Below are 94,972 nucleotides of genomic sequence, written 5' to 3'. Positions count from 1 at the left end.
GGTCAGCCAATAAAGGTCGCTCATGTCACCGCTCCGTTTTTCAAAACGTGAATCACGTGGCACAACGAAAATCAATGCATCCTGACCCTAAGACGAAGCTTGCTGGGAAGATTTCCAATTTTGTCGTTTAAACCTCAGCGGCTTCGGGAAACAGGTTCCGATAAAAGTCTTGGAACGCTATGATCGGATGCTCGGACATGGATGAACAGCCATCATCCACCAGAACCGGTCCGCTCTGAAAACCGCCGACCTCCAACCCGCGTTGTACCGCATCAACAATAGGCCCATCCTCCGCAAAGGTGGTTGTGCGATGCTGTACGATAATCTCTTGCTCAACCTCATTTGGTGCCTTCTGCGGCAACCACCAATCTACTTCGATTTTAGTTTCATTTACCGACAAAGGCCGCCAACGGTATGTGTTCACGATCCCGCCCGGATAGACCTGAAGCGCAAAGAGTGGCCAGAACCACCACGTCAGAAACTTGTCTGTTCGTGCTTTAGGATCCGCAACGTAGGAGTAGCTTTTCTGACTATCTGGCCGGGCCGGGCTTTCGTGGCGAATACCATAGGGTCGACGGCGCGTGCGATAGGCGTCAGGATCGACAACACCTGTGGTCAGCGTCTTGTGCACGACGGCACAATGGTAGCATTCGTTGAAGTTTTCAGCGACCACTTTCCAGTTGGCCTTGGCAAGCCGTTCCGTTCTAGCGGCATGTACATAGTTTGGAAGACTGGGCGCAAAATCGTTGATTTCCTGATGCGGAAGATCAGCCCATTCCGCAAAAGGCCTGGCGTTCGGATCCAGGTTCACAAGTATCAACCCATGAAACACTTCCAGCTGCGTTTCACGCAATTTGTAGTCCCTTACATCAAAGCCAGGAAATGCTCGTGCGTTGGGCGCGGCCCGCAGACGTCCCGTCGTGTCATAAGTCCAGGCATGATATGGACAGGTCAATTTCTTTACGCATCCCGAACCGGATGTCAGTTCATGGCCACGATGAATACAGGAGTTAAAAAAGCCACGTACAATGTCATCCTGACCGCGCATGACAAAAACGGATACACCTGAAACATCTGTAGTAAAGAACTCTCCTGCTTCGGGTATGTCGCTGACATGACCAACAAGCTGCCAACTGGACCGGAAGATGCTGTATACTTCCTTCGAATAGACGTCAGGGTTCGTGTAGAGATATGTGGGCAAGGTTTGGTATGTTCCGGCTGGGATACAATCCTGTGTAACGGTGTAGCTCATGTGGACCTCGCTAGAAGAATTCCTTTCATCTAGTGAGCCAATCAAAAAATGAGCGCGCATTTTCGCGACATTCGAATGACGGATTCATGCCGGGTGTTGGTCCTGGCGTTTCGCGAGCCTACGAACATCTCCTGATCGAAAAGATTAATAAGTTGTTTTTGTTATATATTAAGGGCCGCTTGAGAAATTGAGGGTGATTTCACCAAAGGCAGACCGAACAATCGCTCACGCAACATTGAAGCCCAGAGCCATCAATCTTGCATTGCGAGGCACTGTTGTGCTGGAACAAAAAGAAACGCGCACAAGCCTGATCAAAAAACCGAAATCGTGAGTGTCGGATGACCAGCGGGAATGCACCATCTCGTTACAAGCAAATAGCTCGAAACCCGAAAGATCTCATCCGATGTAGAAAAATCGCCGATTCCGGTACTGACGATCTGGCATCTGTGCCTTCCGCCAAATTAATCTAGGCTGGTGGCTTCAAGCCTAGCCCGTTCAGTACCGAGCCAGTTGCCTGTGTCCAGCGTTCCTGTAACGCATTATTGCCATTATGGCGCAAACCCAGAGACTGCAAAAACTCGAACCGCTTCGGGTCATCTCTCCCGAAAGACACTGCTACGCGAGGCCACCAGTAATCGACCGCGCGTTGCATGTTTTCAGCCTCTCCGTTTTCAGACAGCTTTACAGCGCCTTCCAAAGCCAGTTCGCCATGATGCGCTTCTGTGGGAGCGATCTGCCGGAACGCTTCGGCAAGCGGTTGGTATGAAACCGTCGAAAACTCGGCCAGCTGTTCGGCTACTGCGCGGCTCATCAACAGATTCATGATCACGGCGTCGGTCCAACCCGAGATCGGATAGTTGAACACCGCAAGACGCATGTCATGTTCACTGCGGGTCGCACCGATATCCGCATCACGATCCAACCGGGCAGTCCACGGGTGGTGCGTAGCATAGCGATCCGTGTCAGCGCCGAACTCGCCCATGATTTTTAGAACCCGGTCGGCATGGTCGGTCTTTTCCAGCACGATTTTGGCGGCTGCAATGCGTTCCTTTATGCCGGGGCCCTGGTTGATGATGTCGGCAAACCCGGCGGCGCCAGCCAGTTCGCTGTCCACAAACGTGGCCATCAGTTTCATCAGCTCGGCGCGATAGCGCGGCGGTACATTGGTCGGATTTGTCAGCACACCGCCTGCGGCCAGGTAGCTGTCGAGTGTCATGGCGTCGGTCATTGATCCTCTCCCTTTACTGGTCGTAGTCCACGACCACCCGGTCAGTCACCGGATAAGCCTGACAGCTCAGTACATAGCCTTTTTCGACCTCGTAATCCTCGAGCGCGTGATTGGCGAGCATCTCAACCTCGCCTTCCAGAACTCGGCAGCGGCAGGTTGAACAAACGCCAGCCTTGCAGGCGTAAGGCGCGTCCATTGCATTCTCCAATGCGGCATCCAGAAGGGACTGATCTTTTGGCAAAGTCACAGTCTGGGTGGATCCGTCCAGTGTGATCGAGGCACTGGTCTGGTTCGCCTGCGTACCCGCCTCTGCCGTGTTCGTCTTGCGCTTGGCCCGGCCTGGCTGGGCGCTGGCAAAGAGTTCAAACTTGATCTGGCTGTCCTCAAGCCCATGTTCACGCAACGCTGCGGCAATCCCCAGCATCATCGGTTCCGGTCCGCAGATAAAAGCCGTGTCAGCATTCTTGATATCGATCCAGTGCTTGAACAGATCGCCGCATTTTTCCTGCGTCACCAGACCTGTGAACAGGTCAATCTCCTGCGCGTCGGCCTCAAGTATGTGGATCACGTTCAGGCGGCCCATATAGAGGTTTTTCAGGTCCTCCAATTCTTCGCGGAACATGATCGTGTTGATGCCCTTGTTGGCATAGATCAACGTAAAGCGGGACTTGGGTTCGCGGGCCAGCGTTGTTTTCAGGATCGACAGGACAGGTGTGATCCCCGATCCGCCAGCGAAACCGAGGTATTGTTTTGCCGCATCCGCTTCGATTGGCGCGTGAAAGCTGCCCATCGGCGGCATTGCTTGCACGACGTCACCTACGTTGAGTTCCGCATTTGCCCAGCTTGAAAAAGCTCCGCCCTCGACACGTTTGATGCCAACCTGAAGAACACCGTCATCCTTTCCAGCGCAGATGGAGTAGGAACGGCGTAGTTCTTCGCCGTCAAAATCGCGCCGGAACGTAAGATATTGACCAGCGGTAAAATCGAACTGTTCCGCTGCGCCATTTATGGGCTCAAGCGTAACAACAACCGCATCGCGGATGGTTTTGTGGATGTCGGTGACTTTCAGGTCGTGAAAACGTGCCATCCGGTGCTCCTCCTCAGATGCACTTGAAATAGTCAAAGGGTTCCAGACAGTCCGTGCAGCGCCAATGCGCCTTGCACGGGGTCGAGCCGAACTGGCTGACCTTTTCGACTGCATTACTGCCGCAATTCGGGCAACGGTCTGGGCCACCTGCTGGCTGCGGCGGCGCAATTCCATAGTCTTCCAGCTTGGCGCGGCCTTTTTCGCTGAGCCAATCGGTAGTCCAGGCGGGTGAAATGCTGGTTTCTATGCGCAGATCCCCGATACCGTGATCGCGCAGGGCGGTTTCGATATCCATACTGATGACGGACGTCGCTGGACAGCCCGAGTACGTTGGCGTGACCGTAACGATCAGCGTTTCAGCGTCCCAACGCACATCGCGCACGATCCCTAGATCGACGACCGAGATCACCGGGATCTCGGGATCGGGCACGGCATCCAGCCAACTCCAGATGTGGTCAGTCGAGGCCTGCATCCGCTTTTACCACTTTGCTCCTGGATAAGCGCGTTGTAGCCATTGCATCTGCGTCAACAGGTGGCCCAGATGCTCGGTGTGCATACGCCCATCGCGACCGCCTTTATGGGCAAAGCGGCTTTCTAGAATAGTCAGCGTTGCCTGGGTCAGGATCCGCTCAACCAGAGCATCATATTCCTCTCGCAAGTCGGCTGGATTCGGCGTGATTCCTGCGGCGACCATTTGGGCGTCAGCCTCGTCACTGGTGAACATCTCGCCCACATAAGGCCACAGATAATCCAGAGCTTCCTGCATCCGGGCATGGCTTTCTTCGGTTCCGTCACCAAGTCCCACAATCGTATCGCCAGAGCGTTCGAGGTGATAGGTGACTTCCTTGCTGGCCTTGGCGGCGATTGCTGCAACCCGCTCGTCCGAGGATGTCATAAGGTGTCCCAGCATGATCGAATGCCAGGCATCGAACAGGAACTGGCGCATCAGCGTACGGCCGAAATCGCCGTTTGGTACCTCGACCAGCAACACGTTGCGGAAATCCCATGCGTCGCGCAGGAAAGCCAGATCGTCGGCGCTTTTGCCACCATCAACCTCGCCCGCAAGGCCCAGCCACATCTGGGTCTGACCAATCAGGTCCAACGCGGTGTTGGCCAGTGCGATGTCCTCTTCCAGCACCGGTGCATGTCCGCACCACTCGCTGACTCGATGGCCGAGGATCAGGGTGTTGTCCCCCATCCGCAGCAGGAATTGCAGGAATGCCTCATCCCGGGTCATCACATTGCCCCCACTTCATCGGGAATGTCGAAGAAGGTCGGATGACGGTACACTTTGCTTTCGCTGGGTTCATACAGCGGACCCTTGTCGCTGGGCGACGAGGCCGAGATATTGTTGGCTTCAACCACCCAGATCGAGACGCCTTCGTTGCGACGTGTGTAAACGTCACGTGCGTTCTTGATTGCCATTTCCGCGTCCGGGGCGTGCAGCGAGCCGACATGTCGGTGGCTCATCCCATGTTGGCCACGGATGAAGATTTCCCACAGGGGCCATTCGGTATTCATCGGGTATCCTCCTCAGGGTAAGCTTATTCAGCAGCCAGATTGCTGGCCTGTTTCTTGCGAGCGTGGGCCAACAGCCCGTCGCGGACCCATTTGCCGTCGTCCCACGCCTTGTTGCGCGCGGCCAGACGATCGACATTGCATGGGCCGTTGCCCTTGATCACGTCAAAGAATTCGGACCAATCGGGCTCCGAGAAATCGTAATGCCCACGCTCTTCGTTCCATTTCAGGTCCGGGTCAGGGATTGTCAGCCCCAGATATTCCGCCTGTGGCACGGTTTGATCGACGAATTTCTGGCGCAGCTCGTCATTAGTGTTGATCTTGATCTTCCACGCCATCGACTGCGCGGAGTGCACCGAGTCTTTATCGGACGGGCCAAACATCATCAGCGAAGGATACCAAAAGCGGTTCATTGCATCTTGCGCCATCTTGCGCTGCTCAGGCGTGCCTTCGGCCAACTTGCGGATCGCATCATAGCCTTGACGCTGGTGAAAGCTCTCTTCCTTACAGATGCGGATCATGGCACGGGAATACGGCCCGTAGGACGTTCTTTGCAGCGGCACCTGGTTCATGATCGCCGCCCCGTCGACCAACCACCCGACCGCGCCGATATCGGCCCAGTTCAAGGTCGGGTAATTGAAGATCGACGAGTATTTCATGCGGCCATCCAGCAGCATCTCGGTAATCTCGTCACGGCTGACCCCCAGTGTTTCAGCTGCACAGTACAGGTAGAGCCCATGCCCGGCCTCATCCTGCACCTTGGCCAAAAGGATCGCTTTTCGCTCCAGTGTGGGTGCACGGGTTATCCAATTGCCTTCAGGCAATTGCCCTACAATCTCAGAATGTGCATGTTGGCCGATCTGCCGGATCAGAGTCTTGCGATAACCCTGAGGCATCCAGTCCTTTGGCTCAACCTTAATATCGGCGTCGATCCGTGCCTGGAATTCTGCCAGCTTTTCCGGATCGTCGTTTGACGCCTCAGATTTTACCATTTGAGCATACATGTCCCGTCTCCTCCGTTACACGCGTTCAAGAATAAGAGCCGCGCCCTGCCCGACACCAACGCACATCGTGCAGAGCGCATAGCGCCCTTCGGTACGTTTCAATTGATAGGCTGCGGTCAGCACCAGACGTGCGCCGCTCATGCCCAATGGATGACCCAAAGCAATCGCGCCGCCATTGGGGTTCACGTGGGGCGCGTCGTCGGGAAGGCCAAGCTCGCGCAAGGTGGCAAGGCCCTGAGACGCAAACGCCTCGTTCAGTTCAATCACGTCCATTTGATCGAGGCTCAACCCCGTCCGGGCCAAAACCTTACGGCTGGCTGGCACCGGGCCGATGCCCATAACACGCGGCGCAACCCCTGCAACCGACATACCCACCACACGTGCCATCGGGGTCAGGCTGTTCTTGGCAATAGCAGCTTCACTCGCCATCAGGATCGCTGCTGCGCCATCATTCACACCCGACGCATTCCCTGCCGTCACGGTTTTTTCGGCGCCGTTCACACCTTTTAGGCCCGAGAGCTTTTCTGCCGTTGTTCCCGGACGCGGGTGTTCATCCGTATCAACGACAATCGGGGCGCCTTTTCGCTGCGGAACCGAAACCGGGGTGATTTCGTCCTTGAACACTCCTGCCGCGTGCGCGGTGGCCCAGCGGGCCTGACTGCGCGCGGCAAAGGCATCCTGATCTTCCCTGCTGACCCCATAGTCTTCGGCGACATTATCAGCGGTTTGCGGCATGGAATCCACGCCGTAATCCTGCTTCATCTTCGGGTTCACAAAACGCCAACCGATCGTGGTGTCGTACACCGCATTGCTGCGAGTAAACGCTGAAGTTGCTTTGGGCATCACGAACGGCGCGCGGGACATGCTCTCTACGCCGCCCGCGATGGCCAGATCATAATCGCCCGCCTTGATGCCGCGCGCCGCCATTCCGACCGCGTCCATGCCACTGGCGCACAAGCGATTTACTGTTGTTCCCGGCACTTCAATCGGCAAACCGGCCAGCAGTGCTGCCATGCGCGCAACGTTCCGGTTGCTCTCGCCCGCCTGATTGGCATCGCCATAGATCACATCGTCAACACTGGCCCAGTCGACCTGTGGGTTACGCGCCTTCAAGGCCGCCAGCGGAAGAGCAGCCAGATCATCTGTGCGGATCGAAGACAGCGCACCGCCATACCGTCCAATCGGAGTGCGCGTCGCGTCACAAATGAAAGCGTCCATCTTTGAGTTCTCCTGTTCCGTCGGAACAATATCAACCGTCTGGTCGGTTAATAAATCCTCACCTGATTCGATGCAAGACTTATGTTACTCAATTTTCGAATCTTACACCCCATCTGTAACATTAAAAGTAACACGTGATCCGAGAGGATTTCGCCCCGGTAAAAACATTACGGCTTGCTCTGAAATCAAAAAAGAAATTCACGATACTCACCCTAGCAATGCTTGGATGAGGACTAGTCAATCAGCTCGGCTTCCAAACTTGAAAGAGAGGGGCGCGGCAATCTTTCCAACAATTGCGAGACAGCTTCCCTGCACTCGACACCTTTCCAATCATCAGGCAGGAAAACTGGCGGCAGGTTTGGATGGCGTAGAACGATACGTCGCCACGCATGCACGACCAGAACGCGCAAAACCGCAGATCGCATCGGATCACCCGCCCCTTCGGAAGGCAAGGTTCGCCCCACAACCTGAATTGCGCCCCAGAATTGATCATAGGCAATCTTCAGCGGTTCCGGCCCGCACAGGTCCCGAAGCCAGTTCGGAACGGAAATCGTGTTGCTCTCAACACCTAAAAGATCTTCAAGATCCCCTGGCATAAGCCCGGGCGCCATTGCAGTAGACGAGTTCAGCGAGATGTAGTCCCCCGTCAGCATCAAATCTGACAGTTCCTTTCGGGAACTTTCCGTGTTGCTGGCGATAAGTACATGCCAGATATCCGGCATGTTCGTGTCGCGGGAATAGATGCGCGGCGCGGCGGCCGCGCTTTGGCCACGGCCAAAATCGGTCAGCCGATGCACACTGTTTCGCCCAATCCGCGTACTTTCAATCCAGCCTTCTTTGCGCAACCGATGCAGCGCAACGCGCGTGGCCTCTGCCCTGATCCCCGCCAGACTTGTAAGCGCAGTGATCAGTGATCCGCTGATCTGATCCGATCCGTCCTGCGCCAGATCGCCGAAAATCGTGACCAGTACAGACCACACCCGCTGTGTGCCCGTTGTGGTCAGTTGGCTGACACAGGTTTCAAACCAATCTGGAGCCGTATCTTTCATAAGCCAAATATAATCAGGCCGGAGGGAATTGCCATCCGGCCCCGCGCACGCACCTGTGTCTAGTAAGCGACCATCGTCAACAGCTCATATTCCGCAACCATTTCTTCATCCTGCTGGGTCAGGGTGACATGCCAGCGGACTTCGCCATACTCATCGTTCCGCTTGGTTTTGTTCTTGACTGTCAATCGCACCTTGATGCTATCGCCCGCCTCGACAGGCTTCATAAAACGCAATCCATCAAGGCCGGTATTGGCCAAGACCGGCCCCTCGTTCGGTTCTACAAACAAACCGGCTGCGAAGGATAGCAGCAGATAACCATGTGCCACGCGGCCTGGGAAGAACGGATTACGTTCCGCCGCCGCCTGATCCATATGCGCATAGAACGTATCACCGGTGAAGTTGGCGAAGTGTTCGATGTCTTCCATCGTGATAGTGCGAGGAGCAGTGTGAATGGTCTCGCCAATCGCAAGGTCATGAAACCGGCGCGTGAATGGATGGGCTGGCCCTTTGACCTCGGTCGAGCCGGGAACCCACTTGTTCCCAATAGCGGTCAGCAGATCAGGTGATCCCTGAATAGCAGTCCGCTGCATATAGTGTTTCACACCGCGCACGCCGCCCATCTCTTCGCCGCCCCCGGCGCGGCCGGGGCCGCCATGAACCATATGCGGCAAAGGCGAGCCATGTCCGGTGGATTCTTTCATCGAGTCGCGGTTGTTGAAATACAAACGCCCATGATAGGCCCCCGCCTCCATAGCGACCTGCCGCGCCACGTCTGGGTCATGGGTGATGACCGACGCAACCAGCGACCCCTGCCCCCGGTTTGCCAATTCGATGGCATGGTCGAGATCGCGATATCCCATCACAGTGCTGACCGGGCCAAAAGCTTCGGTGTCGTGCACTCGCTGAGCCGCATCCGGGTCAGCGCAGTGGTAGAGCATGGGCGGCAGGAACGCGCCTTTCTCGGCGTCCGCACCATCGACGGCAAAATCGTCCGGGTCGCCAAAGACACGCTCGGCCTCTTGCCCGATGATTGCAGCCTTTTCCAGAACATCGCGTTTCTGACCGTTCGAGACCAGCGCGCCCATGCGTGTGGTTTCCAGCCGTGGGTCGCCGATGACTGTTTTGGCCAGCCGCGCGGACAGGGCCTCGATCACCGCTTGAACCTGAGGTTCGGGGGCGATGATCCGGCGGATTGCAGTACATTTTTGCCCAGCCTTCGTGGTCATCTCCCGCTGAACTTCCTTGACGAAAAGGTCAAATTCGGGCGTGCCCGGCTCCGCATCGGGACCCAGGATGGAGCAGTTCAGACTGTCCTGTTCAGCCACGAACCGCACCGAGTTTTCAAGGATCACAGGATTAGAGCGCAGTTTCAGCGCCGTGTCTGCAGAACCTGTAAAGCTGACCACGTCCTGCATGGTCAGACGATCCAGCATATCGCCCAAACCGCCCGACACCAGCTGCAGCGCGCCCGCAGGTAAAATACCGGACTCAAGCATCAGTCTGACGCACAGTTCAGTTACGTAGCACGAGTTTGTTGCCGGCTTCACAATAGCCGGAACGCCTGCCAAGAGTGTCGGAGCCAGCTTTTCCAACATCCCCCAAACCGGAAAGTTGAACGCGTTGATATGAACCGCCACACCTTGCAACGGGGTGCAGATGTGTTGCCCCAAGAAGGTGCCATTACGGGACAGCTGCTCAACCTCACCATCCAGATAGACATGCCCGTCCGGCATCTCGCGCCGACCTTTCGAGGCAAAGACGAACATTGTGCCGACGCCACCGTCGATGTCGATCATGTGGTCTGACTGTGTTGCACCTGTGCTGAAAGACAGGTCATACAGTGCCTGCTTATGCTGACCCAAATGAATGGACAACGCTTTGAGCATCTTAGCCCGCTCATGAAACGTCATTTTACGCAGCGCCGGCCCGCCGACGTTGCGCGCATGGTCCAACATCCCCTGCACATCCAACGCGCTGTTGCCTGCCGCGGCGATCACTTCGCCTGTGACAGCGCTTGTAATGTTGCGGGCACCCTCGCCGGGCGCAACCCACTCACCGGCCACAAAGCTGGAAATCTGCTGGATTGTCATGAGCGTCTCCTCATCTGTCTTGTGATCTTCGCGCAGCCCTGTATCGGTCTGGCCGAAGTTTATTTTAAACCGTACGGTCGGTCAATCTTTAACCAAGACCAAATCACTAACCGTACATCTCAAACCTGCGCAGGAAGCCGCGCAAAACCCCTAAATCGGATTCGCCCACCGCGTTCGGCACCTTCCGAGATGCGATAGTCAGGAAAACGGGCCAAGAACCGCCCAACAGCCACTCGCCCCTCCATTCGCGCCAAGGTCAACCCAACGCAGGTGTGAGGCCCTCCGGCGAACGCATGGTGCTTGTTGGGGCGACGATCTAATGCGACATCATCGGGTCGCTCAAATTGCCGCGGATCGCGATTGGCCGCGCCGATACACAAGTGAATGTCTGTACCTGCCGGAATGGTCTGACCGTGGAACGTCACGTCTTCGGCAGTAAGACGATTGCCAAACTGATTTGGGCTTTCCAGCCGCAGAAACTCGTCCACTGCCGTGTTGATCAGATCCGGATTGGCCAGCACCTCCACCCTTTTGTCGCGATGCCTCTCCAAGAGCTCCAATGCGTTGCTGATCAGATTGGTGGTGGTCTCGTGCCCTGCATTCAGGATGAAGATGCAGTTCTGGTAGAGCTCGACCTCAGTCAGGCCACCATCGGTGTCATCCTGCATCAACCGTGTCAGGACATCCGTCGCTGGGTCACCGGGGCTGGCCCGGCGATCTTCAATGATGTGCCGAAGAAAGCCCTTGAAATCAGATACCGAGCGGTTGCCCCACTCTTCCTGCTCAGGCGTCAACTGAGGCTCCAAAGCGCCCAGAATAGCCAAAGACCAATCTCGCAAAGGTCCACGTTCTGACCGGGGAATGCCAAGCAGATTGCCGATGATCTCGATCGGGATTGCCCCGGCAAAATCCTCGATCAATTCTACGGAGCCTTTGGCCTGCATCTCATCCAGCAACCCGTCTACTAGCTGAATCAGGCCCGGTTCCATCTGCGCCAACGCCCGCGGGTTCATCGCCCCGACCATCACCTTGCGAACACGGGTGTGCAGGGGCGGGTCATTGAACACAAGGCTGGTGGTGTGGTGTTCAAACAAGGGGCTGCCGACCCCGTATTTGGGGCCGAAGACTGCCTTTTTGTCCGATATGAACCGTTCGGTATCCCGGTAAACCAGATCCAGATCATCATACCGCGACAGAACCACAGATCCGTCAGGCTGCCAGCACACTGGCGTGTTTTCGCGTAACGCGGCGTAGATTGGATAGGGATTTGCGTGAAATCCGTCCGGAAGCGCTGTCAGAGAGAACATCAGTGACCCATCGCTCCCATTTGTTCGGGAAGAACCAGAACCAGCCACGGCACCAGAACGATCAGGGCCAGACGGAATATGTCAGCCACCCAGAAAGGTGTAACACCCTTGAAGATTGTTCCGGTCGAAACATCCCCAACCACGCCTTTCAGAATGAACACGTTCAGACCCACGGGCGGCGTGATCAAACTGATCTCGGTCACGACGACGACCACAATGCCGAACCAGATCGGATCATATCCCAGTGACGTGACCAACGGGAAAAAGATCGGGACTGTCAGCAAAAGCATTGACAGCGATTCAAAGACGCATCCCAGAATGATGTAGATCCCGAGGATCATCAGGATCACAACAAATGGTTCCACCTCATATGCAGTGACCAGAGCGATCAGCGCTTCGGGCAGACCCGCAAGGTTGATGAAGTTCGAAAAGATTTGCGCCCCGATCAGAACCGAGAACAGCGCCGCGGCTGTGAAACTGGTTTCTTTCAGCACCTCAAATGTTGAATTCAACGTGAGGCCACCGCGCGACAACGCAATCAAAAAAGCACCCATTGCGCCCATGCCAGCGGCCTCAGTCGGGCTGAAAGTCAGGTTCAGAGGGTAAAAATCGAACACGCCGTACAAGCCACCGATCACCAGGAAGAACAGCAGCAAAACAGCCCAGACCGAGCGCAGCGCCGACAAACGCTCACCCCAGCCGTGGCGTTCACCTGCTGGGCCGGATTCAGGTCTGCGCCAGACCGTCCAGCGCACGGCAAAAAGATAAAACAAGATGCCAAGCACGCCGGGGATGATGCCCGCGACGAAAAGTTTGCCAATCGAGGTTTCGGTCAGCAGCCCGTAGATTACCAAAATGACCGACGGCGGGATCAGGATTCCCAGCGTGCCACCGGCGGCAATCGATGCCGTTGACAGCTCATCCGCGTACCCATAGCGGCGCATTTCCGGCATCGCGACTTTGGACATGGTCGCAGCCGTAGCCAGAGAGGAACCACAAATGGCAGAAAACCCACCACACGCAGCAACCGTCGCCATTGCGATACCACCTCGGAAATGACCCAGAAAAGCGTTTGAAACCGCGTATAGCTCGCGCGCAAGCCCACCTTTGTTCACAAACAGGCCCATGAGGATGAACAGTGGCACGACCGACAAGCCGTAATCCTGTGCCGTGTCGGTGATCTGACGTCCCACCATCGACATCGCGGCTTTCAGCCCGCGCTCGGACAGGATGCTGCCGCCACGTTCATATGCAAACCCAAGCGTTCCCACGAGGCCCATCGCAAACACGATGGGCAAGCGCACCAACACAAGAACAAGGACTAGGGCAAAACCGATCAGTGCGGCAGTCATTAGGCGTGCTCCGACAAGGCTTGGGGGGCAAAGATGTACAAAAGGCCGGTGATGATCATCGAAATAGCCGTGATTGCGGTGAAGGCAGCGATGAACCAGCCAACGTAGAAGACAGGGATCGAGAGGTATTCTGTGACGTCCCCGTAATCCCGCGCACGTTCAGCCAAAACCCAAACGCGCTGAATTGGCCAGATGAGCATGATGCCGGACACCAGATAAACAATCGCATCGCGCGCTCTGCTCAGCCGCAAGCGCGAAAAAAAACCGTCCGTCAGGTCTACTGCGATCTGCCCCTTCCCTGCCGAGATCATCGGCAGGACCGAGAACACAAGGATCGCCATCAGAATCCGCGTCAACTCGGTTGCGGCCTCAATCGGAGCATTGAAGACAGAGCGCAGGATGACGTCGAAAAATGTCATCACCATCAGGATGAACAGCGCCACACAGGCCAGCACCGTCGGAATGATACTGACGCGACGCGCGAAGGTCACGAGAGATTGCATGATTAGTCCCCAGCGGGTGAAGATGGCTGGCGGTGCAATCCCGCCAGCCAGGCTGCGTTACTGAGCAGCCATTTCATTTACGATCATGTCATAAGCGGCCTGGGCATCGACGCCAGTACCGTTGACTTCGTCGATGACCTTGGCGCGCACATCAACAGCAATCGCATTGAACTTTTCCAGATCTTCAGCGGATGCTGCATTGATCGCGTTGCCGTCGGTACCTTCGGTCGCTTCACGACCGATCGCGTCGATCTCATCCCAGATTTTACCGATTTCACGGCTCAGCGGCTCGCCAAAGACATTCTCTTCCAACGCAGCCTGCAGATCGGCGGGCAGATCGGCAAAAGTGTCTTCGTTCATGATGAACGCAAACGACCCACGATACAGGCCACCCGGAACTTCATACACGTTCTGCGCCACTTCGGTCAGCTTGAAGCCTTTGCGGGATTCGAATGGCATGACCACACCATCAGCAGCTTTCGAGGCGAGAGTCTCATATACTTTCGGTGCAGGAACCTGGATGCCGGTTGCGCCCAACGCCGTGCCGACATCACCGCCAACACCACCTGGGATACGAACTTTAAGGCCTGACACCTCATCGAGCGTGGTCACTGGGCTGCTGGAATGAAGCTGTGCCGGACCATGCGTGTGCAGGGCAATAACTTTGACGCCGCGATGTTCGTCTGCCGCCTTGAGATGCTGGTCATAAGTACGCCAATACGCGACAGAAGCGTCTTCAGCCGAGCCTTCATATCCGGGCAGCTCAATCATCTTAGTCGTGACAAACCGACCCGGTTGATAGCCGTGGAAGATGATCGAGGCATCTGCTGCACCATCCATGATCAGGTCCATCTGCGCCGGTGGCGGGGCGATTCCCAGCTTCAATTCAGCAGTAACCTTACCATCGGTGGCCTCTTCGACCATTTCCACGAATTTCGGCCACATCTTGGCATTGATGCCGTGGGTCGGGGGCGCCCAGCTGGAAATGGTCAGCGTGTAATCCGCGGCCAATGCCACTGTGCCCGAAACGGCCAGCGCCGCTGAGGCCAGTAGAGTACTCAACTTTGTAAATTTCATGGTTCTGTCTCCTCCCTGTGAAACATGACTCGAGAATGCGTTAATGGTCACTTTTGTAACTATCAACATGTTAATTGTTTTCCAACCGGTCCGCGACGCGCCACGAGCCGGGGTTTTCTTCTGCTACGGTTACCATAATCGCGTTGGACCGGCTGGCTCCGGATTCCTTGCTGTAGTTCATCGGCCCTCCTCGCCAGCGCGGGAATCCGTATCCATGGATTTGAACCATATCGACAGCTTCGGCGTTTTCGGCGATCCCCTCTTCGATGATCAATGCCCCCTCGTTGGCCAATACTGCCAGAACCCGAGAAGATATTTCCTCTTCAGAATATGCCCGGCGCTTAATACCTTGCGTGGCAGAATAGGCTTCGATCAACGCCTCGACTTCGAAATCACGGATCGGTTTGCGATTTCCTTCTTCGTAACGATACCAACCTTTGCCAGTACGCTGACCGAAACGCCCCATCTCACATAACTGGTCAGCTATGGTAACATATCGTTCGTTCAGGTCGCGTGTCGCGGCATTACGTTTGCGGTTAGCCCAAGCAATTTGAAGACCGGTCAGATCTTGTAGTTCATACGGACCCATGGGCATTCCGAACGCCCGCATTGCCTGATCTACCTGATAAGGCAGCGCCCCGTCCGCCAATAGATAATCGGCCTCACGCCGGTAGGCTGCCAACATTCGGTTGCCAATGAAACCATCGCAAATACCCGACAGAACCGAGACTTTGCGGAGCTTTTTGCCAAGTGCGAACCCTGTCGCGACAACTTCGGGAGAAGTGTGCGGAGTACGCACGATTTCCAGCAATTTCATGACATGGGCCGGGCTGAAGAAATGCAAGCCTACGCACCGGGACTGGTTTTCTATGCCATCGAATATCTCAAGTGGGTCCAGGTAAGACGTATTCGTGGCCAAAATCGCATCGCCGTCCATATACTTGGCAAGCTCCGCGAAAACCTGCTGCTTGACGGACAAGTCTTCGAACACCGCTTCGATCGCCAGTTCCGCATCCGCCGCTTCTTCATAACTGTTCACCGCACGAAACGCGGCAAGGCGATCCCGAAGCTGCGCCTCGGACATCTTGCCCCTCTTGACTGCACCTTGCAGCAGCCCCTCAACCCGGTTGTGCGCTGCCGCCGCTGCGTCTGCGTCTCGCTCGATCAGCGTTACGGATAGCCCGCCATTCAGGGCCGCAGTTGCAATCCCTGCGCCCATCAACCCACCGCCGACGACGGAAACTCGGCTGACATCGCGAGCGGCCGCGCCTTTGATCAACGATGGCTTGGACACATTGCGTTCGGCAAAAAAAGCGTAGCGCAGCGCGCGGCTTTCCGGGCTTTGGCGCAATTCCAGATGGCGCGCACGCTCTTTCGGTTGTGCGGTTGCAAACGACTCAACTGACCAACTAAGCGCCGTCAGAATTTCCACCGGCGATTTCTGACCCTTTGCGCGCTTCTCCAAAGCCTGACGGCTTGCTTCCAACAGGTCGGGTGCGAACTCCGCTACGGAACGCTGACTGACTGGTTCCGGACGTTCGGGCAGGTCGGCAACAAACTCCAGAACAGCCGCCTTGGGGTCTTCGGCAACAAGGTCAACGCCGCCGAGCTCGGTCAGAGCCTCTGCTTTCAGAATTTTACCTGAACAAGCCATGTCAATTGCCGCCCGCATCCCCACAAGGCGCGGCAAACGTTGTGTCCCCCCTGCCCCGGGGATTAAGCCCACATTGACTTCTGGCAAGCCAAAGCCTGTACCCGGCGCAGCGATCCGCCAGGCACAGGCCATGGCAATCTCAAACCCGCCACCCAGCACGTTACCATGCATACAGGCGATAAAAGGCACCTCGCTGTTTTCGATTTTCTGCACGACATCAGGCAAATGCGGTTCAACCGGCACCGCATCAAACTCAGACATATCGCCGCCTGCGATGAAGGTTTTGCCAGCGCAACTCAGAACGGCCGCACGCGCACCTTTGACAGCATCTACTGCGTCAGACAGCCCTTGCCGAACCCCTGTCGAGGTCGCGTTTACCGGCGGGTTGTCCACTGTGACCCACGCCACGTCGCCTTTGAATTCAACGCTTACCAGCGGCGACTGCGACATTTGCCATCCCTTTGATCGGTTCAGATTCGGTACGGGTTTATATATTGACCAACCGTTCGGTTAATGCAATGATTAAGTTGAAACGAGAACAGATGAGACAGTCATGAGCGATACGATTCTTGTACAAGACAACGGGAACTGGGTCGAAATTACCCTAAACCGCCCAGACAAGCTGAACTCGTTCAATGAAGAAATGCATCTGGCGCTGCAGGACGCGCTGAAAACCGCGCACGACAATGGGGCCCGCGCAGTTTTGCTAACCGGTGCCGGGCGAGGCTTTTGTGCTGGTCAAGACCTCGGTGATCGCGATCCGTCGAAAATGGACAGCCCGCCAGACCTGGGCAAGACGGTACGCACGTTCTATGCGCCTCTTGTCCGATTGATCCGGTCCATGAATTTCCCGGTGGTCTGCGCCGTGAACGGGGTGGCAGCCGGGGCTGGTGCTAATCTTGCGCTGGCCTGCGACATGGTTCTGGCCGGAGAAAGTGCTAAATTCATTCAGAGCTTTTCCAAGGTTGGCCTGATTCCGGACACTGGCGGCAGCTGGCACTTGCCACGCCTGTTGGGTGAGGCACGCGCCAAGGGGCTGGCCCTGACAGCCCAACCCCTTCCTGCCAAACAAGCCGAAGATTGGGGGCTGATCTGGAAGGCACTGCCAGACGATCAATTGATGTCAGAGGCGCGTGTTCTTGCGGAGCAAATGGCGAACGGGCCTACTCTCGGGCTGGGGCTGACAAAGCAGTGCATTCAATCCGCAGCCACCACGTCACTGAGTGACCAGCTTGAGATGGAAGCGGACGCAATGAAAACCTGCGGCGAAAGCGCTGATTATGCCGAGGGCGTATCCAGTTTTCTGCAAAAACGCGCACCGAACTTTCAGGGACACTGACGATGACACCGAAAGAACGCGCCGAAAAATCCGCCGCTGCAATGTGGGCAAATGACGAAGCCAGCAAGTGGTTCGGGATGGAACTGGTTGATGTCGACGAAGGCAATGCCGTTCTGACCCTGACCATCGAAAGTTATCACTGCAATGGGCACGGGATATGCCACGGAGGCGTCACCCATGCCCTGGCCGATAGCGCTTTTGCCTTTGCCTGCAACAGCCGAAACAAGGCAACCGTCGCTCAGCACAACATGATAAGTTATCTCGCCCCCGGGAGAAACGGGGACCGTCTGACCGCCACCGCGACCGAAGTCACTGTGACCGGGCGCAGCGGAATCTACGACGTCCATGTCACCAATCAGGATAACACTTTGATCGCTGAGTTTCGCGGCATCTCACGCGCGGTCGGTGGGCAGAATTTCGAAGAATAGCTTCGCGACTGGAGGAGTTACACGATGGAAGACCTTTCCCCAAACAAAGCGGACCTGGATCCGATCGAGATCGCCTCGATCGACGAAATTCGCGCCACGCAGTTAGAGCGCCTGAAGTGGTCCGTACGCCACGCATATGACAACGTTCCGATGTACAAGCAGCGGTTTGACGAGGCCGGCGTGCATCCTGATGATCTTGAGCAGCTGTCCGATCTGGCGAAGTTTCCGTTCACATACAAAAACGATCTGCGCGACAACTATCCCTTCGGTCTGTTCGCAGTGCCGCGCAGCGAGATTATTCGCCTGCATGCGTCCTCCGGCACGACAGGTAAGCCGACGGTGGTGGGCTACACAAAAAACGACATCGACAACTGGGCGGACTTGGGCGCGCGTTCCCTGCGTGCGTCGGGGTTGCGCAAGGGTGACATGGTGCACAACGCCTATGGTTATGGCTTGTTCACCGGTGGTCTGGGCGCCCATTACGGTATTGAACGCCTTGGCGCGACCGTCGTCCCCATGTCCGGCGGGCAAACCGAAAAGCAGGTTAACCTGATCAACGACTTCCGTCCCGATGGGATCATGGTTACTCCGTCCTATATGCTTAATATCCTTGAACAGTTCCACAAAGCTGGCCTCGACCCGCGTGAAAGCTCTCTGAAAGTTGGTGTGTTCGGCGCAGAACCCTGGACAGACGCCATGCGCGCCGAAGTCGAGGCTGCGTTTGATATGCATGCAGTCGACATCTATGGCCTGTCCGAAATCATGGGTCCTGGGGTAGCCAATGAGTGCGTTGAAACCAAGGACGGCCCGGTGATTTGGGAAGATCACTTCCTGCCTGAAATCATTGACCCCATAACTGGTGAGGTCTTGCCTGATGGTGAAACCGGCGAGTTGGTGTTCACGACCCTGACCAAGGAAGGGCTCCCGATGATCCGCTATCGCACGCGCGATCTGACATGCCTGCTGCCCGGAACAGCGCGTTCCATGCGCCGGATGGCCAAGATCACTGGCCGAAGTGACGACATGATGATCCTGCGCGGCGTCAACGTCTTCCCCAGCCAGATCGAGGAACAGGTCATGGCGACGGGTGGCCTTGCCCCATATTATCAGATCGAACTGTACAAATCCGGCCGCATGGACGCCATGCGAGTCTTTGTTGAGTCTGCACCGGATTCCACCGATGAACTGTCCAAAACAGCCGCGGCACGGATGCTTACAAAGCGGATCAAGGACGTCGTTGGCGTTTCAACGGAAATTGTTGTAGGTGACCCCGGCGACGTCGAACGCTCTCAGGGTAAGGCGAAGCGCGTCGTCGACAATCGCGATAAGGAATAAGCCGTGGCCCGTACAATCGCCAAAGACCACGACCAAAAGCGGGAACAAATCCTGAAAACGGCAGCCAAAGTGTTCGCCGATCAAGGATTTGATCGCGCCTCGATGACATTGTTGGCAAAAGAGTGCGGGATTTCGAAGGCAAACATTTACCACTACTATGACAGCAAGGATGCCATCCTGTATGACATCCTCGAAACCTACCTGCGCGAGCTACGTGACCGAATTTGCAATGTGGACCTGAGTGGTCTCACGCCGGAGCAGAAGTTGCGCAAGGCGGTGCGCGAAATCCTGTTTGCCTACCAGGGGGCAGATGATGAGCACCGGGTGCAGATCAGTGGTATGAGCGCATTGACTGAAGAACAGCAGAAACTTCTGCGCGGCTATCAGCTTGAATTGGTGAAATTTGTTCGCGATATCCTAAAGGAACTGTCTCCGGAAGCCTTCAATGATGACAAGGACAAGCTTCGAGGCGCCACAATGTCAGTCTTTGGGATGCTGAACTGGTACTACATGTGGAACACCGGTGCAGGTTCTAAAGCCCGTGAAGATTATGCTGATCTGGTCAGCACTCTGACCGTGTATGGTGTTCAGGAGCTTTAGGTGTGGCCCTCGGGCGCAGCGGGTGCTTTACAAGCTTCACACGTTAAAACCGCACTGAGCTTTATTGGGTTGGTCCTGACCTCGCACTTAATCTACGCAGCGTCCTCAGCATCTTAAACACCGGTCGCTTGTCCGAATGAAAGCTGATCAAACAGGCGGCGCTCCATTCTCAGAGAGAATGATTGATGCGGTTGCCTGAAACAGTTGAAGGTCGGCACTCTACTGGTCCGACATCCTCAAGCTGTCCAAATGAGCCCGTTTTGCCACCGAAACTTCTTCATCGGTCCTGTTCGAACGGTTTAACTCAAGAAAATATTCCCACGCTCCAGCTGGCTGAACATTCAGGTTGGCAACGGATGTCAAATCGTCGGACCTTACGTTCAACATCGAGAGCGCTTTTGTTGTGGGGAACAGGCGATCACTAAGCCCGGAAACGTTGAGGGAAACAACATCTGCACGCGCAGACACAGCCTCCTGCACACGGCTTACCACACCATCAAGATCTGCACCCTGCTGCAGAAGATTAGCGTACTCTGAAAGGTCTTCCCGAATTCTGTTCGAGCGGATGTTTTGCCAATAAACGCTCCTGATCCAATCAGAGGCGTTTCTGGTCGTGTAAAAGAATGTGGTTCGCGCAGTGCCATCCGAAAATCTGTCGATTTCATCCAATATTACGTCAGCCAAAACATGCGTCTGAGTATAGGACCACACATTCTTGCGCCCGGGGATCAGGCCGGCAAACTCCTCGCTGCTGATAAAAAGCGGCTTATCGATCTGCCCTTCCAAAGGTACCAAAGCTGTTCGAAATCTCTCGCGGAACTTCCGAAGGGCTTTCTCATCTTGCGAAACAGAATAACGTCGCGCAGAAAAGCCCGCTTCCTTCAAATCACGCGGTATCAGAATATTCGCACGACTCTTAAGGCGGGCACGGTTCCTGAACAACATCGTTTGCAGGGTTCGGGTCCCGGTCTTGTGAAAACCCTGATGTACTACAACCTTCAGCATTAAACCCTTTCTCACCCGTCAATTGGGCAGAGGTTTTCGGTGCAATCGCTTCGCTCAAAAACACCTATCGTCCTGCTGGTCCAAATTAAACAGTCGTGTCAGCCTTTTATCCAGTTGCCGAAGCACCGGAATCAAAGCCAGTCCAAGTTAATCGCAACCTGCCCAATCAATGCTGAACTCTTCACGAAAGGCAAAACGCACCAGATGAGCCTCAATCACCTGTTGCCATCGGACCAGATCGCCTCGCGGACCCGTGCTGGCAGTGATGGTCAGACTGGTGTCACTCGCCGTCAGGGTCACATGTTTCCCATCCGGGAAGCACACGCTGCCTTGCGTTTCATCAAAAGCTACCTGGGCCTTGTGCGACCAGTGTTTGCAGAGTTGTTGCAGGTATTTTGACGCCGCACCCGTCCGCGCGGTTCCTAAAACTGTCTGATTGGGCAGCAGCTTAAGCCCTGCTGCGGCAGCAGCGCGGATTGCCTTTGCAAACAAAGTCACATCAATGTCGGTGGCCACAAATGTTGCCCCTAGATCCAGGCACTTTCGCTGCATAGCCGGGTCCAGCGTCAGGATCCCCGCAGCCTTGCCTGCCGCCACGATGCGCTGGATCGCATCAAGCACGGCCTCAACCACTTCGGGGTGCCCTGCATCACCGATATGGCCCATGTCCGCGGCCAAATCCGACGGCCCCACGAACACCCCATCGACCTCGGTCGCCAGAATATCGTCCAGCGCCTCTAACCCCAGCCTGTTTTCTACCTGCACCAGCAAACAAATCTGTTCATCTGCTGTTTTCAGATAATCCGGGATAGCCGCAAATTGCGAGGCTCGCGCCAAAGCGGAACCAACGCCGCGAACGCCATGCGGCGGATACTTAACAGCCCGCACCAAATCGCGCGCCTGATCGGCGCTTTCGACCATCGGCACCAGAATATTCTGCACACCGGCATCGAGATATTGCTTGATCATCCAGGTCTCACCAATAGGCAGACGTGCGACAGGGGCACTGCCAGACCCTTCAATCACCCTCACTTGCTCAAGGATCGATCGCAGATCGTTTGGCGCATGCTCTCCATCAACCAGCAGCCAGTCAAACTGCGCGGTCGCGGCGATCTCAGCCGCATAAGCATTGGCCAAGCCAATCCAGCATCCAATCTGAGGGGCTCCCGCCTTCAGCGCGGCCTTGAACGTATTGGTTGGCGCGGGCATTGGCGTTCCTCTCAAGCAAAATTGACATCGACCGAGCCAAATGGACCGAAATCCGCGTGGATTTCTGTTCCCGAGGGGCATTCGACCGGGCGGATGAAACTGCCAGATAATATGATTTGTCCGGGTTCGATGCGCTGACCGTATTGCGCCATGCGACGCGCCAACCAGATCACACTTTCAACCGGATCGTTGAGCACACCCCCGCCCAAACCGGTTTCTTCGATCTCGCCATTGCGGAACGTCAAAGCGCCAACCCAACGTAGATCAAAAGCGTCCACCCCGTGGCGTTCGTTACCCAGCACGATGCCCGCATTGGCAGCATTGTCGCTGATCGTGTCAAAAACCGTGCGGGCCTTGCCAGACTCTGGATCCATCCGTTGAATCCGGGTGTCCAGAATTTCAATCGAAGGCGCGACGTAATCCGTAGCAGCGATGATATCCTCGCGGGACACGTCTTCCCCTCCAACGGCAGATTTCATGACAAACGCAATCTCAGCTTCGATCCGGGGCTGAATGAATCGCCCGGCTGGAACAGTTGCCCCATTTTCAAACGCCATATCGTCAAACAGAATTCCGCTATCGGGAATATCGATGTTCAACGCATATTGCATCGCTTTCGATGTCAGGCCGATCTTCCACCCAATGACTTTGCGCCCTTCGGTCAGTTTCTGTCGGTAGATGGCGTTCTGGACCTCATAGGCATCGTCCATCCCCATCTCAGGGTGGCGCAGACTGAGCAGGCCGATCTGTTCGCGCGTAGTTTCAGCTTGCAGCAGGTCGGCTGCTGCGCGCATGTGGTCTTCAGGCGTCATACCTGTTCGTCCTCAATAGTATTGCGCAGGGTACCGATGCCTTCGACAGAGATCTCGACCACGTCCCCGGGCACAAGATATTTCGGCGGGTCGAACCGCGCGCCTGCCCCGGTCGGCGTACCTGTAACGATGACGTCGCCCGGCTGCAGCGTCATGAAGGTCGAGATATACTCAATCTCACGCCGGATCGGGAACATCATGCGGTTCAACGTGTCGTCCTGTCGAAGCTCACCATTCACGCGAGTTTGAATGCGAGCGTTGTCTAGCTGGGCCGCATTCGTGAACGGTATCAACCACGGGCCGATTGCGCCCGAGTTATCCCAGTTCTTGCCTTGCGTGACGTTGAATTTCGCGTGCCTTACCCAGTCACGAATGGTGCCTTCGTTGCACAGGGTCAACGCAGCGATATGATCATACGCGTCCTTTTGCGAAATACGACGGCCAGCTTTGCCGATCACGATGGCCACCTCGCCTTCGTAGTCCAGCGTGTGGTTCTCCGGCGGGCGGATCAGAGGCCGGTTATGACCCGTAAAGCCGCTTGCAAAGCGTGGAAACAGCGACATGTATTTTGGCTGCGCGCTGCCATCATTGTACTCCGCGTTCCGGTCGGGAAAGTTCACCCCGACGCAAAGGATACGACGGGCGTCCGGCATCACCATGTCATAGATGAACTCGGTATGGGTGACGGGTTTGCCCTCAGCAGCTTTCACCAGTTGATCGAACGCACCGGCGGCGATCACCTCATAGAGGCTGGAGTGCTCCGGGAAATCCTGGTTCAAAGCAATTGCACCGCCGTCGGTGATTGCCCCGAAAAAACGATCTTCGCCCGCAAGGAACGTTGCAAACTTCATTCCATGGTCTCCCACACTTCCCGGATCACATCGGCTGCCATCATCACGTCATCCCGGGTGGTATCGAACTGCCCGACCTGAAAGCGGATGATCTTGCGGCCATCAAACATGCCTTGGGTCAGGTAAATCCGCCCGTCATCGTTCAACGCGTCCACCAGCCGCTGCTGCTGTGCATCGTCCCCGGGACAGCGGAAGGAAAACAGGCTGAGGATCGGGCCGGTGGTGATCTCGAAACCCGCGATGGCATCAATCTTTTCAGCCAGTTCACAGGCCCATGTCACATGATTGCGGATGCGCGCGCGCAACCCCTCCAATCCATATGAGCGCAGCAGGAACCAAATCTTCAACGCCCGGAACCTGCGCCCCAGAGGGATGGTCCACTCCGAATAATTCGTCACCTCTGCTCCGGTAGTCTTGAGGTATTCCGGTTCGATTTTCAGCGTATTGAGCTGTGGCGCGGCATCCCTCAGGAACTGTATTGCGCAATCGAACTGCGCGCCCATCCATTTATGCGGGTTGAAGACGATGCTGTCATAGCGATCAGCCCCCTTCCACAAAGCCTCGCGAAACTCGGGGCAGATCATGGCCGATCCAGCCCAAGCCGCGTCGAGATGGGTGTAGAGGTCAAATTTTTGCGCGATGTCTGCCACGACCATCAGGTCATCGCAGGCACCGACGCCCGTTCCGCCAGTGATGGCAATGATACCGGCGGGAACATGTCCAGCGGCGATGTCATTCTGAATGGCACCCTCAAGCGCAGAGGCATCAATGGCAAAACTAGCCCCCCGCGTGGGCAGCTTGACCAGATTGTCCTGACCAATACTGGCAACCCAGCAAGCCCGGTCGATTGACGAATGCACCTGATCCGAACAGTAGATCCGCAGTGCGCCCTTGGTGTTCAGACCCTCGCGGTTGCCGGTAAAGCCGGTGGCGCGTTCCCGCATGGTCAGCACGGCAGACAAAGTAGCCGAAGACGCGCTGTCCTGAATGACCCCTGTCATACCTTCGGGCAATCCAAGGGCCTGCCGCAACCAGTCGACCATGACGCCCTCAACCTCTGTCGCGGCAGGCGAGGTCTGCCACAACATGCATTGGGCTGCGATTGTCGTCACCAACATCTCAGCCAACATCGACGGGGGTGCTGCATTGGCCGGGAAGTAAGCAAAGAAGCGTGGATGTTGCCAATGGGTGATGCCCGGCATCACGATACGTTCGAAATCGGCCATGATGGCTTCCATCGGCTCGCCACTATCTGGGGGCGATATCGCAAGTTGGGCCGCTATTTCCCCAGGTGCGGTCTGTGCGCGTACAGGGCGTTCAGCAAGTGTCTTGTGGTAATCGGCCGCCCATTTTGAGATATGCTGACCCCAATGCGAAAACGCGTCCCAATTCATCTTCTAACTTCCTTTGTGACGGGATCGCCGCCAAATCCACGTGTTCAGCTACCCGGTTCAAACCGAAAAGCTAACGTTTGCCTGACCAGTGCCAGAACTGCCAAAATAAGGGGTGTAGATGTCTATATTACCCTTGTAGCTTCCCCAACCCAGCGCACCGAACAGCAATGCAGTGTCATTCATGGCGCATTCGCCCGTACATTTTTTTGCATAGTCCGGAAGCATTTCAAGAAATTCTTCAAACCTTCGCTGTTCCCAAAGCTCCAGAACGCGCATGTCCATCTGGCGGTTGAACTCGCCATTCACCGCATTCAGGCCGTCGACCGAGCGTTCATTCGGTGTGAAATCATGGCTCAGCGAGCCGGATGCCAGAATGGAAACGTTGCGGCTTGAGCGCCGGATACCTTCGGCGATTGCTTCTCCCCAGGCCCGGTTTTCCGCAATCGACGAGAATTGGTTCACCGCTACGGGCAATACCCGCGCATTCACTCCGTCGTTGATGAAATGCATCGGCAGCAGAGTACCGTATTCCATACCCATATCGGGGTGAGCATGGCCCAAGGCCCGCTCGCCGCGCTCGCGCAGGACGTCGAGGATGGTCTCGCCCAGTTCATGATCGCCGCGATAATTGAATTCCATATCCGCCAGCATATGCGGCAGTTCGTGGCTGATGAAACGACCCTTGTGGTGCTCTTTCGTGTTCAGGTGAAAGCCCTGATTGGTGATCCAATGGGTATCAAACACAACGAACGTATCCACATTGCGGTCTATCGCGTCCTGACGCAGCCGCGCATACCCGTCAATGGCGGATTGCCGGATGCCTTTGTATTTTGGCATCGTGTGGGACATCCAGATGCTGGGCACATGCGTGATCTTTGCGGCCTGTACAATCTTTCCCATGACAGTTCCTCCTGATGAATACTGGCAGCCCCGGCTCGGGGTCGCAGGTGGGGCTCATTTACCCAATTGCATGATCTTGTGCTGCCCGGTGGCAAAGCCGATGTGTTTTTGTTCCATATAGAACTCAAAGCTCCAATCGCCGCCATCCCGTCCGATTCCAGATGCCTTGACCCCACCAAACGGTGTCGGCAAGTGTCGGACGTTCTCGGAATTCACCCAGATCATCCCAGCCTCCAGCTTGTCTGTAAACCGAAGGGCGCGGGTCAGGTCACTGGTCCAGACATAGCCGGTCAGGCCATAAGGCGTATCATTGGCGATCTGCAGCGCCTCGTCCTCGGTCGAAAACGGGATGGAGGTCAGAACAGGACCAAAAATCTCTTCACGCGCGATGCGCATCTGGTTGTTGGCATTGGTGAACAGGGTCGGGCGAACGAAATAACCTTCATCGCCGACTTTGACCCCACCGGCAGCGATGGTCGCGCCATCCTCTTTGGCGATGTCGAAGTAACTGGTGACTTTGTTGTAGTGCTCCTCGGTCACCAGTGGCCCAATCTCGGTCACCGGGTCGAGCGGATGGCCAACCTTGATGTTGTTGACGCGCTCAACCAGCTTCGCCTCGAAATCTTCCTTGATCGTGTTCTGTACCAAAAGCCGCGAAGACGAGGTGCAGCGCTCGCCATTGATCGAATAGATCATGAAGATCACCGCATCCAAGGCGCGATCCAGATCTGCGTCTTCGAACACGATAACCGGGTTCTTTCCACCCAACTCCAGGTGGTTGCGTTTATGTGTATCCGCGCCCTGTTTGACGATCAGGCTGCCAGTGCGGCTTTCGCCCACGAATGCAATGGCTTTGATCATCTCATGCTCGCACAAAGCCTTGCCAGCGTCGGGGCCGAATCCGTTGACCGTGTTCAGCACGCCTTTGGGCAACCCGGCCTCTTCGGCAATCTCCACCAACAGGCGCGCAGTCAAAGGAGAGTCTTCTGCGGGTTTATGAACCACAGTGCAGCCCGCTGCCAGCGCAGGTGCGATCTTCCATGTCGACAACATGAAAGGTGTATTCCACGGGGTGATCACGCCAACCGGGCCGATTGGCACGCGGGTCGTCACATTCATCAAGGTCGGAGACTTTAGATGTTGACCATCCCGAGCCTGTATCACCTGATCCGCGAAGTACCGGAAGTTCTCAGCCCCCCGAAGGGCTGCTTTGGACATGAATCGCAGGGTCTGACCGGTATCCCAGCATTCGCAAAGTGCAATTTCCTCAGCACGGGCTTCTATGGCATCGGCGACCCGCAACAAGATACGGCGGCGTTCGGAGGCAGGCATGTCACGCCATTCGGCAAAGGCAGCATGAGCGGCCCTGGCCGCCGCGTCGATGTCATCTGCCGTGCCGTGTGCGACATCACAAATCACAGATTTATCGACCGGCGAAGTGGATTGAAACACGCCGGCTGAGCCGTCCCGGTCTTCACCAGCAATGCGGTTCCGGATGCCTGTTTCTTTGAACCGGGCCAAAAAGCCCGTCAGTTTTTCGATATTCGTATCCAGCGCACTCATGTTTCAGGTCTCCTGCGTGGTCGCGGTCAGGTGGTCCCGGATCGTGCCGGTCTTGGGTGAAAGTTCGGGGTCGATGTCGCGCATCTCGAGCGAAAGCGCGATGGAATGTTGGGCAAAGGCGGGTGCCAGAAAAGTTCTGACCGCCTCAAAAATACGCTGCGCGGCATCCTGTTTGACCTCTTGGGGACGACCTGCCCGCAGGCGGATCGAGATATCAACAAAACCATGCGCCGGGTTGCCGTCAGCTATGGCGTAATGGTCAACACGCATTGCACGGACACGAATGCCCGGCATCGGAAAGGTCTCAATTCCGGCCGCTGTTGCCCGAATGCACTCGCACATGCCTCCCATGTCGATCGTGTCTTCCAGATTGCCGGAATATTCGACGTGGAAATGTGGCATGGTCTCTCCTTTTATTAGTTAACATGTTTAGTTTTTAATACACCGGCTGTCAAGAGATTGCTTTGTTAATCTTTGCAATTTCCGAAACAGCATTCTAGAAGGCCGCATGACCACTCAAAGCCATTCCAAAAGCACCGCCCGGTCTCTTCCGATCGCGCTGCTACGTGCCCGCGAAACCGTCATGGCCCCGATCCGGGACATGCTGCAAGGAATCCAACTGACCGAGCAGAAATGGCGCATCCTGCGCGTTCTGGATGAGCTGGGCGAAGTAGAACAAAGCACCATTGCGCACGAGGCTTGCCTGCTGCTGCCCAGCGTGACCCGCATTTTGCGCACAATGGAGGCCGATGGCCAGATCACCCGTCGTCAGGATAGCGACGACAAGCGCCGTACCATGGTGACGATCACTGAAGCGGGTCGCTCCATTCTCAAGGAAAACCTGGCCACATCACTTGCGATCTCCAGCAATATCCAAGAGCAAATGGGTCCGGAGAAACTGGATCAACTGCTGGACCTGCTGGAGGAATTGCAGGCCATCAAAGTCTGACCCCGCCTATGTGTAAGACGGGGCCGGTTGAACGCTTAAAGGGTCGCCAAACCAGTATCCAAAGCTGATAGAATTTTGGCCACATCCTCCGAAGTGATGATCAGCGGCGGCGACAGAATGATATTGTTACCGGATACGCGGACCATCACGCCGTCTTCATAGGCAGCTTTCTGAACCTGCAGCGGCAGGTGCTTAGCGATGGGGGCCTTGGTCGCCCGATCCGAGACCAGTTCCAGCGCGCACATCAGGCCCTCTCCGCCCCGCACATCCCCGATTGCGTCATACTTTTCTGCCAGTTTCTGCAACCCGGCAAACAACTCATCCCCACGCGCGGCCGCATTTTCCCAGACCCGCAGCCTGTTGATCTCGGACAGGGCGGCCAACGCAGCCGCCGCGCCAACCGGATGACCGGAATACGTGTACCCCTGATCAACGGACGCCAGGCCCGTGGTGTCCCTTTCAAACACCTCGGCCACCGGACCCGAGATCATGGCCGCACCAAAAGGGAAATACCCGTTGGTAATCGCTTTGGCCGTCGTCATAATGTCGGGCTGCACGCCCCAATGCCGCGCTCCGTTTTCGCTGCCGGTGCGACCAAACGCGGTGATAATCTCGTCCGAAATCAGCAGAATGCCGTGTTTCGAACAAACCTCACGCACCATAGGCATGAAACTCTTGTGAGGCGGGATCACACCCCCCGCGCCCAACACCGGCTCCATGATGAAGGCAGCAACGGTGTTCGCACCCTGAAACGCAATCTCGGCCTCAAGCGCTTTGACGCAGAGCTGCGCCAGAAGCTCGGGATCGGTTTCATCAAACGGATTGCGATAAGTCCAGGGGGCGGGCACATGAAAACACCCGGGCATCATAGGTTCATAAGCCGCGCGGAATTTCTGATTTCCATTGACCGAAGCAGCAGCGAAATGGGTACCGTGATAGCCCTGCTTGAGGCTGATGAATTTGGTGCGCCCCGCTTCACCTCGGACTTTGTGATACTGGCGCGCTAGTTTGAGCGCGATTTCGACAGAATCCGACCCGCCCGACGTAAAAAAAGCACGGGTCAGCCCGTCAGGCTCAAAGAACTGCGCCAACTCATAAGACAGTTCAATCGCCTTGTCGTTGCTGGTGCCGCGAAACGTGGAGTAATATGGCAGCGCGTTCAACTGATCCGCTATGGCTTTCTTCACCGGCTCACAGGAATAACCCAGATTGACATTCCACAACCCCCCCACGGCATCCAGCGCCCTGTAACCATCGACATCAATGATGCTGACCCCTTCACCGCCGTTTAGAATGGTAGGCGGGTTCTTCTGACTGTCGGCAGGGTGCGCCATTGGGTGCCAGAAGTAACGGGCGTTGTTTTCCTTCAGAAAGTTGGAGTCTTTCATGTCACGGGTCTCCGGGTTCTAAATCCGCCCTCGGTCACGGGTGGAATTCGGTTGGGAAAGTATCGGGCAACTGACCGCCAAAACCTGCAGTCAGATTGGTCGAAAGTGCGTGTAGTGCAGACAGAATTGCAGGGAGGCGGTCGCTGGTGGCTCGGGCTTCAGGAACTGCAATCGCGATGGTTCCCAGTGCAATCTGATCGATGCCAAATATCGGCGCGGCATACCCAAAGACCCCCTCCTCGTAACTACCACTGCTGTTGGCCCAGCCGGATATGCCAATCTGTGCGACCCGCTCTTTGATCAGCTTTGGATCAGTAAGTGTGGAATCTGTGAACTGCACCTGAACGTCCTGATCCAACTGGTCCATGAGGTGAGCTGGCCCAAAGCTGAGCATACAAAGACCTGAGGCTGTCGCATTGAGCGGGAGCATCTCGCTGGGATCCAGGCTGACGCGTACACTGTGCCGCGTTGTTTCAACCACGAGCGATGTCTGCAGCCCGTTCTTTTCCAGCAACGAAAGATGCAGGCTTTCACCGACGATCTGCATTGCGGCCTGCATTTTCTGGCGTGCGCTTTCAATCCCGGGTCTCGCGATCTCGCGCAGCGCGGCCAAACGCAATGCTGCCGGTCCGATGGCATAGGACTTTGTCATCGGATTCTGTTCGATCAACCCAAATTCCTCAAGCGCACGCAGGTGGCGCAATGCGGTTGCCTTGTTCAGCCCCGACAGCCTCGCGAGATGACTCAGCCCAATCTCCGGGCGGGTATTGGAAAAGTAATCCAGCATTTTTAGGGCATTAAGGGCAGTACCCATGTGCTTCTCGTCCTCTTGTTCAGGTTATACTTGACAGAACTAACTTAACAAAGCAACATTATTATTGTTAACGCGGTTCATTTATTGAACCACTAACGGGAGGTGTCAATGAAGAAATTTCTAACAGCCGCCGCTTTTGCAGCATCGGCAACTGCCGCACTGGCTGAGTACCCTGAGAAGCCAGTTAGCTTTGTCGTTCCATGGCCTCCGGGTGATCTGGAAGACGTGCTCACTCGGATGGTCGCCGACGAATTTCAGGCCATGTACGGTGTGCCAGCCGCCGTCGTGAACAAACCCGGAGGTGGCGGTGGCCCATTCCCCGGTGCCGTCGAGGTCGCAGCGGCTCCGGCTGATGGCTATACCATCGGTTCTTTCGTCATCGGCGTGCCTGTCATTGGACCAGAGATCGGAATTCCCGAACTCAACCCAAACCCGTTCGATCCAATCGGCATCTTTCTGACATACCCCTTCGTCATCGCTGCCAGCAAGGATGCGCCGTTTTCGAACTGGGAAGAACTGGTTGAACATAGCAAGGAAAACGATGTGGCGCTTGGCCATTTCGGATCGGTTCTGCCGCCCACACAAGTCACCTTTGCAGCAGCTGTCAGCAGCGGATTCGACTTCGCCAGCGAAGCCGCCTTTGACGCACTGGACTGCAACACGCTGGCGTCGGGCGACGTAGATGTGATCAACACGACACTGCAGCTTATTCTTCCCTGCCTTGATCAGGTGAACGTTCTGGCCAGCATCGGCGGCGAGCGGATCTCACTGGTTCCGGACACGCCAACCGTCGTAGAGCTTAATCCTGACCTGCCTTTGGCTCTGTGGAACGGATTGTTTGTCCACAAAGACACTCCGGCTGATGCACGTGAGAAGATTACAGCCGCTGCTCAGAAAGCGTTGTCCTCTGACAAAGCCAAAAAGCTGGCCGACGAAACAGGTGCGCTGATCTACTGGCAGGATCCGGACGCTTCTAACGCTCAAATCGAGCAGGACAAAGCCTCATTCGCCAAAATTGAAGAGATCCTGGGTGAATAACCCGAAACAGGCCCGGCAAGATCAAACATTGCCGGGTCTTTTTCATTCAATCAGGAGGCCCCAATGATTGCAAAGACGCTGCAAGACATGTTCCGACGTTATCGACGTCCAGGCGATATTGTCTTTGCTTTCTTTTTCTTTGGTTTCTCCCTGTTCCTTCTCAGTCAGATCGGCACAGAGACTCAGGCCGTCAAACGAACCAAGTGGTTTGCACAACCCGCCCTGTGGCCCAAAATTGCGATCTGGGGCATGGTTCTGTTCAGTGGCCTCCACTTGCTGAGTTCTTTCCTGTCCCCGCGCATTCCCGGGCGTTTGAGAGAGATGACGTTTTGGTTGATGTCCCTCGAATTCGTTGCCTACTTCCTGATCTACGTCGTCGCGGTTCCGTGGCTTGGGTATCTTCCCTCGACCATGCTTTTTGCAGCCCTGCTGACGATACGATTAGGGTTTCGGCTGCCAGGAGCCTTTTGCGTTGCCCTTGTATTCGGCGCGGCCGTGGCGGTGGTCTTTCGTGCGTTGCTGCAGGTGAACATCCCGGCCGGTCGGATATACGAATACCTGCCCGACGGGCTGCGCGCCTTTGCGCTGACCTATCTGTGAGGCCAAGATGGACAATCTGATTTCAGGCTTTGCAATTCTGGCCCAATGGCAAGTCGTCGTTGCACTGGTCATCGGATCGGTAGGCGGTGTCATCATCGGCGCGCTGCCCGGGGTCGGTGCTGCAGTCGCCATTGCCATCCTGCTGCCCGCCACCTTTGCGTTTGAACCGATCGTCGGCCTTACCCTACTGCTGGGTATTTATGGATCGTCCATGTATGGCGGTGCGATCCCCGCCATTCTGATCAACACGCCCGGCACGGCGGTTAATGCTCTGACCACCTATGACGGCTACCCCATGACCAAACGGGGCGAGGGTCATCGGGCTTTGTCACTGGCCTATTCAGCCTCGTTCTTTGGTGGAATTTTTTCGATCCTTTGCCTGATCGTCCTGTCGCCCGTTCTGGCCTGGGTTGCCCCGCATTTCGGCAGCCGCGAGATATTTCTGGCCGCCCTCATGGGTATCCTGCTGGTGATCCTCGCTCATCGCGGTCAGACTTTCTCGGCTGCGATGTTGGCTTTTTTTGGCATCTTCCTCAGCACCGTCGGATTGGAGCCCGTCAAATACACCAAGCGCTTTACCTTTGACCAAACCTGGCTGTCGTCGGGCGTCGATCTGATCGTGGTCGTGCTGGGGCTGTTCGCAATCAGCCAGGCGCTGCTGCTGCTGGTCGACAAAGAGCACGCGCCGGGCGAGGCACATGTGCGCGGCAGTATTTTTGCGGGCCTCAAAGAGCTGCTGGGCCTGAAACGCATCGCAACAGTGTCGTCATCGCTAGGTGTGCTCATGGGCATGGTTCCAGGCACAGGCGAATTCACATCGCAATTCCTGTCATACACGTACGCACAGAAAACCTCCAAGGACCCTGACAAATTTGGCGACGGCTCACCCGAAGGCCTGGTGGCCTCGGAGGCCGCCAACAATGCCGTTCCCGGGGCTGCGATGATTCCACTGCTGGCGTTGGGTATTCCGGGCGAGGCGCTGACCGCGATGATGCTGTCGGTCTTCTATGTTCACAACGTGATACCCGGTCCGCAGCTTTTTGCGGATCAGATGGATTTTGTCATGGCACTTTACATGTCGCTGATCCTGCTCAATGTGATCGTTCTGATCTTCTTGTTGTTCTCGACCAATCTGCTGCTGAAGATCATTCAGATCCCTACGCGCTTTCTGGGCATCATGATCCTGACACTTTCCTTTGTCGGCGTGTTCAGCCTGCGAAACTCCGTCACCGACTGCGCCGTTGCTGCAGGATTCGGCGTGTTCGGTCTGATCCTGAAACGCCTGAACCTGCCCATAGTTCCGATCATTCTGGGCATGGTTCTGGGCGGGATCATGGAGGTCAAACTGCGCAGCGCCATGGCGCGGGTAAAAACCCCGCTTGATTTTATCGACCGGCCGATTGCCGCGATCCTGTTCATCATGATCCTTGGAATCATTCTGTTGCACGTCCGCTCACTGGTTCAGGAACACAAGGAACGTATCAGACCTCAACCGGTCCTCGACGAAGATTCAACTCAGCAAGGATAACCCCCATGGACCAATCCTCGATTGATGCGCTGCGTGCGCAAGACATTTCTCCGCGCGGGCATTTCATCAACGGACGCTTTCAGGACAGCAAATCTGGTTCCCAGCATCAGGTTCTTTCTCCGATCAACGGTCAGCCTCTGGCGCTGGTCGCTGAAGGCACGCCGGACGATGTCGAGGCCGCCGTGCGTGCAGCCCGCACAGCGTTCGGAGACGGACGATGGTCGCGTATGGCCCCCGCTGGTCGGAAGAAAGTGCTGCTGAAATTGGCCGACCTGATCGAAGCACGCGCGCTTGAGATTACCGTTTTGGGCGTGCGCGACAACGGGACCGAAATCAACATGGCCTTTAAAGCCGAGGCGCTCTCGGCTGCTGCAACTTTCCGGTATTATGCTGAAGCGGTCGACAAGATCTACGGTCAGATCGCCCCGACAAGCGATGACGTTCTTGGCTTGGTCCATCACGCACCAGTGGGGGTTGTTGGCGCGATCGTGCCTTGGAATTTTCCCTTGATGATCGGCAGCTGGAAGATTGCCCCGGCACTGGCGGCAGGCAATTCCGTCGTGCTGAAACCGGCCGAAAGCGCCTCACTCAGCCTGCTCAAGATTGCCGAGCTGGCCGCCGAAGCCGGGGTGCCCGAAGGGGTGTTCAACGTTGTGACCGGGCGGGGTTCCGTCGTTGGCGAAGCGCTGGCCTTGTCAATGGATGTCGACATCATGGTGTTTACCGGATCAGGCGCAACCGGGCGGCGGCTGCTGGAGTATTCCGCCCGGTCGAACCTGAAACGCTGTTATCTGGAACTGGGCGGCAAGTCCCCGAATATCGTCTTTGCCGACGCCCCCGATCTGGCCGAAGCGGCCGAGGTCTCAGCCGCTGGTATCTTCCGCAACTCGGGTCAGGTCTGTGTCGCCGGATCACGCCTGCTGGTCCAGCAGGAGATTTATGAAGACTTCGTTTCCGAGATCAGCCGCCATGCCGAAGCCTTCCGCGTCGGCGACCCACTGGACCTGAACACCCACATCGGAGCAGTTCACAGCCTTCCCGAGTTAGAGGCCAATCTGGATTTCGTGACAAAAGCCGAAGCAGAAGGCGCCGAGCGCCGCACCGGTGGCACCCGTATTCTGACAGAGACCGGCGGCTATTACATGGCACCCACCGTCATGGCCGGAGTGAAGGAAACCGACAACCTGTTCCAGAACGAAGTCTTCGGCCCAGTTCTGGCCGTTACGCCCTTTAGAGACGAGGAAGAAGCAATCCGTCTTGCCAATGCTACAGTCTATGGGCTGGCGGGCGGTGTCTGGACGTCGAACCTAAGCCGCGCACACCGCATGGTGGCTGGCGTTCGGGCTGGTGTGGTGCATGTCAACACATATGGTGGCGCCGACCTGACCGTTCCGCTGGGCGGTGTTCGCCAATCCGGCAACGGGCACGACAAATCTCTGCACGCGATCGAAAAATACTTCGACCTGAAAACTGCCTGGATAAAACTCTGAGAGAAGGCCACCCTCATGACTCTTCCAGCGAAATCTGTCGAACTCATTGAACGCAGGGCCAGACTGTTGGGCCCCAACACTTCGACGTTCTATGATGAGCCGGTTCATTTTGTGAAAGGTGAAGGCGTCTGGCTTTGGGATGCGGACGGACGTAAGTATCTGGACTGTTACAACAACGTCCCGCATGTCGGACATTGCAACCCGCGTGTGGTCGAAGCGATCTGCCATCAGGCAAGCACACTCAACACCCACACCCGGTACCTGCATGACGGTATTCTGGACTACGTGGAGAAACTGACCGGGACGATGGATGCAACGCTGGATACAGCCATCCTGACCTGCACCGGTTCCGAGGCAAACGACATCGCCCTGCGCATGGCAGAGGCCGTGACCGGCAAACGTGGTATCGTTGCCACCGACGCCACGTATCACGGAAACACGGCGCTGATCAGCCAGCTAAGCAGGTCAAATGTCCCGACGATTGGCTTCGGTCTGGACCAGTACTTCCGCTTTGTCCGTGCGCCTGACAATTACCGCAATCCCGATCCGGACGGGGCGAAATTTGCTGAAGCGGTAGCGGAACAAATTTCCGAGCACGAAAGGGCCGGAACCGGCTTTGCCGCATTGATCCTTTGCCCCTACTTTCTGAACGAAGGTTTCCCCGACCATCCCGACGGTTGGCTGAAAACCGTAGCCGAGGTCGTACGCAAGGCCGGAGGCCTGTTGATCTGCGACGAGGTGCAGTCGGGCTTTGGTCGCACCGGCACTCATATGTGGGCGCATCAGAAGATGGGCGTTGTGCCGGATATATTGACCCTGGGCAAACCCATGGCCAACGGTCATCCGGTGGGTGGTGTCGCAACGCGATCTGAGATTATTGCGAGGTTCCGCGAAAGATACAGGTACTTCAATACATTTGGTGGAAACCCGGTTTCCTGTGCCGCTGCAATGGCTGTTCTGGAAGAAATCGAAGAACAGAACTTAGTCGAGCACGCCAAACTCGTTGGCCACCATGCGCGAAAACGGCTGAACCTTTTGAAAGAAAAATATGACGTCATCGGAGACATACGCGGCTCGGGGCTGATATTCGGGGCTGAAATGGTCCTTGATCGCGACAGCAAGGAACCCGCCGGTGAATTCACTGACCGTATCATCAACGCCATGCGCCAGCGCGGGATCATTCACTCCAAGCTTGGGCGTCACAAGAATACTCTGAAAATTCGCCCGCCCATGCCATTCTCTGTCGAAAACGCGGATCTTCTTTTCGACACGCTGGACGACGTGTTGGCGGAAACGCCACGGGTCGCATGAAGCAGATCGTGGAACATGCGCTGTCCCTTTGGGGGCTGGCTGATGGCCAGGCGTCTCTTGTGGCGGCTCGGGAAAACCGCGTCTATCGCGTTCAGTCAGGCCAGACCGCCTATGCCCTGAGACTGCATCGCAAGGGCTTGCGAACGGATGCCGAACTCCGGTCAGAGCTACAGTGGATGGCCGTTCTCGGCAAAAACGGGGTCCGGGTTCCAACGCCCGTCCCGGCCGCAGATGGGCGCTATCTGCATCTGGTGGACGGCATTCAGGTCGACATGCTCGACTGGCTGTCGGGGCGCCCTTTGGGTGCGACAGGACAGGCTTTGACGCATCAGGACAGGACAGGCGTCTTTTGCTCAATCGGCCGGGAAATGGCACGGCTGCACCACATCAGCAACCAATGGGCACCTCCTCAGGACTTCGTGCGTTGGTCATGGGATCGCAGCGGGCTGCTTGGAGACGCCCCTGTCTGGGGTAGTTTCTGGGAAAACCCAACGCTTGGAAAAACGGACCGGGCCCTTTTCCTGGCGTTCCGGGATATCGCAGATCGTGACCTTCGGCGCGTGGAAAACCGGTTGGATTACGGGTTGATCCACGCCGATCTTGTCCGTGAAAACGTCCTGGTGGACGGAGACAAAGTGTGGCTGATTGACTTCGATGATGCCGGGTTCGGTTTTCGTCTGTTTGATATCGCGACGACACTCCTCAAGAACCTGGGCGAACCTGATTTCGACCTGCTGCACGATGCTTTGCTGGTGGGGTACCGATCAGAACGACCGGTCTGCACCAATCAAATCGACCTGTTCATGGCACTGCGCGCTGCAACATATGTGGGATGGGTCTCATCCCGCCTCGACGAAGATGGATCGGACATACGCAACACGCGATTCATTGAAATCGCCCGAAGATTGATGATCCAATACCTCGAACGGCACACTTAGACGGGAGGCTCAAATGGCCGATAAAACAATCCTGCTGATCGGTACTTATGACACCAAAGAACCCGAAATGCGTTTCATCGAAGAGGCGATCAAAGCGCAGGGTGCTGACGTGATGACAATGGATGTGTCGGTTCTGGGCGATCCGTCCGCGCCGACAGATATCTCAAAACACGACGTTGCCGCTGCCGGTGGCATGACCATAGAACAAGTCATCGCGCAAGGAGACGAAAACAAAGCCTTCCGCATAATGTCCGCCGGAGCCGCAAGAGTTGTTGCGCAGGCCTTTTCAGATGGTCGTTTTGACGGGATGCTGGCCACGGGCGGGACCATGGGCACGGACCTAGCACTGGATTGCGCGCAGGCGCTGCCGATGGGCGTTCCAAAATACATCGTGTCAACGGTCAGCTTTTCGCCTCTGATCCCGCCTCATCGGTTAGCGCCTGATATTCAGATGATCCTCTGGGCCGGGGGCTTGTACGGCATGAACTCGATCTGCAAATCTTCGCTTAGCCAAGCTGCTGGGGCCGTGGTGGGTGCAACCAAAGCGGCGACTGCCCCAGATCGCAGCAAACCGCTGATCGGGATGACCAGCCTGGGTTCATCCTGCCTGCGCTATATGAAAAATCTGAAACCGGCACTGGAAGAACGCGGGTTTGAAGTGGCCGTGTTCCACTCGACCGGCATGGGCGGCATGGCCTATGAAAAATTGGCAAGCGAAGGCGCGTTCGCCTGCGTAATGGATTTCTGTATGCAGGAGTTTGGTAACCTGATGGCGGGTTCAGTCGTCTCCAGCGGTGATGATCGTGTCACCAATGCCGGGCGCGTCGGGACTCCGCAGATGGTGGCACCTGGTGCCCTTGATCTCTTGGATTTTGCGGGTTGGCAGGACATCCCCGAGCAATACGCCGACCGCCCGTTCCATGAACATAATCGCCTGATCAAAAGCTCGGTCTTCAATGGGGCTGAGAGACGTGCCTGGATTCAGGAGCTCGCCACCCGGCTGGAAGCCGCGATCGGACCTGTGCATTTCTTCTTGCCAGTTCTGGGTGTCGAAGCATGGGACAAGCAAGGCGAAGAGGCGCACGACCCACAGGCACTGGCCGAAATGGTGGACGAGGCGCGCAAGGTCATGCCCGGTCGGGTACCGATGACAGAACTGGATGCTCATATAAACGACGCGGCCTTCTGCGAAGCCGTTCTGGCGCTTTTTGACAAGTGGGTTGAAACTGGGGTCGTCAGAGCAGATTGACCCGACATTCACCCCCCTATACCACCATATAAGCCAATGGGCGAAAACAGGTGCTGTTGAAAAACTTGAGAACAGACCAAACTAGTCTTGCCCCCTGTGCAATAGGCGTTTGCCTGAGCATCTTCTAAAGCCTTGAAAGAAGGACAAGCACTCCTCCGCGATATGCAATGAATAGTCTTGGCTAGCTAGGGAACAACACACTCAACATGTCGATTAAACTACGACCGACTGGCATCGGTAGGATCGACGAAGTGAATTTCGAGTTTTTCCTACCACCAACCGAGCATTCACCTAAAACATCTTTCTACAACAGTGCGTGCCTAGATTTCGAGGACGTTGGCGAGTTGGCTGTACAGCCAACCGCGCGGTTTTTTTGTGTTCAATCTGTTACTTGTCCACGGGCGGGTTGGTTTTTCAGCCGGTCCAAGTTCCTATTGGCTTCAAAAATCATAGCGAGCCACAGGTCTACTTTTCAGCTGTTTTCGACACACCCTCAATCCAACTTATCTGCTGCTCGCGACCTGAGTGCGCTGCCACCACAGTCCAAGTTCTTTTTCCGCCGAAAGAATAGCCTCGCGGTTCAGTATCTGAGACGTCATCGCCTTGGAAACCGCCCGCACACGTTTGTTGATCGCAATGTCCAAGCCATTCAGCGGCAGATCGCCAACGTCAAGCTTTTCATAGATTGATAACAACCGGTTCTGCACCGTCCGCAGCGCCAACTTGCGTCGCAATGCAATCGTCTTGTCTGGCAAACCCAATGCCAGATCCGACAAGATGGCCAGTTCGACCTCGGTTAACTCTTCACCCGATCGACTCTGACTGCGCTGTATGTGGTGGATTTCCCGATCCACCATGATCTGGGCCTCGACCAACACCGCGCGCAACGCCAGATGCATACGCGAAGGACTTGCGGTTTTCAGGACATACCCATAGGCGGCTTCTTTCGGGACGATCCGGGCTATGCCACGCAGATAGGCTTCATCCGAATAATTGGACCAGAACAGAATACGGGTGTCGGGTCGCTCCGACCAGATGGTGCGGGCAGCCTCGATACCGTTGCGCTCCTTCATGCGCAGATCCATCACGATGGCTTGGACGGCGCCCCGCCGGGCCTGTTCCTCGCCATCGCGCCCGTTGGTAGCCAGCGACACCTCGGTGGCTTCGGGCAAAGCGTCCTGCACCAGCTCGCGCAGGTAATTGGCGTGCATTGAGTCATCTTCGACCAACAGAACCTTCATGCGACCCCCTCGCTTTGCGGGCATTCGGAGACTGGCAGACACACGCTGATTACGGTCCCGCCATCATATCGGACATCAAACTGCGCCGCGATCAGCCGGGCACGGGTGCGCATATGGGTCAACCCGCCCGAGGCCTGCCCGGACAGGACCGCACCGTTGCTGCGCCCGTCGTCGCGTATTTGCAGTTGCAAGCCGTCCCGGCAGTCAACCTCGACCTCAATCCTGTTGGCACCGGCATGTCGGACGGCATTGTTGACAGCCTCTTGAGTGATCCGAAACAAAGCGATGCGTTTGGCCTGAGGCAGTTGGTCGATCAGCCCATGAGACCGGTCACGTACGTCAATATCGATCTGCTGTCCCACGCCGATCGCGCGTTCCAGATGGGTACGCGCGGCGTGTTGAAATCCAAACAGTTCCAGCAACGAGGGGATCGAGGTGTCGATGATCTCGCGCAAACCCTGAATGCAGTTCTGCACGCTGTCGCGCAGGCTCTGAATATCCTCGAAGGTTTTGCAGCGTTCAATATCGCGACTGATACGGGTCATGTCGGCCAGGGTCTGATCATGCAAATCCATACCGATTCTCTGACGCTCCAATTCCAACGCATCGGTCAGGCTCAGCGCACCCAGCCGCAAACCCTCTTCCCGGGCCTGCAATTCGGTGCGCATGATCGCTTCCCGGCGGGCCTGTTCATTGGCCCGCAGAGCGTAAAAATAGGGTGCCAGAATATCGGCAATGTTTCGCACCTGTTCCACTGCATGCTCATCGTAGAAATCTGGCTTTTGCGAAGAACAGTTCAGCGCCCCGATCGTACGACCCAGCACTTTCATCGCCACGTTCACTCTGCTGCGCAAATTGAACTTCAGAATGGGTTCGCAGTCGGCACCATCGAATACATACCGCGGATCTTCCGGCGCGTTCCCTGTCAGCAGGCTGTCACAATCGCCGAGAAGGATATCACGCACAGGCGATACCTCAACAGGAGCGCGGGTGCGGCTCCAGCTGGTGCGCAGCCCAACCTCATAACTGGTGTTCCAGTATCCCTTGTCGTCGATCAGGCAGACATCCAGATGATCAACTTCCAATATGCGGTCGATCTCTGATTTGACCGAACGCAGCGCGGATTTGATATCCAGATTGCCGGCCAGATGGTTCGATATCCGCAGATAATATGCAAGATCGGCCATGGGCACACCTTCAAAACCCCGACCTGACGGGGCCGGTGCACGCCAATATAGAAGCGACTCGGGCCTCTGTCATGCGGATCACCGCAACGTGTTTGCGGGAATCCGCAAGGATTGCGCGCGTCCTACTCTTACCCGAAGGCCGTGACCAGTGAATTCTAACCTCGTCAGTCCGAACGGGCGGGCACTTAAAACGTGCGGCGGTTGGGCCGCTCTGGGAGGAAAACATGACACTGAAGGCCATATTGCTCGGCGCGGCGGCCGGGATCATCACCCTGACAGCCCCCGTTGCCGAGGCGGATACGTCGGAAAAACGCATTGCTCTGTCTAATAACTATGCCGGTAACTCATGGCGGCAGGCGATGCTGGAAAGCTGGCAAAAGAACGGGGATGCCGCTATTGCAGAGGGCGTTGTCGCAGCAGCAGATGCGTTTACCACCTCAGAAAACCAGGCCACCGAACAGGCAGCGCAGATTCAGAACATGATCCTGCAGGGCTATGACGCCATCGTCATCAACGCAGCTTCGCCGACTGCAATCAACGGCGCGGTGAAAGCCGCCTGCGACGCAGGAATTACCGTCGTGTCCTTTGACGGTATCGTGCAAGAACCTTGTGCCTGGCGCATTGCCGTAGATTTTCAGCAAATGGGCCGCGAGCAGGTCAAATATCTGGCTGAACGTTACCCCGACGGTGGCAACCTGCTGGAAATCCGTGGGCTGGCCGGCGTTTTCGTCGATGACGAAATCAGCGCGGGCATTCATGACGAGGTCAAGAACACCAATTTCGAAATCGTCGGTTCGGTCCATGGCGATTGGGCACAGGATGTGGCGCAAAAAGCGGTTGCCGGTATACTGCCCAGTTTGCCCGAGATCGTGGGCATTGTGACTCAAGGCGGCGACGGCTATGGCGCGGCTCAGGCCATCGGAGCCACGGATCGTTCTATGCCGACCATCGTAATGGGCAACCGTCAGGACGAGTTGCAATGGTGGGCCGATGAGCAGGCATCCAACGGATACGAAACCACGTCCCTTTCCATTGCACCCGGCGTCAGCACACTGGCTTTCTGGGTGGCGCAACAGATTCTTGATGGAAATGACGTTCCCAAGGATCTGACTGTGCCATTCCTGAAAGTAACTCAGGACGATCTTGTCGAGGCATTGAAAACTACGCCCAAGGGCTCGGTCGCAAATGTGGAATACACACAGGATGAAGCCAAAGACGTGATCGCCGCGGCCAAATAAACGGTGATGGGAGACAGTGAAATAGGGCCCGGCGCTCCGGTTGTCACACTGAAACAGGCTCATATGTCCTTTGGGCCTGTTCACGCCATGCAGGCGGCGTCCCTGATGATCAGGCCAGGCGAATGCATTGGTCTGGTCGGACATAACGGTGCCGGGAAATCGACACTGGCCAATGTCATCAACGGGCGGCTGACCCAGACGCAGGGCAAAGTGCACTATCGTGGTAACGACCCTGCGCTGCGCAACAGCAATAATGCGCACAACGCAGGCGTGCGAAGTGTGTTTCAGGAATTGTCGCTGTGCCCAAATCTCACCGTTCTGGAAAACCTGCGCATCCCTTACCGCACAATGCCGCGCAGAAGCTGGCGGCGTGTGGCGCGACACAAGATGCAAGATGCGCTGGATCATGTCTTCCCCGGTCACGGCATCCGTCCGCGCACAATCGTTGGCGATCTGACTATCGCCGAACGCCAGATGGTCGAGATCGCAATTGCTTTCGCCGACCGGGACCGAGAACCCAGCCTTGTCATTCTGGATGAACCGACATCATCTTTGGATGCGGCCATCGCGCAGCAGCTGTTGCAACATATCAAACGGTTCTGCAGTGCTGGAGGTGCGGTTCTGTTCATCTCGCATATGATGGGCGAGATATTTGAGGTCTCAACCCGCATTATCGTTATGAAAGACGGCCAGATCGTCGAGGACCAGCCCTCTGGGGCCTTTACGCGCAGCTCCATTGTCGATGCGATGGGGCATGTCGCACCCGAAGTCGAGACGGCCGACAATGGCCTGTCACGACGAGAATTCGGACCCGAAATCGTGCGTGCGGCCAACGGGCTGAGCGGCCGCGCGGGCGAAATCGTCGGCCTTGCCGGTCTTGCCGGACACGGGCAGGCAGAAGCTCTGGCCAGGCTTTTCTTCGATCACGCACCAAAATGGAAATCCGCCCGTGACCCGGAAGTGGTGTTTATCGCCGGTGACCGGGCTCGTGACGGGGTGATGCCGCTCTGGTCGATTCTGCGAAACTTGTCATTGACCACCCTGCCCGAGTTCAGCCCCAGAGTTATGGTGGACCGTGGACGCGAAGCCGATCTGGTGCAAAGTTGGAAAGAGAAAATCGGTATCCGCACCGAAAATCTGCTCAACCCGATCCTGTCGTTGTCGGGCGGCAACCAGCAGAAAGTGCTGTTTGCGCGCGCTTTGGCCTCGGCTGCGCCGGTTGTGGTGATGGACGACCCGATGCGCGGCGTCGATGTCGGCACCAAAAAAGAAGTCTATCAGATGATCCGGGACGAGGCAGCAAAAGGACGCTGCTTCCTGTGGTATTCGACCGAGACCGACGAGATCCTCCAATGCGACCGGGTCTTCGTGTTCCGCGGTGGGTTAATTGCGGCGGAACTAACCGGTGATGAGATCACCGAGGAAAGCATTTTGCATGCTTCGTTTGAAATGCAGGAGGCCGCCGAATGACGAGCGAGCGCTTGCGCCTGTTGCTGCCTGTGATGTCTCTGGCCGTCCTGCTGGGTGCGGTGTTCTACCTGCAGCCCCGCGCTATGAGCTACTTTGGCCTGAATCTGTTATTCAATCTTGCGATCCCCGTGGCGCTGGCAACCATCGCGCAGATGATGATCATCATGGTCAACGATATCGACCTGTCAGTTGGTACTTTCGTCAGTTTTTGCGCCTGTGTGACAGCGACTTTTGTACATGACACCCCGCTGCTGGGCTATGCCATATTGGCCTCCGCAATCCTTGCCTACGCCGTGTTGGGTGCATTGATCCAACTTCGCGGGTTGCCCGCCATCGTAGTAACGCTGGGCATGTCCTTTGTATGGGGTGGGCTGGCGGTGCTGATCCTGCCTTCGCCCGGTGGCGCGGCACCCGAGTGGCTGAAATCTCTTATGAGCCTGAAGACACCTCTGATACCGATTGCGGTGATTGCACCTTTGGTCATTGCTTTAGCGGTACATGTGCTGATCAAGCGGTCGTGGATCGGAGTGATCCTTCAGGGCGTCGGCGGCAATGAACGCGCAATGGAACGCGCTGGCTGGTCCGTGGTCCGATTGCGCGCGACCGCCTATGGACTAGCCGGGCTTTTCGGAGTTCTGGCGGGCATGTGTCTGGTCGGGCTGACCACGGCTGCGGATGCCAACATCGCTCTTCGCTATACTTTGTTATCCATTGCAGGCGTCATTCTTGGCGGAGGAGAGTTCGTCGGCGGACGGATATCGCCGTTTGGTGCCGTGATTGGCGCTTTGACCCTAACCCTTGCGGCCAGCTTCCTGTCTTTCCTGCGCCTGTCGCCCGATTGGCAAATCGGCGCGCAGGGCGCAATCCTGATCCTGGTCCTGGCCGTACGGCTTCTGTTTCTCCGAAAGGAGGTTACAGCATGACCGACAAGGCCGTTGTGACCCAATCTCGTTCAAACCTTGCGCGGGTTGCGTTCCATAAACCATGGCTCTGGGCTTATCTTGCTGCGGCGTTAACCTTCGCGGCAACCAGCATAATCGCCGGATCAGGTACTGGATCGTTGTTCTACGCAGCCCTGACTTTCGCATCGTTCTCGGCCATCGTCGGCATAGGACAGATGCTTGTGATCACGCTTGGCCCGGGCAACATTGATTTGTCGATCCCTGCCACGATGACATTGGCCGCTACGCTTGCCCTAAAATTCATGGATACACAGACAATGCTGATCCTGCCGGGCTTGCTGGTGGCCATCGGTGTTGGCATCGGCTGCGGAGTGGTGAACTTCGCGCTGATTCTGCTGCTGCGCATTCCGCCGATCATCGCCACATTGTCAGCGTCCTTCCTGTATCAATCGCTTGCGATCTGGTCAAACCGGGGCCTGCGTATCAAACCACCGGAACCGTTGGCCGAGTTTGCGACCGGAGGTGCGCTAGGCATCCCCAACGTCGCTGTGGTTGGCATTTTTCTGGCCATCGGTGCCTGGGTGCTGCTGGAACGTTCCATCGCCGGACGCTGGATTTCCGCCATAGGCCAAAACTTACGTGCGGCACGGTTGAGTGGCATTCCGGTCAGCGCGGTGCGGTTCGCTATCTATGTCAATTCGGCCGTTTGCGCCGCTCTGACCGGGTTTTTGCTGGCCAGTTTCTCGGGCGGGGCCAATCTGAATATGGGTACCGAATACATGCTGATGTCGATTGCCGTTGTGGTGATCGGCGGCTCTTCGATCAGCGGCGGCAATTCCAATGTCCCTGGCATCTGGGGGGCGGCATTATTCATGTTCCTGATCGTTTCGATGCTGAACTCTTACGGTCTGGGGGCCGGAATTCGCCTGATCCTTACGGGGCTGGTGATTGTTGGCGTGGTCACACTGGCCAGCCGGAAAGGATATGACGCATGACCGGCTCACAGATTTACGAGATCATCCGTCCCGAATTCCGCGACCTGATCCACAACAATATCGGTCTGACGCAAATCTCGTCGGGTCATGTGTGGACAGAAGGACCGGTCTGGTTTGCAGCCCATGACATGCTGCTGTTTTCAGATATACCCCGCGCCCATATCTACAGCTGGACCCCCCTTGGCGGCGTCAGCCTGTATCGGCAAAACTCGGAATACGCCAATGGCAATACGTGTGACCGAGAGGGGCGGTTGCTAACCTGCCAGCACGGCACTCGGTCACTTGTCAGAACCGAACTAGACGGCAGCCGAACCACCCTTGCCCATTGCTACGACGGAAAGCGATTGAATTCCCCTAATGATGTCGTTGTCCGCTCGGATGGTTCGATTTGGTTTTCCGACCCGACTTATGGAATTTTATCCGATCTGGAGGGGTACAAGGCGGATAAGGAGCAAGAAGGAAGTTTCGTCTATCGCGTGGCGCCTGAAAATTTGGCGATCACTGCAATGTCCCGCGATTTCGTGCAACCAAACGGGCTGGCTTTTTCAGCAGGTGAAAGCCGCCTGATCGTAGCCGAATCCGGCAGCAGCCACGACCCTTCCGTCCCATCGGTACTGCGCAGCTTTGACGTCTCACCTGATGGTCGTCTTGCGAACATGCGTGACCTGGCCGAGATCGATCAGGGTTTGCCTGACGGGTTGCGCGTCGACGCCTACGATAACATCTGGTGTTCAGCCGCAGATGGCGTGCATGTGTTTTCCCCGACCGGTGAATTATTGGGAAAAATACGGGTGCCAGATACTGTCTCGAACCTTACATTTGGGGGCGTGAGGCAGAATATGTTGTTCATAACCGCGACGTCTTGCGTCTATTCGATTTTTGTAAACGTGTCAGGTGCCGTCGGCTAACACAATGCGGCTTGTCAGGCGCTCATGATTTCTGACTGTGTCCATCGGTTCTGTGAACCTCCGGCACCCAATCTTCAGGCGGACGGTTCCAGAACTTGTTGGGATTGTTTTCGTCCATTCCAGCCCGGTGCAACGTGCGCAAAGCAGATCGGATCAGAATGACCGGCTCTTCATAAGGATGTTGAGCATAAAGTGTGCCCACAACGTCCTGAACGTTCTTTTGATCGGGGACGAAGAACGAGAGTTCAACGCACGGCACTTCAACTACCTGACCGGTAGCCGCGTTTCGCCCTCCCGGCAAAGATCGAAACCGTTGAATGCCAACCTCAGTTTGAAAAGAAACGCGGTCGTAATCCCCGTAGCCAAGCGCGGCTACCGGGTAAATGGCCTGAAGCAGAGCACTTGCATGCGGTTGCGGAACCTGCACGGAAATCTCGAAACCCGCCTCAAGGTCAAAACGACTGGATTGGATTTGCATGGTCATGGAGTCACCTTCCTTTTGGCAACACATGATCGAAAGCACCCATCATTCGCCACATTAAACAGTTCGGTTCCGACCGAAGTTCAGGTGGGGTCAAAGTGACCAAACAATGCGGCTTTGGAAATGCCAAAATGCCGCTCCAGAGCGCTGAGTCCCTTTGGCTCGATGAGCAAAACTCGACCACTGAGCGGGCGGGTCACCCATTTCTGCGACAGGGCATGTTCGAGCAGATTGGTTCCAAAAGGACCAGAGAAATGGCGGCGTCGTTCAGACCAATCCAAACAGCATTTAACCGGACCAAACGGTCTTATGTCAGACAAAATACCTATACAGTTCAGGTGCTCGCTTCCACTTTGCGTCAATCGCGCGTTCGTTCCTTCGACAGAAATCCAACCTCGCTCCACAAATCGCTTGGCCAATAATACGCCAAGACGGCCGGCGATGTGGTTGTAACAGGTCCGCGCCACCAATTCCGGCGGGCATCCCCGATTACGGCCTCTGTAAAGATGATCAGTGGGCGACAATGCTGACATCTGTTCAAGAGTTTCCGCAACCTCATCGCTGGCGATGCGGTAATAGATACACCGACCGCTTTTCTCGGCAGTGATCATTTCTGCGGCTAGAAGTTTCGACAGGTGCTCACTCGCGGTGTTAGGAGCGATTTCGGCAACAGACGCCAGCTCTTTACCTGTATGCGATCGACCATCCATCAGTTCGCACAGAATGCGGACGCGGCTTGAGTCCGCGAGTGCGGCTCCGACGATATCGAGTCTCGGTTCAAACGACATACCACAACTTAACTCAAACAACTCTTTTGGCCCATGTTTCGTTGTTCGGTCATTGTCGAACTGAATGAGGAACCAAGTTCTTGAACCCGGATCGGCCCGCAGAACCTTAAAGTGATCGATGAATGAAAAGTCGTTTCTAGAGAGAATGATGGTCTATCCCGCAGCCGGCTATGGAGTGCTTCGGTTGCGGCCATAAAAAATTTTTAATACTGGATGTTGGATACAATATCCGTTACTCGTAACCCCATCGTTTGATTCAGGGAGGATCACATGCTCAAGAAACTCGTCGCACTGGCGGCCTTCACTACTTTCTCCGCAGTTCCAGCGATGGCGGACACGCTGGATGATGTCGTTGACCGCGGCACTCTTCGCTGTGGCGTTGTTTTGGATTTTCCACCAATTGGTTATCGTGATGCCAACAACGAACCGGCAGGCTTTGATGTAGAATACTGCAACGATCTGGCTGCGGCGCTTGAAGTTGAAGCGGAAATCCTGCCATTGACCTGGGCCGAGCGTTTGCCCGTCATCGTGACCGGGCGTGCTGATGTCGTGTTCGGTGCAACCTCGGACAGCCTCGAACGGGCGCGGACCGTAGGCTTTACCATTCCTTATGCAATCTACTATGCGCAGGGTGTCGTAAACGCGGACAGTGGCATCGAAACCTTCGAAGATATCCGTGGCAAACGCGTTGCCGCCGCAATTGGCACTGTGCCAGAGCAGGAATGGCTAAAAATCGCAGCCGAATGGGGCGAAGAAGGCAACTACCAGGGTTACCAGTCGGAAAACGAAGTATTTCTGGCGGTCGCACAGGGCAAGGCCGACATCGGCATCACCACCAACACTGCCGTTCTGCCCATAACCCAGCAGTATGAAACCGTGATTGCCGGTCCGCGTATGCCCTGGACAACGGATTATACCTCTGTCGTGGGCAAACGACAGGACGTCACATGGCTGAACTTCCTGAACCTGTTCGTAACCCATCAGGTGCGTTCGGGCCGCTATCAGGATCTGTGGGGCAAATATGTCGGCGGTGAAGCACCCGAACTGCGCATTCCTGGTGTGATGTACTGATCCCACCCCAAAATGCTCTTTCGTCCGCTTTCAGCCGGACGAAAGAGCTGGGTAACAGCGGAAAAGAAACCTGTGTTCGACTATAACTTCCATTGGCGACCGGTAATGAAAAGCCTGCCCGATCTGCTTGAAGCATCACTGCTGACGTTGCAGGTCGCGGTGATGGCGATGATCCTGGGCATCATAATCGGTTTGTGTCTGGCACTGACACGGCTGCACCTTAAAGGGCCGCTCTATTGGTTCGCCTCAGCTTGGGTCGAACTGGCGCGCAATACGCCTGCCCTGTTCCAGCTGTTCTTTTTCGGCTTCGGACTTGGCGCATTTGGTATCCACCTGTCGCCTTATTTCATTGTGCTGACGGGTTTGACATTCAATTGCGCCGGTTATTTGGCTGAAAATTTTCGCGGAGGCTTTCAGGCTGTCCCCGAAACGCAGTTGCGCGCCTCTCGTTCACTGGGCATGACCGCGTGGCAGGCTTACACACGCGTGGTGATCCCGCAGGTGTTTCGCATCGTCTATCACCCGATCACCAACCAGATGGTCTGGGCTGTGTTGATGTCATCTCTGGGTATGTTGGTCGGCTTTCGGGAACTGTCGGGCGAGACGCAGTTCTTTGCCTCGCGCACGTTCCGCATCTTTGAATATTTCGCCGTCACGGCCGTCATCTATTACGTGATCGTCAAAATCATCCTCGGAGCCTCGCGCCTGCTGGCGACCCGGCTCTTCCGCTACTGAAGGAAGTGCAGATGCAACCCACTGTCAACTTTTTCAGCGGCTTCAACGTCAACGATCTGTGGTTTCTGGGCGAAGCCGCTCTGCGGACGCTGTGGATTTCAGTTCTGTCGATATCCATCGGAACGGTTCTTGGAGTAGTTTGCGGGTGGATCCTGTACGAGGGCAAGCTGGCAGCAACCCTGACGCTGGCCCCGTTTCTGGATATTTTCCGTTCAGTTCCGCTGATCATCCAACTGGTACTGTTTTACAACTTTGCGCCTATTGTCGGGCTAAACCTAGATCCGTTCGCCTCGGGCGTGGTGATCTTGTCCATCTACACTGCAGCTTTGGTTGCGAATGTAGCGCGTGGTGGCATCGAGGCTGTCGGTGATCCCATGCGCCGAGCCGCGCGCAGTCTGGGCATGACCTATTGGCAGGACTTGCGCTATGTCGTTTTTCCGATCGGCGGGCGCGCTGTGTTCCCGGCATGGGTCGGAGTTGCGCTTGGTGTCATGAAGGACAGCGCGCTGGTGTCGGTTCTGGGTTATGTCGAACTGCTCAAAGCCAGCCAGATCCTGATCACCCGAACGCAGGAACCATTCCTGATCCTGACAATCGCAGGCGCATTTTACTTCGCGCTCAGCTATCCGATTTCGCGCTATTCCGCGTCTCTTGAAAAAAGGTGGGCCCAATGATCGAAATTCGCGACCTGCACAAGTATTTCGGTTCGCTGCATGTTCTGAAAGGCATCGATCTGGATGTGCAGAAAGGAGAAGTCCTGTCGGTGATCGGTGCGTCAGGCTCCGGTAAATCGACCCTTCTTTATTGCATCAATGGGCTGGAACCCATCCAGCAGGGCTCGGTCAGAGTCGATGGCACTGATGTTCATGCGAAGGCCACCGACATCAACAAGCTGCGCACAAAGCTGGGCATGGTGTTTCAGCAATGGAACAGCTTTCCCCATCTGACTGCGATGGAAAATGTCGCGCTGGCCCCAAAAATCGTCAAAGGAATGTCAAAGCAAGAGGCCCATGACATCGCGGCCAAGCAACTGATCCACGTTGGCTTGGGTGAAAAACTTGACGTCTACCCCTCGGCCCTATCCGGCGGCCAGCAGCAGCGTCTGGCCATCGCCCGCGCGCTTGCGATGGAACCGGAATACATGCTGTTTGACGAGGCGACTTCGGCGCTGGATCCCGAACTGGTGGGTGAGGTTCTCGACACCATGCGCCTACTGGCAGAAGAAGGCATGACCATGATCTGTGTCACGCACGAAATGGGCTTCGCACGTGATGTGTCTGACAGGGTTGCTTTTTTCCATCAGGGTGTGATGGAAGAGATCGGTCCACCCGGGCAGATATTCGGCGATGCGCAGTCCGAGAACACCCGAAAATTCCTGGCCAATGTGCGCTAAGCACACCGGCCCCCTGAAACATTGAGGAAGGTTACCTTCATGTCCAAGAATATCTTCACCGGCACCATGCCAGCTCTGATGACCCCGTGCAAAGCCGACCGAACACCGGATTTCGACTCTCTGGTAAAAAAGGGCGGGGAAATGATCGCGGCAGGCATGTCCGCAGTTGTTTATTGCGGTTCGATGGGCGACTGGCCGTTGCTGTCTGACGCCGAACGCATGGAAGGCGTCGAGCGTTTGATCGAGGCAGGCCTGCCTGTAGTCGTCGGCACCGGTGCGATCAATTCCAAATCCGCCGTAGCGTTGGCCACGCACGCGCAAAAGGTTGGCGCGGCTGGGCTCATGGTCATCCCGCGCGTGCTGTCGCGCGGATCGTCCATCGCAGCACAACGCAACCACTTCAAGGCGATCTTGTCGGCTGCACCGGATATCCCGGCGATCATTTACAACAGCCCGGTCTACGGTTTCGCAACCCGCGCCGATTTGTTCCTGGAACTGCGTGCAGATCATCCGAACCTGGTTGGGTTCAAGGAATTCGGCGGCAAAAGCGATCTGCGCTATGCGGCGGAACACATTACCTCGAAAGATGATCAGGTCACTTTGATGGTCGGCGTAGACACCGAGGTTTATCATGGCTTCGTCAATTGCGGTGCCACCGGCTCAATCACCGGGATTGGCACCGCCTTGCCCAAAGAGGCACTTCTGCTGGCAGCCTTGTGCCAGAAGGCGGCGGCGGGTCACGCCGAAGCCCGCCTGCGGGCGCGGGAACTTGAAGAGGCCTTTGGTGTGCTGGCCAGCTTTGACGAAGGCACCGATCTGGTGCTGTATTACAAGCATCTGCTGGTGCTGAACGGCGAAGAGGAATACCGTTTGCACTTCAACAAAACAGACGAGCTGACAGATGCCCAGCGCAACTATTGTGAACAGCAATACAGCCTGTTCCGCACTTGGTTTGCCGACTGGTCAAGCCAAGGCGGAGTCATTGCTGAATGCATGTGATTGACAGCCATACCGGAGGAATGCCCACGCGGGTGATCCTCGACGGCGGCCCCGATCTGGGGTTGGGCCCACTGGCCGAGCGTGCACGACGCTTGGCCACCCAGCATGAGGCGTTCTACAAATCCGTGCTTCTGGAGCCGCGCGGCCAACCCGGCATGGTTGGGGCGCTTCTGGTCACACCTGAAGATCCGGAATGCGAGACCGGCGTGATCTATTTCGACGCGGATGCAGTTCTGGGTATGTGCGGGCATGGCACCATCGGTCTGGGCGTCACTCTGGCGCATATGGGCCGGATCGGGACAGGTACTCACAAAGTTGAAACACCGGCTGGCATCATCTCGATCGACCTATTGGATGCCAATACCGTGCGCGTCACCAATATCGAAAGTCGGCGGGTCAAGGCCTCTGTATCAGTTGATGTTGAAGGCTATGGGAAAGTGACCGGCGATCTGGCTTACGGTGGCAACTGGTTCTTCATTGTCGACCCTAGTCCGATGGCAGTGAATTCCGGCAATATCCGTGCCCTCACCGATCTGACTATCGCAATACGCGGCGCCTGTATCGATCAGGATGTGCGGGGTGAAAACGGGGAACCGGTGGATCACGTGATCTTGCAGGATCAATCCCCCAAAAAAGACGTTCACAGCCGGAACTTTGTTCTGTGCCCGGACGATCAATATGACCGATCCCCATGTGGGACCGGCAGCTCAGCACGTCTGGCCTGTTTGGCGGCGGATGGAGTTCTGGCCCCGGGGGAAGAGATTGTGCATGAAAGCGTGATCGGCAGCCCTTATCGGTTGAGCTATCAGCCCGGCCTCAATGGCGGTGTCATCCCGACGCTGACCGGACAAGCCCACATCATGGCCGAAGGTAAACTGATTTTCGCGCAGAACGATCCGTTCCGCGGGGGAATCTTCCTTTGACATAAAAACTGGGGGCTGGCACGGTCCGGCCCCCGGCGACTGAACCACAATCTGAGAACATCTGGCCATGCTGCAAGACACCCGGACGGACATTGTTGTGATCGGCGCCGGTATCATCGGGATCAGCACAGCGTTGGAGTTACAAAAGCGCGGTAAACAGGTGCTGGTGCTGGATCGCGAAGGGGTCGGAGCTGGTGCCTCGAAAGGTAATGCCGGGGCCTTCGCCTTTACCGACATCGTGCCACTGGCCACGCCTGGGATCATGCGTAAGGCCCCGAAATGGCTGCTTGATCCGTTGGGACCGCTTTCAGTTCCCCCCTCTTACGCATTGAGCATCGCACCATGGATGCTGAGGTTTTGGCGGGCCAGCTGGCGGGACCGGTATTCCGCCTCTTTGTCTGCACAGGCCGCGCTGATGGATTTTAGCCGCGCCGCGCTGGAGCGTCAGATCACGGATGTGGATGGCGAAGCACTGATGCAGCGCGAAGGTCAGTTGCAATTGTTCGAGAGTGAAGGCGAATTCCGCGCCAGCTTGCCCACATGGGAGCTACGCAAGGATCATGGCATCCCGTTTGATCTGCTGGACAGCCCCGACGCAATTGCCGAAATCCAGCCTGGGCTTCACCGGAGATTTACCCATGCTGGGTTTACGCCCACCTGGATGAACACGATCGATCCGGCCCGCTGGACAAGCCATTTGGCCGCACAGTTCACTGCTCGTGGCGGACAGGTTGAAATAGCAGGGATCAACGCGCTGACGCTGATCGATACGGGTGTACGCCTTACCACTTCGATAGGTGAAGTTGCTGCGAAACAAGTGATCGTGGCCGCCGGGGCCTGGTCTCATCAACTGGCGAAATGCCTGGGCGATCACATCCCTCTTGAGACAGAGCGCGGTTATAACACCACTCTGCCCGAAGGGGCCTTTGACCTGCGCACCCATCTGACATTTGGAGGGCACGGTTTTGTCGTCACGCGAATCAACGGAGGTGTGCGCATCGGTGGCGCGGTCGAGTTAGGAGGGCTGAAACTGGCACCCAATTACAAGCGCGCCGACACACTGCTGGCAAAGGCCGGGCGATTCATGCCTGACCTGAACCTCGAAGGTGGCACGCAATGGATGGGCTTTCGCCCGTCGCTTCCCGACAGCCTGCCAGTGATCGACCGTTCAGCCCATACACAGAAGGTTCTTTATGCCTTTGGTCATGGCCATCTGGGGCTGACCCAATCCGCAGGCACAGCAGAACTGATCGCTGATCTGGTCACGGACACCGAGCCGGCGCTCGACATGAAACCTTACGCATCCACACGCTTCTGATCTGGAGTACACCCCATGAAAATCACCGCGCTGAATGTCTATCAGGTGGATTTGCCGCTGAAAGAAGGCCGCTATAGCTGGTCCAACGGCAACTATGTCGAAGTCTTCGACAGCACCGTTCTGGAAATCATCACGGATGAAGGTCTGAAGGGTTATGCCGAGTGTTGTCCCCTGGGATCGGCTTATCTTCCGTCCTTCGCGCTTGGGGTTCGGGCCGGTCTAGCCGAATTGTCGCCACATCTGATTGGACAGGATCCGCTCAATATCGGCCAGATCAATCGCACCATGGATGCGGCCTTGCGGGGTCATCCATATGCCAAGGCACCTGTCGATATCGCCTGCTGGGACCTGCTGGGCAAAGCCACAGGCCAACCGCTTTACACCCTGCTGGGCGGTGCCGCGCAGGAAGACGTAGTGCTTTATCGCGCGATAAGCCAGGAAGCGCCCGAAATCATGGCGAAAAAGATCGAAGGGTATGCGGCTGAAGGCTATACCAAGTTCCAGCTTAAGGTAGGCGGTGAAGCCAATGACGATATCGATCGCATTCACGCCACCCGTGCGGTTCTGAAAAAGACGGATCTGCTGGTGGCAGACGCCAATACTGGCTGGACCCGACACGAGGCCGCACGTGTGGTAGGTGCGATCTCAGACCTGGATGTCTACGTGGAGCAACCGTGTCTGACCTATGAGGAATGCGTCTCGATCCGTCGTCGCACTGCCCTGCCGTTCGTGATGGACGAAGTGATCGACACACCTAACACGCTGGTCCGTGGTATCGCCGAGGACGCTATGGATGTGATCAATCTGAAAATCTCCAAGGTAGGAGGTTTGACCAAGGCGCGATTGATGCGTGATCTGTGCGTGTCGCATGGCATCCCGATGACCATCGAAGACACCTGGGGGGGTGACATCACCACAGCTGCTATCGCCCATCTGGCCCGGTCGACGCCGTCAGAGTTCACGTTCTCGGCCACCGATTTCAACTCTTACGGTACAGTAGATATCGCTGAAGGCGCGCCGAAGCGCGTTAATGGCCGGATGACAGCCTCGGATCGTCCTGGTCTCGGGATCACGCCCATTTTCGAAGCGTTGGGCGAACCAGTCGCAACATACAGATAGGATTCGATGATGCGAAGCAGCAAAACCGTTCACGTGATTTCCGCCCATGCTGAAGGCGAAGTCGGGGATGTCATCGTCGGGGGCGTCGCCCCACCACCGGGCGACACCCTCTGGGCACAGCGTAGTTACATTGCGCAGGACCAGACCCTGCGCAACTTTGTTCTGAACGAACCGCGTGGCGGTGTGTTCAGACATGTCAACCTTTTGGTACCGCCCAAAAACCCCGAGGCAGATGCCGCCTGGATCATCATGGAACCCGAAGACACTCCGCCAATGTCGGGCTCGAACTCAATCTGTGTTTCAACCGTATTGCTGGATGGCGGGATCATTCCGATGCAAGAGCCCGAAACCTATATGGTACTTGAGGCTCCGGGCGGGCTGGTCAGGGTGCGTGCGGAATGCCACGATGGCAAGGCGCAACGTATCTTCGTCCAGAACCTGCCCAGCTTCGCTGACAAGCTGTCGGTTCCGCTCGAGGTATCCGGTCTGGGCACGATCACAGTAGATACCGCTTATGGAGGCGATAGTTTTGTCGTCGTCGATGCGCAGGCGCTAGGGTTTGAAATCGTCGAACATGAGGCCCGCGACATAGCCCGGTTAGGGGTAAAGATCACAAACGCTGCCAATGAGCAGCTTGGGTTCTCTCATCCTGAAAACCCGGACTGGGATCATATTTCGTTCTGTGCCCTCTGCGGTCCGCTGAGTGAAACAGAAACCGGACTAAGCGGTAAATCCGCTGTGGCGATCCAACCAGGTAAGGTAGATCGTTCGCCGACAGGTACCGCAGTGTCTGCCCGCATGGCGCTGATGGCGGCCAAGGGGCTGATGAAACCCGGCCAATCCTTCGAGGCTGTCTCGATCATCGGGTCGCGGTTTAGCGGTCGGATTATTGACACTGCGCAAGTAGGTGGCCGCGCGGCGATCATTCCTGAAATCAGCGGTCGCGGTTGGATTACCGGTATTCATCAGCACATGTTGGATCCTGACGACCCATGGCCGGGTGGATATCGCTTGTCTGACACCTGGGGCGTCTGAATGCGGGTGAAGCGCAATACTCGCGGACGCCAATGACAAAACGGATCTTCAGATGTGCCGTGTGGGTTTGGCATTCTTAGTTTTGGACCGTTGAACCTGTTCCAAACCGGCTGGCCTGCCCTTTTACCGTGGCGAGTTGGAAACACTTTTGTTGTAGGATTCATCCTTAGATTTAGATTTTTCAAACTCTCCGATATGCGTCGAAATTCAAGTTCGGCTTGGAAAGGCCACTGATTATAGGTAATTGTATCCAAAAAACCGTGGCGGGGAATTGGGAATGTCAGGAAAACGCGCAATCGCGAAACAAAGCCTACCGGACGTCATCGCAAGCGATCTGCGTGAGCGCATTCTGAGCGGCGAACTTGCCGAAGGTGAGACGATCCGGCAGGAGGCGCTGGCCGAGGAATATGATGTCTCGCGTATGCCGATCCGCGAAGCGCTGAAACGTCTCAATGCCGAAGGCCTGGTCCAATGGGCCAACAATCGCGGCGGTTCCGTGACCAAGCATTCCCTCGACGAAATCGGTGAAATTTTTGACCTTCGTATCCTGATCGAAGTGGATCTGTTTCGTCGGGCAATTCCGAACATGGGTCCCAGCGATTTTGCACGTTGCGACGAAATTCTGAAGCAGATGGAGGCGTCATACGATGAAAATGACGTCGGCAAGTGGGGGATATTGAACTATCAATACCACTCGGCGCTTTATGCGGCCTCACAGCGAAAGCTGACCAACGAGCTGCTGGACCGCGTCAACCTTCAATCGGATCGTTATGTACGAATGCACCTGAGCGTGATGAAACAGCGAGAACCTGCGAAGAAGGAACATCGTGATCTTCTGCGGCTGGCACAAGAGGGCAAGGTGGATGAGGCCTGCGAAGTCTTGATGCAACACATCCGTCGAACCAAGGAACAGCTATTGGAAATGATTGCCTCGAAACGCGTAGCAGAGGATTCCTGATGCAGGTCTTGTAAGTTTGGTCATTTTGGATACATTATCCACAAAATGAACATCTGAAGTTACGAGGCCCAAATGACCTTCACTCCGCATGGCAAGCACCTGATCGCCGGCAACTGGCTGCCAGGTGACGAATTCTTTGCGTCACAACCCGCACATGGGCCGTCGCATAACTTCTCAAAAGGCCGCATTTCAGACGTCGATGCTGCCGCTCAGGCCGCAGAAGAGGCGTTTTGGAGTTATGGCTATTCCACCCGGGAAGAACGTGCCGCTTTCCTGAACGCCATCGCCGATGAAATCGAGGCGCGCGCTGACGCGATCACCGAGATTGGCACACAGGAAACCGGCCTGCCCGAAGCTCGGCTGCAAGGCGAGCGGGGCCGCACCTCGGGACAGCTAAGACTGTTCGCAACGCATATCCTCAGCGGTGAGTATCTGGACCAACGTCATGACAATGCGCTGCCGGACCGTGCCCCCCTGCCCCGTCCCGATCTGAAAATGATCCAACGCCCGATTGGCCCGGTTGCAGTGTTTGGCGCATCAAATTTCCCCCTGGCATTTTCAACTGCAGGGGGTGACACCGCAGCCGCGCTGGCTGCAGGTTGCCCGGTTGTTGTCAAAGGTCACAGCGCCCACCCGGGCACCGGCGAGATCATTGCTGAAGCAATCCACGCCGCTACCCAGCACTGCAACGTACATCCCGGTGTATTCAGCCTGATCCAGGGCGGCGACCGGGCTGTGGGGTCAGCTTTGGTGCAACATCCGCTGATCAAGGCCGTTGGTTTCACCGGTTCATTGGCAGGAGGTCGTGCCCTGTTCGACCTGTGCGCCGCACGCCCTGAACCGATCCCGTTTTTTGGTGAGCTTGGATCCGTCAATCCGATGTTCATTCTGGACGCGGCACTCACGAACCGAGGCGAGGAAATGGCCAAAGGCTGGGCCGGATCACTGACGATGGGCGCAGGTCAGTTCTGCACCAACCCTGGCGTTGCCGTGATGCTGGCAAGTGATTCAGCAGACCGTTTCGCCGGCACGGTACAGGCCGCATTGAACGAGGTTCCGGTACAGACAATGCTAACCGACGGCATCGCCGAAGCCTATCGCCAAGGCCAAGCCCGGGTCGCGGAAACAGCTGGCGTTCAGGAGGTCCTGACTTCGATGTGCGATCAACGCAACGCGACCCCCCACCTGTACCGAACCAGCGCCGCGACATGGCTGGCAAACGAAACCCTCGCGGAAGAGGTGTTTGGTCCGCTGGGCATTATCGTTATCGCCGAGACACCCGACGAAATGCGCGCCGTCGCGCGCAGTCTGCACGGGCAGTTGACCTGCACCCTGCATATGGATGAAGCCGACATGGATACGGCGCAGTCCTTGCTGCCGATCCTCGAACGCAAAGCCGGGCGCGTGCTGGCCAATGGCTTCCCCACAGGAGTTGAGGTGTGCGACAGCATGGTCCATGGCGGCCCATACCCGGCCTCGACTAATTTCGGTGCAACATCTGTCGGTACATTGTCGATCCGCCGTTTTTTACGGCCTGTCTGTTATCAAAATTTGCCTGACGCGTTGCTGCCTGAACAATTCTCCTAGAGCGTTTTAGGAAACTCCTGATCGCCGACATTCTGAGAGCGCAAAGCGTAGCAGAGTGTCGGCGATTTAAGTTATCCGCGACAATGACAAGGCTTTGGCATATTTGAACACACGCCCCATACGCTGCGGGACATGCCGCGCGGTTTCCGACTTTGTCAGCCAGATCGGCATCGGGATGTCTTGAATATCTCTTGTCGTGATACCATCAAGAGCTTTTGCGCGAGCCTCTTCAACATCGACAAGAGCGATTGACCCAGGCCTAAGGTCTCGCCGTTTCTTCTGTATGACGAGCCGAACAAGCCAGTGCTTTGCGCCGGACTTATCAACGACGAGACAAAGGCCCCCACCATCTGTGTGTCGCCCCGGACCCACCTTGTGAATCGCCCTGTTGGTGAGTCGCCTCTCACCAGGCCTGCCACGCGCGTTCGGAATCACTCATCCTCTCGGCTATAAATCAAATCACGTTCTACGCCACTTTTTGCGCAAACAAACCCCAGTACCCAATGTCAAACATGGGCGTGACGTTCATAAAATAAAGAGATTTCGAGGGCAGGTGGCGGAAGGTCTAACGCGGCGCGTTTTGCGATTGAAAGGACAGTCGTGCGTTTTCAAGAAAAGGCTCCAGAAGCGCAAAAAATCCCTTCCCGACCAGAGATTTCAACTCTCGCTCAGTTAAGTCCGGGCGGATTCTAAAGGCCGAGATCAAAGCTTGGCTGGCTTGCTCCGTTTCGTTCCTGGACAAGTGAACAACAGCGTCAATAATACATGGAATGTGATTTCCGGGATCGGCACGACGCGCATTCCCGATTTCCGTTATGGCTTGATCCGTATCGCCAACCAGTATCGCAGACATAGCCAACGCCGATCCCCAAACTGCCCGGCGTGGATCCATCGGACTTAATGCAATCCCGGCCTTGAGGTCGGCATTGGCCTCGGCAAACCGGCCAGCGAGCAAAAAAACGGTCCCCAGCGCCGTTCTGGCCTGAGCATTGTCAGGGTTCAGGTCCAAAGCATGCTGAAGGATTGGAATAGCCCGGTCACGCTCTCCGATATCTGCAAGCGCACAACCCGCCATGCCCAGAATTGTTGAATCCAACCCATCCAGTTCCATTGCGCGTTCCGCAGCTTTTGTAACCGCCGCGAACAATGTGTCACGCTCTGACAGAATGCCCACCCTGTGACCCAAGCCCAGCACCAGAGCGAGGTACGCATGTGCAAGCGCCAGATCCGGCTCAAGCTTCAATGCCGTTGAGAGCAAAGCCGCAGCCTCTTCGAAAGCAGCCTTGTTCCATCCCTTCAGTGAAAGCACCCCGGTCGCTTGCAATGTAAGGGAACGGGCAGAACCGCCACCTCCACGCGCAGACAAATCCCGCATCAAGGCCCGAATAAGCTGTGGTTCCAGCAATGGCACAAGGGCCTCCAGCAGGTCGTCAGTCAAACCTAAGCCATCCGGGCATTCGATCCGGCGCGCCCAAAGGTGGTGCCCGCTCTGTGTATCGATAAGCTGGAAATTGGCGCGGACGCCTGTCGCAATACGCTGCAAACTACCTTCAAGCATGTACCAGACGCCAAAACGTTCACGCATTGCTGAAAAGTCGATGTCCTGGTCTTTCACCGTAAAACTCGCAGTCCTCGAAACGATGGACAGAAGCGGTACCCGCGTCAGAACGGTGGTCAATGTCTCAACCAGATTGTCTGCCACAACTTGCAGGGCCGGATCACCATCGAAGACCTGCAGAGGGAGGATAATCAGTGACGGAAGCTCATTTACTCCACTGCGCACGGATTGGGGCCTGACCGGTTGCGTGTCGAGCGTCCCCACAAACCGGAAGCCGCGACCATGTACCGTTTTGATCAAGGCCTGCGCCTTGCCATCATCGCCTACAGCCCGCCGCACGTTTTTCAGACAAGTCGAAATCGCCGCCTCGGAAACGATGCGCCCATCCCAAAGTTTCTCGATGATCTCATCGCGGCCAACAATTCGGTCGCTGTTTTCGATCAGAAGGCACAGCAATTCCAAAGCGCGGGGTTCAGCTCTGACCGGCTGACCCGCGCGGCGTAATTCGAACGCCCCTGTATCAAGTTCGAATTCTCCGAAGCGGAACATGCTGTGACCTCCGGAATTCGCGATTATTCCAACACGCTAGCGCAGCATCCCGACCTTTCCAAGCAATCCTCATGAATTCCTCAAGCCGACTTCAAGCACGATCTCGGAGCTGGCGGTAAACCTTTGTCCATCAGCGGGCCCGGCCTGCTTCAAACCAAGGAGAAGATCAATGAACGCTACAATGACTCCGACCAAAACTGCTAAAACACCTGATTTCGACGCGATCAAAGCCAAGCAGAACGCTGCCTGGAGCTCTGGCGATTATGCCAGGATCGGAACCACGTTGCAGATCGTGGGTGAAACTCTGGCCGAAGCGATGGACCTCGCGCCTTCGACACAGGTGCTGGACGTCGCCGCAGGAAACGGCAATGCGACATTGGCCTTTGCGCGCCGCTGGTGCGATGTAACCTCCACCGATTATGTACCAGCCCTACTCGAACGCGGACGCGACAGGGCAGAGGCCGAAGGCCATGCCGTCACCTTTCGGCAGGCCGATGCTGAAGCGCTGCCCTTCGCCGACGCCAGCTTTGACGCAGTAGTATCAACGTTTGGTGTCATGTTCACGCCCGATCAGAAAACGGCGGCAAGTGAACTTGTGCGCGTGACCCGACCTGGCGGGAAGATCGGCCTGGCAAATTGGACGGCCTCCGGTTTCATTGGCCAGCTTTTCAAAACACTGGGCCAGCACATCGCGCCCCCAGCAGGCGTGAGTTCCCCGGCGCAATGGGGGGATGACGCGTGGATCACTGATACGTTCACAAACGCGGGCCAGATCACTATTGCCAAACGCAGTTTCGCGTTCCGATACCGTTCACCCGCCCATTTTGTCGATGTGTTTCGAACGTGGTACGGGCCTGTTCACAAAGCTTTTCTGGCATTGGACGGTACAGGCAAAGCCGCGCTGGAGGCGGATATTCTTACTCTGATCGACAAAACGAATACTGCTACGGACGGTTCAATGTGCGTCCCCGCAGAATATGCCGAAGTCATCATCGACAAGAAGTAAACAGCTGGTCGATGCGTGGTGCCTTGATCAAAGGCACCCGCTGAGATCTTGAAAAAAGGACCAATAAAATGCCTAACCAGACCCTTCAAACTGACACCGCGCCACCTGACGGCATTAGCATAGCGTCGCGCCAGCGCCCGCTTCGTGCGCTGTATCATAAGTCTCCTGAAAACGCTCTGATCACGGATCACGCCGTCACAAGTTCTCGGGACATTGTGGCCGATGATCCACTTTACACATCCGTCACCGTAGGAACCGGATTTCCAACAGACCTGAAGATCGGAGTTCACAAGGCTGTAGGCGGTGAGAGTGATTACCCAGTGCCCGGTGAGATTTTTGCCGCCGCCATTGCCGGCTGTCTGGACAGCGCGACCAGATTGATTGCCAACCTGCTTGGCATATCGCTTGCCAAGCTCGAGGTCCATGTTTCCGTCCACGTCGACGTGCGCGGAACGTTGATGGTCGACAAAAGCGTTCCTGTCGGGTTTCAGTCGGTTGATGTTTCTATCGACATCAAGGGCGATAAAGATGTTTCAAATGATCAGATAGACCAACTTCTGAAGCTTGCCGAGAGATCCTGTGTTGTTCTGCAAACGCTGCAATCACCACCCGAAATACATGTTAGTCGGAGGTAGATGATGATCCTTAGGCCTAGGCAGCTGGATTGCCAGAGCTGTCTGCTCTCACGAATTGCGAAGGACCAGACCGGTGCGGCTGCCCCAATCCCATATTTTCGCTGCATAATTCGAACTCAGCCTTTCAGTCGCAGATCTCGAAGGTTCGAAAATCTCCATTCCAATAACTAATCGGCGTATTATCGGTTTTGGTCGCCTGCTCTACTTTTCCAATCAGGATGCGATGCGACCCGAAAGGTAAAGTCTGGGCGTGAAGGCATGTAAAACTAGCCGATGCCTCACGCAGTATGGGCATATCCGAAGCCGGGTCCATGACCCACTTGGTTTCCTGAAACGTCCGCTCATTTACAAAGCTTTTGGCGCCCGAAAACGCCAGACCCAAGTCTTCGTGACCTTCACTCAGGAAGTTCACCGAGAACGCGCCATGCTCTTCGATAAAGGTGAGTATCCTGCTTTTCCGGTTCAGGCAGATCAGGACGGATGGCGGACTGACCGATAGCGAACACACAGCGCTCACTGTCGCACCGTGAGGCCCCAACGACCCGTTGGTCGCCACAATTGAAACTGCGGTTGGAGCCCTTCGCATTGTGGCAACAAACTTGGTTTCGTCCAACATCGTACCCGCCTGTTTCCTGATCTGATCAACTCTTTCAAGCCGATCTATTGACTGCCAGATGGGATTGCTTACCGTCTGGCAAACAAATTCTTATGCAACAGGTGCCCATGAACCGCAGTCTGAAATCCAAACTCGACCGCCTGGGGCCGAGTGTTTTGTCCAAGCTAGAGACGGTCGGTTTTGACAGCAACCGGATGCGGCGCCGCCTTCCTCCCCTGCAAACGCTGATCGCATTCGAAACAGCCGCTCGGCTCAACAGTTTTACCCTTGCAGCGGCCGAACTCAACCTGACGCAGCCTGCGATCAGTCAGCAGGTCAAGCTGCTGGAACATAGGTTGGGCGTTCCTCTGTTCCGTCGCAGCAACAATCAGATCATTCTGACCGAGCAAGGCGAGCAGTTTGCCGAAGCCGTTGGCGTGATGCTCAACACTCTCAGCGAAAGCGTTCATGATCTGCGGCCGGACGGAGGGCGCACAACTCTGACTGTCAGCTTGCTTCCTTCCTTCGCCTCAACCTGGTTTGCAACACGGTCCGGTCGGTTCACTCTGGGCAACCCGCAAATCGATCTGATCGCCTTGTCCACGGTTGCTTGCACCGGGTTTGGTCAGGAAGGTGCCGATGTCGCCATCCGTTGGGGGCCCGGAGGCACCGAGGGTCTGCACGAAGAAAAACTGCTGGATGAAAACCACATGCTGGTGGCCTCGGCTGAGGTGGCATCCGCACTGGGTCCGGCACCCAACGTGGAGGACCTCAAACAATACCCCTTCGTGCACGATACGAATTACAGTGAGTGGCAAAAGGTGATCGAGGACAACGGCGGAGACCCGGATGATTTTCGTCAGGGCCTGTACTTTGGCGACGCTGCGGCGACTTTAACGGCTATTGCGACGGGGCAAGGCGTGGGTGTCGTGCGTGATGTCGTGGCCTCTCATCTTCTGGCCAGTGGGCAGATTGCCCGATTGCCTTTCAAATCCGTGAAGGGGCCGCATTCCTACTTCTTTCTGTGTCCCAACAGGCGACTGAAACAGGCGCGTGTGCAGGCCTTTCTTCAGTGGGTGCGGGCCGAAGCGGCAACCTCATAAGAAATTCTTTGGCACCTCCCAAGGAGCTACCATTTGGCGCCCACCCCAGCTTGATGGAAACTCCGAAAAAACAGACGCATTGCGCAAGGAGGATCGCCGATGGAGTTTTCGCTGTTCAACCTGATGACAAAACCGGCGGACGGCTCCAGCCATGCTGAGATTTTCCATCAGATGCGAACCATGACGCGCATGGTGGATGAGGCTGGATTCGACATCGCGTGGTTCGCTGAGCATCACTTGTCGAACTACTGCATTTCACCGTCACCCCTGATGAGCTGCGCACATATGGCTGGCCAAACAAAGCGCATTAAAGTGGGCCCGGCGGTTGTTGTTATGCCGTTTTATGAACCACTGCGATTGGTTGAGGATATTTGCCTTGCCGATCAGCTGACCGAAGGTCGCTTGGTGCTGGGGCTGGGCACCGGTTACCAACCGCGTGAGTTCAAGAAGTTCGGGTTTGAAATCAACGACCGCCTTATGCGAGGCCTCGAAATTTGGGACTGCATCGAACAAGGTGTCTATGACGGCGTGATCGAATATCAGGGCGATCACATTCAGATCGAAGACGCGGCGCTATCTATCGCACCGGTTCAGGATCGGATTCGAACATTCGCTGTGGGCAACGCGCCTGAGATGCGCCAGAAAATGATAGATTATGGGGCTGAGACGCTGACTACACCAGCTATCGGGCCAAACACGATCATCGGCACGGCACGTAAACTGTACAAGGAAACGCGTGACGAAAACGGCCTGAGCGGGGACGACTTTCCCTTTGCAGTTCAGCGTTATGTCTATGTTGCACAAGACAAAGCAGATGCCCGCGCTGCTGCCGAACAGGTTCTGATTCACGCTCGTATGGCCAGCAATATGCGTCAGTCGGAACCCAAGATGGACGGTGCAAACCTGAAGATCGTACCTTTCGACAACGAACCCGACATTGATACGATCCTCGAGCGCGCCATCATCGGTGACGCCGAAGAAGTAACGCGGCGCATTGTGACAGAGGCTCGTGAATTCGGCATCACGCATCTGAGTATCTTCATGCAGATCGCGTCGATCCCGTTTGCCAATACTCTGCGTTCGCTCGAAGCGTTTTGCGATCAGGTCATGCCCGCCGTCAAAACCACGTTGGAAAAAGACACCAAGGCGCTCGCTTCATGAGTGCTCCGAATTTCTCATTGGAAGGCAAGGCCATTCTTGTTACGGGCGCGGCGCAAGGGTTGGGCGCCGCAATGGCGCGCGCCTGTGCAGCCCAAGGCGCGCAGGTACATTTGCAGGACTTGAATGCAGACGGGGTGAACGTTGTTGCCGACGCTCTGCGCGTTGAAGGGTTTGACGCCAAGGCCACTGCATTCGATCTGACTGATTTCGCCGCTTGCGAAGCCTGGGTGACAGAGACTGCGGAATCTGCCGGGTCTCTCTGGGGTTTGATCAACAATGCTGGTTTCATCAATCACGCTCATGCCGCAGAACATTCCGTGGATGACTACAAAGCCATGTACGACTTGCACGTGTTTGCTCCATTCGTTCTGGCGCGCGAAGCCGCACGTGCAATGCTTAGGAACCCCGGGCCACAACGGGGAAGGATTGTGTCGATCTCATCCATCGCGGCAACGAACCCACGCCCCGGGGTCGGCAACTACGCCTCATCCAAAGCGGCTATTGCAGGTCTGACCCGGGCTTTGGCAGCGGATTTCGGCAAAGATGGTATCTGCACCAATGCCATCGCACCGGGCTATGTGCTGACTGAAATAAATCGCAAGATTCTGAGTGATGAGGGCTTTGTGCGGCGGATCGAAAACCGCACACCCACCGGTCGCTGGGCTGAGCCTGAAGAAATCGCCGGACCCGCAGCATTTCTGATGTCCGAGGCCGCATCATACATCAACGGACAGTTATTGGCCGTCGATGGCGGAATGAATACCTTTCTGCAAGCCAACGAGGCCTAAGCCATGAAACGACTGGAAAACCGTGTCGCATTGATTACCGGCGCCGGGACAATGAATGGCGGGCTGGGCAATGGAAAAGCCACAGCCATTCGCCTGGCGCAAGAGGGTGCAACAATCTGTGCGCTGGACAAATGTTTGGATGCCTCAGAACAAACTTGCGAGCAGGTCAGCGCCCATGGTGGGACAGCGTTGGCCGTCGCAGCCGATGTCACCGACGAAGACCAGGTGATATCTGCGATTGCAGCGTGCCTGAACGCTTTCGGCAGAATAGATATCCTGCAAAACAACGTCGGAATTCTACGCGCGGGCGGCGCGATGGATACCAGCGTGTCAGATTGGGATTTGATGACGCAAGTCAACATGAAAGCGGTGTTTCTGCCCACCAAGCACGCGCTTCCACATTTTATCGAACAGGGCAGTGGGGTCGTCACCAATGTTTCGTCCATCGCGGGTCTGCGCTATCTGGGAACGCCTTATATCGGTTATAACGCCACTAAAGGCTCGATCATTTCCTACACCCGCAATCTGGCGGCCGAGGTCGCCCAGCACGGTATTCGTGCGAACGCCATCCTTCCGGGCTTCATAGACACACCGATGGCGCGCAATATCACCGAACAGAACACGAATGATCCTGATGCGATCGACTGGGAGGCTTTGGATCGGCAACGGGCCGCCCGTATACCGCTTGGTCGTGTCGGCACGCCCTGGGACGTAGCAAATGCCGCCGTTTTTCTGGCCAGTGACGAAGCTTCATACATTACCGGAACCGAAATCACGGTTGATGGCGGCGTGTCGTGCCGCGTCTGAGGGCTGACCCCGCTGACCAAGCGCGAAGCTGCACCGCGTAAATCCTGGACCTGGCAGATCAACCGGGAATTCGCGCCAGCGACCACAAGAATAAGGAGACGCAGGTCACCTCGACACAATGACGGAAGCAATACCAGCGCACCACCACAAAGATAGCTTCATTCTGAAACCGGTGCCGCCTGAAACGTTCAGGCCTGCCATCCCGGTCTCGATACGTCAAAGCAAATGGAAACTCACCAACAAAACGCGCTCATTCAATAAGCGCAAATGAAGGACACTTCGTTTCTTTCCGTCCCGAACTGTGTTCAGGCAAAAACCTGTTGGAGCCAAGTTTTGAACATCTGTTTCGCGGCAGAGTTCGAATTTGATCTCTGTCCATCAACAATGAAATGGTTCTGCTCAATCGGAATGGCGTCTCCAACAATCGCGATGGATCTGCCGGTCTCGATGGCCGTTCTGGCAAACCGCTCAAGGATCACCGCGTATCCTCCACCTTCCGCTACAATGTCCACGGCGGCAATTGTCGTGTCTACGGTGTAAGACGAGTCCGAGGCAGAATATTGCAGGCCAAATGCAGAAAAATACCTGTGCCACATCTCCTGAAAACCCAAAATCTGTATCTGGGGTTTATGAAGCAGTTCTTTAGTCGAAAGCTGTTTGTTTTCCTGTGATCTGACTGCAACCGGAACGATGCGCTCATCAGAAATCTTGCTGATCGGCCCGTCGTTCCATTCCTTGTTTCCCAAACGCAGCTCAACATCAACGTTTTCCCTGCTCGCGGATTCCGCCCAGATATTTGAAACCAATCTGATGGACACACCCGGGTGAGCGCGCGAAAACTCGGGCAATTTGCGGGCAAGGAACAAGGTTGCCGTTGATATTGGCACACGCACAACCAACTCCTGCTTCTGGCTGGAACCAAAGAGGCTCGCGGTCGACAGGTCGATATCCCCCAAAGCGCGCCGAACAGAGAACGCATAGGCCTGTCCGACCTCCGTCAGGCTAAGGTTACGCGCGGCGCGAAAGAACAAAGGGCAGCCCAGCTGTGCTTCCAATGAGCGAACATGCAGGCTCAACGCTGTCTGAGTAATGCCAAGTTCTTCTGCCGCGGCAGTAAAGCTCAAATGCCGGGCGGCACAGTCGAAAGACCGCAGCCAGACAGGATTGGGGGATTGAGGCATTCCTAGCACCAAAATTATTTATTGATACTAGCATTATTTATTCGTTTTACATGGTGCATACAACACCCGTAGATTTCCCACAGGATCAACATTGCTGATCGTCGGATCAGGCATCGAAAAGGGAACGCGCGTATGAAAGTTGGGTTTATTGGCCTCGGGAATGTCGGTGGAAAACTCAGTGGTAGTTTGCTGCGCAATGGCATTGATCTGACGGTACACGATCTGAACACCGATCTGGTGGCTGGTTTCGTCAGCCGCGGCGCCAAGGCTGCCGAGAATCCAGCACAACTGATGCGGGATTGTGACGCGGTTATCACCTGCTTGCCGTCCCCGGCGGCTTCAGACGCCGTGATGCAGGAAATGCTGCCCGAAGTGACCGAGGGCAAAATCTGGATGGAGATGTCCACCACGGACGAAGCCGAGGTTAAACGCTTGGGCGCGATGGTGATGGAACGAGGCGGCGCCGCGGTCGATTGCCCGGTCTCGGGCGGATGCCACCGCGCGGATACCGGCAACATTTCGATCTTTGCAGGATGTGATCGCGCCACCTTCGACCGTATCCTGCCTTTCCTGACTACGATGGGGCGTCGCATCCTGCATACGGGCGAATTGGGATCAGCTTCGGTGCTAAAAGTGTTGACCAACTATCTGGCCACTGCAAACCTGATCACCTGTTCAGAAGCACTGGTTGTCGCCAAGGCGGCCGGAATGGATTTGAACACGGCATATGAGGCGATGAAGATCAGCTCAGGGACTTCGTTCGTGCATGAAACCGAAAGTCAGGTAATCCTCAACGGGTCTCGCGATATCTCGTTCACGATGGACTTGGTACTGAAGGATATTGGCCTGTTTCAGGAGGTGGCAGATCGCGCCGGGGTGCCGCTGGAGGTCAATCCGCTGATGATCGACATCTTCAAGGATGGGATCGAGAAATACGGTCCTCGTGAATTGTCGCCCAACATCATCCGCCGTCTTGAAGACAAAACCGGGCTGGACATCCGAGCGCCCGGCTTCCCTTCGGAAATGCTGGACGATGAGCCAGAAGAACCCGGTTACGAGGTGATCCCACAGGGATCTGACCTTAAGGCCGCCGAATAACGCTAGGTACGGCTGTCATGAAACGGACCCATACTTATGGCGGGTATCCCACGACGCGCAATCTGACGATTGCGGACATCAAAGCGGGCAAGCGCAAGCGCAAGTTTTTCAAGACTACGGCCGTGAACCGGATCGAGACGGCAACTACCGAAGCGACGGGGATAGATCATTTGTCCGTCGTCGATCATGATCTTGTTGAGATGCGCGCAGGTGCGCCCAACACCATTGCTACTGCTGCACTGATGGCCACCGAATATGAAACACGTCGGGACGTCTTGCCCGAGGTGATGGATAAGCGTCACCCGTTACACGAATAGGTCAAATCATGCATTGTCGGCCGTCACGCAAATACCCGTACGAGCCACCTCCGGTTCGGTCCTGAAAACAGGTAACTCTATTTCAGGAAAGGATAATCCCGTGACTACTACAGATGCGAACCCTCAGGGCACCACCACGGCGCGCACCGAACCCGGCCCCATGAGCCGTGAATGGCATTGGCACCCGGAATTGCCGGTGAAATACGCCCCCTATTGGAATTGGCCGCCGAAATTCGGCGTGCTGGGGACATGGGTCTGGCAGAACTGGCTACAGTTTTCGGATCGCTCAATTTATCTGGTATTGGCATTCCTTGTGGCCTTTTGGTTGCAACCCGTCGCGGCCGAACAGGCCTCGTTTTCTCCAGGCTGGATGTCGTGGGTATTCATCCGCAACTGGGTGCTGCTGCTGATCGTCGCTGGCGGCCTGCATATGTGGTTCTACGGGGTCGACGGGCAAGGAAAGTTGCTGAAATACGACCCACGGCCTTACATGAAGCGCAAAAATGCGCTGTTCAAGTTCGGCTATCAGACCTGGGACAACATATACTACTCTATGGTTTTTGGCGCGACGTTCCTGTCGCTGCTGGAGTGCTTTCTGCGCTGGATGTACGCCAACGGCTATATTGGCACGCTCAGCTTTGCGGCACATCCGGTCTGGTTCGTGTTGCTGTTCCCGATCCTGGCGATCTGGCAGAGCTTTCATTTCTACGTTGTGCACCTGTTCCTGCATCAGCCGTTCATCTACAAACATATCCATGCCGTGCATCACCGAAACGTCAACACTGGCCCATGGTCGGGTATGTCGATGCACCCGTTCGAGGCATTCGGGTATCTCAGCGCGATCCTGATCGTGGTGATCCTGCCCAGCAATCCGGTCCACATGATCTTTCTGGGCTATTGGCTGATGTTAGGTGCCGCGTCGTCTCATTCCGGGTATGAGGCCATCTGGGCTCGCGACCGTCAGGCATTGTTGATCGGCGCGTTTTTTCACCAGCTGCATCACCGCTATTACGAGTGCAATTACGGCAACGCAGAAATGCCCTGGGACAAGTGGTTCGGCACCTATCACGACGGCTCGGAAGAGGCGACTAAACGGACCCGCAACCGCAAACGTGAAATGCACGCCAAATAGAGCGGTATGCAACATGGTCAGTGCGCCAAAACTTTGCAGGGTGCTTTGTTCAGATGGCACGAGCCAAGTCGCTATGCCAGTGAGAAAGTCGCTGACATAACCGCCGTTTCAAGCGCTTACCTTAGCCCGAGTTTACTGAGTAACCGGTCTCGTTTCATCAACCACCATCCGGCCTCGATGGGCCAAAGCTCATGATTTGGCCCAAACTCTAAATGACTTGCAGCGTGTAATGGCCAATTCGGGTCATCCAGCAATTCTCGCGCCAATGCGATCATATCCGCCTTCCCTGTGGCCAGCAGACCTTCGCAAAACGCGGCATCCCACAGGAATCCGACAGCCATCGTCGCGATCTCTGCTTCACGACGAACTTCGGACGCAAACTCGGCCTGAAAACCTTCTGTAATTTTCATCCGGCGAGGACGATCCTTGCCGCCAATACCCCCGGATGAGCAATCAATCAGGTCCACGCCTTCCGCCTTGAGCATCCGGGCGATTTCGATGGTGTCATGGATTTCCAATCCACCATCGATCCAATCGGCCGCCGACAGGCGAAAGGCAAGCGGATAGCGCTCGGGCCAATGGGCGCGGATGGACCTGGCAACCTCGACGGCAAACCTTGCGCGGTTTTCACATGAACCGCCCCAGTGATCCGTTCGGACATTCGACAGAGGTGAAAGAAACTGATGAATCAGAAAGCCGTGGGCCGCATATACTTCGATGATCTTGAAGCCAGCCTCTGCCGCACGCTCGGCAGCAAAACCGAACGCTTCGATAACACGATTGATGTCTGCCTCTGACATCTCGGCAGGTGTAGGCCAACCGTCGGCATATGGAAGGGCTGATGGTCCGAAGACCGGCCACGGCGCTTCGCGACGTTCAATCTCATCTTCCGCGCCCACAGGAGTTTCTCCGTGCCATGGCCGGCGTTCGGACGCCTTTCGACCTGCGTGGCTCAATTGAATCCCCGGTACAGCCCCTTCCTGTTCCAGAAAGGCAGCGACCGGCTTCAATCGCTCAGCTTGCGCATCGTTCCATAGACCCAGATCTCCGTGGGTGCGGCGCCCATCCCGTTCAACGGCTGTCGCCTCAGCATAAACCAACCCGGCGCCGCCCATAGCGAACCGCCCAAGATGCACCATATGCCAATCGTTCGCAAAACCATCCTTGGCCCGATACTGACTCATCGGAGAGACCGCGATGCGGTTTTTGAATGTCACGCCTCTTAGCGTGAGGCGCGAAAACATGGTGGTCATAGAATCAGGATCCTGCGTTGCGCGTTCAGCAAGGCCTAGCAAGACCACGCTTTTCAGTGAAGCAGAATGCAAGAGCATCACATTTACGAAAAGCTGAGTTTGGAGCGAAATGGCTGCGTTTCAGCCAATGTCACGAAAACGTGTCTGTTTTTCCGGCCAGAGCATGCTTCAGGAGTATTTCCTCATCGCGGACTATGTCGAGCTCAAAACTATACGTCATGGCGGGAAAACCGCTGTCATTTTGACCGTTCCATAAACAAAGCTGGTATCGATCGAAGCAATCCCACCAATCGGATGAATTCTATGTCGAATGAACTCCTCGTATGCTTCGAGGTCCGATACCAACACCCGCAACTGGTAGTCCATCGCTCCGGTCAGAACGTGGCATTCAAGAACTTCGTCGATCATCCGAACGCGCTTTTCAAAGTTTTGCACGTCCGTTTCATTGTGCCGCTCCAACCGGATACGCACGAAAACTGTAATGCCTATCCCATATGCTGCAGCGTCCACATCGGCGCTATAGCCCTTTATGGTTCCGCTGGCTTCGAGGTTCTTGACCCGGCGCAAACACGGTGACGGAGACAGGTTCACCTCATCAGCCAGATCCTGGTTCGTCATACGACCGTCCCTTTGCAGCGCACGGATAATTTGTCTGTCCTTAGCGTCCATTTCTCCCTCGTGATTGGTATAATCTGCCAATAATTATAACCTTACTGGCATAATTCGCAACTAATTGCCCGGATTAAAGGTGCAAACTGGCCTCAACTTGAATCAGGAGCTTGTAATGACTCGTTCAACCGGATTTGCCACGCGCGCCATTCACTACGCTTATGACCCACTGGAAAACGACGGCGCACTTACCCCACCGCTACATTTGACGTCCACATTTTCCTTCGAGACCGCCGAAGCGGGCGGTGAGATGTTCGCAGGAGAACGCGCAGGTCATATCTACAGTCGCATTTCAAACCCGACATGTGACCTGCTTGAGCAGCGCATCGCCGTGCTTGAGGGTGCCGAGGCAGGACTGGCCCTTTCCAGCGGAATGGGGGCGATCACTTCTGTGCTGTGGACCCTTCTGTCGCCGGGTGACGAAATTATCGTCGACAAAACGCTTTACGGATGCACCTTCGCCTTCATGCGTCACGGTCTGGCAAAATGGGGGGTCACGATAACGCACGTCGACATGACAGACCCTGAGAACCTTAAAGCCGCCGTTTCCGAGAATACCCGCGTTGTCTACTTCGAAACTCCTGCAAACCCGAATATGCGTTTGGTGGACATCGCCGCCAATGCCGAGATTGCACATTCGGTTGGCGCGAAGGTCGTTGTCGACAACACCTATGCCAGCCCCTATCTGACCCGCCCGATCGAGCATGGGGCGGATATCGTCCTGCACTCTGCCACTAAGTACCTTGGCGGGCATGGTGACGTGGTTGCCGGTCTGGTTGTTGGAACCGCCGAGCAGATTGCCGAAATCCGTCTTGTCGGCATGAAGGACATGACCGGTGCCGTGATGGCACCTTTCAACGCGATGCTGATCCTGCGTGGTCTCAAGACACTGAATCTGCGTCTGGATCGTCACTGCGCATCTGCCAAGATCGTTGCCGACTTCCTTGAAGCACACCCCGCCGTTGGCGCAGTTTATTTCCCCGGGCTTGAGAGTTTCGCACAGCGTGATGTCGCACAGCGCCAGATGTCCCAACCCGGCGCCATGATTGCGTTTGAAATCAAGTCCGGCCTGTCTGGTGGAATTGCGTTCATGAACCGCCTGAGCATGATCCAGCGCGCGGTGTCCTTGGGTGATGCGGAAACCTTGATACAACACCCGGCATCCATGACCCACTCGACATATACCCCAGAGGAGCGGGCCGAGCATGGGATCAGCGATGGCCTGATCCGTCTGTCCGTCGGGCTGGAAGATGTCGAAGATATCCTTGCAGACCTGGAGCAAGCTTTGCCCTACCCTGCCCGCAGCACCGCCTGAATCCGGAGACCGCCATGCACATTGATCCCACCCAACTGAAGATCGTTGAACAGCGCCTGCTGTGGTTGTCGCATTGGATGATCCATCATGCTAACCACATCCGGCCAAAGGTGGATGGGATCAAGATCGGCGGTCATCAGGCATCGTCTGCTTCGATGGTGTCGATCATGACCGCGCTCTATTTTTCAGCCCTGCGGCCTGAAGACCGGGTGGCGGTCAAACCACATGCGTCGCCTGTTTTTCATGCGATGCAATATTTGATGGGCAATCAGACGCGCGAGAAGATGAAGAACTTCCGCGGGTTCGGCGGCGTGCAAAGCTATCCGAGCCGAACCAAGGATATCGACGATGTTGATTTCTCGACCGGATCGGTTGGTTTGGGTGTCGCGATCACCTCGTTTGCCTCGATCATTCAGGATTACGTCAAGGCCAAGAGCTGGGGGGTAGACGCCCCAATGGGGCGCATGGTGGCCCTTGTAGGTGATGCCGAACTGGACGAAGGCAATGTTTACGAGGCGCTGCAGGAAGGCTGGAAAAACGACCTGCGAAACACGTGGTGGATCATCGATTACAACCGACAGTCATTGGACGGTATCGTTCGGGAAGGGCTGTTCGAACGGATCGAGAAAATCTTCGATGCGTTCAGTTGGGATGTCGTTCGCGTGAAATACGGCGTCTTGCAGCGAGCAGCCTTTGCAGAGCCCGGCGGCGAGCGTCTGCGTGACTGGATCGATGCTTGCCCCAATCAGGTCTACTCTGCTTTGACCTTCATGGGTGGCGCGGTCTGGCGTCAGCGCCTCTTGGATGACCTGGGTGATCAGGGGGACGTGACCGCTCTGATCGAACGGCGCTCGGATGCAGAACTCGCTGCGTTGATGGAAAATCTGGGCGGCAACTGCGTGGAGACCATGGCCCAGACATTTGCCGCCGTGGATCATGATCGTCCCACGTGTTTTCTTGCCTACACCGTCAAAGGATGGGGCACACCCATTGCAGGCCACAAGGACAATCACGGCGGGTTGATGAACAATAGTCAGTTTGCCGCGTGGCAGTCGCATATGGGTGTGCCCGAAGGCGAGGAATGGGAGCCTTTTGCAACGGTGCAAGAGCCAGACGCGCTCAAGGATTTTCTGGCCAGTACACCGTTCTTTGCCAAAGGTCCGCGTCGCTTTTTTGATGACAAGCTGGAAGTGCCGCCGATCGAGGTCGACACCAGCCGCGAAATCTCGACCCAGATGGCGTTTGGCAAGATCCTTGACGATCTGTCAAAGGGTGACAGCCAATTGGCTGACCGTGTCGTGACAACCTCACCAGATGTCACAGGCACCACGAACCTCGGTCCCTGGGTAAACAGGCGCAAACTATTTGCCCGATCCGAGCAGGCCGACGCCTTCATTGAACACCGCATCCCATCAACTGCGAAATGGGAGTTCACGCCGAAAGGGCAACATATCGAGCTCGGCATCGCCGAAATGAATCTAATGCTACTTCTGGGCGCGGCAGGTCTGTCGCATTCCCTGTTCGGCAAACGATTGATCCCGATCGGCACCGTCTATGATCCCTTTGTTAGTCGCGGTCTCGATGCGTTGAACTACGCATGTTATCAGGATGCACGCTTTCTTTTGGTTGGCACACCGTCAGGCGTCACACTTGCGCCTGAAGGCGGAGCACATCAATCCGTTGGCACACCTCTGATCGGGATGAGCCAGGACGGGCTGGCCGCATTCGAACCCGCCTTCGCTGATGAGTTGGCAGTGATCATGGAATGGGCCTTCGACTATCTGCAACGTGACGGCGAAGGGCAACCGGACGAGCGCACCTGGCTGCGCGATGAAACCGGAGGGTCCGTCTATCTGCGCCTGACAACCAACCCGATTGAACAACCGGGCAAACGCGCAGACGACGAGTTTCGTCAAGGTGCCATCGATGGGGCCTACTGGTTGCGGAAACCGGGACCCAATTGCGACGTTGTAATCGCTTATCAAGGGGCGGTCGCGCCGGAAGCAATCAAGGCCGCCGGCATGATTGGTGAAGGCCGCCGCGATATCGGTGTTTTGGCCGTGACTTCGGCTGATCGGTTAAATGCCGGGTGGACGGCCGCACAACGAGCGCGATCGCGCGGCAACACGGCTGCACTTTCTCACATCGAAACTCTGATGTTTGGGCTGCCGCCGCACTGCAATCTGGTTTCTGTTATTGATGGGCATCCTGCGACGTTGTCATGGCTGGGCGCTGTGCGTGGACATCAGACCATTCCGATGGGCGTTGAACATTTCGGTCAGACCGGAACAATCAGCGATCTCTATCGCCACCACCGCATTGACGCCGAGGCCATCGTCGAGAAAGTGAATGGATTGACAGATGGGAAAGAAATATTCCAGCGAAACACATCGCTGCAAAACGTATAATCCCCAAAGCTGATTGGCACCGGTCCCTTCGTTTGAATGGAACGAAACCTAGCGGGAGCGATCCGATGGCCATTGCGAAAAGGTGTAAACGGCAATCGATTGAAGATCGAAAGACAGGCCGTAAAGAGCAGCGCCTGGCCGCTCAAAGTAAAACTAGGATTCGGCTGTAGTAACGCTCCATCGGTGTACGTCGTTGAATTTGGACGACCGTCTTTTTGCTTGGCGTTTGGTAAGCTCTATAGGTCGTACAGAAAGCGTATTGGCGAGGATCAATTGCTCAACCGCCTGTGAAGCTTCGAAGCCCCGCTTTTATTCCTTGAAGAACGCCCGCCGTGTCGCATTCCGCTCAGACAATACGATAGAGAGCGTTTCAGAATTCACCGACATTGCGTCGGTCCGAAATTAATTCCGTCAATTCTCAACATAGCCCGATGCGTCCTAACAGCCGGAAACCGTTCAGAAAAATGAAACACATTCCTTCACACGCATCCGTTGTCGTCATTGGGGGCGGAATCATGGGGTGCTCCACCCTTTACCATTTGGCTAAAATGGGTGTCAGCGACGCCATTCTGCTGGAACGGAACAAACTCACGTCCGGAACAACCTGGCATTCTGCGGCCCAAGTTCGCGCATTGCGTCATTCCCGCAACCTGACCCGAATGATCCAATACTCGGTGGACCTGTACAGCCAACTGGAAGAAGAGACCGGCCAGAATGTCGGCTGGATTCAAAAGGGTTCATTATCCATCGCCACGACACCTGACCGGCTGACACACATAAAACGGCAAGAAGCTCTGGCACATGCCTATGGGATTGAGGCCTATTCCGTTTCTGCGGACGAAGCCAAGGAACGCTGGCCCCTCATGAATGCCGAAGACGTTCTGGGTGCTGTGTGGTCTCCGGGTGATGGCCGCGTGTCTCCCAGCGATGTTTGCGCGGCGCTGATCAAGGCAGCGAAAAACCTTGGCGCCCGACTGTTTGAGAACACAGGCGTCACCGGCGTCCTGACTGAAAATGGCAAGGTTATTGGCGTTGAAACTACACAGGGAACAGTGAACTGTGACGCAATCGCAGTTTGCGCAGGGCTTTGGTCGCGTGAACTGGGAGCTATGGCAGGAGCAGAGGTTCCAATACAAGCTTGTGAGCATTTCTACATGCTGACAAAGTCGATCGATGGCCTGATTGGCAACATGCCAACACTCAGTGACCATGACAATCACCTGTACATTCGTGACGATTCCGGTGGCTTGCTGGTCGGGTGTTTTGAACCAAGAGGCAAACCCATCAAGCCAGGCATTTTGGACGAGAACTTTGCATTCGGCCTGCTTCCCGAGGATTGGGATCACTTTGAACCCATGATGATGAACGCACTTCACCGTCTGCCAGCCCTTGAAACGGCCGAGGTCAAAATGCTGTTGAATGGGCCTGAAAGTTTCACGCCGGACGGTACGTTCATGTTGGGTGAAACAGCCGAGACCAGGGGCCTGTTTCTGGGATGTGGAATGAACTCGGTTGGTATCGCCTCGGGCGGTGGCGCCGGGATGAATCTGGCGCATTGCATTGTACACGGTCACACAGCCTATGACTTGGCCGAAGCTGATGCCAAGCGTTTCGCTCCGGTATTCAACTCGATTGACCACCTGATGGCCCGTGCCCCAGAAATTCTGGGTACGCATTATGACATTGCGTATCCCGGCAAACAGCTTTCGACAGCCCGCGACCTGCACGTCTTGCCTCTTGATAAAGAATATCGAGAGGCGGGCGCGCATTTTGGCCAGTTCTACGGTTGGGAAAGACCCTTGTATTTCGGAAAGACGTCTGAACCGACGTTATGCTTCGACCGCCCGGACTGGTTTGAGAACGTTCGGGACGAGGTCACCGCAGCACATGAAAAGTCGGCAATTTTCGATTTATCGTCCTTTGGAAAAATCGATGTCAAAGGCCCCGACGCCGAAGCGTTTCTGTTGTATACCTGTGCCGGGTACATGGCGCGCAAACCCGGTTCGGTGATCTACAGCGCGGTCCTGAATGTGCGTGGAACGTTCGAATCCGATATCACTGCTCAGCGCATCGCCGATGACCACTATCGCCTGTTTGTGGGGACTGCGGCCATCAAACGAGACCTGACCTGGTTCCGGCGCCATTCCGTAGGCTTTGACGTTCGGCTGACTGACTGCACCAAGGACTACGCGGTCTTTGGCCTCATGGGCCCCGAGGCCGCGCGGATCGCCGCCGAGCTGGGTGCCGCCGAGCTTAACGATCTGGGGTATTTCAAACATGGCGAGGCCCAAATCGCAGATCACCACGTTCGCGCAGCACGCTTGTCGTATGTCGGTGAAGCCGGGTGGGAGATCACCTGCCACGTGGAAGACGCGCGAGAGATCTATGCAGCGCTCACGGCAGCCGGCGCCACACCAGCAGGCATGTTTGCTCAGACTTCGATGCGGATCGAAAAAGGCTTCTGTGCCATGGGACACGAGTTGGACGGGGATATCACTCCGATCGAAACAGGGCTGGAATTTGCGACACGGAAATCTGACGGTTTCATCGGGTTTGAAGCGATGGAAAAACGCCGTGCGGAAGGCGTAGTTTCACGGGTGATTTCACTTGTTCTGAACGATGAAGAGGCCGTACCACTGGGGCACGAACCGATATATTTGGGTGACGAGATAATCGGCCAGACGTCGTCTTGCGTTTATGGGTATCGCATTGGCAAACCCGTCGCTTTGGCGCACGTTTCACGCCCTGTCGGCGATGGAACAAAAGTCAGAATCGATATCGCGCGGGTATTGTATGATGCGACTGTTGTCTGCGGCCCCGTGTTCGATCCCCACGGTTCCAGAATGAAACCTTAAGCCGCGAAGTGGGCCTGGCGTGTGAAAATGCCAACGCGAACCAACCCTCTGCCACCACTATATTCAGGCTCTGCTTTCCAGGTGCCCGGTTTTTCGAAGCTCCAGCAGATATGCAGTTATCGCAAAGCGAATATGCAATTTTTTATGGTACACGCGCCGCACATCTTTACCTATCTGCTAAGAGTATCGACATCTCCTGTGAAGGATCAAGGCAATGAAAGCCATTGTAAAAGACTCTCTGGGTATCGTGGCTTTGGTGGCAGCAGCCGGATCGTTTATTGGTCTGCACTCTTGGCTGTATGTCCTGTGACGTTTCCCTTGCAGCTGACCCGCTTTAGGCAGGGCAGTTTGTAGAACCCGGTGTTCAGAAACAGTGACGATCTGAACACGATAAAGGCGCCCTGAGACAGGGCGCCTTTTTACGTGTCTTTGATGATCCTTTACCGGCTGAGGAGTAAGTCCGGCAGCCACAAAGCGAGTTCAGGAATGAACGTGGTCAACATCAGGGTCGGCAGCCATGCGAACACGATGAAGACCAGGGTCGGCCACAGCATCTTGGACACTGGTGTGTCGCAGATTTGCGCTCCGAGATAGAGCAGCGGCGCGGTGGGTGGCGTGATGTTGGCCATCCCAAGATTGACACCGATGATCGCCGCAAAGTGGATTGGGTCGACCCCTACACTCTGTGCGATCGGTAGCAGTATTGGCGTGGCCAGCAGCAAACCGGAAATATCGTCCATCAACATGCCGATCAGGATCATGACAACGTTGATCATCAACAGAATCACAATCGGGTTGTCCGACACCGAATAGACCATATCCTTGGCCAATTGCGGAGCGCCCTGTGAGATCAGATTGTCCGACACAATCAGCACCATGAAAATCATCACCATGACCACACCAATGGTCACGCCCGAGTTCTGGATAGTCTGCGCCAGAGTTTTCCAGGTCAGGCCACGATAGAAATAGATCGCAACTGGGATCGCATAACAGACAGCGATGCCTGCGGCCTCGGTCGGGGTCATGATACCCCCGTAGATGCCACCCAGAATGATGATCGGCATCATCAGCGCAGGCCCTGCCAGGCGGCCCTGGCCCAGTAGTGCAGGCATGAACGGATTAGGGCGTTCTGTCAGTTGGATATCATCATACTTCCGCAGCATGAACTGGTTGGTAATGATCAAAAGCGTGATCAGGATGATCGCGGGGATGACCGTCGACAAGAAGCACTTCAGAACGTGCTGCTGTGCCACCCAACCATAGAGGATGTGTGATGAACTGGGCGGGATCAAAAGGCCCAGCGGACTTGCCGACACGATTAGGGCCGCGGATTGCCCTTTTGGGTAATTCGCCTTCTTCAGGTGCGGCATCATGATACCGCCGATGCAGGTCAGTGTCGCGTTCGCGCTGCCCGAGATCGAGCCGAAGACACCACAGGCCAGCACCGATGCTGCGTTCAAACCACCCTTGATGTGGCCAATGAACATCTCGGCCAGCGCTACCAGAGGTGCTGCAATCCTGCCTTTCTCCATGATACCGCCGGCAATCATGAAGAGCGGGATCGCCAACAGAACCAGAGAGCGGATCCCGGTCGCTCCGGTCGGCAAGTAGCCGGTGATAGACTGATCCCCGACCATGGCGATGAAGATCAGGACCGCTCCGAATGCCACATAGACGCTGACGCCCAACAAGAGCATCAAGCAAACAATAATAAGACTTCCGCCGATAATCATTTCGCGGCTCCTTTAAGGGTTTCGGACCGCAGGGGAAGCCCGAGCCCCTTTCGGATGTGCACGTAAAGATACGCAGCAGTGAACATCGCCATGAAGCCAAATGCGCACATGATTGCAATGCGCCAGGAAACAAATGGTATGCGCAAGACCGGCGTTGACCTCAGCCGTGGGAACGCGAAGTCGTCCAGCAGCGACACGTAGCAGGCGTAAAACATAAAGAGGATTACAAGCAGTTCGACCAACAGCACCACGAATCCGCGCCACCAGATCATTCGAGGGTTATGGATCACGATGCCCAGGATGTCGGCGTTGATGTGCAGGTTGCGTGCAGATGCCAGAACTGCTCCGGCAAAAAAGCCCACAATCGAGAAAGCCAAAAGCCATTCTTCATAGGCAAAAAGATCGCCGCTAAATCCATATCTGATCACGACAACAGCACCAAAGGTGAAGGCCATCAGGAAACCACAAGCCATCACAATTTGCCGCATGACAAATGCAATCGCTTTCATGGGATAGCCGATGATCGGTGGAAGTTCGTCCGTGATTTTCTGCGGTTTATCTGCGTCGTCGTCGCCGACATACGTCGTCATGTCATCTTTCTCAATCGACATGCCTGTCCCCCCGCTTTTTTCTTTTTTGTGGGTATATAGCGAAAGGGCCGGCAGTTTTGCCGGCCCGATTGGTTGTGTTGACTATCAGTTTTTGCTGGCCAGCAGACGGTCGATCACATCCTGACCGACGCTCTGGGCCATCATCGGCCAGATGTTCTCCTGGATATGGGCAGCCATAGCGGCCTGCTCTTCGTCGTTCAGGCTCAGGATGGTATAGCCTTTTTCGACCAACTTCTCTCCAAACGCCGCATCGTTGTCGCGGTTATACTGGAAGAAGTCGTCCGACGCCTTGGTCATGGCGGCCTGCAGCACTTCGCGCTGCTCGTCGCTCAACTTGTCCAGAGTACGCTGCGACGCGTAGAAAGTGGTCAGCTCCGAGATCGAGTTGTATTCCACGAAATGCGTACCAACGTCCGACTGGGCGAAGATCGAGTAGGTTGCCGTTTTGGTGCAGCAGATCGCGCCATCAACGATTCCGGACTGGATCGCAGGGAAGATATCACCCCAGGCCATGGTCGTGGCCTGATAGCCCAGCGCTTCTACCATGGCTTTCACGGCTGGAGACGACCACACACGAATGTTCATGCCTTTGTCGTCGAAGGTGTTCCAGTTGGTCGGTTCTTGAGTAGCCACGATGCCAACAAACCCTTCCGGGTTCTGGGCCATCACGCTCACACCGTACTCGTCGGTGATCTCCTGCAAGATCTTGTTATATTCGGAATCCATGTTGCGCATGATGTTGTTCATGTCGTCCCAGCCACCCACAAGGAACGGCATCGACAGAAATTCCAGGCGCGGGTCAGTGTCGGCATAGATAAACGCTGCCGCCAGATCGATGTTACCCCGGGCCACATCTTCAAACAGCGCTTCGCCCGAGCCAAGCTGATTGGCCGGGAATACTTCGATTGTCAGTCCGACATCTGCGGCAGCAACATCCGCAGCCACCTGCTCCATCATCTTGGTGCCCTGATGGTCAATCGGAAACACGCCGGCAAAGCGCAGTTTCATGTCTTCTGCCAGCGCAGCAGTGGATATCAGCGCGCTTACAGCACCCAACATCAGGCCCTTGGTAACTTTTGTGAAGTTCATCTAGTTTTCTCCCAGTTAGCGGTTTTTCTTCTGCTTAATAGCTTTTGCTGACCGCTGCAAATTGTTGCGTTTGGTCACACTATGCGAACACATATCGCAGTGCAATTTGATTCAAGGCTCGTTTTTGCTTGGATCGGCTTCCTCTCTGTTTAGGACGTTTTTCTGGGTGTAGATTTTGGTGCCCAGGACCGAAAACGCGATCCACTATCGTCGCGCCAGACCGATTGGCCGACCAATCTGGGTAGGGCGGGCAATCGGTTTGTGTGCAGTCACCAGCGCAGCGATACGGCTCTGAATGTCTGCCGGATAGGGGGTGGAACGCCGCGTTCCGTGATCGACATTCATAAGAACCTGCTCCATCACGCAGACAGTTTCTTGATCTTTCAACCGGATCATCGAGCCCACTATATGCAGGCGTTTGGCGTCCGCATCCAACATTAGGAACCTGCAGAAAAACTTATCCCCGGCCAAAAGCTCACCCAGGTAGTGGACGTGATTTTGCAGCGCAAATGGCCCTGCATTGAAGGCCTCCGCATAGCTTGGGCCAACGCCAAGCTCTTGATCCAGCATGACATCCAGCGCCTCGTCAAAGGCCATCACGTAATAGGCCAAATTCATGTGACCGTTATAGTCAATCCACGCTTCAGGCACCTGACGAGGCTCTGATGTGATCCCGTTTGTCATGCGGCGTCGCCCTCGTAGCCGCGCAGGAATGCATGCAGGTTGTCACCCAGTTCATCACACAGATACCCGCCCTCCTGTACAATTACTGTGGGCAGGTTGAGCGCCGCGAGCATTTTTGCCATCTCGGTAAAACCCGGCGTTGAGACGGCAAGACCCCCAAAGGGATCTCGCTCGAAGGCGTCGAGGCCGAGCGCGATTACGATTGCGCCGGGGGCAAAACTCCTGACATGGGTCAGGCCATCGCGGAGGCCTTTCATAAACCCTTCGTCCCCGGTACCGCGTGGAAGCGGAATGTTCAGATTGTAACCATGCCCAGCGCCTTCGCCGACCTCATGGGCATGGCCCCAGAAGAACGGATAGAACCGCGCGGGATCTGCATGGATCGACAAGGTGAACACGTCATCGCGCGCGTAGAATATGCCTTGCGTTCCGTTTCCATGGTGCAGATCAACATCGATGATCGCCACACGCTCGTGGTATTGCCGCAGACGCTGTGCAGCAATGGCGCTGTTGTTGAGGTAACAAAACCCACCCGCGAGATCGGCAAAACAATGATGCCCGGGCGGGCGGCAAAGCGCATACGCCACGTGATCCCCGTCCAGGACGGCCTGCGTTGCTGACACGGCGCAATTGGCCGACCAACGAGCTGCTTCCCAAGTATGTTCGCCTATCGGGCAGGACATGTCAGTGATGTGGAAACCCGCCTGCCCGACAGCCGAGAGCGGATAACTGGCAGTGCGACGGTCTGGGTGAATATTTGGGAAAATCTCCGGCGCGGCATCCGGGATGCGTTGCCAGCGCTCATAGACCGTGGACAGGAATTTCACATAGGCAGGGCTGTGCACCGCCGCGATGGGATCAAGACCGTGGTCCATTGGCGCACGCAGTTCGTGCCCGCCCGCTGCCACCCCCGAACGCAGGCGTTCCATGCGTTCCGGCATTTCGGGGTTGGGTTGCATGACACCGTTCACGAGAAACCCGCTTGGATTATGCTGTTCCTGCCGTTCTTGATCTACAAACACTTTCATAAGTTCAGAACCCTACCTTGTCTGCACCCTTGAGGTTGAGGATTTCACGCGTCTCAGCGGGCGTGGCGATTTCATATCCCAGTTCTTCCAGAACTCTCCGGATTTTGGCGACCTGCTGGGCGTTGCTATTGGCCAACTGCCCGCGCCTGATCATCAGGCTGTCTTCAAGACCCACACGCACGTGTCCACCTAAAATCGTGCTCATCGTGCCCAACGTCATCTGCTGACGCCCTGCAGCCAGGGTCGAAAACTCATAGGCGTCACCCAACAGACGATCCGCCGTTTCCTTAAGGTACATCAGGCTGTGCGGGCTGGCATCGATTCCGCCAAGCACCCCCATGACGAATTGCAAAAACACTGGCGGGACAAGGCTTTTCTGCTTCAAATAGAATGCGATCGTCTGAATATGGCCGACGTCATAGCATTCGCATTCGAACCGCGCACCTGCCTCTTCGCCCAACATCCGAAACACGGTTTCGATGTCGTGGAAGGTGTTTTTGAACACCGTGTCGCGGGTGTTTTCGAGGAAAGCTTCCTCCCAGTCATGGGTCCAGTCTGAGTACCGGTCTTTCATCGGAAAAAGCCCGAAGTTGATCGACCCCATGTTGAGCGAACACATCTCGGGTGCCAGTTCTGCCGGGGCTGACAGACGCTGCTCCACACTCATCTGAGAGCTGCCGCCGGTCGTCAGGTTGATAACCGCGTCCGTTGCATCCTTGATCCGCGGCAGAAACTGGCGGAAAACACTGATGTCGGCGCTTGGGCGCCCGTTTTCCGGATCGCGTGCATGCAGGTGCAGGACCGAAGCGCCTGCCTCTGCCGCCTCAATCGCAGAAGTCGCAATCTCTTCGGGTGTCACGGGCAGATGAGGGCTCATGCTGGGCGTGTGGATCGAGCCCGTTACGGCGCAGGTGAGAATGATCTTTTGCGTCATGATTATGCTTCCAGTCCAAATTCCCAGGCTAAGACCCCAAGACTGTCATCAAGAATGGTCAGGATTTCGCCTATTTGCGGTTCGGTCACGATCATCGGCGGACATATGAGGAAATGATCACCTTCCACGCCGCCGCGAGTACGGCGCGAATAGGTGATGAGGTTGCGCTCGTAACAGATTTCCACAAATCGCTCGAAAGCTTTCAACTCCTTGGGCAGCGGTGCCATCGTGTTCCGGTCCGAGACCAGCTCGAATGCCGTCAGCAACCCTTTGCCACGCACGTCGCCAATAAACGCATAGCGCTCCATCAGATCGCGGAGTCCGGCCATCAGCACATTGCCCATGACACTGGCATTGGTCATCAGATCAAGCCGGTCGATCTCGGCCATCACGGCCAGCCCGGCAGAACAGGCCAGTGGATTGCCCGCATAGGTATGCCCATGCGCAAACCCACCTGCATCCAGAACAGTGTCAACCATCGCTTCGTCCGCGATCATCGCCCCTAGCGGCGCATAGCCCGCGCCAAACCCCTTGGACAAAGCAACAAGGTCCGGTCGCACGTTCCAATGTTCGGAGGCCAGGAAGGTTCCGGTTCGCCCAACCCCAGACATCACTTCATCCATAATCAGTAAAACGCCGAACTCGTCACAGATTTCGCGAATTCTTCTGTAATAGCTGTCGGGGGCCACCAGCGCCCCGGTGGATGCGCCGCCTACGGGTTCCATCGCAAAGGCCAGTACGCTCTCGGGCCCCTGCGCGATGATTTCGTCCCGCAGCATCTCGGCATATTTGAGCCCGCGTTCGTGATCCGAAAGGTTATCACGATCCAGGTAACAGGTTGGCGCGGGGATTTTCGGCATGTCTTTGTAAAGCGGTGCAAACGCATTCGTCAGCGGCCCATAGCCGGTGATCGCCAGCGCTCCAAGTGTGCCGCCATGATAAGATGGAAAGCGCGAAATCACCTTCCAGCGATCCCCCTGCCCTGAAGCTACCGCCCATTGTCGCGCGAATTTCACACAGGATTCCACGGCCTCTGATCCGCCCGAGACAAAGAATATCTTGTTCAGTCCGGCAGGCATTCGGTCGGCAATCGCTGTGGCCAGATTTTCCGCCGGGGCATTTTCGAAGTGCAGCCTGTAGGCAAAAGTAGCGCTGTCCATTTGCGCTTTCATCGCAGCCAGAACACGGGAGTTAGAATGGCCGATGTTACTGACCATGGCCCCCGATGATCCATCGATATACCGTTCACCATTCTTGCCCCAGATATAGATACCTTCCGCGCGCTCGACCTCGGGGCGACGCGTTCGACTTTGATAGAACAGGTTTGAAGTCTTCACAGGATTTCTCAATTCGACAGATTCAGTTGGGTGAAGTGATGACCAAGCTTGTGTTCGAATGCAGTGTGGCGCAAATAGATAATACTTGTGGTTGTTATTGATGAGATCAATGAAGAACGCTGCCGATCAAGAAAAGCTGATCCGTGAGTTGGATTGGAATCTGCTGCGAACCTTCGTGTTCGTCGTCCAGGAAGGCAGCATCACGCTTGCCGCCAAACGCCTGATGCGCCGCCAGCCTTCAGTCAGCCAAGCGCTCCAGCGATTAGAGACCCGGCTAGGCACGCAGTTGATCGACCGAAGCCCGTCACATTTCCGCGTTACCCCTGCAGGAAAACGCCTCTATCAGGAATGCCTCGACGTGTTCGGCAGTCTGGCCCGAGCAATCCAGAGCGCGCAGGGCACCGAAGACATCGTGACAGGCACGGTGAGGCTTGCGCTGCTCAGCCGGATCGAAAATGAATTCTTCGACCAGGTCCTGTCGGATTTCAGCCGTCAGAATCCTGAAGTCAGCTTTGACGTAGAGGTTATGTCCAGCAGAGCCGTACGGCAGGCAGTGTTGGAAAAATCCGCGTCACTTGGGGTGTGTCTGATCCACGACCCGCACCCGGATTTGCAACACGAAGTGCTGTACCGCTCTTTTTTCGGCTTTTACTGCGGCCCCAGTCACCCTTTGTTTGGACAACGCAACCTTTCGCTGGACGATCTGCGAGGTCATTCGTCAGTTTCGTTCCGAACTGACCAGCTATGGGATGCGCTGCGCCCCGTGGCGTTGCTGCGTGCGCAACATAAGCTCGACAACAAGGTGATCGGCTACACCTCAGATCTGGGCGAAGCTCAGCGGATGATCGGCGCGGGCCTAGGGTTCGGACCCCTCCCGACCCATGTGGCCGAAAGGCTCGTCAGGCGCGGTAAGCTATGGCGCCTGCCGCCCTATGAAAATGCTCCGGCGATTGACATTCACTTGATTCACCATAAAAGCGCCCGGCTGAACCGGGCAGAACACGCCATACTTGAGATGTTCCAATCCCGACTGAGGACTGCAACCCTCGACGAACGCAGCGATAGTGCTGGCATGACGGGATAACACGATAACTAAGGGCGAAAGAAAAGCAATGACCTCAAATGACACCCTGTCCATTCTGGCTTGTCAGATCGAAATCCCTGCCACGGATAGCGCCGCAGCGCGGGACGCCCACCTTGCATCATCTGCTGCAAAGGTGCGGGCGCAGCTGAATTCACAACCTTCAGACCTTGTGGTTCTGCCTGAACTGTCCAGCATCGATTATTCCCGCGCCGCCTTCGGCAGGCTTGACGAAATTGCGGAACCACTGGATGGGGCATCGTTTTACACTTGGCAGGCTGTTGCCGTTGAGTTTGGCGTGCACGTGTCCTACAGCTTTGCGCGCAAGGGAACAGACGGTACTCATATTTCCATTGCGGTTGTCGCGCCCGACGGCACATTGGCCGGGTATTATGACAAACTACATCTTTGCCAATACGGCGCTTCGATGGAAAAGGAATACTTCATCTCTGGTGATCACATATTTACGTTCCAAATCAACGGCATAACAATCTCCCCCATCATCTGCTACGACATCCGGATACCCGAGCTTTCGCGCATCCTGACCCTTAAGCACGGTGTTGAGCTCATATTGCATTGCGGTGCCTACTATCGAGACGAGTCCTTTGACACCTGGCACAGCTTTGCCAAAGCACGTGCGATGGAAAACCAGGTTTTCTTCTTGTCGCTGAACCGGGCGGGGAAGACCTGGGGAAACTCAATCTTTTGCCTGCCTTGGATGGATGAGAACACCTTGCCTGTGCGATTTGCAGACACAGATGAAGACTTCCGCCATTTGACAATTACCAAAGAACAACTGTTGAAAGCGAGGGAAGACTATACGTTCCTGAAAGACCGGTTGGCAGATTACAACGCGCTCTGAAAGAGATACACTGAGACTTTCGATCAAAAACTATGTCGCCGTCATTCCGACGACATAGTTTCAGCCCCAAATGCCAATAGTTTGCGACACATCCACCTTAGGGGCTCCACCCAAAAATCGTCAGAAATTGTTGCATGTTATTTGGAATACAGGCAGCGTTGACCGAATTGGGGAAGAATATTTAAGACCCTGAGATCATCCATTTGCGACGATCTCACTTTCAATGCTGGATAGTATATCCTTAAGCAGGAGCAAGGTCATGGAATACAACAGGCTTTTTCAGCTATTTGTTGTTCACAGCGAATTAGAGGACGAAACTGTTTCCGGACGGCTGCTACGGGCAATAATACGCGCAGTGCGGGACCGTGGCTATGAGGTTTTTACCGCGCAATCCACGGAACAGGCCAAGTTCCAGATTCAGAATGATGCTTCCATTGCGTGCTTTCTGATTGGCTGGGACAGTGGCGACCAAAGTCTGAACACAGTGGAAATACTGGATTCCATCCGCTATCGAGGGTTGGAAGCACCCGTTTTTCTTTTGACCGAACGACATCAGATTTCAGACCTTAGTGACAGTGTACTAGAGCAAATTCGCGGCACTGTATTTCCGCAGGAAGACACTCCGGATTTTATCGCAAAATATGTCCTCCGCGCTTACCGTGAATACATAGAGGGCCTCAAAACACCGTTCTTTGGCGGTATGATCGACTACGTCGAAGCAGGTAATCAGATGTGGCTCGCTCCGGGTCACAATGGCGGTATCTTCTACGAGAAAAGCCCGATTGGTCGTGTCCTGTTCGACTATCTCGGCGAGAATTTCTGGCGGGCGGATTTCAATTTTGTGCCGGATTTGGGCGATATTTTCGGGCCGACAGGTCCGTTTCTGAAAGCCGAACAGCAGGCAGCAGAGATTTTCGGCGCGGATCGCACATATTTCGTTCTGAACGGGAGTTCGACATCGAACAAAATGGTCAACGGCTCTCTGGTGGCACCGGGCGATCTGGTCTTGTTTGATCGCAACAACCACAAGTCTCATCACCATTCTGCTTTGATGCTGAATGGCGGCATACCGGTCTATCTGCCCGATGATCGAAACTCGTTTGGTATGGTGGGCCCGATTGAGTTTGACGCTTTAGACGAAGACAAATTGCGACAGCAGATCCGGGACAACCCTCTGGTGACCGATCCGAACGCCTGGAAAAAAGACCGGCCGTTTCGGGTCGCATTGCTTGAAAACTGCACCTATGACGGCACCATTTATCAGGTTGAAACGATCCGCGAAAAGCTGGGACATCTGTGCGATTACCTTCTGTTTGATGAGGCCTGGGGCGGCTTCATGCGGTTTCATCCGATCTATCAGAACCGATACGCCATGGGGCTGGAAAATTTGGGCAAAGACGATCCCGGAGTGTTCGCCGTGCAATCGACGCATAAACAACTGGCAGGTATGTCACAGGCGTCGCAGTTCCATGTAAAGGACAATCATCTCAAGGGTCTGGACCGGCGTGTCAATCACAAGCGGATCAATGAAATCTTCATGATGCACACATCGACATCGCCATTCTACCCGATGTACGCATCACTCGATGTCGGCGCTCAGATGATGAAGGGCAAAAACGGTACATTCCTATGGGACGAAGCGCTGCGCCTTGGCATCGACATTCGAAAAAAAGCCCGGGAACTGGCCCGCGGATTCAGGGAAGATGACAGCGATCCCAAGAAAAACTGGTTCTTCGATCCGTTTGTTCCTGACAAAGTCACTATCACGAACTCCGACCATTGCGAAAACATGAGCGACGTAAGGTGGGAGGATTTGCCAACCGATCTGCTGGTCAATGAACAGCAATGCTGGTGGTTCCGCGAAGGCGCGAACTGGCACGGATACACCCGGATCGTGGATGGTTACGCCATGGTCGATCCGACAAAGATGCTGTTCCTGACACCGGGCGTTGACCGAAAGACCGGCGATTATCAGGAATGGGGCATACCAGCCGCGATACTGGGTGCCTTCTTGCGAAGCCGTGGTATTGTTCCCGAGAAAACAGATTTCAATTCAATCCTCTTCCTGCTGACGCCGGGGCTGGAACGAAGTAAGGCGGGCACTTTGTTGGCTGAACTCGTCAGCTTCAAGCGTTTGTTCGACGCGAATGCTCTGGTTGAAGAAGTTTTGCCCGATCTGATCCGGGATTTCCCTGACCGTTATTCCGGTATGCACATTCAGGAACTCGCTCAGGGCTTGCACGATCTCTACAAAAGGCGCAACGCTAAGGCATTGCAGAAGAAGCAGTTTCAGCAAGCGCATTTTCCGGAACTGGCAATGAGCCCCCATGATGCACACTGCGCGTTTATCGCCAATCAGGCCGATTATGTTCCGATGTCGGAAGTAAAAGGCAGGGTCGCGGCCACTTTGGCTCTGGTTTATCCGCCCGGTATCGGCGTCGTGGTTCCAGGCGAACGTTACGATGATCGCGCACAGCCGCAAATCGACTACTTTATGCTGTTCGAAGAAACCGAAAATCAGTTTCCAGGTTTCGAGAACGAAGTTCAGGGTGTCTATCGCGAAGAAGTGGACGGCGCAATTCGCTATTACACCTACGTCGTTAAGGAATAGATCAATGGAATCCAGTAAATCTTGAGTTACCATTCCCTGAGATCCCAAAGGACGTCATCAAATAACGCGGAGGCTCCGTGACTACGGGAAATCAACCCGCAGAAAAGACAACTGAAACAACGACCGGTGACAAATCACTTGGGGTCTGGACCTGTACAGCGTTGGTTGTGGGTAATGTTGTGGGATCGGGTTTCTTTTTGGCGCCCGCCGCCCTGGCACCTTACGGAACAGTGGCCGTAATCGGATGGATCGTGATGTCCATTGGCGCATTGTGCTTGGGTCTGGTGTTTGCCCGACTTAGCCGGATTGCACCTGAAACTGGCGGACCTTACGCATATGCCCGGCTTGGGTTTGGTGATTTCGCAGGGTTTCTTGTGGCCTGGGGGTATTGGATATCGATCTGGGCAGCGTTGCCTGCCATCGCCATTGCAGCGACGGATTATCTTCAGGTATTCATACCCACGCTCAAGGGATCGCCGGGTATGAAAGCCGTCATATCGCTTGGGTTGATCATCGGTGTGGCCTGTCTCAATCTTGCGGGCACAAAGGAGGCCGGGCGGTTTCAGCTGATAGTGGTTGGCTTGAAGCTCATCCCGTTCATGGCCGTGTCTTTCCTGGGATTGTTCTGGGTTGATTGGGAACAGTTTACGCCTGTTAATCCGACGCCCATGTCGTTTTTCCTGGCTCTGGCTGCGACGGCGCCGTTCATTATGTTCGCTTTTTCGGGCGTCGAATCCGCCACGGTTCCTGCCGGTGACGTCAAAAACCCACAAAAAACCATCGCAATTGCAACCATTACAGGAACATTGATAGCCGCCGCGCTGTATACCTTTGGAACGCTTTCCGTGATGGGTATTGTAGGCCGATCTGCCCTGGAACACTCAAGCGCGCCGTTTTCTGATGCCGCAGATCTTATGTGGGGAAGCTGGGCCAGTTATGTCATTGCCGCGGCTGCGGTACTGTCTTCACTGGCAGCGCTCAACGGTTGGACAATGGTAATGGGGATGGTACCGCTGGCAGCCGCCCGCCATGGATTGTTGCCGCCCGTATTTTCCGAACTGAACCGCAAGGGTGTTCCGGCCAAAGGAATCATCATTTCGGTTACACTGGCTGCGGCGACGCTGATGCTGCAATCATCAGGATCCAAGGCTCTGATCAGCATCTATGAGTTCGTGGTCCGCCTGTCGACCGTCGCCGATATGGTGCCATATGTATTCTGCTGTTTTGCCGAAGCCATTATACTGTTGGTTTTGGGTAAACGTCAGGGTTACCTGAACCCGAAAACCTATCTGCCGGTGGCAGCGATCGCTTTTCTGTTTTCGATGGTCACGATTTTCGGCGCCGGAGCTGAAGCGGCAATGTGGGGCTTGTTGCTGCTGCTTACCGGATTGCCGGTTTATGTCCTGATCCGGACAAAGTGGGCAAACAGAAAATGAGGCGCGGTTTGCCTTTCGACAACAATCGGCTCACGCACTATAAACTTGTGGCAAACGTCCATCGAACAGCATCCATACTGCGACCATGGCAAGGGTCATCAACAAAGCTGCAACAAACAGTTCCACCTTGTTAAAGGCAGGTTCACGATGGGTGTCTTCGCGGCGCGCCCATACAAAAACCGGTACGCCAATCGTATAGATGATCGCACCGGCAAGCATGAACTGCACGCCAGCCGCAAAGACCAGCCAGAACCCATAAAGTGTCGCCAGTACGCTCACGATGAGGGCTGTACGTTTGCCAATCTGTGCGGTTTCTGGATATCCACCTGTCCACATCAGTTTCCAAAGGAACGCCGCCGAACCAATATAGGCGGGCAGAACGACCACTCCGGTGATTGACAACATCACGTTCCACGCATTGTCAGAGAAATACACCAATATCATCGCGGCTTGCATGATGAAGGTAGATACCCACAAAGAAACCGAAGGGATGCCTGCGTGATTGGTCTTCGCAAACAGCTTTGGAAATGTACCATCTTTGGCGCAAGCCCACGGCAATTGCGCAACAAGCAACGTCCAAACCAGCCAGGAACTGAGCAAAGCTATGATAACGCCCAAGTTGATAAATACTTCCCCCCCCAGTCCGACAAGACTGCCAAGGATCGCAGCAGTTGACGGTGGTGCCAATTGCGACAATTCACCCTGAGACAAGACACCAAATGGCAGGATCGAGACCAGTACAAACAGGCCTGTCGCCACGAGAAATCCGAGCAATGTTGCCCGGCTTACGGTTGCTGCATCGGCCTTGTCGGACATGACAACCGCGCTCTCAATCCCGATATACATCCACAGTGTGACCAGCATCGTGCTTTTCACCTGATCCAGTATACTTCCCAGAGGTTTGTCATGAACCTGACTATCTGCGACATTCCCCCAGAAGTCCGAGATGAAAAGACCTTTCCCAATCGAAAAATAGCTGACAATCAAAAGGAACAAGATCAGGGGGACGAATTTCGCGATCGTCCCTATGTTGTTCAATATGGCTGCTCCGCTCGTGCCGCGCATGACCAGAAAGCACATTCCCCAGATGATTGCAGAGGCCGCCAGAATGGCTTGCCAGGTATTGCCGCCCTGAAAGTATGGGGGAAAGAAATAGTTCAGGGCATCCATGAGCAAAACCGCATAGCCCACGTTGCCAAACACGACGGACAGCCAGTACCCCCACGCAATCAGAAACCCGATCAGCCTTCCGAAACCGGCCCTTGAATACATGTAAATGCCCGAAGTCATCTCAGGACGAATGTCCGCCAGCACCTGAAAGCTCCGGGCGAGGAAGAAAATGCCCAACCCCGAGACGACCCAGGCGATCAGAATTGCCCCAAGGCCAGCGGATGCGGCCATGTTCTGGGGGATATTAAACACACCTCCTCCGAACATGGCGCTGACAACAAGTAGCGTCATCGCAAATAGGCCAAGTTTCTTGACCTCTGGAGATTTTGATGAAACCGCGCTTGAAGATTTAGAAGTGTCAGAGTGTTTAGCGTTTGACATGGTTCTCTGTTCTTCCGCGGTGAATTTGAAATCCCAATTGGACCGTGCCGGGCAATCCGGCTTTGAACTAGGGTCAGGATTCATAACCAGTAGATGACAGTTGCCGCAAGAGCTATGGCTGAGAGGAAGACCTGAGGACATCGGTCATAGCGAGTTG

87 protein-coding genes are annotated in these 94,972 nt (G+C 55.7%); 44 read left to right on the top strand and 43 right to left on the bottom strand.

Going from position 1 to position 94,972, the window contains the following annotated elements; all coding sequences use genetic code 11:
- Positions 1–127: 127 nt before the first annotated feature.
- The 15 genes from ACR0K5_RS21820 to ACR0K5_RS21750 all read right to left on the bottom strand — a co-directional run bounded on the left by ACR0K5_RS21820 (position 128) and on the right by ACR0K5_RS21750 (position 16,789).
- Positions 128–1,252, bottom strand: coding sequence for an aromatic ring-hydroxylating oxygenase subunit alpha (locus tag ACR0K5_RS21820; protein ID WP_480631655.1), 1,125 nt, complete (start codon positions 1,250–1,252; stop codon positions 128–130).
- Between the two features lie 466 nt (positions 1,253–1,718).
- Complete coding sequence (locus ACR0K5_RS21815) at positions 1,719–2,480, bottom strand: Phenylacetic acid catabolic protein (protein ID WP_480631654.1); 762 nt, start codon at positions 2,478–2,480, stop codon at positions 1,719–1,721.
- Positions 2,481–2,493: 13 nt separating this feature from the next.
- Positions 2,494–3,567, bottom strand: coding sequence for a 2Fe-2S iron-sulfur cluster-binding protein (locus tag ACR0K5_RS21810; RefSeq protein WP_480631653.1), 1,074 nt, complete (start codon positions 3,565–3,567; stop codon positions 2,494–2,496).
- 13 nt (positions 3,568–3,580) lie between these two features.
- Positions 3,581–4,039, bottom strand: coding sequence for a 1,2-phenylacetyl-CoA epoxidase subunit PaaD (gene paaD / locus ACR0K5_RS21805; protein ID WP_480631652.1), 459 nt, complete (start codon positions 4,037–4,039; stop codon positions 3,581–3,583).
- Between the two features lie 6 nt (positions 4,040–4,045).
- Entirely contained in the window at positions 4,046–4,804 is a 759-nt protein-coding gene (gene paaC / locus ACR0K5_RS21800; protein WP_480631651.1) for a 1,2-phenylacetyl-CoA epoxidase subunit PaaC, read from the bottom strand.
- Positions 4,804–5,088: a 1,2-phenylacetyl-CoA epoxidase subunit PaaB gene (paaB, locus tag ACR0K5_RS21795; protein ID WP_050604311.1), complete on the bottom strand. Its 285-nt coding sequence runs from the start codon at positions 5,086–5,088 to the stop codon at positions 4,804–4,806. The genes paaC and paaB overlap by 1 nt, the downstream gene beginning before the upstream one ends.
- 23 nt (positions 5,089–5,111) lie before the next feature.
- Positions 5,112–6,089, bottom strand: coding sequence for a 1,2-phenylacetyl-CoA epoxidase subunit PaaA (gene paaA / locus ACR0K5_RS21790; RefSeq protein ID WP_480631650.1), 978 nt, complete (start codon positions 6,087–6,089; stop codon positions 5,112–5,114).
- A gap of 15 nt (positions 6,090–6,104) precedes the next feature.
- A complete protein-coding gene (gene pcaF / locus ACR0K5_RS21785) occupies positions 6,105–7,307 on the bottom strand; it encodes a 3-oxoadipyl-CoA thiolase (protein WP_480631649.1) in 1,203 nt (400 codons plus the stop codon).
- Positions 7,308–7,540: 233 nt separating this feature from the next.
- The gene (locus ACR0K5_RS21780) at positions 7,541–8,356 is read right to left on the bottom strand and encodes a PaaX family transcriptional regulator C-terminal domain-containing protein (RefSeq protein WP_480631648.1); all 816 of its coding nucleotides are present in this window, start codon (positions 8,354–8,356) and stop codon (positions 7,541–7,543) included.
- 59 nt (positions 8,357–8,415) lie between these two features.
- The gene (paaZ, locus tag ACR0K5_RS21775) at positions 8,416–10,446 is read right to left on the bottom strand and encodes a phenylacetic acid degradation bifunctional protein PaaZ (RefSeq protein WP_480631647.1); all 2,031 of its coding nucleotides are present in this window, start codon (positions 10,444–10,446) and stop codon (positions 8,416–8,418) included.
- A 119-nt stretch (positions 10,447–10,565) separates the two neighbouring features.
- Complete coding sequence (locus ACR0K5_RS21770) at positions 10,566–11,753, bottom strand: cytochrome P450 (RefSeq protein ID WP_480631646.1); 1,188 nt, start codon at positions 11,751–11,753, stop codon at positions 10,566–10,568.
- Entirely contained in the window at positions 11,753–13,105 is a 1,353-nt protein-coding gene (locus tag ACR0K5_RS21765; protein WP_480631645.1) for a TRAP transporter large permease, read from the bottom strand. The genes ACR0K5_RS21770 and ACR0K5_RS21765 overlap by 1 nt, the downstream gene beginning before the upstream one ends.
- A complete protein-coding gene (locus ACR0K5_RS21760) occupies positions 13,105–13,608 on the bottom strand; it encodes a TRAP transporter small permease (RefSeq protein ID WP_480631644.1) in 504 nt (167 codons plus the stop codon). The genes ACR0K5_RS21765 and ACR0K5_RS21760 overlap by 1 nt, the downstream gene beginning before the upstream one ends.
- Positions 13,609–13,665: 57 nt before the next feature.
- Positions 13,666–14,685: a TRAP transporter substrate-binding protein gene (locus ACR0K5_RS21755; protein ID WP_480631643.1), complete on the bottom strand. Its 1,020-nt coding sequence runs from the start codon at positions 14,683–14,685 to the stop codon at positions 13,666–13,668.
- Positions 14,686–14,755: 70 nt separating this feature from the next.
- Entirely contained in the window at positions 14,756–16,789 is a 2,034-nt protein-coding gene (locus ACR0K5_RS21750) for an FAD-dependent oxidoreductase (protein WP_480631642.1), read from the bottom strand.
- Positions 16,790–16,892: 103 nt separating this feature from the next.
- On the opposite strand from ACR0K5_RS21750, the gene paaG reads away from it, so the two are divergent.
- The 4 genes from paaG to ACR0K5_RS21730 are packed head-to-tail and all read left to right on the top strand — an operon-like array spanning position 16,893 to position 20,041.
- Positions 16,893–17,678: a 2-(1,2-epoxy-1,2-dihydrophenyl)acetyl-CoA isomerase PaaG gene (gene paaG, locus ACR0K5_RS21745; protein ID WP_480631641.1), complete on the top strand. Its 786-nt coding sequence runs from the start codon at positions 16,893–16,895 to the stop codon at positions 17,676–17,678.
- A 2-nt stretch (positions 17,679–17,680) separates the two neighbouring features.
- Complete coding sequence (gene paaI, locus ACR0K5_RS21740) at positions 17,681–18,106, top strand: hydroxyphenylacetyl-CoA thioesterase PaaI (RefSeq protein ID WP_480631640.1); 426 nt, start codon at positions 17,681–17,683, stop codon at positions 18,104–18,106.
- Between the two features lie 24 nt (positions 18,107–18,130).
- Entirely contained in the window at positions 18,131–19,441 is a 1,311-nt protein-coding gene (paaK, locus tag ACR0K5_RS21735; RefSeq protein WP_480631639.1) for a phenylacetate--CoA ligase PaaK, read from the top strand.
- Between the two features lie 3 nt (positions 19,442–19,444).
- Entirely contained in the window at positions 19,445–20,041 is a 597-nt protein-coding gene (locus ACR0K5_RS21730) for a TetR/AcrR family transcriptional regulator (RefSeq protein WP_480631638.1), read from the top strand.
- 219 nt (positions 20,042–20,260) lie between these two features.
- On the opposite strand, the gene ACR0K5_RS21725 is transcribed toward ACR0K5_RS21730, so the two are convergent.
- From ACR0K5_RS21725 to ACR0K5_RS21690, 8 genes are all read right to left on the bottom strand, one after another.
- Positions 20,261–21,061, bottom strand: a complete 801-nt coding sequence (locus tag ACR0K5_RS21725) for a hypothetical protein (protein WP_480631637.1) — start codon at positions 21,059–21,061, stop codon at positions 20,261–20,263.
- Between the two features lie 132 nt (positions 21,062–21,193).
- On the bottom strand, positions 21,194–22,255 hold the full coding sequence (locus ACR0K5_RS21720; RefSeq protein WP_480631636.1) for an aldolase/citrate lyase family protein: 1,062 nt from the start codon (positions 22,253–22,255) through the stop codon (positions 21,194–21,196).
- 11 nt (positions 22,256–22,266) lie between these two features.
- Entirely contained in the window at positions 22,267–23,067 is an 801-nt protein-coding gene (hpaH, locus tag ACR0K5_RS21715) for a 2-oxo-hept-4-ene-1,7-dioate hydratase (protein WP_480631635.1), read from the bottom strand.
- Complete coding sequence (locus ACR0K5_RS21710) at positions 23,064–23,918, bottom strand: fumarylacetoacetate hydrolase family protein (RefSeq protein WP_480631634.1); 855 nt, start codon at positions 23,916–23,918, stop codon at positions 23,064–23,066. The genes hpaH and ACR0K5_RS21710 overlap by 4 nt, the downstream gene beginning before the upstream one ends.
- Entirely contained in the window at positions 23,915–25,312 is a 1,398-nt protein-coding gene (locus tag ACR0K5_RS21705; protein ID WP_480631633.1) for a pyridoxal phosphate-dependent decarboxylase family protein, read from the bottom strand. Before ACR0K5_RS21705 ends, ACR0K5_RS21710 begins: the two co-directional genes overlap by 4 nt.
- A 57-nt stretch (positions 25,313–25,369) precedes the next feature.
- Positions 25,370–26,212, bottom strand: coding sequence for a 3,4-dihydroxyphenylacetate 2,3-dioxygenase (gene hpaD / locus ACR0K5_RS21700; RefSeq protein ID WP_480631632.1), 843 nt, complete (start codon positions 26,210–26,212; stop codon positions 25,370–25,372).
- 54 nt (positions 26,213–26,266) lie between these two features.
- Positions 26,267–27,775, bottom strand: coding sequence for a 5-carboxymethyl-2-hydroxymuconate semialdehyde dehydrogenase (hpaE, locus tag ACR0K5_RS21695; RefSeq protein WP_480631631.1), 1,509 nt, complete (start codon positions 27,773–27,775; stop codon positions 26,267–26,269).
- A gap of 3 nt (positions 27,776–27,778) precedes the next feature.
- Positions 27,779–28,177 (bottom strand): 5-carboxymethyl-2-hydroxymuconate Delta-isomerase, encoded by a 399-nt coding sequence (locus tag ACR0K5_RS21690; RefSeq protein WP_480631630.1) that lies wholly within the window; start codon positions 28,175–28,177, stop codon positions 27,779–27,781.
- Positions 28,178–28,283: 106 nt separating this feature from the next.
- Between ACR0K5_RS21690 and hpaR the strand changes: the two genes are divergently transcribed.
- Complete coding sequence (hpaR, locus tag ACR0K5_RS21685) at positions 28,284–28,724, top strand: homoprotocatechuate degradation operon regulator HpaR (protein WP_480631629.1); 441 nt, start codon at positions 28,284–28,286, stop codon at positions 28,722–28,724.
- Positions 28,725–28,759: 35 nt separating this feature from the next.
- On the opposite strand, the gene ACR0K5_RS21680 is transcribed toward hpaR, so the two are convergent.
- Together ACR0K5_RS21680 and ACR0K5_RS21675 are read right to left on the bottom strand one after the other, a co-directional pair.
- A complete protein-coding gene (locus tag ACR0K5_RS21680) occupies positions 28,760–30,112 on the bottom strand; it encodes an aminotransferase class III-fold pyridoxal phosphate-dependent enzyme (RefSeq protein WP_480631628.1) in 1,353 nt (450 codons plus the stop codon).
- 34 nt (positions 30,113–30,146) lie between these two features.
- Positions 30,147–30,926, bottom strand: a complete 780-nt coding sequence (locus ACR0K5_RS21675) for an IclR family transcriptional regulator (protein ID WP_480631627.1) — start codon at positions 30,924–30,926, stop codon at positions 30,147–30,149.
- A gap of 108 nt (positions 30,927–31,034) precedes the next feature.
- Between ACR0K5_RS21675 and ACR0K5_RS21670 the strand changes: the two genes are divergently transcribed.
- The 7 genes from ACR0K5_RS21670 to ACR0K5_RS21640 all read left to right on the top strand — a co-directional run bounded on the left by ACR0K5_RS21670 (position 31,035) and on the right by ACR0K5_RS21640 (position 39,080).
- Positions 31,035–31,964 (top strand): tripartite tricarboxylate transporter substrate binding protein, encoded by a 930-nt coding sequence (locus ACR0K5_RS21670; RefSeq protein ID WP_480631626.1) that lies wholly within the window; start codon positions 31,035–31,037, stop codon positions 31,962–31,964.
- A gap of 63 nt (positions 31,965–32,027) precedes the next feature.
- Positions 32,028–32,564, top strand: a complete 537-nt coding sequence (locus ACR0K5_RS21665; protein ID WP_480631625.1) for a tripartite tricarboxylate transporter TctB family protein — start codon at positions 32,028–32,030, stop codon at positions 32,562–32,564.
- A 7-nt stretch (positions 32,565–32,571) separates the two neighbouring features.
- Positions 32,572–34,092: a tripartite tricarboxylate transporter permease gene (locus ACR0K5_RS21660; RefSeq protein ID WP_480631624.1), complete on the top strand. Its 1,521-nt coding sequence runs from the start codon at positions 32,572–32,574 to the stop codon at positions 34,090–34,092.
- Between the two features lie 5 nt (positions 34,093–34,097).
- Positions 34,098–35,582, top strand: a complete 1,485-nt coding sequence (locus tag ACR0K5_RS21655) for an aldehyde dehydrogenase (RefSeq protein WP_480631623.1) — start codon at positions 34,098–34,100, stop codon at positions 35,580–35,582.
- 15 nt (positions 35,583–35,597) lie between these two features.
- Positions 35,598–36,893, top strand: a complete 1,296-nt coding sequence (locus ACR0K5_RS21650; RefSeq protein WP_480631622.1) for an aspartate aminotransferase family protein — start codon at positions 35,598–35,600, stop codon at positions 36,891–36,893.
- Entirely contained in the window at positions 36,890–37,831 is a 942-nt protein-coding gene (locus tag ACR0K5_RS21645; RefSeq protein WP_480631621.1) for a phosphotransferase enzyme family protein, read from the top strand. The genes ACR0K5_RS21650 and ACR0K5_RS21645 overlap by 4 nt, the downstream gene beginning before the upstream one ends.
- A gap of 13 nt (positions 37,832–37,844) precedes the next feature.
- Positions 37,845–39,080 carry a Tm-1-like ATP-binding domain-containing protein gene (locus tag ACR0K5_RS21640; RefSeq protein WP_480631620.1) on the top strand — a complete coding sequence of 412 codons (1,236 nt, stop codon included), beginning with the start codon at positions 37,845–37,847 and terminating at the stop codon, positions 39,078–39,080.
- Positions 39,081–39,583: 503 nt separating this feature from the next.
- On the opposite strand, the gene ACR0K5_RS21635 is transcribed toward ACR0K5_RS21640, so the two are convergent.
- Positions 39,584–40,321 carry a response regulator gene (locus ACR0K5_RS21635; RefSeq protein WP_480631619.1) on the bottom strand — a complete coding sequence of 246 codons (738 nt, stop codon included), beginning with the start codon at positions 40,319–40,321 and terminating at the stop codon, positions 39,584–39,586.
- A complete protein-coding gene (locus ACR0K5_RS21630) occupies positions 40,318–41,508 on the bottom strand; it encodes a GAF domain-containing sensor histidine kinase (protein WP_480631618.1) in 1,191 nt (396 codons plus the stop codon). Before ACR0K5_RS21630 ends, ACR0K5_RS21635 begins: the two co-directional genes overlap by 4 nt.
- A 224-nt stretch (positions 41,509–41,732) precedes the next feature.
- Between ACR0K5_RS21630 and ACR0K5_RS21625 the strand changes: the two genes are divergently transcribed.
- From ACR0K5_RS21625 to ACR0K5_RS21605, 5 genes are read left to right on the top strand one after another with little or no spacing between them, the layout of a single operon-like run.
- Positions 41,733–42,746 (top strand): substrate-binding domain-containing protein, encoded by a 1,014-nt coding sequence (locus tag ACR0K5_RS21625; RefSeq protein ID WP_480631617.1) that lies wholly within the window; start codon positions 41,733–41,735, stop codon positions 42,744–42,746.
- Between the two features lie 6 nt (positions 42,747–42,752).
- Positions 42,753–44,216 (top strand): sugar ABC transporter ATP-binding protein, encoded by a 1,464-nt coding sequence (locus tag ACR0K5_RS21620; protein WP_480631616.1) that lies wholly within the window; start codon positions 42,753–42,755, stop codon positions 44,214–44,216.
- Positions 44,213–45,139 carry an ABC transporter permease gene (locus ACR0K5_RS21615; protein WP_480631615.1) on the top strand — a complete coding sequence of 309 codons (927 nt, stop codon included), beginning with the start codon at positions 44,213–44,215 and terminating at the stop codon, positions 45,137–45,139. Before ACR0K5_RS21620 ends, ACR0K5_RS21615 begins: the two co-directional genes overlap by 4 nt.
- Positions 45,136–46,113: an ABC transporter permease gene (locus tag ACR0K5_RS21610; protein WP_480631614.1), complete on the top strand. Its 978-nt coding sequence runs from the start codon at positions 45,136–45,138 to the stop codon at positions 46,111–46,113. Before ACR0K5_RS21615 ends, ACR0K5_RS21610 begins: the two co-directional genes overlap by 4 nt.
- Positions 46,110–47,021: an SMP-30/gluconolactonase/LRE family protein gene (locus ACR0K5_RS21605; RefSeq protein WP_480631613.1), complete on the top strand. Its 912-nt coding sequence runs from the start codon at positions 46,110–46,112 to the stop codon at positions 47,019–47,021. Before ACR0K5_RS21610 ends, ACR0K5_RS21605 begins: the two co-directional genes overlap by 4 nt.
- 22 nt (positions 47,022–47,043) lie before the next feature.
- Here ACR0K5_RS21605 and ACR0K5_RS21600 read toward each other — a convergent pair whose 3' ends face one another.
- Together ACR0K5_RS21600 and ACR0K5_RS21595 are read right to left on the bottom strand one after the other, a co-directional pair.
- Positions 47,044–47,505, bottom strand: coding sequence for a YqfO family protein (locus ACR0K5_RS21600; protein ID WP_480631612.1), 462 nt, complete (start codon positions 47,503–47,505; stop codon positions 47,044–47,046).
- Between the two features lie 80 nt (positions 47,506–47,585).
- On the bottom strand, positions 47,586–48,290 hold the full coding sequence (locus ACR0K5_RS21595) for an ArsR/SmtB family transcription factor (protein WP_480631611.1): 705 nt from the start codon (positions 48,288–48,290) through the stop codon (positions 47,586–47,588).
- Positions 48,291–48,560: 270 nt separating this feature from the next.
- Between ACR0K5_RS21595 and ACR0K5_RS21590 the strand changes: the two genes are divergently transcribed.
- The 11 genes from ACR0K5_RS21590 (at position 48,561) to ACR0K5_RS21540 (ending at position 59,428) form a co-directional block, all read left to right on the top strand.
- Positions 48,561–49,361 carry a transporter substrate-binding domain-containing protein gene (locus ACR0K5_RS21590; RefSeq protein WP_480631610.1) on the top strand — a complete coding sequence of 267 codons (801 nt, stop codon included), beginning with the start codon at positions 48,561–48,563 and terminating at the stop codon, positions 49,359–49,361.
- Between the two features lie 105 nt (positions 49,362–49,466).
- Positions 49,467–50,096 carry an amino acid ABC transporter permease gene (locus tag ACR0K5_RS21585; protein WP_480631657.1) on the top strand — a complete coding sequence of 210 codons (630 nt, stop codon included), beginning with the start codon at positions 49,467–49,469 and terminating at the stop codon, positions 50,094–50,096.
- 11 nt (positions 50,097–50,107) lie between these two features.
- Complete coding sequence (locus ACR0K5_RS21580) at positions 50,108–50,770, top strand: amino acid ABC transporter permease (RefSeq protein WP_480631609.1); 663 nt, start codon at positions 50,108–50,110, stop codon at positions 50,768–50,770.
- Positions 50,767–51,489 carry an amino acid ABC transporter ATP-binding protein gene (locus ACR0K5_RS21575; protein ID WP_480631608.1) on the top strand — a complete coding sequence of 241 codons (723 nt, stop codon included), beginning with the start codon at positions 50,767–50,769 and terminating at the stop codon, positions 51,487–51,489. The genes ACR0K5_RS21580 and ACR0K5_RS21575 overlap by 4 nt, the downstream gene beginning before the upstream one ends.
- A gap of 39 nt (positions 51,490–51,528) precedes the next feature.
- Complete coding sequence (locus ACR0K5_RS21570; protein ID WP_480631607.1) at positions 51,529–52,488, top strand: dihydrodipicolinate synthase family protein; 960 nt, start codon at positions 51,529–51,531, stop codon at positions 52,486–52,488.
- Positions 52,479–53,411: a 4-hydroxyproline epimerase gene (locus ACR0K5_RS21565; protein ID WP_480631606.1), complete on the top strand. Its 933-nt coding sequence runs from the start codon at positions 52,479–52,481 to the stop codon at positions 53,409–53,411. The genes ACR0K5_RS21570 and ACR0K5_RS21565 overlap by 10 nt, the downstream gene beginning before the upstream one ends.
- 67 nt (positions 53,412–53,478) lie before the next feature.
- Positions 53,479–54,729 (top strand): NAD(P)/FAD-dependent oxidoreductase, encoded by a 1,251-nt coding sequence (locus ACR0K5_RS21560; protein ID WP_480631605.1) that lies wholly within the window; start codon positions 53,479–53,481, stop codon positions 54,727–54,729.
- Positions 54,730–54,744: 15 nt separating this feature from the next.
- Positions 54,745–55,848 (top strand): cis-3-hydroxy-L-proline dehydratase, encoded by a 1,104-nt coding sequence (locus ACR0K5_RS21555; protein WP_480631604.1) that lies wholly within the window; start codon positions 54,745–54,747, stop codon positions 55,846–55,848.
- A 9-nt stretch (positions 55,849–55,857) separates the two neighbouring features.
- Positions 55,858–56,883, top strand: coding sequence for a trans-3-hydroxy-L-proline dehydratase (locus tag ACR0K5_RS21550; RefSeq protein ID WP_480631656.1), 1,026 nt, complete (start codon positions 55,858–55,860; stop codon positions 56,881–56,883).
- A 277-nt stretch (positions 56,884–57,160) separates the two neighbouring features.
- Complete coding sequence (locus ACR0K5_RS21545; RefSeq protein WP_480631603.1) at positions 57,161–57,841, top strand: GntR family transcriptional regulator; 681 nt, start codon at positions 57,161–57,163, stop codon at positions 57,839–57,841.
- A gap of 72 nt (positions 57,842–57,913) precedes the next feature.
- Positions 57,914–59,428, top strand: coding sequence for an aldehyde dehydrogenase (NADP(+)) (locus ACR0K5_RS21540; RefSeq protein WP_480631602.1), 1,515 nt, complete (start codon positions 57,914–57,916; stop codon positions 59,426–59,428).
- 66 nt (positions 59,429–59,494) lie between these two features.
- Here ACR0K5_RS21540 and ACR0K5_RS21535 read toward each other — a convergent pair whose 3' ends face one another.
- Complete coding sequence (locus tag ACR0K5_RS21535; RefSeq protein ID WP_480631601.1) at positions 59,495–59,863, bottom strand: Arm DNA-binding domain-containing protein; 369 nt, start codon at positions 59,861–59,863, stop codon at positions 59,495–59,497.
- Between the two features lie 130 nt (positions 59,864–59,993).
- Positions 59,994–61,535 (bottom strand): winged helix-turn-helix domain-containing protein, encoded by a 1,542-nt coding sequence (locus ACR0K5_RS21530; protein ID WP_480631600.1) that lies wholly within the window; start codon positions 61,533–61,535, stop codon positions 59,994–59,996.
- A gap of 169 nt (positions 61,536–61,704) precedes the next feature.
- On the opposite strand from ACR0K5_RS21530, the gene ACR0K5_RS21525 reads away from it, so the two are divergent.
- Together ACR0K5_RS21525 and ACR0K5_RS21520 are read left to right on the top strand one after the other, a co-directional pair.
- On the top strand, positions 61,705–62,541 hold the full coding sequence (locus ACR0K5_RS21525; protein ID WP_480631599.1) for a class I SAM-dependent methyltransferase: 837 nt from the start codon (positions 61,705–61,707) through the stop codon (positions 62,539–62,541).
- Positions 62,542–62,609: 68 nt separating this feature from the next.
- Entirely contained in the window at positions 62,610–63,176 is a 567-nt protein-coding gene (locus ACR0K5_RS21520; RefSeq protein ID WP_480631598.1) for an OsmC family protein, read from the top strand.
- Between the two features lie 124 nt (positions 63,177–63,300).
- On the opposite strand, the gene ACR0K5_RS21515 is transcribed toward ACR0K5_RS21520, so the two are convergent.
- Positions 63,301–63,792: a flavin reductase family protein gene (locus ACR0K5_RS21515; RefSeq protein ID WP_480631597.1), complete on the bottom strand. Its 492-nt coding sequence runs from the start codon at positions 63,790–63,792 to the stop codon at positions 63,301–63,303.
- Between the two features lie 107 nt (positions 63,793–63,899).
- On the opposite strand from ACR0K5_RS21515, the gene ACR0K5_RS21510 reads away from it, so the two are divergent.
- The 4 genes from ACR0K5_RS21510 to ACR0K5_RS21495 all read left to right on the top strand — a co-directional run bounded on the left by ACR0K5_RS21510 (position 63,900) and on the right by ACR0K5_RS21495 (position 67,630).
- A complete protein-coding gene (locus tag ACR0K5_RS21510; RefSeq protein WP_480631596.1) occupies positions 63,900–64,874 on the top strand; it encodes a LysR substrate-binding domain-containing protein in 975 nt (324 codons plus the stop codon).
- Positions 64,875–64,973: 99 nt separating this feature from the next.
- The gene (locus tag ACR0K5_RS21505) at positions 64,974–66,035 is read left to right on the top strand and encodes an LLM class flavin-dependent oxidoreductase (protein WP_480631595.1); all 1,062 of its coding nucleotides are present in this window, start codon (positions 64,974–64,976) and stop codon (positions 66,033–66,035) included.
- The gene (locus ACR0K5_RS21500) at positions 66,032–66,823 is read left to right on the top strand and encodes an SDR family NAD(P)-dependent oxidoreductase (protein ID WP_480631594.1); all 792 of its coding nucleotides are present in this window, start codon (positions 66,032–66,034) and stop codon (positions 66,821–66,823) included. Before ACR0K5_RS21505 ends, ACR0K5_RS21500 begins: the two co-directional genes overlap by 4 nt.
- A gap of 3 nt (positions 66,824–66,826) precedes the next feature.
- On the top strand, positions 66,827–67,630 hold the full coding sequence (locus tag ACR0K5_RS21495; protein ID WP_480631593.1) for an SDR family NAD(P)-dependent oxidoreductase: 804 nt from the start codon (positions 66,827–66,829) through the stop codon (positions 67,628–67,630).
- A gap of 305 nt (positions 67,631–67,935) precedes the next feature.
- On the opposite strand, the gene ACR0K5_RS21490 is transcribed toward ACR0K5_RS21495, so the two are convergent.
- The gene (locus ACR0K5_RS21490) at positions 67,936–68,811 is read right to left on the bottom strand and encodes a LysR family transcriptional regulator (protein ID WP_480631592.1); all 876 of its coding nucleotides are present in this window, start codon (positions 68,809–68,811) and stop codon (positions 67,936–67,938) included.
- 132 nt (positions 68,812–68,943) lie between these two features.
- Between ACR0K5_RS21490 and ACR0K5_RS21485 the strand changes: the two genes are divergently transcribed.
- The 3 genes from ACR0K5_RS21485 (at position 68,944) to ACR0K5_RS21475 (ending at position 71,358) form a co-directional block, all read left to right on the top strand.
- On the top strand, positions 68,944–69,909 hold the full coding sequence (locus ACR0K5_RS21485) for an NAD(P)-dependent oxidoreductase (RefSeq protein ID WP_480631591.1): 966 nt from the start codon (positions 68,944–68,946) through the stop codon (positions 69,907–69,909).
- 17 nt (positions 69,910–69,926) lie between these two features.
- Complete coding sequence (locus ACR0K5_RS21480) at positions 69,927–70,226, top strand: hypothetical protein (RefSeq protein WP_480631590.1); 300 nt, start codon at positions 69,927–69,929, stop codon at positions 70,224–70,226.
- Positions 70,227–70,326: 100 nt separating this feature from the next.
- Positions 70,327–71,358, top strand: coding sequence for a sterol desaturase family protein (locus tag ACR0K5_RS21475; RefSeq protein WP_480631589.1), 1,032 nt, complete (start codon positions 70,327–70,329; stop codon positions 71,356–71,358).
- A gap of 116 nt (positions 71,359–71,474) precedes the next feature.
- On the opposite strand, the gene ACR0K5_RS21470 is transcribed toward ACR0K5_RS21475, so the two are convergent.
- Together ACR0K5_RS21470 and ACR0K5_RS21465 are read right to left on the bottom strand one after the other, a co-directional pair.
- The gene (locus ACR0K5_RS21470; RefSeq protein WP_480631588.1) at positions 71,475–72,611 is read right to left on the bottom strand and encodes an NADH:flavin oxidoreductase/NADH oxidase; all 1,137 of its coding nucleotides are present in this window, start codon (positions 72,609–72,611) and stop codon (positions 71,475–71,477) included.
- A gap of 216 nt (positions 72,612–72,827) precedes the next feature.
- Positions 72,828–73,280: an Lrp/AsnC family transcriptional regulator gene (locus ACR0K5_RS21465; protein ID WP_480631587.1), complete on the bottom strand. Its 453-nt coding sequence runs from the start codon at positions 73,278–73,280 to the stop codon at positions 72,828–72,830.
- A gap of 115 nt (positions 73,281–73,395) precedes the next feature.
- On the opposite strand from ACR0K5_RS21465, the gene ACR0K5_RS21460 reads away from it, so the two are divergent.
- From ACR0K5_RS21460 to ACR0K5_RS21450, 3 genes are all read left to right on the top strand, one after another.
- On the top strand, positions 73,396–74,595 hold the full coding sequence (locus ACR0K5_RS21460; protein WP_480631586.1) for a methionine gamma-lyase: 1,200 nt from the start codon (positions 73,396–73,398) through the stop codon (positions 74,593–74,595).
- A 14-nt stretch (positions 74,596–74,609) separates the two neighbouring features.
- Positions 74,610–77,003: a 1-deoxy-D-xylulose-5-phosphate synthase N-terminal domain-containing protein gene (locus tag ACR0K5_RS21455; protein ID WP_480631585.1), complete on the top strand. Its 2,394-nt coding sequence runs from the start codon at positions 74,610–74,612 to the stop codon at positions 77,001–77,003.
- A gap of 515 nt (positions 77,004–77,518) precedes the next feature.
- Positions 77,519–79,858, top strand: coding sequence for a GcvT family protein (locus ACR0K5_RS21450; RefSeq protein ID WP_480631584.1), 2,340 nt, complete (start codon positions 77,519–77,521; stop codon positions 79,856–79,858).
- 440 nt (positions 79,859–80,298) lie between these two features.
- Here the strand turns inward: ACR0K5_RS21450 and ACR0K5_RS21445 are convergent, their stop codons facing one another.
- The 7 genes from ACR0K5_RS21445 to ACR0K5_RS21415 form a co-directional block, all read right to left on the bottom strand.
- On the bottom strand, positions 80,299–81,591 hold the full coding sequence (locus tag ACR0K5_RS21445; RefSeq protein WP_480631583.1) for a TRAP transporter large permease: 1,293 nt from the start codon (positions 81,589–81,591) through the stop codon (positions 80,299–80,301).
- Positions 81,588–82,202, bottom strand: coding sequence for a TRAP transporter small permease (locus ACR0K5_RS21440; RefSeq protein WP_480631582.1), 615 nt, complete (start codon positions 82,200–82,202; stop codon positions 81,588–81,590). Before ACR0K5_RS21440 ends, ACR0K5_RS21445 begins: the two co-directional genes overlap by 4 nt.
- Before the next feature lie 84 nt (positions 82,203–82,286).
- Entirely contained in the window at positions 82,287–83,291 is a 1,005-nt protein-coding gene (gene dctP, locus ACR0K5_RS21435) for a TRAP transporter substrate-binding protein DctP (RefSeq protein ID WP_480631581.1), read from the bottom strand.
- 204 nt (positions 83,292–83,495) lie between these two features.
- Complete coding sequence (locus ACR0K5_RS21430; protein ID WP_480631580.1) at positions 83,496–83,975, bottom strand: thioesterase family protein; 480 nt, start codon at positions 83,973–83,975, stop codon at positions 83,496–83,498.
- On the bottom strand, positions 83,972–85,003 hold the full coding sequence (locus tag ACR0K5_RS21425; RefSeq protein ID WP_480631579.1) for a histone deacetylase family protein: 1,032 nt from the start codon (positions 85,001–85,003) through the stop codon (positions 83,972–83,974). The genes ACR0K5_RS21430 and ACR0K5_RS21425 overlap by 4 nt, the downstream gene beginning before the upstream one ends.
- 4 nt (positions 85,004–85,007) lie before the next feature.
- Entirely contained in the window at positions 85,008–85,937 is a 930-nt protein-coding gene (kce, locus tag ACR0K5_RS21420; RefSeq protein WP_480631578.1) for a 3,5-dioxohexanoate:acetyl-CoA acetone transferase, read from the bottom strand.
- A 2-nt stretch (positions 85,938–85,939) separates the two neighbouring features.
- Positions 85,940–87,274 carry an aminotransferase family protein gene (locus ACR0K5_RS21415; protein WP_480631577.1) on the bottom strand — a complete coding sequence of 445 codons (1,335 nt, stop codon included), beginning with the start codon at positions 87,272–87,274 and terminating at the stop codon, positions 85,940–85,942.
- 109 nt (positions 87,275–87,383) lie between these two features.
- On the opposite strand from ACR0K5_RS21415, the gene ACR0K5_RS21410 reads away from it, so the two are divergent.
- The 4 genes from ACR0K5_RS21410 (at position 87,384) to ACR0K5_RS21395 (ending at position 93,264) form a co-directional block, all read left to right on the top strand.
- Positions 87,384–88,358: a LysR family transcriptional regulator gene (locus ACR0K5_RS21410; protein WP_480631576.1), complete on the top strand. Its 975-nt coding sequence runs from the start codon at positions 87,384–87,386 to the stop codon at positions 88,356–88,358.
- A gap of 28 nt (positions 88,359–88,386) precedes the next feature.
- The gene (locus ACR0K5_RS21405) at positions 88,387–89,217 is read left to right on the top strand and encodes a carbon-nitrogen hydrolase family protein (protein ID WP_480631575.1); all 831 of its coding nucleotides are present in this window, start codon (positions 88,387–88,389) and stop codon (positions 89,215–89,217) included.
- 259 nt (positions 89,218–89,476) lie between these two features.
- Positions 89,477–91,828, top strand: a complete 2,352-nt coding sequence (locus ACR0K5_RS21400; protein ID WP_480631574.1) for an Orn/Lys/Arg family decarboxylase — start codon at positions 89,477–89,479, stop codon at positions 91,826–91,828.
- A gap of 77 nt (positions 91,829–91,905) precedes the next feature.
- Entirely contained in the window at positions 91,906–93,264 is a 1,359-nt protein-coding gene (locus ACR0K5_RS21395; RefSeq protein WP_480631573.1) for an amino acid permease, read from the top strand.
- 30 nt (positions 93,265–93,294) lie between these two features.
- Here ACR0K5_RS21395 and ACR0K5_RS21390 read toward each other — a convergent pair whose 3' ends face one another.
- The gene (locus ACR0K5_RS21390) at positions 93,295–94,815 is read right to left on the bottom strand and encodes a basic amino acid/polyamine antiporter (RefSeq protein WP_480631572.1); all 1,521 of its coding nucleotides are present in this window, start codon (positions 94,813–94,815) and stop codon (positions 93,295–93,297) included.
- Between the last annotated feature and the right edge of the window lie 157 nt (positions 94,816–94,972).

The sequence above is a fragment of the Ruegeria sp. AB9 genome, from assembly GCF_056542585.1.
This window is presented reverse-complemented; position numbering and strand designations above follow the sequence as displayed.

What these genes read in the sequence shown, in the direction of transcription:
- ACR0K5_RS21820 (WP_480631655.1), bottom strand. Translation starts at nt 1,252, where the DNA reads ATGAGCTACACCGTTACACAGGATTGTATCCCAGCCGGAACATACCAA.
- ACR0K5_RS21815 (WP_480631654.1), bottom strand. Translation starts at nt 2,480, where the DNA reads ATGACCGACGCCATGACACTCGACAGCTACCTGGCCGCAGGCGGTGTG.
- ACR0K5_RS21810 (WP_480631653.1), bottom strand. Translation starts at nt 3,567, where the DNA reads ATGGCACGTTTTCACGACCTGAAAGTCACCGACATCCACAAAACCATC.
- paaD (WP_480631652.1), bottom strand. Translation starts at nt 4,039, where the DNA reads ATGCAGGCCTCGACTGACCACATCTGGAGTTGGCTGGATGCCGTGCCC.
- paaC (WP_480631651.1), bottom strand. Translation starts at nt 4,804, where the DNA reads ATGACCCGGGATGAGGCATTCCTGCAATTCCTGCTGCGGATGGGGGAC.
- paaB (WP_050604311.1), bottom strand. Translation starts at nt 5,088, where the DNA reads ATGAATACCGAATGGCCCCTGTGGGAAATCTTCATCCGTGGCCAACAT.
- paaA (WP_480631650.1), bottom strand. Translation starts at nt 6,089, where the DNA reads ATGTATGCTCAAATGGTAAAATCTGAGGCGTCAAACGACGATCCGGAA.
- pcaF (WP_480631649.1), bottom strand. Translation starts at nt 7,307, where the DNA reads ATGGACGCTTTCATTTGTGACGCGACGCGCACTCCGATTGGACGGTAT.
- ACR0K5_RS21780 (WP_480631648.1), bottom strand. Translation starts at nt 8,356, where the DNA reads ATGAAAGATACGGCTCCAGATTGGTTTGAAACCTGTGTCAGCCAACTG.
- paaZ (WP_480631647.1), bottom strand. Translation starts at nt 10,446, where the DNA reads ATGACAATCCAGCAGATTTCCAGCTTTGTGGCCGGTGAGTGGGTTGCG.
- ACR0K5_RS21770 (WP_480631646.1), bottom strand. Translation starts at nt 11,753, where the DNA reads ATGTTCTCTCTGACAGCGCTTCCGGACGGATTTCACGCAAATCCCTAT.
- ACR0K5_RS21765 (WP_480631645.1), bottom strand. Translation starts at nt 13,105, where the DNA reads ATGACTGCCGCACTGATCGGTTTTGCCCTAGTCCTTGTTCTTGTGTTG.
- ACR0K5_RS21760 (WP_480631644.1), bottom strand. Translation starts at nt 13,608, where the DNA reads ATGCAATCTCTCGTGACCTTCGCGCGTCGCGTCAGTATCATTCCGACG.
- ACR0K5_RS21755 (WP_480631643.1), bottom strand. Translation starts at nt 14,685, where the DNA reads ATGAAATTTACAAAGTTGAGTACTCTACTGGCCTCAGCGGCGCTGGCC.
- ACR0K5_RS21750 (WP_480631642.1), bottom strand. Translation starts at nt 16,789, where the DNA reads ATGTCGCAGTCGCCGCTGGTAAGCGTTGAATTCAAAGGCGACGTGGCG.
- paaG (WP_480631641.1), top strand. Translation starts at nt 16,893, where the DNA reads ATGAGCGATACGATTCTTGTACAAGACAACGGGAACTGGGTCGAAATT.
- paaI (WP_480631640.1), top strand. Translation starts at nt 17,681, where the DNA reads ATGACACCGAAAGAACGCGCCGAAAAATCCGCCGCTGCAATGTGGGCA.
- paaK (WP_480631639.1), top strand. Translation starts at nt 18,131, where the DNA reads ATGGAAGACCTTTCCCCAAACAAAGCGGACCTGGATCCGATCGAGATC.
- ACR0K5_RS21720 (WP_480631636.1), bottom strand. Translation starts at nt 22,255, where the DNA reads ATGCCCGCGCCAACCAATACGTTCAAGGCCGCGCTGAAGGCGGGAGCC.
- hpaH (WP_480631635.1), bottom strand. Translation starts at nt 23,067, where the DNA reads ATGACGCCTGAAGACCACATGCGCGCAGCAGCCGACCTGCTGCAAGCT.
- ACR0K5_RS21710 (WP_480631634.1), bottom strand. Translation starts at nt 23,918, where the DNA reads ATGAAGTTTGCAACGTTCCTTGCGGGCGAAGATCGTTTTTTCGGGGCA.
- ACR0K5_RS21705 (WP_480631633.1), bottom strand. Translation starts at nt 25,312, where the DNA reads ATGAATTGGGACGCGTTTTCGCATTGGGGTCAGCATATCTCAAAATGG.
- hpaD (WP_480631632.1), bottom strand. Translation starts at nt 26,212, where the DNA reads ATGGGAAAGATTGTACAGGCCGCAAAGATCACGCATGTGCCCAGCATC.
- hpaE (WP_480631631.1), bottom strand. Translation starts at nt 27,775, where the DNA reads ATGAGTGCGCTGGATACGAATATCGAAAAACTGACGGGCTTTTTGGCC.
- ACR0K5_RS21690 (WP_480631630.1), bottom strand. Translation starts at nt 28,177, where the DNA reads ATGCCACATTTCCACGTCGAATATTCCGGCAATCTGGAAGACACGATC.
- hpaR (WP_480631629.1), top strand. Translation starts at nt 28,284, where the DNA reads ATGACCACTCAAAGCCATTCCAAAAGCACCGCCCGGTCTCTTCCGATC.
- ACR0K5_RS21680 (WP_480631628.1), bottom strand. Translation starts at nt 30,112, where the DNA reads ATGAAAGACTCCAACTTTCTGAAGGAAAACAACGCCCGTTACTTCTGG.
- ACR0K5_RS21675 (WP_480631627.1), bottom strand. Translation starts at nt 30,926, where the DNA reads ATGGGTACTGCCCTTAATGCCCTAAAAATGCTGGATTACTTTTCCAAT.
- ACR0K5_RS21670 (WP_480631626.1), top strand. Translation starts at nt 31,035, where the DNA reads ATGAAGAAATTTCTAACAGCCGCCGCTTTTGCAGCATCGGCAACTGCC.
- ACR0K5_RS21665 (WP_480631625.1), top strand. Translation starts at nt 32,028, where the DNA reads ATGATTGCAAAGACGCTGCAAGACATGTTCCGACGTTATCGACGTCCA.
- ACR0K5_RS21660 (WP_480631624.1), top strand. Translation starts at nt 32,572, where the DNA reads ATGGACAATCTGATTTCAGGCTTTGCAATTCTGGCCCAATGGCAAGTC.
- ACR0K5_RS21655 (WP_480631623.1), top strand. Translation starts at nt 34,098, where the DNA reads ATGGACCAATCCTCGATTGATGCGCTGCGTGCGCAAGACATTTCTCCG.
- ACR0K5_RS21650 (WP_480631622.1), top strand. Translation starts at nt 35,598, where the DNA reads ATGACTCTTCCAGCGAAATCTGTCGAACTCATTGAACGCAGGGCCAGA.
- ACR0K5_RS21645 (WP_480631621.1), top strand. Translation starts at nt 36,890, where the DNA reads ATGAAGCAGATCGTGGAACATGCGCTGTCCCTTTGGGGGCTGGCTGAT.
- ACR0K5_RS21640 (WP_480631620.1), top strand. Translation starts at nt 37,845, where the DNA reads ATGGCCGATAAAACAATCCTGCTGATCGGTACTTATGACACCAAAGAA.
- ACR0K5_RS21635 (WP_480631619.1), bottom strand. Translation starts at nt 40,321, where the DNA reads ATGAAGGTTCTGTTGGTCGAAGATGACTCAATGCACGCCAATTACCTG.
- ACR0K5_RS21630 (WP_480631618.1), bottom strand. Translation starts at nt 41,508, where the DNA reads ATGGCCGATCTTGCATATTATCTGCGGATATCGAACCATCTGGCCGGC.
- ACR0K5_RS21625 (WP_480631617.1), top strand. Translation starts at nt 41,733, where the DNA reads ATGACACTGAAGGCCATATTGCTCGGCGCGGCGGCCGGGATCATCACC.
- ACR0K5_RS21620 (WP_480631616.1), top strand. Translation starts at nt 42,753, where the DNA reads ATGGGAGACAGTGAAATAGGGCCCGGCGCTCCGGTTGTCACACTGAAA.
- ACR0K5_RS21615 (WP_480631615.1), top strand. Translation starts at nt 44,213, where the DNA reads ATGACGAGCGAGCGCTTGCGCCTGTTGCTGCCTGTGATGTCTCTGGCC.
- ACR0K5_RS21610 (WP_480631614.1), top strand. Translation starts at nt 45,136, where the DNA reads ATGACCGACAAGGCCGTTGTGACCCAATCTCGTTCAAACCTTGCGCGG.
- ACR0K5_RS21605 (WP_480631613.1), top strand. Translation starts at nt 46,110, where the DNA reads ATGACCGGCTCACAGATTTACGAGATCATCCGTCCCGAATTCCGCGAC.
- ACR0K5_RS21600 (WP_480631612.1), bottom strand. Translation starts at nt 47,505, where the DNA reads ATGACCATGCAAATCCAATCCAGTCGTTTTGACCTTGAGGCGGGTTTC.
- ACR0K5_RS21595 (WP_480631611.1), bottom strand. Translation starts at nt 48,290, where the DNA reads ATGTCGTTTGAACCGAGACTCGATATCGTCGGAGCCGCACTCGCGGAC.
- ACR0K5_RS21590 (WP_480631610.1), top strand. Translation starts at nt 48,561, where the DNA reads ATGCTCAAGAAACTCGTCGCACTGGCGGCCTTCACTACTTTCTCCGCA.
- ACR0K5_RS21585 (WP_480631657.1), top strand. Translation starts at nt 49,467, where the DNA reads ATGAAAAGCCTGCCCGATCTGCTTGAAGCATCACTGCTGACGTTGCAG.
- ACR0K5_RS21580 (WP_480631609.1), top strand. Translation starts at nt 50,108, where the DNA reads ATGCAACCCACTGTCAACTTTTTCAGCGGCTTCAACGTCAACGATCTG.
- ACR0K5_RS21575 (WP_480631608.1), top strand. Translation starts at nt 50,767, where the DNA reads ATGATCGAAATTCGCGACCTGCACAAGTATTTCGGTTCGCTGCATGTT.
- ACR0K5_RS21570 (WP_480631607.1), top strand. Translation starts at nt 51,529, where the DNA reads ATGTCCAAGAATATCTTCACCGGCACCATGCCAGCTCTGATGACCCCG.
- ACR0K5_RS21565 (WP_480631606.1), top strand. Translation starts at nt 52,479, where the DNA reads ATGCATGTGATTGACAGCCATACCGGAGGAATGCCCACGCGGGTGATC.
- ACR0K5_RS21560 (WP_480631605.1), top strand. Translation starts at nt 53,479, where the DNA reads ATGCTGCAAGACACCCGGACGGACATTGTTGTGATCGGCGCCGGTATC.
- ACR0K5_RS21555 (WP_480631604.1), top strand. Translation starts at nt 54,745, where the DNA reads ATGAAAATCACCGCGCTGAATGTCTATCAGGTGGATTTGCCGCTGAAA.
- ACR0K5_RS21550 (WP_480631656.1), top strand. Translation starts at nt 55,858, where the DNA reads ATGCGAAGCAGCAAAACCGTTCACGTGATTTCCGCCCATGCTGAAGGC.
- ACR0K5_RS21545 (WP_480631603.1), top strand. Translation starts at nt 57,161, where the DNA reads ATGTCAGGAAAACGCGCAATCGCGAAACAAAGCCTACCGGACGTCATC.
- ACR0K5_RS21540 (WP_480631602.1), top strand. Translation starts at nt 57,914, where the DNA reads ATGACCTTCACTCCGCATGGCAAGCACCTGATCGCCGGCAACTGGCTG.
- ACR0K5_RS21530 (WP_480631600.1), bottom strand. Translation starts at nt 61,535, where the DNA reads ATGTTCCGCTTCGGAGAATTCGAACTTGATACAGGGGCGTTCGAATTA.
- ACR0K5_RS21525 (WP_480631599.1), top strand. Translation starts at nt 61,705, where the DNA reads ATGAACGCTACAATGACTCCGACCAAAACTGCTAAAACACCTGATTTC.
- ACR0K5_RS21520 (WP_480631598.1), top strand. Translation starts at nt 62,610, where the DNA reads ATGCCTAACCAGACCCTTCAAACTGACACCGCGCCACCTGACGGCATT.
- ACR0K5_RS21515 (WP_480631597.1), bottom strand. Translation starts at nt 63,792, where the DNA reads ATGTTGGACGAAACCAAGTTTGTTGCCACAATGCGAAGGGCTCCAACC.
- ACR0K5_RS21510 (WP_480631596.1), top strand. Translation starts at nt 63,900, where the DNA reads ATGAACCGCAGTCTGAAATCCAAACTCGACCGCCTGGGGCCGAGTGTT.
- ACR0K5_RS21505 (WP_480631595.1), top strand. Translation starts at nt 64,974, where the DNA reads ATGGAGTTTTCGCTGTTCAACCTGATGACAAAACCGGCGGACGGCTCC.
- ACR0K5_RS21500 (WP_480631594.1), top strand. Translation starts at nt 66,032, where the DNA reads ATGAGTGCTCCGAATTTCTCATTGGAAGGCAAGGCCATTCTTGTTACG.
- ACR0K5_RS21495 (WP_480631593.1), top strand. Translation starts at nt 66,827, where the DNA reads ATGAAACGACTGGAAAACCGTGTCGCATTGATTACCGGCGCCGGGACA.
- ACR0K5_RS21490 (WP_480631592.1), bottom strand. Translation starts at nt 68,811, where the DNA reads ATGCCTCAATCCCCCAATCCTGTCTGGCTGCGGTCTTTCGACTGTGCC.
- ACR0K5_RS21485 (WP_480631591.1), top strand. Translation starts at nt 68,944, where the DNA reads ATGAAAGTTGGGTTTATTGGCCTCGGGAATGTCGGTGGAAAACTCAGT.
- ACR0K5_RS21480 (WP_480631590.1), top strand. Translation starts at nt 69,927, where the DNA reads ATGAAACGGACCCATACTTATGGCGGGTATCCCACGACGCGCAATCTG.
- ACR0K5_RS21470 (WP_480631588.1), bottom strand. Translation starts at nt 72,611, where the DNA reads ATGACCACCATGTTTTCGCGCCTCACGCTAAGAGGCGTGACATTCAAA.
- ACR0K5_RS21465 (WP_480631587.1), bottom strand. Translation starts at nt 73,280, where the DNA reads ATGGACGCTAAGGACAGACAAATTATCCGTGCGCTGCAAAGGGACGGT.
- ACR0K5_RS21460 (WP_480631586.1), top strand. Translation starts at nt 73,396, where the DNA reads ATGACTCGTTCAACCGGATTTGCCACGCGCGCCATTCACTACGCTTAT.
- ACR0K5_RS21455 (WP_480631585.1), top strand. Translation starts at nt 74,610, where the DNA reads ATGCACATTGATCCCACCCAACTGAAGATCGTTGAACAGCGCCTGCTG.
- ACR0K5_RS21450 (WP_480631584.1), top strand. Translation starts at nt 77,519, where the DNA reads ATGGGGTGCTCCACCCTTTACCATTTGGCTAAAATGGGTGTCAGCGAC.
- ACR0K5_RS21445 (WP_480631583.1), bottom strand. Translation starts at nt 81,591, where the DNA reads ATGATTATCGGCGGAAGTCTTATTATTGTTTGCTTGATGCTCTTGTTG.
- ACR0K5_RS21440 (WP_480631582.1), bottom strand. Translation starts at nt 82,202, where the DNA reads ATGTCGATTGAGAAAGATGACATGACGACGTATGTCGGCGACGACGAC.
- dctP (WP_480631581.1), bottom strand. Translation starts at nt 83,291, where the DNA reads ATGAACTTCACAAAAGTTACCAAGGGCCTGATGTTGGGTGCTGTAAGC.
- ACR0K5_RS21430 (WP_480631580.1), bottom strand. Translation starts at nt 83,975, where the DNA reads ATGACAAACGGGATCACATCAGAGCCTCGTCAGGTGCCTGAAGCGTGG.
- ACR0K5_RS21425 (WP_480631579.1), bottom strand. Translation starts at nt 85,003, where the DNA reads ATGAAAGTGTTTGTAGATCAAGAACGGCAGGAACAGCATAATCCAAGC.
- kce (WP_480631578.1), bottom strand. Translation starts at nt 85,937, where the DNA reads ATGACGCAAAAGATCATTCTCACCTGCGCCGTAACGGGCTCGATCCAC.
- ACR0K5_RS21410 (WP_480631576.1), top strand. Translation starts at nt 87,384, where the DNA reads ATGAAGAACGCTGCCGATCAAGAAAAGCTGATCCGTGAGTTGGATTGG.
- ACR0K5_RS21405 (WP_480631575.1), top strand. Translation starts at nt 88,387, where the DNA reads ATGACCTCAAATGACACCCTGTCCATTCTGGCTTGTCAGATCGAAATC.
- ACR0K5_RS21400 (WP_480631574.1), top strand. Translation starts at nt 89,477, where the DNA reads ATGGAATACAACAGGCTTTTTCAGCTATTTGTTGTTCACAGCGAATTA.
- ACR0K5_RS21390 (WP_480631572.1), bottom strand. Translation starts at nt 94,815, where the DNA reads ATGTCAAACGCTAAACACTCTGACACTTCTAAATCTTCAAGCGCGGTT.